Here is a 115,343-nt window from a genome sequence, read left to right on the forward strand (position 1 = left end):
AGCCGTTGTCGGCCGCGGAAGAGTTCCTCCATGCCGGCACGTTTCCAGATAAGCGTATCCGCCCGGACTTCGGCACGGGTCTTCATGCCTTTTTCCTGCATGTCACGGTATGCCGCCAGGCTTGCCGGCGGGGCTTGGCAGGTGGACAACATGCCCGCTGCGGGGCCCGGCGACGCCGCGGAAGGCAGGGGCTGCGCCTGAGCGGTTGCCCCGAAGGCGGTCAGGGCCATGGCGAGAAATAGAGAGCTAGGGATCATTGTCATGGCAGTCACCGGTTGGAGTTGGGTTGGGCGCGTTCAAGCTCAAGGGCCTGTTGGTACTCTGGACCCGAGCGCATCCGCACGTATTCGGCGTAGCGGGTGCGGTAGTCCAGGCCAAAGACATCAGGCTCCAGTTCACCGCGGTGCAGCTCGGTCAGGCCGGCCTGGGTCCAGAGCCTGAGATCGGCGCGGACCTCGGCGCGGGTTTTGGACGACGGGGCATAGACCTGGGGCGGATAAGCCTGTTCGCCGTAGGTGACAAGACCCTGCGCTTTGGCTTGCTGCAATTCGGCGGCCACCTGTTCCCGCGTCATGGGCTCGGCGTAGAGCACGGGGGCTGCCGCGACGAGCGAGACGGCAAGCGCCAGCTGAATCGATAGGCGTGAAGTGGGGCGGTTCATAGTGACTCCTTGAAACGTAGTAGGCGTACCAAGAAGTCTAGAGAGGGGCCCCCGACAGAATGCGAACCGGCAGATTAGTTTTCTGTAATGTCGCGTGCGGAGGCGTCCGCCTGCGTGCTGGCGATACTGAAACCGATCGTGGTCGACCGGCCTTCGGATTGCGCGAAGCTGCTTCCGCCATGCATGCGGGCAATCGCCGCCACGATGGCCAATCCCAAACCATGATGGTCGCCATCGAAGGCGCGCGCCTCGTCTGTTCGGTAGAAGCGGTGGAACAGGCGCGGCAAGTGCTCGGCGGGTATGGGTTCCCCTGCATTGCGCACGGCGATCCGTACCTCGCGTCCGTCACCGGCGGCAACACTGATATCGATCACGCTGCCCCTGTCGGCATAGCGAACCGCATTGGAGAGCAGGTTCGACACGGCCCGCTGGAAAAGTGTGCGATCAATGGCGGCAACGGCTTTGCCGATGACGCGAATCTGAAGCCCGGACTCCAAGCCTTCGGCCTCGTGGTACTGGGCGACTTCACGCAAGACGTCGGCCAGATCGCCGTTCCACGTCGTTCTGGCCTGCGCACCCCGGTCGGCCTGGGACAGGAACAGCATGTCGTTGACGATGCTGGACAAGCGGTGCAGCTCTTCAAGATTGGACCCCAGGATCTCGCGCAGCGCGTCCTGCGATGGGCGGGTCTTCAGCGCCAGCTCGGTTTCACCGATCAGGGTGGCTAGCGGCGTGCGCATTTCGTGCGCCACGTCGGCATTGAAGCCTTCCATCTGGACATAGGCGCGTTCCAGCCGCTGCAACACCGCGTTGAACTGGCGCACCAGCGGCCGGATTTCATCGGCTTGGCCGCTGACATCCAGCCGTTCGCCAATACGATCCGGCGATAGCATCGCAGCCTGCTTGGCCAGCGCATCCAAGGGAGCCAGCCCCCGGCGCACCAGCATCGTGGCCACCGCGGCGGCCACGATGGCGCCCACCAGGGCACAGCCGAACAAGGTCCAGGCCAAGGCGCGGCGCAAGCGCATGTCGGACGAAATATCCAACACCAGTTCCGCATTCATCGAGTCGCCGGGCGCGCTGGGGTGGGGCAGCGAAAACGTGATGCGACGATCGTGGTCAAAGTCCTGGTCATCGCCAATCGGACTTCCATAGACGACACGCTCGCCATCGATCTGTAGCACCAGCGCGAAATCCGGCCGGCCGTAGAAGAAATCGTCCAGCTTGTGCCGCAGGCGGGACGAATCGCCACTATCGCGATTTTCGTCAACCAGGTGGCGGATGACCTCCACCTTCTGCTGAATCAAGGCGTCCTGGCGGGAACGCAGATTGAGATTGGTGGCGTAGTAGACGGCGATGCACACCAGCCCCAAGGCGATGAAGGTCTGGATCGCCAGCCAGCGCGACAGCCAGCGGCGCAGCGATCGGGGGCGTCTTGCAACCATTACTCGCCCCGGGCTTCCAGCACGTAGCCCATGCCACGCACGGTATGCACCAGTTTCTTCTCGAAGGGATCGTCAACCTTGCCGCGCAGGCGGCGCACCGCCACCTCAACCACGTTGGTGTTGCTGTTGAAATTGATGTCCCACACCTGTTCAGCCAGTTCCAGGCGCGACAGGACTTCGCCCTGTTTGCGCATCAATAGCGCCAATAGCGTGAATTCCTTGGCGGTCAGGTCCAGGCGCACGCCATCGCGCGAGGCGCGGCGGCGCAACAGGTCTAGCTCCAGCCCGTCCACGCGCAACAGGTTCTGGCTGCCGGCCTCTGAATGTTGATGGCCGCTGCGCCGCCCCAGGGCCAACACCCGGGCCAGCAGTTCAGACAGCGCGAAGGGTTTGACCAGGTAGTCGTCGGCGCCGTCGCGCAGCCCCTTGACCCGGTCTTCGATCTTGTCCCGGGCGGTCAACATCAGGACAGGGGTCCGGGCGACCCTCCGGATTTCCCGCAGCACGGAAAACCCGTCCATGCCCGGCAGCATCACGTCCAGCAGGATCAGGTCATACAGGCCTTCGCGGGCCAGATGCAGGCCGTTGACGCCGTCATGCGCCACGTCGACCACGTAATTGTGTTCGGTCAGTGCCCGCCGCAGATATTCGGCCAGCTTTTTCTCGTCTTCGATTACCAGAACTTTCATGGGGGCCAGGAAGGAAGAAGCGGTGGCGGCAGCGCCATGCCGAAATCGCCCGCCCGCACGGGCAGGCGCGCAAGCGAGCGGGAGGCCCTAAGGGGCATCCGTGCCGATTTTACGGCGCAATTGCATTGAAAAAGCGGGACGGCCGCAAGAAGGGCGGCCGTCCCGCTCAGGCGAGGGGGTAATCAGCCCGGCGTGTAGATATCCGCCAGGCGGGCGCGTTCAGCGGGCGTGACGGCTTCAGCCTCGGCCAACACGTCGGCGCGGGTGCGTGAGGTGCCTTGCTTGGCCCAGGCGGGCTTTTGCAGGTTGCGGTAGGTCAGAAACCATTGGCGCTTGTCGGACTTTGCCTCGGCCAGCTCGGCCACCACCTGCTCGCGCGACTTGCCGGCGGTAGCGTGTTCGGGGGCGATGGCGTAACCGATTTCCGTATCGGTCTGGTGCCAGACGTTGTTGGCGCTGGCCAGGGCAGGCATGCCGATCAAGGCGGTCAAAGCGACGGTAGCGGCGATGCGGGTCTTCATCAGGAATCTCCTCAGTGCGTGGGTAGGGCGGGTGGCGCTTGCCAGGCCCGCGCCTACACGCTGTTTGTGAAACGGTGGAGACACTTTACGAATTCAAGTTCGTCAATTCGCAAACACCCTGATTACGAATTCGTAATCCCGCGAACCTTACGGAATTGTCATGTGACGGTCGAGATTTTGACGAGGCCGCCTCGATACAGTGCCGGCACACCCATCCTCTTCGTCCCCGCCTGGCATTGCCGCAGGCTGTCTTCGTTGGTTGAACCATGCGTTTATCTGTCTTACCGCTTGCCGCGGCGGCCCTAGCCGTGGCGTTTGCGCTGCCTGCCCGCACGCAGGCCCAGGCGCTGACCCTGGAACGCGCCATGTCCGCCGCGTTCGATAACAACCCGGGCTACGCCGCCGCGCGCAACGAGGCTGCCGCCAGCGAGGGTCAACTGACCCAGGCCGGCGTGCTGCCCAACCCGTCATTGGAAGTCAGTGTTGACGACACCCAGAAAGCCACCCGCACCACGACCACGATGTTGAGCGTGCCGATCGAAACGGGTGGCAAGCGCGGCGCCCGCATCAAAGCGGCCGGGCTGTCCCGCGATATCGCGCAGCGTGACCTGTCGGCTGCACGCGCCGGCCTGCGATCGGCGGTGATTGCCGCATTCTTCGACACGGCCGTGGCACAGGAAGCCGTGCGCGTGGCGCGCGGCAACATCGATATCGCCAACGGCGCATTGCGCCTGGCCGACAGGCGGGTGGCCGCGGGCAAGGCGCCGCCACTGGAAAGCAGCAAGGCGCAGGTGGCACTGGCCAATGCGCGCATCGAAGCCCGCGCGGCGGATACCGCCCTGGAAAGCGCCCGCCGCAAGCTCGGCTTGCTATGGGGTACCGCTACGCCTGACTTCAACAGCGTCGACGGCAACCTGGATGCCTTGCCCAAACGAGGGTCGCTCGACGAATTGAACGCGGCATTGGGCGAAGCGCCGCAGATGCAAAGCGGACGATTGGCCGTTGACCTTGGTCGAGCGCAGCTGGAAGTGGAGAAGAGCAAGCGCTATCCCGATATCACGCTTAGCGCCGGGGTGGCTCGCGACAACGAGGCTGGCCGCAACAAAGCGCAGTTGGGCGTATCGATCCCGCTGCCGCTGTTCGACCGCAATCAAGGCAACGTCTATACGGCCACGATGCAAGCCTACAAGGCGCAAGACACCTATCGTGAACTGTCGGCGCGCTTGTCGGGCGACCTGCTGCAAGCCGTGTCGCAGTTTGATCTGGCGGTGGGAGCGGCGCGGGAATACCGGGGCGCCGTGCTTCCCGGTGCGGTCCAGGCGTATGACGCTGCCCGCAAGGGATTTGAAGCCGGCAAGTTCGGGTTCCTGGAAGTGCTGGACGCCCAGCGCACGCTGTCCCAGGGAAATATCGCCTACCTGACGGCACTGGCCTCGGCCTACCAGGCCTCCGCGGAAATCGACCGCATTCTTGGACGTTGAAAAGAACCTTAGACATGGCAAAGCATCGAATCGAATCCGCTCGCGCCCAGAAAGCGCTGGTTATCGCCGTCTTGTCCGGCTTGCTGCTGGCGCCCACTGGCGGCGCATGGGCGGCGGAATCCGCCAGCGAAACCGGGCATGCGCACAGCGCGGGCGCAACCGAAGAGGGTGGGCATGGCACCTCCGCGCCCGCCGAATCAGGCCCCAATGGCGGCGAGATGACCCGCAGCGGCAGCCGAGCCGTGGAATTGCTGCTAAGCGAAGATGGCGGCCAGCCGCGTCTGAGGCTCTGGGCCTACGACGGTGCCAAGGCCGTCTCGGCCGATACCCTGCGTGTCACCGCCACCGTCAAACGCCCCAACGGCGACACGCAGCGCCTGTCGTTCAAGCGGGACAAGGATGCCCTGGTCAGCGTGGAAACCATCGGGGAACCCCATTTTCTTGAAGTGGATACCGAAGTGGTGATGAACGGCGCCGGGGAACCGGTGCATGCCGTCCTGGAGAAGGACGAAGGGAAGATCGCGCTGTCCGCTGAACAGATCTCGGTGGCGGGCATCAAGACCGCGGCGGCCGCGCCGGCCGCGCTAGCCAGATCCGCGGCTTTCCCTGGCGAGATCAAGTTCAACGCCGACCGCACCGCACACGTGGTGCCGCGCATGGCAGGGGTGGTGGAAAGCGTATCCGCCGACCTGGGCCAGCAAGTCAAGAAAGGCGAACTGCTGGCCACCGTGTCAAGCGCCGGGTTGTCCGAATTGCGCAGCGAATGGCTGGCGGCCGTGAAGCGGCGCGATCTGGCCACGCAGAACCACCAGCGTGAACGCCGTCTATGGCAAGAGAAGGTCTCGGCGGAGCAAGACTATCAGCAGGCGCGAACTGCCCTGGAAGAAGCCCGGATCGCCGTGCAGAACGCGGAACAAAAGCTGCGCACGGCCGGCGCCTCGCCGCAGTCCAAGGACCTGGGCATTCTTGAAATCCGGGCGCCGTTTGACGGCGTGATCGTGGAAAAACACATTGCGCTGGGCGAGGCGCTGGCGGACACCGCCAGCATCTTCACGCTGTCGGACATGCGCACCGTCTGGGCGGAATTCGTGATCGCGCCGAAGGATCTGCAAGACGTCAGGGTAGGGGAACAGGCCCGCGTCACGTCCGCGGCCTTCGCGGAAACGGCGGACGGCAAGGTGTCGTACATCGGCTCGTTGCTGGGCCAGCAGACCCGCACGGCCACGGCCCGGGTCACGCTTGAGAATCCGGATATGGCGTGGCGTCCGGGGCTGTTCGTGTCGGTCAACGTCGTCGTCCAGACGTCCGAGGCGTCGGTGGCGGTGGCCGCCGACGCGGTGCAGACGCTGGAAGACGGCCCGGCGGTATTCATTGAAGTGCCCGGCGGCTTTCTGGCACAACCCGTCACGCTGGGCAAGCAATCGGACGATCAGGTAGAGGTGCTGGCCGGCCTGAAGCCCGGTACGCGATACGTGACCGCCAATGCGTTCGTCCTGAAATCCGAGCTGGGCAAAGCCAGCGCCGACCACGCGCATTGAGCCGGAGCCAAGCATGTTTGAACGCCTTATCCGTTTTGCCATTGAACAGCGCTGGCTGGTGCTGTTCGTCACCCTGGGCATGGCCGCCATCGGCGTCTATAACTATTCCAAACTGGCGATCGACGCCGTGCCTGACATCACCAACGTCCAGGTGCAGATCAACGTCGGGGCGCCCGGCTATTCGCCGCTGGAGACCGAGCAGCGCATTACCTACCCGATCGAGACGGTCATGGCGGGCCTGCCCGGCCTGCAACAGACCCGCTCCACATCACGCTACGGCCTGTCGCAAGTCACCGTCATTTTCAAGGATGGCACCGACATCTATTTCGCCCGCCAGTTGGTGAATCAGCGGCTGCAAGAGGCCAAGGAAAGCCTGCCGGAAGGCGTGACGCCGACCATGGGCCCGATCTCGTCCGGGCTGGGCGAAATCTACCTCTGGACGGTGGAAGCCGATCCGGGCGCCCGCAAGGAAGACGGCACGCCCTATACCCCGACCGACCTGCGAGAGATCCAGGACTGGGTCATCAAGCCGCAGTTGCGCAATCTGGCCGGCGTCACCGAGATCAATTCCATCGGCGGCTACGCCAAGGAATACCAGGTGGCCCCCAGCACCGAGCGGCTGGCGTCCTATGGCCTGACGTTGACGGACGTCATGACGGCGCTGGAGCGCAATAACGCCAACGTGGGCGCCGGGTACATCGAGCGCAACGGCGAACAATACTTGATCCGCGCCCCGGGCCAGGTCCGTTCGATCGACGACATCAAAGACGTCGTTCTGACGTCGGTGCAAGGGCAGGCCATCCGCATCCGCGACATCGCGGACGTCGGCATCGGGCGCGAACTGCGCACGGGGGCCGCCACCGACAACGGCCAAGAGGTCGTGCTGGGCACGGTCTTCATGCTGATCGGCGAAAACAGCCGCAGCGTGTCCCAGGCGGTGTCGGCCAGGCTGGAGACGATCAATAAATCATTGCCGGAAGGCGTGAAGGCCGTGACGGTCTATGACCGCACCAACCTGATCGACAAGGCCATCACGACGGTCAAGAAGAACCTGCTGGAAGGCGCGGCACTGGTCATCGTCATCCTGTTTGTCTTCCTGGGCAACATCCGGGCGGCGCTGATCACCGCGATGATCATCCCCTTGTCGATGCTGTTCACCTTCACCGGCATGGTCGCCTACAAGGTCAGCGCCAACCTGATGAGCCTGGGCGCGCTGGACTTCGGCATCATCGTGGACGGGGCGGTGGTGATCGTCGAGAACTGCGTGCGGCGTCTGAGCCACGCCCAGGAACACCACCGCAGGCCGCTGACGCGAACCGAGCGGTTTCATGAAGTGTTCGCGGCAGCGCGTGAAGCCCGCCGGCCGTTGCTGTTCGGCCAACTGATCATCATGGTCGTGTACCTGCCGATCTTCGCGCTTAGCGGGGTGGAAGGGCGCATGTTCCATCCGATGGCGCTGACCGTGGTGCTGGCGCTGCTGGGGGCCATGATCCTGTCGGTGACGTTCGTGCCGGCAGCGGTGGCGCTATTCATGGGCAACAAGGTATCCGAAAAGGAAAACCGCCTGATGCTGTGGGCCAAGCGCCGTTATGAGCCGTTGCTGGAAACCGCGCTGCGCCGCACGCCGATGATCCTGGTGGGCGCGACGCTGTTCGTGGTCTTGAGCGGCGTGCTGGCGTCACGCCTGGGCAGTGAATTCATCCCCAACCTGAACGAAGGCGACATGGCGATCCAGGCGCTGCGCATCCCGGGCACCAGCCTGACGCAATCGGTCGAGATGCAAAAGCAGATCGAGAAGCGCCTGAAGGATAAATTCCCCGAAATCGAACGTGTATTCGCCCGTACCGGCACGGCCGAGATTGCCTCGGACGCCATGCCGCCCAGTATTTCGGACGGCTACATCATGTTGAAGCCCGTCGACCAGTGGCCCACGCCGCGCAAGACGCATGCCGAGCTGCTGGCGGCGATCCAGGCGGAAGCGGCGCAGGTGCCCGGGAACAACTACGAATTCTCGCAACCCATCCAGCTGCGCTTCAACGAATTGATATCCGGCGTGCGCAGCGACGTGGCGGTGAAGGTCTTCGGCGATGACAACGACGTGCTGAACAAGACAGCCGCCGAAATCGCGGAAGTGCTGCAAAAAGTGCCCGGCGCGTCCGAGGTCAAGGTCGAGCAAACCACGGGGCTGCCCATGCTGACGGTCAATATCGACCGGGCACGCGCGGCGCGTTACGGGCTTAGCCTGACCGATGTGCAGGACACCATCGCCATCGCGGTTGGCGGACGCGAGGCGGGCACGTTCTTCCAGGGCGACCGGCGCTTCGACATCGTGGTGCGTCTGCCGGAATCGGTGCGAGAGAACCTGGCGGCGCTGCGCAAACTGCCGGTGGCGCTGCCCAAGACGGAAGGGCAGACACAAACCGCCTACATCCCGCTAAGCGAAGTGGCCTCGTTCGACCTGGCGCCCGGACCCAATCAGATCTCGCGCGAGGATGGCAAGCGGCGCATTGTCGTCAGCGCCAACGTGCGCGGCCGGGATCTGGGGTCTTTCGTCGCCGATGCGTCGGCGGCCATTGGAGAACAAGTCAAGGTTCCGTCTGGATACTGGACGTCCTGGGGCGGCACGTTTGAACAACTACAGTCGGCGGTCAAGCGGTTGCAGATCGTGGTGCCGGCGGCGTTGCTGCTGGTGTTTGCGCTGCTGTTCGCCATGTTTGGGAACGTCAAGGACGGCCTGGTGGTCTTCACCGGCATTCCGTTCGCCTTGACGGGCGGCGTGATCGCGCTGTGGATGCGCGGCATTCCGCTATCGATCACGGCGGCCGTCGGCTTCATCGCCTTGTGCGGCGTGGCCGTGCTGAACGGGCTGGTGATGCTGTCCTTCATCAGTTCGCTGCGCGACGAAGGCAAAACCATCGACCAGGCGGTGCGCATTGGCGCCTTGACCCGCTTGCGTCCGGTGCTGATGACCGCGCTGGTTGCGTCGCTGGGGTTCGTCCCCATGGCCATCGCCACGGGGACGGGTGCCGAAGTGCAGCGCCCGCTGGCCACGGTGGTGATCGGCGGCATTATTTCATCCACCATTCTGACGCTGCTGGTGTTGCCAGCGCTGTATCGGCTGGTACATCGGCGGGACCCGGAGGAAGAGGAGCTCGCTCATGCGAAAACTTGATCCCGCGGCGCGCTTGCCGTCGCTCTCGGTCATCATTCCGTTTCTCAATGAACGGGACGTTCTGCCGCTTTGCCTGGCCCGTGTGCGCCGCGTGCTTGATGGCTTGGGCCTGCCGTACCAGATCGTCCTGGTCGACGACGGCAGCCGTGACGGCAGCGCGGAGTATCTGCAAAGCCTGCTGGGCACGGAGCCGTGCCTGAAGCTGGTTCGGCTAAGCCGCAACTTCGGCAAGGAAGCGGCGATGACTGCCGGCATTGCCCATGCCGAAGGCGAGGCGGTGATCCTGCTGGATGCCGACCTACAGGACCCGCCGGAGCTGATTCCCCAGATGGTGCGCGCCTGGCAGGAGGGTGCGGACGTCGTTTGCATGCGCCGGCGCAGCCGGGCAGGGGAAACCTGGTTGAAGCGCGCATCCGCGTATGTGTACTACCGGCTGCTGAACCGGCTGAGCCGCGCCGCGATCCCCGCCGACACCGGCGATTTCCGCCTGATGAGCCGGAAGGCGGTGCAAGCCTTGCTGCAATTGCCGGAACGCAGCCGCTATATGAAAGGGCTGTACGCCTGGATCGGCATGCCGACCCGCATCCTGGATTACGACCGGGCCCCGCGCGCGGCGGGCACCACCAAATGGAACTACTTCGCCTTGTTCCGCTTGGCGATGGAAGGCATTACCTCGTTCTCGACGGCGCCATTGCGATGGGCCACCGGAGTAGGGGCCATCGCGGCACTGCTGGGCGGCCTGTTCGGCGCGGCCATCATCTTCAAGACCCTGATGTACGGGGACGATGTGGCCGGGTACCCGTCGCTGATGGCGACCATCACCTTCATGAGCGGCGTGCAACTCCTGACCATCGGCCTGCTGGGCGAATATGTCGGCAAGACCTATCTGGAGGCCAAGCAGCGGCCCGTGTACCTGGTGCGCGACGTGCACAGCAGCCGCGTCCCGCAAGCACACGATCCGCTGCCGGGATCCCCACGCAAGGCGCGTACTCATGCGTTTGACCGCTAAGGCCGTCTTTGCCGTCCTGCTGGCGGTCCTGGGCATCCGCCTGTTGGCGATGATGTTGATGCCCTTCGCCGACACCTCGGAGCCCCGTTATGCGGAGATAGCCAGGATCATGGCGGCATCCGGCGACTGGATCACGCCCTGGTTTGCACCGGGCGAGCCGTTCTGGGGCAAGCCTCCCTTGGCTTTCTGGGCTCAGGCGCTGTCGGGCGCGCTGTTCGGCATGCGGGAAATAAGCCTGCGCCTGCCATCGTTGCTGGCGATGCTGGGCATGCTGGCGATCCTGCATCAATTGGGCCGCCGCCTGTACACCGAGCAAGCGGCGCGTTGGGCCGTGTTGGTATTCAGCACCATGCTGCTGCCGCTGGTGGCGGCGGGTGCCGTGCTGACGGACGCATTCCTGGCCCTGGGCATCACACTGGGCATGGCCTCGTTCATTCTGGCGCCCCAAGCGCGGTCTGGCTTCTGGAGATATGGCTTCTTCGTTGGACTGGCCATCGGGTTTCTGTCCAAGGGGCCGCTGGCCGGGGTGCTGATGGCGGGCGCCATCGTGCCCTGGATGCTCTGGCAGGGCAATGCCGCGCGCCATCTGCGCGCCTTGCCTTGGGTCGGCGGAACGGCGCTGACATTGGGGCTGACGCTGCCGTGGTACTTGCTGGCGGAATGGAAGACTCCTGGCTTCCTGGCGTATTTCATTGTGGGCGAGCATGTCCTGCGCTTCATCGATCCGGGGTGGGCGGGTGATCGCTACGGCACGGCACACAGCCGGCCTTACGGCGCGATCTGGCTGGATTGGGCGATGGCAATGCTGCCATGGAGTCCAGTGGGACTTTGGCTGCTCTTGCGCCAGGGAATCGATGGCGCGCTGGCAGCGCGGATTCGGGTGTTCAGGCGCTCGCCCGCGTCGACCTACCTGTTTGCCTGGGCCGTCGCGACGCCTGCGTTCTTCACCTTGTCCGGCAACATTCTTTGGACCTATGTGCTGCCCGCGCTGCCGCCCGTGGCGTTAGGCATCGGCGTGGGCATCAGCCGCCTGGAGGCGTTGGCGCCGCGCCGCGTGGTCCTGGCTTGCCTGCTGGTGGTGCCCATCGCCGCCGTCGTGCTGGGAACCCTGTCCATCGTGCAGCCCAACCGGTTCAAGACGGAAAAGCAGCTGGTCGCCCAGGCGGCGAACGCGATGCAGGCGGGGGAGCCGCTTTACTTTGTGGACAGCCGCCCGTTTTCGGCACGTTTCTACTCCCAAGGCAGGGCCGGGTTGGTGGCGAAGGAAGGCTTGGCTGCGGTGTTGCCGGGCAAGGATGAGCGTGTGCTGCTGGCGGTCGAGAAGGGCGATCTGGCAGATATCCGAAACCGCGTTCCAGGCCCGATCACACCGCTTTACACCAGCCGTCGATACGTGTTGCTGAGCATATCAGGGACAGTTCATCCTTAAGGCAAGCCGCCAATTTTGCTAACTTGGCAACAAAATTGGCGCCTATTTACTTGCAAATGGATCCTATTTATACTCCCGGCCGGAGTCGGACCTAGTCCGACTTTTGCGTCATTGACTCTTGCTGCTTCCTGGTCGCACTGAGGATGACCGCCAATCGTGGTGACGCCTCAATAGGCGCTGGGAGAAGAGCAAGATGGCCATGGCCACAATTCAGAACACGCGGGCACGTTTCCCGCTGAACCGCCGTGCAGCGGCCATTGCTGCCGCGCTGGCCGCGCTGTCCGGCATGGCCCATGCGCAAACGGCGGCGCCAGCGGCCACCGGAGACGCGGGGGAACTCGCCGCCGTGACCGTGACGGGCGACTGGCTGGGCACGCCCACCGAAGAAAAAGTGTTGTCGCATCCGGGCGCGCGTACCGTCGTGGATCAACAACAGATCGAGGAAAGCGGGTCCAGCAGCGTGCGCGACGTATTGCGCCAGATTCCGGGTGTGCAGGTGCAAGACAGCAACGGCACCGGCGGCAGCGATGTGTCGCTGAACGTGGGCGTGCGCGGCCTGACCTCGCGCTTGTCGCCACGGTCCACCATCTTGATGGACGGCGTGCCGATGGCCTACGCGCCTTATGGCCAACCGCAGTTGTCGCTGGCGCCCGTGTCGCTGGGCAACCTGGAATCGGTTGATGTCGTGCGTGGCGCCGGTTCGGTGCGCTACGGCCCGCAGAACGTGGGCGGCATCATCAACTTCGTCACCCGCCAGATTCCGAAGGACTTCACGACCAGCCTGAACGTCGGCAGCGAAATCTACAGCCACGGCGGCAACGTCAAGACCACGCCCAGTCTCTTCGTGGGCGGCACCACCGACCAGGGTCTGGGCGGCGCGCTGCTGTATTCCGGCACCCATGGCGACGGCTACCGGTCCAGCAATGATTCGACCGACATCGACGACGTGATCCTGAAGGGCGCGTACCGCTTTTCGGCGACCGACGACGTGGCGGTTTCCTTGCATCATTTTGAAGGCAAGGGCCGGATGCCCGGCGGTTTGACCACGGCGCAGTACTCGGAAGATCCCTTCCAATCCACCCGGCAGTACGACCAATTCACCGGCCGCCGCACGGACGGTTCGCTGAAGTACACGCACAATGACGGCGTTAACAACTTCGAAGTGCTGACCTATTACGTGGATTCGTTCCGGGGCAGCTATATCGAACAGGGGGGCACCGGCGCCACGGCCAATCAGTTCCGATTGACGACCGCACCCCGCAGCTATCATTATTTCGGCTTCGAGCCCCGTTACTCGCGCCTGTTCGACTCCGGTTCCTTCGTGCAGGAAATCAGCGTTGGTTACCGCTATCTGAAGGAAAGCAGTTCGGAAGTGGCGGGGCGCACGGCCTACTACAACCCCGCAGCCGGCGGTGATGCATTCGACCTGAACATGCCGACTTATCAGACCAGCAATGGCGGCACCACCGCCCATGCTTTCTACATTGATGACCGCATCGACATCGGCAAATGGACCATCACGCCCGGCGTGCGCTTTGAAAGCATCAGCACCTACAACGATGTGACCAACTTCAACACGGCAACCGGCGCAGTGACCAGCGCCTTGTCGCCGTCGATCGATTCGCGCGTGACCTTGCCCACGCTGTCGGTGCTGTACCGCGTGGACGACAAGTGGTCCGTATTCGCCAACGCGGGCAAATCGTTCGGCCCGCAGCAATACAGCCAGTTGGCATCCACCACCGAAGGCCTGCATCCCGAAACCGCCAAGACCTATGAAATCGGCACGCACTTCGCCGGCCAGGCCTGGAGCGGCGAACTTACCCTGTTCAACATCGATTTCGACAAGGAATTGCAGTTGACGCGCTCGATCGTGGGCGAGGGGATGTGGACCGATTTGGGTGCGACCCGCCACCGCGGCGTGGAATCCGCCTTGCGCTATGACCTGGGCGATCTCAGCGACGCCTTGCGCGGCCTGTCGGTGTATGCCACCTACACATACACCCAGGCCATCGCCAAGGCCGGCGCCTTCGAGGGCCGGGACTTGCCGCTGTATTCGCGCCAGGTAGCCTCGGTCGGCGCCCGCTACGCCGTGCAGCGCTGGACCTTCAATGCAGACGTATTCGCGCAGTCCAAGCAGCGGTCGCCCGGCTCTCCGGACGCCGGCGCCGGCTACGTCACCGACGAAGACGCCAGCGGACGCCTGGGCGACATCCCCGGCTTTGCCACCGTGGCCTTGCGTGCAGGCTATGACTTCGGCCGTGACATGAACAACCTGAAACTGGCCGTGGGCGTGAAGAACCTGTTTGACCGTCGCTATTTCACGCGCTCCACCGACAACAACGGCGGTAAGTTCGTGGGCCAGCCGCGCACGATCTACATGCAGGCGTCGGTGGCGTTCTAAGCATGTCGCGCCTGCTGTTGGCCGGATCCTCCTTGTGAAAGGCCTGCGCGGTGTGTGGTTGCGGGTCCACCGCTGGCTGGCGCTCAGCGCCGGATGGATCTTGCTGTTCTCGGGCCTGTCCGGCGCGGCGCTCGTCGTCACGCCAGCCCTGGACCGATGGGCGAACCCGCAGCTTTTCCAGGCCCGGACCCATCTGGCCTCCGGCCAGGCGGGCGTGGCGCTGGAGTCTGTGCTGCGGTCGGCCAGACAGGAATTCGGCGACGGCGCGAACCTGGTGTTCCGGCCGGCCCGTGGCCCTGGCGAAACCCTTGAGGTCCGGGTGCGCGGCGGCTGGCGCGGCACGCTGTACCTGGATCCGGCGACAGGCGCCGAGCAGGGCCGGCGCGGAGAAACCGAGGGGGCCGCCAATGTGCTGTTCAAGCTGCATAGCGCGCTTTACCTGGACGGTACCGGCAAGGCCATCCTGGCCTGGGTGGCGCTGGCCTACCTGTTCCTCTTGATCACTGGCTTGATCCTGTGGTGGCCGCGCCATTGGGCGAAAGGCTGGAACATCGCGCTGAACAAAGGCCTGCTGCGTTCGCTGTTCGACTTGCACCGGGTGGGCGGCGCCACGCTGGGCCTGCTGATCGCGGTATCCGTCGCCAGCGGGGCCTACATGGCATGGCGTCCACTGGGCGCGGCAGTGACGTGGGTAAGCGGCTCCACCCCGGTCAAGGCGCCGAAGTTGCCACCGGCCACGGCGGAAGTTTCGCCGGACGCGCAGGCGGGCCAGGCGCTGTCACTGGACCAGCTTGCGGCGAAGGCGGTGGCCCAGTTCCAGGAGCCTGCGCCCATTGGCTATATCGTGGTTCCGCCGCACGCCAATGCGCCCACCCGTTTTCGCATGATGCTGGGTGATGATCCGCATCCCAACGGCATGAGCTCCGTCTGGATCGACCCGCGCACGGCGCAAGTGCTGGCGGTGCAACGCTGGAACACCCTGGACCCGGGCGCCCGGGCAACGGCCGTGATCTATCCGCTGCACACGGGCGAACTGGGTGGTCTGGCGCTGGAAATCGCGGTGGCCATCGGCGGGCTGACGCTGGGTGGCCTGGGCATCAGTGGCGTCTGGCTATGGTGGCGGCGACGCTCCATCAAGCGGGGAACAATCCAGCCACGCATGCGCCAGGGCCGCGATCGCGCCAGGTGACGCTCGCCTGAGGCGGGAATACTATTTGCTGATCACTTCCCGGTCTACAGGAGCTGATCATGGCAACAAGAACCATCTGGAAAGGGGCCATCTCCTTTGGCCTTGTCCATATCCCGGTTGGCCTGCATACCGCGACGACGGAATCCGGGGTTGATTTCGACTGGCTGGACAAGCGGTCCATGGACCCGGTCGGGTACAAGCGCATCAACAAGCGCACCGGCAAGGAAATCGACAAGGACAATATCGTCAAGGGCGTGGAGTATGAAGACGGCCAGTACGTCATCATTTCGCCCGAAGAAATCGCCGACGCCTATCCCCGCACCACGCAGACCATCGAAATCCAGCAGTTCGTGGATGCGGCCGATGTGTCTTTCGTCTACCTGGAACGGCCATACTACGTGGCCCCCATCAACAAGGGCCAGAAGGTCTACGCCTTGCTGCGCGATACCCTGGCCAAGACGGGCAAGATCGGCATCGCCAAGGTCGTGATTCAGACCAAGCAGCATCTGGCGGCGCTGATTCCGTCGGGCGACGCGCTGGTGCTGAACCTGATGCGGTGGGGCGACGACGTCAAGCCGCAAGACGAGCTGGACCTGCCCAAAGCGGGCGCCCGGGCCACGGCGCCCAGCGCCAGTGAATTGAAAATGGCGAAGATGCTGGTCGAAGACATGTCCGGCAAATGGGACCCCGCGCAATACAAGGACGAATTCAAGGCGGCGGTGATGGGCCTGGTGGCGAAGAAGGTGAAGGCCGGCAAGACCGAGACCGTGATTGAACCGCAAGAGGAAACGCCGGCCTATGCGGACAATGTGCTCGATCTGACCGAATTGCTGCAACGCAGCTTGAAGGGCTCCCGTAAAACGGCGCCGGCCGCCGCAAAAAAGGCCGCGCCCCGGAAAGCCGTAGCCAAGAAAGCCAGCCGATCCCGCAAGGCAGCGTGACATGGCTGATAGCCTGAAGGCCTATCGCAATAAGCGCGACTTCAACGTCACCCCCGAACCGGCGGACGGCGGCAGCGCCAACGACATGGCGCGCGCCTTCGTGATCCAGAAGCACTGGGCAAGCCGGCTGCACTATGATTTTCGGCTGGAACTGGACGGCGCGATGAAGAGCTGGGCGGTGCCCAAGGGCCCCAGTTACGACCCCGCCATCAAACGCATGGCCGTGCAGGTTGAAGACCACCCCATCGCCTACAACCAATTTGAGGGCCAGATTCCGAAGGGCCAGTATGGCGCCGGCAAGGTCATTATCTGGGACGAGGGCACGTGGACGCCCGTGGGCGACGCCCGCAAGGGCTATCGGGACGGGCACCTGAAATTCGATTTGCAGGGCACTAAGATGCGCGGCCGCTGGGCCCTGGTGCGCATGAAGGGCAAGGCATCCGACAAGCAGCCGCCCTGGCTTCTGATTAAAGACAAGGATGGATACGCGCGGCCCGACGACGAATTCAGCGTGGTGGACGCCATGCCTGACAGCGTCGTGCCCTTGCGTCATGCGCAAGCCCCAACACGCCGACAGGCCCCAGGCGCGAAACGAGACACCGCCGCATTGCCGGGCTTGGCGGCGACGCTGCCCGCAACGCTTAAACCCCAATTGGCCACGCTTGCGCAAGGCATGCCCTCCAGCCCGGAAGACTGGTTGTATGAATTGAAGTTCGACGGCTATCGGTTGCTGGCCCGGCTGGACGATGATCGGGTCACGCTTCACACCCGCAATGGACACGACTGGAGCGCGAAGCTGCCGCATCTGGTCGATGCCTTCGGGCAACTGCCCTCGAAATGCGCCTGGGTGGACGGCGAGGTCGTCGTGCTGGATGACCGTGGCGTGCCCGATTTCCAGGCGCTGCAAAATGCCTTCGACAGCGAGCGCACGGGTGGCATTGTGTTCTATGCCTTTGATCTGCCCTTCATCGGCGGCCGGGACTTGCGCCAAGAACCGCTACACGTCCGTCGGGCTTTGCTGACGCAACTGATGGACGCCGCCACGGACGACCATCTGCGATTCAGCGTCGCCTTCGACGAGGCACCCGCGAACCTGGTGGCGTCGGCGTGCAAGATGGGCTTGGAAGGCATCGTCGCCAAGCGTCAGTCCGCCCCTTACGTTTCGCGCCGCTCCGACACTTGGCTGAAGATCAAATGCGGCCAGCGCCAGGAGTTCGTCATCGTGGGCCATACCGCGCCGCAAGGCGGACGCGAAGGATTCGGCGCACTGCTGCTTGCCGTGAACGATGACAACGGCGTGTTGCGCTACGCAGGCAAGGTGGGCACGGGTTTCGACCGACAACGCCTGACCGCGCTAAAGGAAAAACTCGTCCGCATCGAAACCGATTCCCGGCCCGTGACGGGCGGGCAGGGCAGCGGCGTGCGTTGGGTGAAGCCCGAGCTGATCGCTGAAGTATCGTTTGGCGGGTGGACCCGCTCGGGCCATATCCGGCATGCCGTATTCCAGGGGTTGCGCGAAGATAAACCAGCCCGCGCGATCATGCGCGAAACCGCCATTCCCGTGCCCGCCAAGGCCACCCGCAAGACCGTCAAGCTGACGCATCCCGAGCGCGTCATTGATCCCTCGACAGGCCTGACCAAGCGGGATCTGGCGCGCTACTACAGCCTGATCGCGCCGTTGATGCAAGAACACTTGATCAACCGTCCGGTTTCCTTCTTGCGGGCGCCAGGCGGCATCGACGGGCACCTGTTCTTTCAGAAACATCTGGAGGCCACCATGCCCGGCGTCAAATCGTTGCCAGCCAAACTGGACCCTGGCCATTCGCCGCTGCTGGAAGTGCCATCCGCCGATGCCCTTTTATCGGCCGTGCAAATGAATGTGGTGGAGTTCCATACCTGGAACGCCGTGAAAACCGCAATCGGAAAACCCGACCGCATGGTGTTCGACCTGGACCCGGGCGATGGCGTGAAATGGCCAGCCGTGCGGCAGGCGGCGCAACTGGTACGGACGATGCTTGAAGAAATCGGCCTGGATGCCTGGTTGAAAACCAGTGGCGGCAAAGGTCTGCACGTGGTGGTGCCCCTGCGCAGGCAGTACGACTGGGACACGATCAAGGCATTCTCACAAGCAATCGTCATGCATTTGGCGACAACGCTGCCGCAAATCTTCGTATCCAAAAGCGGACCCCGAAACAGAGTTGGCAAGATCTTTGCGGATTATCTTCGCAATGGCTTCGGCGCCACCACGGTGGCCGCGTGGTCGGCAAGGGCACGGCCGGGGCTGGGCGTGTCGGTGCCGATCGCGTGGGAGGAATTGGCAAAGATCAGTGGCGGCGCGCACTGGGACATCACCAATATCCACACTCGACTGGATGCGGGAAACACCCCCTGGGCGGGTTATGCGCCGCAAGCGGCGGGTCGCGCCATGACCACACTGGGGTTTATCGGTAGGACGCAATAATTGAAAATCCTTGACACGATTATTGGGGTGCGGAGTATTCTCAAAAGGCTACAGATCCAAACTGCACTCATGTTTACCCTCCCGTTGAACGCAGCGGGGCGCCAGGATTAATTGCTTCGCTTGTCGGAGAGAAGCTCATGCGATGGGTATTACGGTATTGCTTTGACTGCTTGGCATTATTCGGTTGCATATCGGCCAGCTATACGCGGGTCACGCGACACGCGGGTAAACCGAATCAAATAATCGCGCAGATCCATCCCGCATACGCGGCTTCCGCCGCGCAATCGCCATAGCGTAAACGCCTAGGGCGAAGTCCTTCCGCCCCGTCGAGCACTGCCAAGCTAACCGGAGCCAGGGTATGCAACAGGAAAAACGTCCGACGTTCTCTCCGGTATCGCGGACACTGGCACTAGAGCCTCGCTTGCTCTTCGACGCGGCGGGTGCCGTGGCAGCCGATCAACAGCACACGGCCCAGGCCGATGCGTCCCATGCGGACGCGCCCCAAGCCGACGCGGGCGCGGCCAAGACCGTGCTGGTCATTGATGCGCGTGTCCAGGGCGCGCAAGCCCTGGCCGATAGCGCCACTCCAGGCACCAAAGTCGTCGTGGTGGACGCAGGCAAGGACGGCATTGCGGCGGTGCAAGCCGCGCTGGATGCCTTGGGCAAGGTGGATTCCATACAGATACTGGGCCACGGCACGCCGGGGCAGATGCTGTTGGGCAGCAGCGTCCTATCGGCGCAATCCGCCGACACGCTGCGCACGGCCGCCTGGGGTTCGCATCTGAGCGCCAATGCCGACATCCTGCTCTATGGCTGCGACACAGGCCAAGGAGAGGGCGGCCGTGCGCTGCTGGCCAACATGGCGGCACTGACTGGCGCCGACGTAGCCGCCTCGACCAATGACACCGGCAACACCTTGCAGGGTGGGGACTGGCAACTGGAGGCCGCGACGGGCCCTATAGAAAGCCGCCTGGCCATCAGCGCCGGGGCGCTGGCCGCCTATCAAGGGCTGCTGGCCAACGCCGATCCCACCCTGACGCTGAACGGGACGTCCGCCGATATCCTGTTGGGCAGCGATGCACTCATCCAGGCGACGGTGACCAACCCGTCCACGCAGGACGGCTACGCGCCCTTCATCGACGTGTTGTTGCCTACCACCGGGTACGACGGCGACGATGGCGTGACCTTCGTGTCGGCCAGTGCGCTGGGCATCAACCTGGTCAGCCACGTCGTCACCTTCGGGGCGGACGGCACGGCCTTGCATCCGATCGCGCGCGACTCTGCTGGCAATCCTCTGGTGATACGCGCGTCGGACTACGGTTATCGCGCCGGCGACCAGCTCGTGGTTCTGGAGCTTCCGTTCGCGGGGTTCGGCAAGGACCAGCCGGCGATCGTGGTGGATATCAAGCTGCACATGAGCGATCTGGCGGACGTGAACAAGGATCACATCGTCAGCCTGCGCAGCGGCTTCCAGTACGGCAACGATGCGCTGGACAACCCGCAGCAGGATCCTTCGATTCTGGAGGCAAGCTTTGACACCTATGCGTTGCGCTCCACGCCGCTGACGGTGACGCAATCGCTGGACATGGTGGAAGGCGAGACCGTCACGGGCGAGAATTTCCCCCACACGCTGACGGTGACAACCACCCCCGCGCCTGGGCAGACCCTTCAGAACGTCGTGCTGAACCAAACGCTGCCCGATACGATCCGCATACAGAGCATTACGCCCGATGCGGGTGGCGTCATCTCCCGCCTGGTGCTGGCCGACGGTACGCAGTTAACGTCGTCCTTCGAGATTGCCGCGGCGCTGGCCGCGTCGCCTTACGTCAAGGCCTATACGATTACCTACGCCAGTCTGTCGGCCCCGGCCGAGACACTGGTGAAGTTCTTCGTGCCGCAATCCGATGCTGGCGGCGTCGCGGTGCTGGACCCGGTCTCGGGCGATAACCGCACCATCACCCTGGGCAGGCCAACGGTGGCCGGCAGCTGGCATCCGCTGGATCCCCGCGATGTGCCGTCGCCGCTGCCACTGGTGCCGGTGGTGGATACCGGTGATCCGGCGGATTTCGTGGCCAAATCCATCACGCTGCACAAGAGCGCCGCCATCACGACGGACCAGGGTATTGCAGGCTTGTCGCCTGGCGATACGCTGGGCTTCCAGTACGACATCGCGCTGTCCGACTACTTTGCCTTCGGCAAGACCGTGCTGGGGCAGGGCCAACTGACCGTGACGGACATGCTGGGCAACGGCATGACGTTCGCGGGCACGCCCGTCATGACCTTCACGCAGAACGGCAACGTCTATACGGTGGCGCTGGTTTACACGCTGGGCGCCAAAGGGCCCGGCGGCACACCGATCACCTTCGATATCGCGGCTTCAGTACGCAACGCCGGGCTGCCCCTGGAAATCCTGGCGGGCGATATCGCCAGCGACGGCACGCGCCAGGCAGCCACCCGGGCCACGGTGTCCTACCTGGCAACCGTGGACCAGGCCTACCAGGGCAACTATCCGCAGGCCGAAATCAACGAAGGCGATTCGCTGGGCAATAGTGCGTTGCTGGAAGGCACCGTCATTGAGAACCGCGTGAACCTGGGCGGCAGTGAAAGCGACGGGTCGCAAGTCACCCTGACCATCCCGACGGGCGCCGTGGATATCGGGGTGTTCCAAGTCAATGGCAATGTCGTGTCCCCGTCCTATGAACTGAAGCCCGGCGACGTGGTGACGTTCCGTCTGCGCTACGACCTGCAAACGGGTGACTATGAAAACCTGAAGCTGACCGCGTACCTGCCGTTGCCCTTGTTTGACGCCAGCGGCGCCTGGTCAGCGGGCATTGGCGACCACAACTGGTCGTACGGCTTGGGCGACAGCCATCCCGGCACGGTGCAATCCGTGGCGGCCGGGGCGGGCGGTTCACTGGTGTTCGACTTTGGCGACTACGCAACGCAGGCCGATCCCACGGGCCAAAACCGCATTGAGGTGCTGTTCACGCTGCGCGTCAGCGATCAGCCTTTTGCAGACCAGCGTTCCATCACCGTGCTGGGGCAATCGACCCAGTTGACGACCATCGGACAGCAACAGCTGGTCAGCAATGACACCGTGCTGATCCAGTCGGTGGCGGAACCCGTGTTGTCGATCAAGCACGGGGTCGTGTCGTCCAGTGGCGGCACGGTGGAGGGCACGACAGGCACCTGGTCGGCAGCCGGCAGTGGCGGCGCGGCCTTCAGCGGCTCGGTCACGGACCTGGCCGCGCTTGAGGGCACGGTGACCGGCATGGACGCCGGCGACATCGTGCGGTTGGCGACGGGGATAGAGAACACCGGCGGCGGTGGGGCCTTCGATGTGGCCACGACGGTGCAATTGCCGCCAGGGCTGGACTTCCTGGGTGGCAGCCTGGCGGCGGCCAACCTTCGCATAGCACGCGGGGACGGCACGGTGTTGCAGCTGAATGTGGATTACACCATCAGCGGCAACGCGATCACGTTCCTGGACGCCGGCGGGCAGGCCTCGCTGTTGAGCGGCCGCGCGGGCACGCCCGCCGATCTGGCGGGCAGCAATCTGGTGGTCATCACGTACGACACCGTGGCCAGCGCCGCCGTCGCCGCCAGCCAGAACCTGCGCACCACGGCCGTGCTGACGCGCTACGCCAGCACGGACAACGGCACGGACTTTACGCCTACCGATTTGACCGATACGGCCGATGCGGTCGTCGCCGCGCCTACTGTTGAAAAGGTCTTTGGCGGCGGTAGCCTGGACGATGGCGATTCCAGCGCCACCCACACCAGCGGCAGCAACCTGGTCGTCGGCGAACGCATGGTCTACGACATTATCGTGACCTTGCCCGAAGGCCAGACGCAGAACCTGCGGTTGGATGATCTGATCCCCGCCGGCATGATGCTGGACACTTCGTTCGGCACGGGCGGCTATCTGCTGATCACCACTGCGGCGGGTAGCGGGGCCCTGAGCGCCGACTTTGCGGGCGTCGTGGCCGTGGCAAGCGTCGGCAGCATCGATGGCTCGGCGGTCGGCGACGGCACCGATGTGCGCATGACCTTCAGCGCCAGCTCCTCCAGCGCCAACAACAGCGCTGCCGACAATCGCTTTGTCATCCGCGTGGCGCTGGTGGCCGTGAATGCGCAATCGAACCAATCCGGCACACTGCTGGTCAACGACGCACGGCTGACCTATAGCGACCCGGACGGCGATACGCCCAACGGTACCGTTCCCGGCGACCGCAATGTGGCCACGCAAGGCGCGCTGCCGACCGTCACCATCGTGGAGCCGACACTGTCTGTCTCGCAGACGGCTGTCACCACCGGTTCGGGCGCAGGTGTCGACCGTGGCGATGTCCTGACCTACACGATCACCGTCAGCAACGGCACGGCGTCCACCGATGTCGATGCCTTCGACGTGACCCTGCACGACCAGTTGCCCATTGAACTGGGCAATGCGCAGATCATCGGTTTCACGCTGTATGGCGGCGCCACCATCACCGGCAGCGGCGACTTCGTCATCCAGAATGGCGAACTGCGCACGGCCGATGGCAGCAAGCTGGATATTCCCAAAGGCGCCGCCGTGGTGCTGCGGGTCACGGGCACGTTGAATGCGCTGACAGGCGCATCAGGCTCGGTCGACAATCAAGTGGAAGTGCAGTGGACCAGTTTGAACGGCGCGGCCGCGGGCGAACGCAGCGGCACCGATGGCGTGCTGGCCGGCGGCAGCCTGAATGACTATCAAGTCCGCAATACGTTGTCTGAACGGGTGGCGGCGGGTGCCACCATCAGCCACGTCGGCGGCTTGACGGACACGGCGGGCGGAACACCGTCCACGGCCGATCCCCAGGATGTGGCCGTCGGTGAAATCATCCATTACCGGGTGGCGTTCGTGGTGCCCGAGGGCACCGACCCTGCCGCGGCGATTCGCGTATTGCTGCCGCAAGGCCTGACGTTCATGAACGACGGTTCGGCCACACTGGCCTTCATCGCCGATCGCGTGGACGGCATCGCGGGGTTGCAGTCGACATTAGGGGGCTTGATCCTCTCGGGCAATGCAGCCATCACAGGCGGCATCACGGACGAAAGCCAGACCTTGCTGCAAGCGGACCTGTCTGGGCAGAACGCCACGGGAGTCATCAATCAGGCCAACATCAATACCAGTGATCCGCGTGCCGTCCTGCTGCAATTGGGGTCGTTGGTCAACGCCAACAATGACGCCGACTTCGAGGTCGTCTACTTTGAATTCAATGTGCGGGTGGACAACGCCGCCGGCGTGGCGGCAGGCCAGCAATTGGGCGTCAAGGCCGACTTCCTGAGCGGCACCGACGTCCGCACCAGCACCGACACCGCCGTGGAACACGTGGTAGAGCCTCGCATTGATAATCTGGACAAGTCCGTGACGGCGTTCGACCCCGGGGCCGGCGGCGCCACGGGACAAGCCACCTATACCGTCACCTTCGGCAATACCGGCAACGCGGCGGCGTATGACGTGTCGCTGACCGACACCTTGCCCTCAGGTGGCGCGAATCTGGTGGTGCAGGGGCTTACCATCGACGGCGTGCTGTACGCGCCGGGCGCGTATCCCCCGGGTGTCGCCGTGTCTGTCGTGGGCGACACCGTGAGTGTCACGTTCGACCGGCTGGCCGCCGGGCAAACGGTCAGCCTGAGCTATTCAGCTGACCTGCCCAACAGCGTGTTGTTGGCCGACACGCAAGCCAGCCTGACCTACACCAGCTTGCCCGACACCTTCCAGAGTTTCGCGGGAACCAGCGTTGGCGCGGCCGGCACCGTCGGTGGTGAACGGACGGGCGCGGGCGCCGCGCCCAACACCTATCTGGATAGCGATGCCGCAGGCGTCAGCCTGATCAGCGGCGGCCTGTGGAACGATACCGACAGCGCCACCAGCAGCGCCACGCCGGATGGGCCCGGACTGCAAGGCCAGGACGTCACGCTGACGTGGGGCGGGGCGGACAATGACCTGGCCACCACGACAGACAACCGCAGCTGGACAGTCAGCACGGACGCCAATGGCTATTACCATTTCGGCGTCCTGGGCGCGGGCGTGTTCCGCATCGACGTGGCGCCCGGCATCACGCTGGCCCAGCCCGTGGGGCAATTGGCTGCGCGCGTCGACAGCGACGGCGCGACGCCGCTGGCGCAAGTCGCCGTGCAGTTCGGCGACTTGGGCACCAGCGCGGCGGGCAACGTCGGCTACGTGGAACGCAATGACGCGCCGACCGTCCTGCCACCGGGCGCCCAGGCGCTGGACGAAGACACGACGCTACAGATCACCGGGCTACAGGTTGATGATCCGGACTCCGGAACGGGCCTGATCCAGGTAACGCTGAGCGTCGCGCACGGCGCACTGAACCTGACGCTGGGCGGCGCCACGGTGGTGGCAGGCGCGCTGAACAGCCGCACGATGACCTTGCAGGGATCGAAGGACGACCTGAATGCCGCCTTGGCCACGCTGGCCTACACGCCATTGGCGAACTACAACGGTGACGACACGCTGGCGATTCGCGTGGACGATCTGGGTCAGCGCGGTGATGCGGACGGCGACGGCATGCCATTTGAACCCAGCGAGGACAACCTGAGCGCCTTGGGTACCGTGGACATCACGGTGCGCGCGGTCAACGACGCGCCGCAGGGCGTGGATGACACCGCCACCGCCATCGAGGCCGGCGGCGTCGCCAATGGCTTGCCCGGGGTCGACCCGCGCGGCAATGTCCTGAACAACGATACCGACGTTGATATTCAGACCAATCAGGACGTATTGAACGTCACCGCGATCTCGCAGGGCGGCGCGTCGCAAGGGGTCACGCCCGGCAGCTCAGCATCGCTACAGGGTACCTATGGGACCTTGTTCATGGATGCCCTTGGCGGTTATCAGTATGTGCTGGACAACAACAACGTTGCCGTCCAGCAACTGCTGGCCAGTAGCGCACCGCTGATCGAGACCTTCGGCTATGCGCTGAAGGACAGTGCGGGCGTGACCTCTTCCGCCACGCTGACCATTACCATCCAGGGCGCCAACGACGCACCGGAGGCCCAGGGCGATACGGGCTCCGCGCTGGAGAAGGGCGGCACCGACAACGACACAGGCGGCAGCGCCGCGACGGGTGCGGTACTGCTGAACGACTCGGATGTGGACCTGGGCGATACCCGCTCGGTCACGTTGGTACGGCCGTTGCTGTCCACCGGAGCCGGGCCGCTGGTGAACGTGCCCGCAGCGTCCACGTCCGACAACGGCGGCGTATCAACGGGCCGCTACGGCACCCTGACGCTGGGCGCCGACGGCACCTACCGCTACGTGCTGGATGACGCCAACCCCCAAGTCCAGGCCTTGAATGCCGGCCAGACGCTGACCGAAGTATTCCAGTACGCGGTGACGGACGCGGGCGGCCTGAACGCCGTTGCCACCATCACGATCACCATCAACGGCGCCAATGACAATCCCGTGGCGCGCGACAATGTGGCGGACGGCTACACCGCCAAGGTGGACACCGCAACCGGCACCGTCACCGGAACCCCGCGCAACCCGCAAGGCAATGTGATCCTGGACGAACGCGACACGACGACGACCGGCGTGGTTGACAGCGACGTCGACAACGACATGTCGCAGGCGATCATCAGCCTGATCCGGCTGGATGGCGGCGCTGACCAAGTTGTGACCTCGGCAGGCGAACGCACCGTGGCGGGTCTGTACGGCACGCTGTTCATCAGCCAGTCGGGTGAATACCGCTACGAGATCGACAGCCTTAACCCGGCGCTGATCGCACTGGGTCCGAACGGCACCGCAACGGAAAATTTCGTCTATACCTTGCAGGATGCCAACGGCGGCCAGTCCGCTGCCAACCTGTCCATCGTCATCCACGGCGTCCAGGACAATCCGGTGGCCGGCGATATCACGGGCATCGCCATTGAACAGGGCGGTACCGGGAACAATCAACCTGGCCGCGACCCATCAGGCGACGTGACCATCAACGATGTCGACCCCGACGGCGATGCGCTGACGGTGACCGACGTGCGCACCGGCAGAGAGACCGCCAGCGGCAATGGCGGTCAAATCGGCACGCAGCTGGCGGGGTTGTATGGCCTTCTGACCTTGAATTCGGATGGCACCTACACCTATGCGCTGAACAACGACGACATCACCGTCCAGGCGCTGCGCACGGCGGGCAATACGCTGGTCGACTACTTCACCTATACCGTCAGTGATGGCGCCCGCACCGACACGGCTGAACTGCGCATCCGCATCCTGGGCCAGAACGACGCGCCGGTCGCAGCCAATGCAGAAGGCGCCGCGCTGGAGGCGGGCGGCATCGGAAACGCCAGCGGCGGGCAAGCGGCGTCCGGCAATGTGCTGCAAGACGCCACCGACGTGGACAGTGTCGCCTTTGGCGAAACCCTGGCCGTGACTGGCGCGCGGCTGGGGCCGAAAGGCGCGGGGCCGGTCGTGGATGCGGGCGGCGGCGTCATCACCGTCGCCGGTGCCTACGGCGTATTGACCTTGCGGCCAGACGGCAGCTATGGCTACGCGGTGAACAACGACAATCCGTTGGTCCAGGCGCTGGCGCCCGGCGAGACGCTGGTGGAGACGTTCAGCTTTCTGATCACCGACGCTGGAGGCCTGTCCGACGTTGGGGAATTGACCATCACCATCGGCGGCGCCAACGACGCACCGACCTCCGACGCGGAAACCGCCATCGCGGTGGAGAAGGGCGGAACCGCCAACGGCAGCGGCGGCACCGATCCCTCTGGCAACCTGCTGGATGCGGGCGACACCGATCCCGACAATGGCGACACCCTGCATATCAGCGGCTTTCGCACCGGCAAGCCCGCCGATGGCGGCACGCTGACTGCTGCCGGGACCGAACTGCTGGGCTTGTATGGCACCTTGCGGGTCAACGCCGACGGCAGCTACACCTACACCGTCAACAATGACCTGACGGCGGTGCAGCAACTGCGCCTGAGCACCGAAACCCTGCTGGACACCTTCACCTTCCGGGTATCAGACACCGGTGGCCTGTTCAGCGATTCGCAATTCACCGTCACGATCCGAGGCGCCGACGACGCCCCGGTGGCCCAGCCCGACAGGGGTTCCGCGGTCGAGGGCGGCGGCGTGAACAACCAGACCGGCGGCCAACCGGCCAGCGGCAATGTACTGACGAACGACACGGACGTGGATGCGGGTGACACCCGCCAGGTCAGCGCCGTCATCAACAGCAACGCGGCGGCGGGCACTGTCGGCGGCGACACGGCCGGCCTGTACGGCACCTTGCGGCTTGGCGCGGATGGTTCCTACACCTACGTCGTCAATGATGCGCTGGCGGCGGTCCAGCTGCTGCGGGCCGGGCAGTCATTGGACGACACCTTCACCTATACCGTCCAGGACGCGGCGGGCCTGACCCATACGGCAGTGCTGACGATCACCATCGCCGGCAGCTACGACACGCCCACGGCGCAGGACGATACCGGCGCCGCCACCGCAGGGTCCTCCACGTCTGCCGCCATCGACGCAACCGGCTTCGTGTTGCAGAACGACCAGGACGTGGACGGCGGCGACACCAAGACCGTCAACGGCATACGGGCGGGCACTGAAACGCCGGCGGCCCCGTTTGTCGGGGTGGGCGGCACGGTTCGCGTGAATGGCATCTATGGCTGGCTGGAAATCAGTCCGGACGGCCGCTACACCTATCATGCCGACCAGAACAATGAACAAGTTGCGGCCCTGGCGGCAGGCCAGACGCTGGTGGACTCGTTCACTTACCAGATGGTGGACGGCGGCGGGCTGACCGACCGGGCGCAACTGGATATCACCGTCATCGGCGTGAATGATGCGCCGGTGGCCTCGCCGATTGTCGGCATTGCCATTGAACAGGGCGATGTGCCCGGCAGGTCGGGCGGGCGTGACGCCAGCGGCGATCTCACACGCAATGATGTGGATGCGGAAGGCCGGCCGCTCACCATCGTCGACATCCGCACCGGGCTGGCGGGCGGCTCAGGGACCGCAGGCATCATCGGCGAGCCCTTGCAGGGCAAGTACGGCACCTTGCTGGTCATGGCCGATGGCACCTTCCTTTATAAATTGGACAACAGCCTGCCTGAAGTCCAGGCGCTGCGGACCCTGACCGACACGCTGATCGACACCTTCACCTACACCCTTGCCGACGACCAGGGCGCCCGTGACCAGGCCTCCATCGCCATTCTGATCCTGGGCCAGAACGACGCGCCCGTGGCACTGCCTGACCATGCGATCGCCATCGAGGCAGGCGGTCAGGCCAACGGCACGCCCGGCCTGGATCCGGCAGGCAACGTATTCGACAACGATAGCGACGTGGACGCGGGCGACACCCAGACCGTCACCGCCATCCGGATCGGCGATCTCACCGGCACGGGAGCCGATGGCGTGGTCGGGGGTGTCACCGTCGGCCTGTACGGCACCTTGACCCTGACCGCGGATGGCCGCTACCAGTACGTCATCGACAACAACAACGCACAGGTCCAGGCCTTGCGCACGGCAGGTGAAACGCTGACCGAGGTCTTCACCTATCGCCTGACGGACACGGCGGGCGCTTCGGTGCAAGCCACGCTGACCATCACGATTCAGGGCAAAGACGACGCCCCTGTCGCCCGCGATGACGCCGGCGGCGTCAACGACATCCAGGGCCCCCCCGTCACCCAGGGCAATGTGCTGACCAATGACAGCGACGTGGACGCCAACGAACAACTGACGGTGGTCGGCATCCGAACCGCTGGCGAAGACGGATCACCCGTCACCGCAGGGCAGGTGGGCCAGCGGCTGACCGGGCGCTATGGCTTCCTGACCCTGAACGCCGATGGCAGCTACACCTACGAGATCGACCTCTCCAATCCGGCGGTCGAAGCGGCAAGAGGCCAGGGGCCGCTGCTGCGCGACGTGTTCGTCTACACGGTCGGCGACCGCAGCGGGCAGACAGACAATGCGCAATTGGTCATCACGCTGGACATGGACGCCATCTACGTCGCCAGCGCCAATCCCCATGCGCTGTTCGACGATGCCGACCCGCGCGGCCTGCTCTCCAACCTGACGCTGGACCCGCAGGTGTACGTGACGCCTGCGGTGCGCGATGCCTTGCAGCTGCACCAATGGCTGGATGCCCTGGTGCGCGGTGAACGCCCGGGCATGGCGCTGCCGCCGGAGATTTCTCTGGAATCGCTGGCGGACAGGCTGGGGCAAGAGGATACGCTTGGGCTCACGGGCACGATCGAAGCGTTGCAGCGCTTGTCCCGCTACGAAGACGCGCGGATACAGGCACGCCACGGCGTGATCTCCCTGACCGCCGACGGCCTGCTGCGCGACGTATCCGTATTTGCCCGCAAGGAACTGGAAATTCATCGGCCGGCCAAAGCCCCCGCGAGTGACAAGGCGCCCGGGCAAAAAGAAGCGCCGCGCCAGGAACCGGCGGCCGCTGGTGGGGCAGGGCAAGGGCAGGCGGGCCAGGAATCGGCTGGGAACCCGCCGCGGACCACCGTCGCTTCCGGCTCATTCAGCGAACAGATCAATCGGCTTTCCCTGCGGCAGACGTACCCGGCCGCACCAACCACGCCGCAACGGTAAAGATGGAGCACGCGGGATGAAACTGAAGCGAAACCGGGCCCACGCGGGCGCAATTGCCACGATCGCGATCGTTGGGCTGACCGCCTGCTCAGCGCCCCAGACACCCCAAGCCTACAGCCGGGACGAAGTACGCCAGCGCGTCGAAGACGACCGCCGGATGATGTACGCCGATCAAGAGCCCGTCACCCGGCCGCTGACCTTCTACGACGCCGCCGCCCGTGCCCTGAAATACAACTTGGACTATCGCCTGAAGTTGATGGAAACCGCGTTGTCGCGGAATCTGGTCGACGTGACCCGCCACGAAATGCTGCCCAGGTTGATCGCGTCGGCAGGCTATACGGCGCGGTCCAATGATTCTGGCGGCACCTCGGTGGGGATCGACGATGGGGAAGTCAGCTTGCGCCCGTCCACCTCTGAGCAGCGCTACCACCGCCTGGCCGACCTGGAGATGACCTGGAGCACGCTGGATTTCTTCGTCGCCTACGAACGCACCCAGCAAAAGGCCGATCAGGTGCTGATGGCGGAGGAACGCCGCCGCAAGGTGGTGCAGAACGTGTTGCAGGACGTGCGCAATGCCTATTGGCGCGCATTGGGCGCGCAACGCCTGATCGCGGCGGTCGATACGCTGATGGTGCAGGTCCGTAGCGGCATCAAGTCGGCACAAGAGGCCGAATCGCGCGGCTTGCTGCCGCGTCAGCAGGCGCTGGCTTACCAGCGCGCCTTGCTGGACGCCGTGGGTCTGCTGTCCACCCGCCGCCAGGACTTGGAATTGGCGCGCGCGGAACTGGCCGCGCTGATGTCGCTGCCGCCTGGAACGGAATTTCAGGTGGCCGACAACGCCGAGGAGAAAATCCCCGAACCGTCGTTCAACATTCTGGCGCTGGAGCGGCTGGCGCTTGAGAACCGCCCCGAAATCATGGAGGAGTGGTATCGCAAGCGCGTCACGGACAACGACATCAAGATCGCCAAGGCCGAGCTCTGGCCCAGCATCAGCCTGACGCTGGGCGGCCATTACGATTCCAACGACTATCTGTACAACAACAGCTGGTCATCGGTGGGGCTGCGGATTTCGTGGAACCTGCTGAACATTCTTAAGGCGCCTGCCTTGCAGGCCGCAGGCGACAACCAGAGCAAGGTGGCGGACCTGCGCCGCATGGCGCTGTCGATGGCCGTGCTGACGCAGGTGCGCGTCGCGGCGCAGCGCTACTACCTGGCGCGCGAACAGCTGGACTTCGCTGATCAGAGCATGCAGGTGGACGGACGGCTACGCGACTATGCCAAGGCCAGCGCCAGCATATCCGCCGACTCCAAGCTGGAATATGTGCGCGCGGATGCCCGTTGGCTGCTGTCGCAATACCAGCGCTACGCTGCCTATTCCGATGCGCAGGCTGCCTGGGGCCGTCTGTACAACTCAGTGGGACTGGATGTGATGCCAGAAACCATCGCCAGCCACGACCTGACCACCTTGGCCAGCCAGATCGAACACACCATGCACGATTGGGAGCGTTCCGCCCTGCAATCGATGAGCGCCGCCAAATGACGGCAACATCGCGAGTTGTCTGCGGCGGCTTGACCGCCATGTTGCTGGCATCGGCCGCAGTGGCGCAAACGGTTGCGCCGCGGCCCGGGCCAAACGATCCGAATGCCATCCGCGTGTTGTTGAGCGCCAACCCGGAAAGCACGATTTCCGCACCGATGACCGGACGCCTGGAAAGCCTGGACGCGGCGCTTGGCCAAACGGTAGCCAAGGACGCCGCGCTGGTCCGGCTGGAGTGCGCCGAACCCAAGGCGCGATTGCGCATGGCAAACGCGGAACTGGCTGGCGCCCGGGAATCCCTCAAGGCCAAGGTCGGCTTGCGCAAGCTGGACGCGGCGGGCGACACCGAAGTCAACCTGGCGCGCGCCGCCACCGATAGAGCGGCCGCGGCCACGGCGCTGGCCCAGGCCCAGGTGGACTATTGCGTCGTGTCCGCGCCATATTCGGGGCGTATCGCCAAGGTGTATGTGCGGCCACATGAAAGCGTGGCGGCGGGCGCACCGCTGGTTGATCTGGTGGGTGACGGCCCCCTGAAAGTGCGCTTGAACATGCCGTCGCGGTATCTGCGAGACCTTAAGATCGGCACAGAATTCCAGATCGACGTCAGTGAGACCGGCAAGACCTATGGCGCCGCCATCTCGGCGATCAATGCCCGGGTGGATGCGGTGGCGCAGTCAATCGAACTTGAAGCCGAGGTGCGCGACCCCGCCGGAGAGCTGCTGCCGGGGATGAGCGGAATCGCCGATTTCCCGTTGTCTCATTGATACGATGCAAAATGATCTCTTGTTGTTGCTGCAACTGGCTGAAGTGGAGGGGCTGGCGCGGCAGGCCGACAGCGTTCAGCAGCTGAGCTTCCATATCGCCAATGACGCACATCCCTTGCTGGGATACCGGCAGGCTCTGGTCTATGCGGACGACGGGCACGACTGGACGCTGCTGAACATCTCGGCGCTGGTGTCGGTGGATGAGCAGTCACCCTACATCGTCTGGTTGGCCGAAGCGCGTGGATGGCTGCGCGATCGAACGGCCAACGGACAGGCTCAGTGGATCGAAGCGCCCGCCGAAGGCGAGGCCAGCCCCTTGATCCGGGACGGCTGGCGCGAGTGGTGGCCCCTGGGCGTCTGGGCGCTGCCCCTGAAGACGCGCGGCGGGGCACTGCTGGGCTGGGCCTTGTACCTGCTGGAACATCCTCCAACGCCAGCGCAAGCCACGGTGATGGGCCGCTTGTGCCAAACCTGGGCCTACAGCTGGGAACTTCTGGAACGCCGCCGCAAGCCCATGCGCCGTCCGTGGAAGCGGCGGCTGCGCTATCTGGTGGTGCTGGCGCTGCTGGCACTCTGCCTGCTGCCCATACGGCAAAGCGCCTTGGCGCCGGCCGAAGTCACGTCGTTGGATCTGCAAGTCATCAGCGCGCCGCTGGATGGCGTGGTGAAGACAGTGCATGTCAGTCCGAATCAGCCGGTGAAGTCAGGGCAGGCCTTGTTCTCGCTCGATGACACCACGCTGCGCAACCGCCTGGACGTGGCCACTCAAGCCGTGGCGGTGGCCGATGCCGAATTGATGGCAGCGCGTCAAACGGCATTTCGCAGCGATGAAAGCCGGGCAAGGTTGACCACGCTGCTGAGCCGGGCGGAAGAGCGCCGCGCCGAACTGGAATCCATCCGGTCTCAACTGCAACGACTGGACGTCATGGCCCCGCGCGATGGCATTGCCGTCTTCGCCGACGTGAACGATTGGCTGGGCAAGCCGGTGGTGACCGGTGAACGCATCATGCAACTGGCTGACCCGAACCAACCCGCGATGCTGATCCAGTTACCCGTGGCGGACGCCTTGTCGTTGGAAGTGGGTGCGCCGGTGACGTTGTTTCTGACCGTCAAGCCGCTGGATCCGCTGGCAGGGAAGATCATTGAAACCAGCTACCAATCCGCCTTGACGCCTGAAGGGGTACCCAGCTACCGGCTACGCGCCACCATCGACGCCAGCGATGCGCCCGACGCCCGCATCGGCCTGAAAGGAACCGCCCGGATCCAAGGCGGGCATTCGTTCCTGGGCTACGAGGCGATCCGCCGTCCACTCGCCGCGCTGCGCGCCTTTACCGGCCTATAAGGGCAGGGCGGCTGACCTCATGGATGATCCCCTCGCGCAACCGCTAGCCCCATTGCGGGAAGATCTGCGCCTGTTCGCCGGAGCGCCATATCCCGATGGCAGTCCCGCCTGGGTGATCGAGGATCCCGTGCGAAACCGCCATTTCCGCATTGGCTGGCTGGAATTTGAATGCCTGGCGCGCTGGCACTTGCTGCCCAATGCCATGCTGGACGAGATCCGCCGCCAGACGCCCTTGTGTCCCGAAGGCATGCAGGTGCTGCAATTCGCGGGATTCCTGCAACACAATCAACTCCTCAGGCCGCATCCGGGGCGTACCCAAACCATGGCCGCTTCCGCGCCAGGGCGCGAATGGCTGACGGCCCGCTGGTGGCTGCACCACTATCTGTTCTTCCGCATTCCGCTAGTGCGGCCCACCTGGTGGCTGCAACGCATCTATCCCTACCTGCGCTGGTTGTTCCACCCGGCCACCGCCTGGATCGTGTTGGCGCTGACGGCGCTGGGTCTGTTCCTGACGCTGCGCCAATGGGACACTTTCCGCCATACGCTCTTTGAATCAGTGTCCTGGGAAGGCGCATTGGGCTTCGCCTTTGCCCTGGTGGTGGCCAAGACCCTGCACGAGTTCGGCCACGCGCTGATGGCGACCCACATGGGCGTCCGGGTGGGGCACATGGGCGTCGCTTTCCTGGTGATGTGGCCCATGCTGTACACCGACACCAGCGAATCATGGCGGCTGGTGGACGCCCGCAAGCGCCTGATGATTGCCAGCGCGGGCATCATCACTGAACTGGTGATCGCGGGACTGGCGACATTGGGCTGGGCGCTGCTTCCAGCCGGCGTGCCGCGCCAGGCATGCTTTTACCTGGCAACGACCAGCTGGGTGCTGTCGCTGGCCTTGAACGCCAGCCCGTTCATGCGCTTTGACGGCTATTTCATCCTGTCGGATTGGCTGGACATGCCGAATCTGCACGAGCGTGCCAGCGCGCTCACCCGAACAGCGCTGCGGCGGCGCCTCTGGGGCTGGCAAGACGCCTGGCCGGAAGCGCTGCCGGCGCCCTTGCGCCGCCGCCTGATCGCCTTCGCCTGCGTGACCTGGCTCTATCGCCTGGTGGTTTACTTCGGCATCGCGCTAGCCGTGTATCACCTGTTCTTCAAAGCGTTGGGGATCTTCCTGTTCGCCGTGGAAATCCTCTATTTCATTGTCTTGCCTTGCTGGCGGGAGATCAGGATGTGGCTGCAACGCAGAAAGGACATCAAGCCGTCGCGCCGCTGGCTGATCCCGTTGGCGCTAGGGCTATTGCTGGCGTGGCTGGCCGTGCCTTGGCCCACCGCCGTGCGCGCGCCAGCCTTAGCGCGTAGCGCCACGCTCTGGACGGCCTATGCGCCGGCGCCAGCCCTGATCAAGCAAAGCCACCCGGCGGGCGAGGTCAAGGCCGGCACGCCATTGGTGGTGCTGGACCGGCCGGAACTCGCCAGCGATGCCCGTGCGGCACAGGCAGGCGTGGCGGGCCAGTCGGCGCGGCTGACCGGTTTGCTGGGGCAGAGCGCCGGATTGGATCAGCAAGCCGCCGCCGTGGAAGCGTTGGCCCACAGCCGCGCCACGGCGCGATCGGTCGCTGCCGAGCAAGGAAGACTGACCTTGATCGCCCCGATCGATGGGCTCTGGGTGGACACGCCGGCAGATCTGCGCCCGGGCTCCTGGATCGGTTCCAAGCAACCCTTGGGCCACCTTGTCGATCCCGCGCATTGGGTCGTTGATGCGTATGTTGGCGAAGCCGATATCCAACTGCTGCATGTCGGCGGCAATGGCTGCTTCTATCTGGAACAGGAACCCCTTCGCGTTTGCGGCGCGATACGCAACATCGCGCCCGCGCGGACCCAGCAAATCAACGCCCCCCTGCTGGCCACCACCCACGGCGGCCCGATACCCTCGGTGCAGAAGCAGGGGGCCTTGATGGCGGAAGACGCTTTGTACCGCGTGATGCTGACCCTGGACGCCCCCATGCCGGGCCTGATGGAATGGCGCGGCAAAGTCTATTTCGAGGGAGCCGCCCGCAGCCGCCTGCTGCATTGGTTCCGGTCGCTGGCAAGTCTTGCGGTGCGGGAGAGCGGATGGTAGGCACGGCAGACCCGGACGTCGCCAAGGGTAGAAAGCCGCGATGTTCTTCAGTATCCTGCTTGGCAGGAAAGACGCTGGACAATACACAATGAAAAAGAAAGTCAGCTTATTGACCGTCTTGATCGGCTTCGCCGTGTTGAGCGTGGCAATCGGTTTCTTCAATGCACTTTACGCGGGCTATCAAGTTCAGAAAGCGCAGGTCGTCAAGAATTCGCTTGAATCCAGCATGGCCTATGCGGAGAAGTTGGCTGAGTTCATCAATCTGTACATCGATGCGCTACATCGGCAGTTGAAGGACAGTGCGCATCACATCGCAACAACGGCGGACGCACCCACGGAATTGGCGCGCGTGGCGGCGCAGGCACAAGGCGTATCCGCCGTGCTGCTTGCGGATGCCAACGGGCTCATCACGGCGCGGACTGGCCCGGCGCTTGCGGCATTGTCGTCGGTGAACACGCTGAAGGCGCTTGGGCTGAACGAGAACCGCGCGGCCAACTTGCTGGCGCCGTGTTGCCAGCAAGACGGCCAACAGACCGCGTTGACGCTGGTCGAGCCGATTCCAGGCCCCAGCGGCACACATGCAGGCTTCATCGCAGGCGTCGTCATCCTGGAACGCGGCAGCCGGTTGGACAAGGTGATCGGAGAACATGCCTATGCCAACGGGACGAACGTGTACCTGGTCAACGTCGACGGCAACGTGCTGTATCGCCATGGCGCCGGCGGCCCGGACGCGGGTGTGCTGAATTTGGTCAAGGCGGATGTCTCCCCTACGTCCGGGCCGGGTTCGGCGCAGGTGCCGGATGCCTCGGGAGGCCTGCTGACGGGATACGCTCCCATAACGAAAGGCAAGTGGGCGGTGGTCATCCAACGGCCGCTTGATCACGCACTCTCGCCCTTGAAGACGCTGCTGGGCGAATCATTGCGGCTGTCCGTTCCCGCGGTAATGGTGGCATTGCTTCTGGTCTGCGGGCTGGCATACGCCATTGCGCGGCCGTTGGCCAAGCTCACCAAGGCCATGGAGTCCCCTGACTCGATCGACGCGCAAGGCCCGCAGGCCAGTCTTCTGAACACCTGGTATCTCGAAGCGGACAGGCTGCGCCATGCCTTGGTCGGCACCTTGGCGCAGCATCAGAACGAAGTCGGACGCTTGAATACACAGACCATGACCGACCCCATGACGGGCCTGCTGAACCGCCGCGCACTGGATCTGAGATTCGAGGACCTCGTGGCGGCAGGTGCTCCGTTCGCGGTGATTGCGCTGGACCTGGACCATTTCAAGCAAGTCAACGACGTGTTCGGCCATCCGGTGGGCGACAAGGTCTTGATTGCACTGGCGAAAATACTGAGCGACAGCGTGCGCCCGCAAGACAAGCCGTTCCGGGTCGGCGGCGAAGAATTCATCGTCGTCGTGCCTGCTTCGTCTTCCGACGACGCCATGCGCACCGCCGAGCGCCTGCGTGCCGAGGTGGCGCGGCACGACATGCCCGACGGGGTAGGGCATGCGACGGTATCGGTGGGCGTGGCGCTATGGCCACAACATGGAAAATCCACCAAAGTTGTTGTCAAATGCGCCGACCAGGCTCTCTACGCATCGAAGGAAGCTGGGCGCAACCGCGCCACGCTCTGGGCAAGAAGATTCCGATAAACAAAGACTGAACTACAGGGTGGCAATATGAACTATTCATTTGTCCTGGCAGGATCTGCGGTCGCTTTCTTCTTCCTCTTGCTGTTGGCCATTCGCTTTGGACGCTGGCTGGGCAGAAACGGCAACGCCGAAGACAGGGGCACGGCGGGTTCAGCCGCCATCGAGGCGTCCGTTTTTGCCTTGTTGGGCCTGTTGATCGCGTTCACCTTTTCGGGCGCCGCCCAGCGCATGGCCGACCGCCGGAATCTGCTGGTCACGGAGGTCAATGCGATCGGTACCGCGTGGCTGCGCATCGACCTGCTCAATGCCGAAGACCAGCCCCAATTGCGCGAACAGTTCCGGCGCTACGTGGACGAGCGAGTCAACTACTACAAGCATGTCGCCGACCTTGGGCAGCGCGACGCCATCGCCACGAAGGTGGGCAACATCCAGAATGAGATCTGGAAATCCTCCATTGCCGCAGGCAAGCACGCCGTACCGCCGTTTGCGGCGTCGTACATCGCCTCGGTCAACGACATGTTCGACGTTTCCACCGCACAAACCGTCGCGCAGAAGATCCACCCGCCGATCGTCACCTATCTATTCCTGGGATTTCTTGCCGTGGTCTGCGCCTGCCTGATCGGCTTTAATCTTGCCGGCGCCAAGCGCGACACCTTGTTCCACCAGATCATCTATGCGCTGGTCATGGCAGTGGCGCTATACATCATTGTCGATTTTGAATTCCCGCGGATCGGCGCAATACGCATCGACCAAAGCGATACCTTGCTGATGACTCAGCGCCAGGCCATGGGCGGTGTCGTGGCTGACGCCGTGAAGTAACGGATCAAACGCGCGGCAGACTGAAGGCCGGGGCCGCCGGCCAATGCGGGGCTGCGATCAGGTCTTGCCCAGCAGCCGGCTGATGGCTTGCGCTTCGCGGCGCACGGCCTGCGCCACGCGGCCGTCGGGTGACGGGTCGAATCCTCCCGTCGCACCCAATGCGGTCAACACCGCGCACGGCCGGTCTGCATAGTTATAGATCGGGGCGGAAACGGCACTGATGCCGCGCAAATTGGTATCGCGCACCACGGCGCAGCCCGCCGCCAGCACGGATTGCTGCAAGGCGCCGATCGGATCACGAGCATCCAGCAGTGCCCGCTGCTCTGGCGTGGCGGCTTCCAGTTCCGTCTGGGCAAGGGCGCGCACGGCGTTCTCGTCCAGCGTCGCCAGCAACACCTGGCCCGTCGCCGACCACAGCATCGACAGCACCGAGCCCACCCGCACGTTCACGGTCACGGGCAGTCCCGGTTCTTCAAAGCGGACGATGGTGGGGCCTTTGTTGCCCATCACGGCCACGAAACACGTGACTTCCAACTCTTCCCGCAGGCGGATCAGCGACGCTTCCGCCAGACGGATGGGATCCGCCTGCCGCATGGCCGCCAAGCCCAGCAACAAGGTTTCCAGGCCCAGAAAGTACTGCTGGGTCGTGGCGTCCTGGCCAACCAGCCCGCCTTCCATCAGGCTGACCAGGTAGCGGTGCACTTTGGCGGGGCTTTCGTCGATCTGCGTGGCGATCAGGCTTAATCCCGCGCGGCCGCCAAGATGGCCAAGGGCCTTCAGCACGGCCATGCTGGTTTCGGCGGCCTGGACGCGCTGGCGTCGTTCGCGGGTGCGTGTGGGTTCGGTGGCGGTCATTGCGGCAAGCCCGGGCAGGGAAGAAGCGAAGGTTAAACCGGTATTGTCAAATTACGCAATGCGTATATGATTTACGCATAAAAGCAGATTCTCCCTGGAGCGCAGACATGTCACACCCCGCACACCCCGCGTCCGGCTGTCCGGTTCACCCCGTTTCGGCCGCCAATGGCTGCCCGGTGCACGTCAGTCCGCGCGCCGCCGAATTTGACCCCTTCGGCGACGGCTACCAGCAAGATCCACCCGAGTACGTCCGGTGGGCTCGCGATCAGGAACCCATCTTCTACAGCCCGAAATTGGGGTACTGGGTCGTGACGCGCTATGAAGACATCAAAGCCATCTTCCGCGACAACCTCACGTTCAGCCCGTCCATCGCGCTTGAGAAAATCACTCCCACCGGGCCGGAAGCCAACGCGGTGCTGGCGTCGTACGGGTATGCCATGAACCGCACACTGGTCAACGAGGACGAACCCGCGCACATGCCTCGGCGGCGCGTCCTGATGGAACCCTTCACGCCCGAAGCGTTGAAGCACCATGAACCGATGGTGCGCCGCCTGACCCGCGAGTACGTCGACCGCTTCATCAACGACGGCCGCGCCGACCTCGTTGACCAGATGCTGTGGGAAGTACCGCTTACCGTCGCGCTGCATTTCCTGGGGATTCCCGAAGAAGACATGGACTTGCTGCGCCGTTATTCCATCGCGCACACCGTCAATACCTGGGGCCGTCCCAAGCCCGAGGAACAAGTGGCCGTTGCCCACGCGGTCGGCAATTTCTGGCAGTTGGCTGGCAAGATCCTGGACAAGATGCGCCAGGACCCCGATCAACCTGGCTGGATGCAATACGGCATCCGCAAGCAGCGCGACTATCCGGATGTCGTCACCGATTCCTACCTGCATTCGATGATGATGGCGGGCATTGTGGCCGCGCACGAGACCACCGCGAATGCCTCGGCCAATGCCATCAAATTGCTCTTGCAGCATCCCGATGCCTGGCGCGACCTCTGTGCGGACCCGTCGCTGATTCCCAATGCGGTCGAAGAATGCCTGCGCCACAACGGATCCGTCGCGGCCTGGCGGCGGCTGGCCACGTGCGACACGACGATCGCCGGCCTGGCGATCCCCGCCGGCTCGAAACTGCTGATCGTCAGCGCTTCCGCCAACCATGACGAACGGCAGTTCCCCGACGCCGACCTGTTCGACATCTGGCGCGACAACGCCAGCGACCAACTTACCTTCGGCTATGGCTCCCACCAATGCATGGGCAAGAACCTGGCTCGAATGGAGATGCAGATCTTCCTGGAAGAACTGGCGCGGCGCTTGCCGCACATGCGGCTGTCGGCGCAGCAGTTCACTTATGTGCCCAATACCTCGTTTCGGGGGCCCGAACATCTGTGGGTGGAATGGGACCCGGCGCAGAACCCCGAACGCCGCGTGGCCAGCCTGCTGGAACAACAACAGCCTGTGCGCATCGGTGAACCCTCCGCGCACGCCAGCGCGCGTACGCTGGCGGTCGAGCGCGTGGAACCCGCCGCCAATGGCATTGTCATGCTGACGCTGGCCTCGCCCGATGGCAAGGCGCTTCCGCGCTGGGCGCCCGGCGCGCATATCGACATCGAATGTGGCGACACCGGCCTGTCGCGCCAATACTCGCTATGCGGCGACCCGGCGGATACCTCCCGCTTGCGCATCGCCGTACTGCGTGAAGCCGAAGGCCGTGGCGGCTCGGCCTGGATCCATGAACACGTCAAAGCGGGCCTGCGCCTGCGTGTCCGTGGTCCGCGCAATCACTTCCGCCTTGATGAACAGGCGGGCAGGGTGATTCTGATTGCGGGCGGCATCGGCATCACGCCCATCAGCGCCATGGCCAGGCGGGCCCGCGAACTTGGCATCGACTATGTGTTGCACTACAGTGGCCGCGCCCGGGCCAGCATGGCCATGCTGGCCGAACTGGAAGCCCTGCACGGCGACCGGCTGCATATCCATGCCAGCGAGGAGGGGCGTCGCAACGATCTCACCGCGCTGCTGGCGCAGCCCGATGCTGGCACCCAGATCTACGCCTGCGGGCCGGAACGCCTGCTGGATGCGCTGCAACAAGCCTGTACCCACTGGCCGGAGGATACGTTGCGGGTGGAACACTTTCACTCCACGCTGGGCGCGCTGGATCCCGAACGTGAACATGCCTTTGAGGCCGAACTGAAGGACTCCGGGCTGGTCGTGACCGTGCGCGCGGACCAGACCTTGCTGGCCGCGCTGCGTGCCGCCAATATCGACGTGCAAAGCGATTGCGAAGAAGGCCTGTGCGGCTCTTGCGAAGTCAACGTGCTTGACGGCGCCATCGATCACCGGGATGTCGTGCTGACTCGTGCGGAACGTGAGGCGAACGGCAAGATGATGAGTTGCTGCTCACGCGCTTGCGGGTCGCGCATCGTGCTAGAGCTTTAAGTCTGGCGCGGCAGGCCCTCTACTCGATCAAGGCATCGCCTGGCGTCTGCGTCAGCAGCGTCCGGATGATCTGAAGCCCTTGCTCCAGATTCATCATCGAGGGCGACGACAGGGCAAGGCGCACCGCGTTTGGCGCCTGTCCCGAAGCCACGGCGAAAGCGCCGGCAGACGTGATGGCAACGCCTTGCAGCGCTGCGGCCGCCGTGAAGGCATCGGGATTCCAGGCAGGCGGCAGCGTCAACCAAAGGTGGAAGGCATCTGTCTTTCCCGGCCCCGGCTGGATACCGAGGATCTTCGCCGCCAGCGTTTGCCGGGCGCGCGCGTCCAGCCGTTTCAGATCCGTCACCGCGCCGGCCGTGCCGTCCGCGATCCATGACAGCACCATATGCATGGACAGTGATGACGCCATCCAACCGCCAGCTCGCATGATCGCGGCAATGTCGTCCTTCACCTGCGGCGGTGCCACGACAAAACCCACGCCAACACCCGGCCCCAGCCGCTTTTGCATGCTGTTGACGTAGATGACCCGATCAGGGGCGAAAGAGACCAGTGGCGCCATGTCCGACAGGAATGCGAAGGCGCCGTCCTCGATACACAACAGGCCGGTTTCGTCGAGCATCCGGGACAGGGCGAGTCTGCGCCCCAGCGTCATGGAAATGCCGAGCGGATTATGGATGGACGGCTGGACATAGATCGCGGCCAAGGGCTTTGCGCCATGCGCCTTGGCCAGCGCGGCAGGGTCGATTCCCTCATGGTCGACGTCGATCGGTACCAGTTGAATGCCCAGGCGGGCCGCCATGCGGATAATCGACGGGTAGGTCAGGGGCTCAACGCCAACACGGTCGCCCGGCTTGCACAGCGCCGCCAAGGCGCACGCGATGGCCTGACGCCCGCCACCTGCGAACATGATGCCGGCGGGATCAGGCTTCCATCCCTTGCATGCCAGAAAGCGCGCCACGGTCTCGCCTGCGCCTTTGGGGCCGAATGGACCCAATGCGCTTAGCGTGTCCCAAAGCGCCACCGGCCCCGCCAATGATTGAAAGGCTGGCGCCATCAACGCCGCTTGATCAAGAGATGACGATATCGCCAACTGCATATCGATGGGAGCATCGGCGGCTTCGTTGATTCGGATCGCCCGCAGCACCTCCGGCGCCCGCACAAAGGTGCCTCGGCCGACTTCACCCAGGACCAGGCCACGGCGTGTCAATTCGGCATAGACACGGCTGGCGGTGGACGCAGCAATGCCCCGTTGATCCGCAAACGTTCTTTGCGGTGGCAGCCGTGTTCCTGGCGGAAGCGTCCCCGCAGCAATCTCCGCCGCCACGCTATCGGCAATGACATGAAAATCCGACATTTCAATTGCTCCGAGTGCAATGTTTAAATTGCATTTAGATTATGTCCATGCAATTCTTCGCGCAGAGATTAACACCGGACTCCGCATGAACGCCCATCCCCCCGTCGCCAGCTGCCTGCCAACCTTCCGGGATGTGGAAGCCGCCGCCCGCCATGTGAGCCGCTATTGCATTGAGACGCCGTTGCTGGAATCACCGTATCTCAATCAGCAATACGGCGGGCGTTTGTTGGTCAAGGCAGAGAACCTGCAAGTGACCGGATCGTTCAAACTGCGCGGCGCGGCCAACCGGATGCGCGTACTGACCGACGAAGAACGGCGGCGCGGCATCGTTGCCCGCTCTTCGGGCAACCACGGCCTGGCCGTCGCTTATTGCGCCGGACTCATGGGCATATCAGCCGTGGTCGTTGTGCCCGATACCGCCCCGGCGGCAAAGATTGAACGGATCGCGGCTTATGGCGCGCGCGTCGTGGCGGTCCCCATGAAAGACCTGGCCAACGTCGCGGCAGACGTGACCCAACGCGAGAATCGGGTACTTGTTCCTCCGGCGGATGACTTTTGGGTCGTGGCGGGCGCGGGCACCGTCGCGCTTGAAATGGTCACGCAAGCTGCCGCCATGCGCGCGCGCATCGACGTGCTGTTGACCTGCTGTTCGGGCGGTGGACTGACGGCGGGATGCCTGTTGGGATTGAGCGAGACCTCGCCCGCCACCCAGGTCTACGGCGTGGAAGCGGCGGGTTTCGAGAAAATGGCGCATTCGCTTGCTGCGGGGCAGTGCGTCGACCTGCCTGCGGGCGGCCAGTCGATTTGCGACGCCATCAGCGGGCTCTACATGGCCAAGCTCCCGTTTGACATCATCAAGCCGAGATTGGCGGGTACGTTCGCCGTCACCGATGAGCAAGCCAAAGCCGCCATGCGCGTGGCCTTCAGCGAATTCGGCCTTGCCATCGAACCTGGCGCCGCCGTCGCCCTGGCGGCGGTACTGACGCACAAGATGCCGCTTGATGGGCGGACCATCGCGGTCACGCTGTCCGGCCGCAATACCGACCTGAACCTTGCGGGTGCCGCATTGCAGGAACCCCGTACCACCGCCAGGAGGGCATAAGCATGTTCAGTCACGTGACCGTTGGGTGCCGCGACATGGTTCGGGCGGCTGCTTTCTATGATGCCGTTCTGTTTCCGCTGGGCCTTCAGCGGCGCCCGGTCACGCCCGACGGCGGGCCCATTTCGATTTGCTGGATCACGCCGGGCCAAACCTTGCCTCGGTTCTACGTTTACATGCCGTTCGACGGCAAGCCCGCCACTGCCGGCAACGGCAGCATGGTTGCATTCCAGGCGCCAACTTCCGCGGCGGTCGATGCCGCCCACGCCGCCGGCATCGCCGCACACGGCACCGATGACGGCCCGCCCGGCCCACGGCCGCATTACGGCAATGGCTATTACGGCGCCTACCTGCGCGACCCCGACGGAAACAAAATACACCTGGTGTGCCGCAACGATCTTTGAAACAGAGTGACCAGCATGTCCGCAACCACCGTAAGCAACGCCATCCTTTCCAAACCCGTCATTTCCTCCCCAGCGCGTGCATCAGCAGTCGACACGCTGAAGATGCTGGTGCGTTACAAGGCCTGGGCCAATGCGCTGACCTTCAATAGCGTCATGCAACTCCCCGAAGGCGAGGCGCTACGCCCCAGGCAGACGCGCTTTGGAAACATGGTGCATACCTTGAACCATGTCTATGTCATAGACGACATCTTCCAGCACCACCTCCTGGGAAAAAAGCACGGCTACACCGCGCGCAACACCGAAATTACGCCAGCCTTCGACGAACTTTGGCAGGCGGTCCAGGTCATGGATCGTTGGTATGTCGACGTGGTTGACAGCTGGTCGGACGAAGATCTGGCAACGGCCGTCCACTTCGAGTTTGTCGGCGGCGGCCAGGGCGTCATGACGCGCGAGGAAATCGTGCTGCATATCGTCAACCATGGCACGTATCACCGGGGGTTTGTCGGGGACATGATGTACCAGGTACCGGTTACGCCGCCGTCGAACGATCTTCCCGTGTACATCCGGGATTGCCATCGCCAGGGCGGTTGACGCGCGGCGCGATCCTCCTCGCGCAATAAGAGAGAGAACTGAGAGAGAGGGCTGAGAAAGAGGGCTGAAAAAGAAGGGAGATCGGCTTGAGCTACTGAGCCTTGCCGCTATTTGGTTAGCAGAAATTGATCGTTCCATGGTCCCGGTCGCGGTTGCTAGGATCGCTGGCCGGCCCCTCTGCGCGCCATATTCTCCAAGGATCTTCAGACTGATGCCCCATCCTCCATTCCCCTCGTGGCGTACTGCCGCCTACGCCGCGCTGCTGACGCTAGGCACCACGGCCGCCACCGCCCAGGCCGAAGGCACGTTGCGCGTGGCGCAGCAATTCGGCATTGCTTATCTGATTCTGGATGTCGTCAAGGACCAGAACCTGATTGAAAAGCACGGTAAACAGGCCGGGCTGGATATCAAGGTCGATTGGGCGCAGATATCGGGTGCGTCCGCCATGAACGAAGCGCTGTTGGCAGGCGCCCTGGACATGGTGTCGGCGGGTGTGCCGCCTGCGTTGGTGTTGTGGGACCGGACGCAGGGCAAGCAGAATGTGAAGCTGGTGGCGGCGCTGGGTTCGTTGCCGAACTATCTGCTTAGCAACAACCCGGCCGTCAAGACGCTGGATGATTTTTCGGCCAAGGACCGCATTGCGGTTCCGGCGGCCGGCGTCGGCTTTCAGTCGCGCACCTTACAGATCGAAGCCGCAAAGCGCTATGGCAAGGACAATTTCAAGCGCTTCGACGATATTTCCATCAGCCTGCCGCACCCTGACGCCACCACCGCGCTGATTTCGGGTGGCCTGGAAGTCAACGCGCATTTCTCCAGCGCGCCGTTCTATTACCAGGCGTTCGAACGCAACCCGGCGGTGCACAAGGTCATCAGTTCCTATGACATTCTGGGTGGCCCGGCGACGTTCAACGTGCTGTACACCACGCAGAAGTTCCACGACGCCAACCCCAAGACCTATCAGGCTTTCTACGCCGCGCTGGCCGAGGCTGCCGCCTGGATCCCGGCACACAAGGAAGAAGCCGCCGCCATTTTCATCCGGCAGCAGAACTCGAAACTGCCGCCGGATTTCGTGAAGAAGATCATTGATGATCCCGAGAACCAGTTCACCATCACCCCGCAGCAGACTCAGGTGTATGCCGACAAACTGCATGAAATCGGTGTGCTGAAGAGCAAGGCAGGATCATGGAAGGACTACTTCTTCCCTGAGGCTCACGCGAATGCGGGCAGCTGACCCGTTGTCACCATCTTCGACCCAGGACCGCGCGACGGCTTGCGCGGTTGCGGTCGCGCCCGCGACTTGTTCGCCAATCGCGTTTGACTCCCAGGCAGCGCCACGCAGCGGATGACCCACGGCGTACAGGCGAGCCGCCGAGCCGGCGCGTGGCAGCACCTGGCCTGTTGCTGGATTCGCCGCAATGCCAAAGCCGGTGTCGTGCGGCGTGACATACCCCTTGGACACCAGATTGCGCACGAGCGGGTCGTCGATGCGCCGCCAGTCGAATTCAAAGCCCCGCGTGTTGAAGACCCGGTCCACATGCAGTGTTTGCGGCGCCGCATCGCCGCGCGGCCGCCAGGTGACGGTGACCCGGCCATCCACCGCCGGGGCCACGCGCAGGATCCGGCCCGTCAGTTTTCGATGGCGGTCAGCGGCGTCGATGGACTGCAACCAGGCGCCCGATTCCGGTGCGGCGCGGTGCAGGCCGAGTTCCCAGTAGGGACGCAGGTGCCGGATGAAACGCTGACGTTCCGTATTGTCCGCCTGCGCCCAAAGCGCGGGCAGGTGGGGCCGGATGGAACCGGCCAGCCTTTGCCAGTCTTCCCCGGCCTGTGCAATTGCCTTTCGAGCCGCGCGGGCCAGCCGCAAGACGGCACGCAATGACTGGGGCAGGGCCTGCGGATCCAGGAAAGCAGGCCACGGCGCCACATCGCGGCGTGTCGCCACCAGCAGCCCACGGCGCGAGACACTGTGGAAGGTGCCGCGAAACCCTTGGGCATTGGCGTGAATCATGGCGTCCAGCGCGGACAGATTGGTGCCAATCACCAGTACATCCTGATCCTGGGCCACGGGAACGGCGGGGCCTGGGGCCCAGATGTCGTCGATGACCCGGCCCGCCGCGATCAGTTCGGGATCAATCTGCACGTCACCGCGTGCAAGCGACAGGGGGAACAATCCCGTCGCCAGCACAACGTCGTCGGCGTACAGCAGCCGGCCGCTGGCCAGGCGGATGCCCCATTGCCCCCCGGCGGCCGCCTCCAGGTCCAGCGCGCGATCCGTCACGTGCTTGAACGTGATGGGATGGCGCGCTTCCGACAGGGCGCTTTCCAATTCCGACTGCACATAATCACCATACAGGTGCCTGGGGGGAAAACTGTCGGGATAGGGGACACCCGGCGGTGGGCGCCAGGCGTCCCGCGCCGCGTGATGCTGTAGCCAATTCGCCAGATGCTCGGGCTGTTCCGGATACAGTGAAAAATTCTTCGCGGGGCCATTCACTACATGCGCCGTGTTGCGCGTGCTGTAGGCAATACCACGGCCCAACTGGTCGCGGCTTTCAATGACCGTGAGGCGCAGCGGGCGCGGCGCCAAGCGGGCAAGTTTGATGGCGGTGACGGTGCCAGCAAAGCCGCCGCCAATAATGACGACATGGGGCAGGGTGGAGGTCGGCATGTGATGGGCTCGGTAAGGCGTGGGGTCAGGCCAGCGCGGGTTCGGACGGATGCAGGGCCTGGGTGGCCGGGGCCACGGCACGATGCGCGGGACACGCCAAGCCCAAATGCTGGCGCAGCGTCGTGCCCTCGTATTCATTGCGGAACAACCCGCGACGCCGCAATTCGGGCAGCACGAGCTCGATGAAGTCGTCCAGCCCGCCCGGCAGCCACGGCGACATGATGTTGAAGCCGTCCGCGCCTTCCTCTTCGAACCATTGCTGAAGTTGATCCGCCACGCTTTGCGCGGTGCCCACCACTTGCTGATGACCGCGGGCACCGGCAATGCGTAGATACAGCTGGCGGATGGTGAGATTGTCGCGTCGCGCCAGATCGATCAGCAGTTGCTGACGGCTCTTGCCGCCGTTGGTCTCTGGCAGGTCGGGCAAGGGGCCATCCACCGGGTAACGCGACAGGTCGAAGCCGCCGATCATGTTGGATAGCAGTTGCACGCCCACCACGGGATGAATCAGATTCTGCAAGCGCTCGAATTTCTCTTCCGCCTCCGCTTGGGTGCGCCCGACCACCGGGAAGATGCCAGGCATGATCTTGACGTCTTCGGGGTCACGGCCATAGCCGGTTGCGCGCGCTTTGATGTCGCGATAGAAGGCTTGCGCCTCATCAAAGGTCTGATGCGCCACGAAGATCACCTCGGCGGTTCGCGCCGCCAAGTCGCGGCCGGCAGGCGAGGCCCCCGCCTGCACGACAACCGGCCGGCCCTGCGGCGAGCGGGACACGTTCAGCGGGCCGCGTACCGAAAAGTGCTCACCACGATGGTTGAGCGGGTGCAGCTTGTCCGGGTCAAAGTACTGGCCACTATGCTTGTCGCGCAGGAAGGCGTCATCCTCCCAACTGTCCCATAGCCCAAGGACAACATCGTGGAATTCGGCAGCCCGGGAATAGCGGCGCGCATGCTCGACGTGTTCATCCAGGTTGAAGTTCTGTGCTTCGCCCTGGCCGCTGGACGTGACCAGATTCCAGCCTGAACGTCCGCCGCTGATGTGGTCCAGCGAGGCGAACTTGCGGGCAACATGGTAGGGCTCGTTGTAGGTGGTGGACACCGTGGCGATCAGGCCGATCTTCTCGGTCACGGCGGCCAGCGCCGACAACAAGGTCAGCGGTTCAAAGTGATCGCTTCTTGCCGTGCGCGACAGCGAGGGCAGGTCGGTATTGCGCACGCCCACGGCATCGGCCAGGAAGACCGCATCGAATTTGGCGTTTTCGGCGCGTCGCGCCAGTTCCACGTAATGGCGGAAGTTGACGGCGGCGTCCGCCTGGGCATCGGGGTGACGCCAGGCGGCGATATGGTGACCGGTCTGCATCAAGAAGGCGCCTAGCTTGATTTGGCGCGAGGGACGTGTCATGGGTGTTTGCTCCTGCAATGGGGCATCGAATAAGGGAATGCGTCTACCAGGCCATGCGCAGCGATGCCAAGGACGGCACGGCCGGCAGACCGGCCGAGGCATGTGCGCCTAGCGGTAGGCTGTCGTCGGCGGGTACGCCATCCGGCTCCAGGAAGTCGGACAGCACGTCGTCGCGCAGACGGATGAAGCGGGGGTCGCTGCGGTTGCGCGCGTGCGGCAAGGGCACGTCGACAATGCGCTTGATCCGGCCAGGACGAGGCTGCATGATGACGACGCGATCGCCCAGATAGACGGCTTCCTCAACGTCGTGCGTCACCAAGATCATCGTGATGCGCTCTTTCTGCCAGATCCGTTGCAGCTCGGCCTGTAGACGGGCGCGGGTCAGCGCGTCGAGCGCGCCGAATGGCTCATCCAGCAGCAGCACGCGCGGCCGGTTGACCAGCCCGCGCGCGATCGCCACGCGCTGTGCCATCCCGCCCGATATCTGATGCGGGTACGACCGCTCGAATCCTTCCAGGCCGACCAGGGCAATGTGCTCGGCAACCCGGTCGCGCTTTTCGGCGGGTGAGTAATGGGCATTGCGCAGGCCAACGCCAATGTTCTGCGCCACGTTCAGCCAGGGAAACAGGCGGTGGTCCTGAAACACGATGCCGCGTTCAGGGCTGGTGCCCGAGACGGGCGTGCCACCCAATGAAATACTGCCATCGTGGGCGTTGTCCAGGCCCAGGATCAGTCGCAACAGCGTCGACTTGCCGCAGCCGCTGGCACCCACGATCGCCACGAATTGACCGGCGGGGATGTGCAAATCGATGTCCGTCAATACCTGCAATACGCCTCCCTCGGCCTGGGCGCTTGCGTAGCGCTTGCCGACAGACCGCAATTCCAGATCCAACGTCGCGTGTTCAGCCATGTGTGAAGTTCCTGAGAGTTATTGAGCCTGGCCGCGCAGGTGAGCCAGGCGGCGTTCAGCTAGCCGGGCCAAGGCGTTCATCAGCCAGCCGATCACGCCAACGACGAACATCCCGAAGACCACCAGATCCATCTGGAAGTGTTCGCTGCCCTCGATCAGCAGATTGCCGATGCCCACGCCTGCGACCAGCAGGTATTCGGCGCCAATGGTGGCCAGCCATGAATAGATCAGCGCCAGGTAGACGCCGGTGAAGATGGCGGGCACCGCCGCCGGCAGGACCACTTGCGTGAAGGTCTGCCAACGGGTGTAGCCATAGACTCGCGCCACTTCCAACAGGGTGGGCGGCGTATTGCGTACGCCGTCGCAGGTGTTGACCACCACCGGCACCAAAGCGGCCAGTGACAGGAAGACCACCTTGGCGGTGTCGCCCAAGCCAAACCACACCGAGATCAATGGAATCCAGGCAAACAGCGAGATCTGCTTGAAGGTATTGAAGCTGGGGCCGACAAGACGGTTGAACACCGGAGACAACCCAAGCAGCACCCCCAGCGCCAGACCCAAGACGGCGCCAATGGCAAAGCCCGTCAGTTCACGTGTCAGGCTTGCGCCCAGCGCACGCCAGAGCTTGCCCGTCACGACCTGATCGGCGGCGGTGGCCAGCACTTTCTCGGGCGACACCAATAGCGCGGAGTTCACCACGCCAGCCCGCGCCAACAACCACCACAGCAGGATCGCGAAAACAGGCAATACCAGGCCACGCCAGCGGCCGGCGCCGCGTGTCGCCAGCGGCTGCGCAGACATCAGTTCCGCGGCATCGCGAGAAGATATGGCGGTTGCGTTCATGCCGGGGCCTCCGACGATGGCAAGCCCGCTCCCGGCCGGCCTCGGATCAGCCGGTTTTCCGCCCAATCCAGTATCCGGTCGATGGCATACCCGATGGCTCCAACCACGATCACGGCAGCCATCACCAAGTCCAGCTGGAACAATTGGCGGCCGTATACGATCAGGAATCCCAGCCCTTCGCTGGAAGCCACCAACTCCACGACAACCAACGACAGCCAAGCCTTCGTGAAGCCCAGGCGCAGGCCGGTAAAGAGCGTGGGGGTGGCCAGCGGCAGCACAATCTCCAGCACTTCCTGACGGCGGGTGTACCCATACAAGCGACCCACTTCGCGCAGGGCGGCGTTCGCCTGGCGAAAGCCCTGCAAGGTATTGAGCGTCACCGGCACCAGGGCGGCCTTGGCGATCAGGATGTATTTAAGCGGCTCGCCAATGCCCACAATCAGCAGCACGAAGGGCAGCCAGGCCAGCACCGGAATTTGCACCAGCGCATTGAATGTGGGCAAGACATAGGCTTCAAGCTTGCGCGACAGTCCCATGCCCGTACCCAGCAACAACCCCAGCAAGCCGCCCACGGCAAAGCCCACCAGCACGCGCTGCAAACTGGCGCGGGTGTTCAGCCACAGGTCGCCGCTGGTAGCAAGGTCACGCAGGGTGTCCCAGACGAAGGCGGGCGGCGGCAAGACTTGCGGCGATATCCATCCCTGGCTGGCGCCGGTTTGCCAAAGCACGATCAGCGTCAGCGGCAACAGCCAGGGCGCCGCCGTATAGGCGGCCTGCCGCAACCAGTCGGGCAGGGGAGCCGCCCGGAGCGGCCACGCCCGCGACAAAGAGAACAGTGACATGGCCGTCTCCCTAGCGTGACGCGGCCTGACGCGGGGCGGACACGGGCTTGCCGCTGGCATCGAATGCCGTCCAGTACTGCTCAAGCCCTTGCGTCTTCAATGCCTGATTCAGGTAGCGCGGGTCGAACCAGCCATCAACCGACACCTCGCGGCGGATCAGTTTGAGCTTGGCCGCGTCCGCCACGACCGCCTTGTAGCGGGCAATGATGAAGTCGTCGATCAACGGGGAATTGCGGGCGGACAGGTCCTGCTTGTCGAATTCAGCGGCCCAGGACGCATAGGGAACACCGCTTTTCTCCCAGATCTTGAACAGGGCGTCACGGTTCTTCTCATCGGATGACCAGTGCGCGGCGCGGACGAACACATCAACGACTTTTTGCACCTGCGCCGGGTTCTCCCGTTCAAAATCCTCACGCACCAGCAAGGAGGCCTGGCGGGTGTAGGCCGGATCCTGCCCTTGCGTGCTGTAGATCACTTTGGCCAGACCTTGATCACGTATCTTGAACCACTCGTACCCGCCAAACGCCGCATCCACGCCGTTGGATACCAGTGCCGCCTGCGCACTGCCGGAATCCAGGTTGACGCCCTTGATGTCGCGCTCCGTCAACCCATGCGCGGCCAGCACATTGATGGCGACCAGATGGCCGTTGGTGCCACGAAAGAGGGATACCTTGTGGTCCCGAAGATCGTCGATGGACTTCAGCGGCGACGCGGGCGGAGCCACCAGGTACAGGTTATTGCGTGCGCCACTGACCACCAGCAGCTTGGTTTTCAGCCCATTGGCGCGGCCAACCACCTGGGGCAGGTCGCCTTGATACGCAAAGTCGATCTGCCGGTTGGACAGCGCTTCATTGACAGCGGGGCCCGCGCCTTTGAAGAACAGCCATTCCACTTTCACGCCGTCGGCCTTGAACGCTTCTTCCAACCACTGGTTGGCGCGCACGACCCCGCCCGGCGACCCGCCCCAGGTGATGGGGTCGCCGCCACCGGCGGTGGCAACGCCCACACGGATGACATCCGCCGCCTGTGCAGGGCCACCCAAGGCGGCAGCGGTCAACAGTGCCAGCAGGGACACGCGCTTTGCTAGAGACTTCAATGACTTCATCGGGATGCTCATTCGATAGGGGAAAAGTCAGGCGGCGGCACGCACGGGCGCGGCGGCCAACTTGCGTTCAATCAGGGTGCCCCGGAAGAAGTCGGGGTTGGCCTGCGTGTAGAAGCGATACGGATTGCCAAAGACCAATGCCTTGAAATCCTGTTCGCTGATCACGCCTTGCTCGACCAGATCCCAGCTTTCCGCCAGGGGCTCCGTCAGGTCCGGAACGTCCCAGTGGCCGATGTCCGAGGACCAGATCGCGTTGATCTTTGCGCCCAGCGGATTGACGCGATCATTGAACGCGGCAGCCACCGTGCGGTCGTCCGATTCGGAACCAAAATAGAAGCTGTCCACCCAGCGGGTGCGGATATCCTCGGCGGATTCGATCCCGGCGGCCGCAAAGTCGTCGAGCTCCTCCGCATGCGGCTCGCGGCTGTGAGGCAGCGCGGAAATGCCCAGGCTGTCGCGCAGCAACTTCGCCGGATCGATGTCGCGGCCCTTGATGAAATCAGCGCCATAGCGCTCGAACAAGTCTTGCAGCAAGCCCAGATCGGCATTGGCGGGGTTGTAGTTCTGCACGGCAACCCGGTTGCGCTTTTCCCAACGATCAACCAGGTGCGTGTACACATGCGAGCCCCAGTCCGCGCCGCCTTCCAACAACGCCACGCGCAAGCCCGGGAAGCGCCGGGTCACGCCGCCAAAGAACAATGCTTTGGCAAACGCCTGCGACCCGTCGGCGAAGTGACCGATGTGGTTGAACATGTAGTTGCTGATGGAATGCCGGCCGGTCCAGCCCTGGCTGCCATAGTGCGTCGTGACGGGCACGCCCAGTTCCACGACCTTGGCCCAGAACGGGTCATAGTCATACTCACTGTCGATGCCGTAGAAATCGATGTAGCTGGCGTGTTTGGCGATATCGGGGTACTGCTCGGGCGGGTATTTCTGCGCGATGGCCTTGATCGGGCGCTTCACGCCGCCTGCGATGTTGATCACCTTCAGGCCCAGCGTCTTCACCGCGAATTCCAGCTCTTCGATGCCTTCCTGTGGGGTATTCAGGGGAATGCCGGCCACGGGCGTCAGGCGGTCGCTGTACTTGCGGTACTGATCGGCGTGGAAATGATTGATGGCGCGGTGCAGCGCCTGACGGGCGTCCGGGCCCGCAGCCAGCGGCGCCAACACATCGTTGGGGAACAACACGGAATAATCGGCACCCTGTTCCGCCAGCCGCTCGTTCAGCAATTCGGGCAGGGTGTAGGTGGCCAGATCCAAGGTGTTGCGCGTGACACGCGCCCACCAGGGCGAACGCAAGGTACGGTTGTCCTGGCGCTCGGCCGGCGTTTGCTGATACCAATCCTTGCCGCCGCTTTTGGTGGCAAAACGCGACCCCAACGCCTTGCGCAGCGCATCCACCAACTTGGCGCCGCCATAGTGCTGGACGTAGTCCTCAAGAATCGGCGCGTAATCGTTGACGTGCACATCGGTGTCGATCACCGGGTAGTCCAGCGTCGCCTTGACGGCGGCGGATCGGGACGCTTGGCCCTGATTCAAAGGCGTATTCATCGGCTTCTCCGTAGTTCGTGTCGCGTGTTGCGGCGGATGCCACGACGGCTTGCACACGTTACGGGAGGAGGGGGGTTCGACCAACGATGAATACGTTCTTTAGTTGTGCCTTATGACCAAATAACTTGGGTCAAACTTCAACGATCCCGCAACACCATGCGGGAGAAAACGCGACGGCTTTCATCGCGTCACTGATTCATGCTCCATGGCCTTGCGTGCCAGACGCGCGACGTCCTCGGCCATGCCTTTTCTTTCGCTGTAGCGGTCGGTCAGATAGTCACTGCGATCCCGCACCAGCAAGGTGAACTTGACCAGTTCTTCCATCACATCGACCACTCGGTCGTAGTACGGCGATGGCTTCATTCGACCTGCCTCGTCGAATTCCTGAAACGCCTTGGCTACGGAAGACTGGTTTGGAATCGTCACCATCCGCATCCAGCGGCCCAGCACGCGCAACGCATTGACCGCGTTGAACGATTGCGACCCACCCGACACCTGCATGACCGCCAAGGTACGCCCCTGAGTGGGGCGCACGCTGCCGGTTTCCAGCGGCAGCCAATCAATCTGGCTTTTGAACACACCGGTCAACGTGCCATGCCGTTCCGGACTGCACCAGACCTGGCCTTCCGACCATAGCGACAGCGCCCGCAACTCGGCCACCTTGGGATGATCCGCCGGAGCGCCATCGGGAAGCGGCAGGCCATGCGGGTCGAAGATCCGGGTTTCCGCGCCCAGGCGGGTCAGGATGCGGGCGGCTTCCTCGGTCAGCAAACGGCTATAGGAGCGTTCGCGCAGCGAGCCATACAACAACAGAATGCGAGGAGGGTGGGCGGCGCCGCTCGTCAGCAAGAGCTTGTCTTGGCTGGGCACGTCCAGCAAGGACTCGTCCAGGCTGGGAAGGTCCAGATCCGTGGGGAAGGAATACGTCGTCATTGCAACTCTCTTTGCTGATCAAGGAATTGGGAATCAAGGCGGGCATACGCAACGCAACGCGAGACATTTACACCCTTCTATATTTCCACTATAGTCGAAATATGGAACTCAAAGACGCCGTGAAAGCTCTGGCCGCGATCGCACACGAATCGCGGCTTACCGTATTCCGCTTGCTGGTCCAAGCCGGGCCGGCAGGGCTGCCTGCGGGTCAACTCGCCGAAAAGACCGGTATCCCGCCATCGTCGCTGTCCTTTCACTTGAAGGAGCTGGTGCACGCGGGTTTGTTGAAATCGCGCCAGGAAGGGCGGTTCGTCATCTACGAGGCTCGCTTTGAATCGATGGCCGAGCTACTGGCTTATCTGACTGAAAACTGCTGTGGCGGAGATCCTTGCACTCCGATGCCGCTGATCGACGGCTCGGCGCCCCCGCCCGCCAATGCCGGCTGTTCCAAGACAACCCCCTAATGAGTTCACGCATCATGGCTGACAAGGTCTACAACGTACTCTTTCTATGCACCGGAAATTCCGCACGCAGCATCATGGCCGAGGCGCTTCTGAACACGCTTGGAAAGGGCCGCTTCAAGGCTTATAGCGCCGGTAGCCACCCCGGCGGCACGGTCAATCCGTTTGCAATCGAGAAACTCAGCGTCTTGACTTACCCGACGGACACCCTACGCAGCAAAAGCTGGGACGAGTTCGCGGTACCGGGTGCGCCCCAGATGGATTTCATCATCACCGTCTGTGACAACGCGGCGGGCGAGGTCTGTCCCATATGGCCGGGCCAGCCGATCTCGGCGCACTGGGGGTTCGAGGACCCGGCCGCCGTCGAAGGTGCCGACGCCGACAAGCGCCGCGCGTTCGAGAAGATCTTTCGCCAGCTATCGGCTCGCATCAATATCTTTGCCCACTTGCCCCTTGCCACGCTGGATAAGGCGGCTATCCACCGCGAATTGAAGCAGATCGGCGCCGCGCCGCCAGCAGCCTGACTGGCGCCGTACATGATCGCCGCGATAAGCATCTTTGATCTACGCCAATGTCATCGGCAGCGACCTGGGCCCCAAGATAACGCCAATCGGCAGCTTGGCAACGCTGCTGTGGCTGCACGTACTGGAACGCAAGGGAAGCGTGATCTCTTGGGGCTACTACTTCAAGCTAGCTGCTGCTATCCCCTAATAACGGCTGCGCGGATAACGCTCCCCGCAGGGACTCCAGCAGCACGCGCTTGTTCTCGCGGCTGCGGTAGGCGTGTTCACGCATCAGGTTTTCGGCACGCACGGCTTCGCGCCGGGTGATTGCACGCAATAGATCTTCGTGGTCTGCCTGCGCCCGCAGCACAAAGGGCGTTTCCAGCAATGATGGCGTCGACGGCAGCGTCAGTGCGGCGGGGCCGGCAAGCGGAGTCTTGTTGTTGTGTTCCAAGGCCGACAGCAGGGCGCGGTTGCCCGCGGCCTCGCAAAGAATCTCGTGAAAACGGCGGTTGATCTGGCCCCAGGCGCGTGCATCCACCGTGGTATTGGGATCTCGCCTGGCGGGCGCCAGCAATATCCGTCCTTCTTCAACCGCTTGGGAAAGCTGGTCAAGCACCGCTTGGGACGCCCCCCGTTCCGCCAGCAGCCTGGCAGCCATTCCCTCTAGTACGCCGCGCACATCCACCGCATCCCCGATCTCGTCCACCGTGAAGGCGCGCACGCGAAAGCCTCGGGACGGAAGGCGTTCCAGCAAGCCTTCCTTTTCAAGCTCTGTCAGCGCAATGCGCAATGGCGTGCGCGACACGCCCAGACGCGCCGAGAACTGTAGTTCCACCACCCGTTCCCCGGGCTGCAACGCCCCGGAAAGAACCATGTCCCGGAGTTCCGAAATAACTTTATCGATCTGAGCGGCCATAGCGGGGCGTCGGCTGAAAACGGTCTGAAAGGGGCTCTAGTGTACCTACAAAATTGCATGCAATAGGCCATAAAAAAATCTCTCACCGCCTTGTGATTTGTCAATATTGCATGCAATAATGCGAAAAAACAGCGATTGAAGGGAGGATTCCTCCCGTAATGCATGCAAAGAAATCCGCGAATGCATGCCAATTGCCTAGATTCACAGGAGACAACATGAAGCTGATCAGCTTCGTTCAAGCGGGCCGCAGTGCCTGGGGCGTGGTGCGCGACCGTGAAGTCGTGGCGCTGACTCAGGTCTGGCCCAATGTGATTGCCGCACTGGAGGCGGGCGTGGATCACATCGCCCAAGCCGCGCAATCGCCAGACGCACCGCGCCTGCCGCTCGCCGACTTGCAGTGGCTGCCGCCCGTGCCTGCGCCCAGGAAGATTCTTTGCGTGGGCCTGAACTACGGCCGGCACGTGGCCGAGGCCGGTCGGGAGTTGCCGCAGCACCCCTCGCTGTTCCCGCGCTTTGCAGACAGTTTTGTCGGGCATGGCGAGCCCGTGTGGAAGCCCCGCCTGTCGGACAAGCTGGACTACGAAGGTGAATTGGCCGTTGTCATTGGCCGGGCAGGGCGCCACATTGCCGCAGGCGATGCGATGGCGCACGTGGCCGGCTACACCTGCATGGCCGAAAACTCCGTTCGCGACTACCAAAAACACAACGCGCAAGTCACTCCGGGCAAGAACTTTGAACGCAGCGGCGCCATCGGCCCGTGGCTGGTCACGGCCGATGAGGTGGGCGACCCGGCGCGTCTGGAAGTCATCTCCCGCGTCAACGGCGAGGTCATGCAGCACGGCCACGTGTCCGATCTGATCTTTCCCATCCCTGAACTGATTGCCTACATCAGTGCCTTCACCCCTTTGTCGCCGGGCGACGTCATCGCCACGGGCACGCCCGAGGGCGTCGGCTCCAGCCGCAAGCCGCCGCGCTTCCTGGCCGCCGGCGACAGGCTGGAAGTGGAAATTCCCGGCATCGGAACGTTGATCAACATGGTGGCGGACGAACCCGCCACGCAACCCGGAGACACGCATGGTTGATGCGTTGCGGTATCTGACGGAACGGGACGTGGTCTCGGTGCTGAACATCCATCGTGCCATCGATGCGCTGCAAGCCATGCTTGTCGCACAGGGCAACGAGCAGGCGCGCAACGTGCCCAAGTCGCTGGCGACCTGGGGCAACGGAAGCTCGATGCATGCATTGGGTTCCGTCCAGACGGGCGAGGGCGGCTATGCCGGCTTCAAGACCTGGGTGCATACCAAGCAGGGTGGCGGGTCGCTATTCAGCCTGTTCGACGCCGAATCCGGCACCCTGCGCGCCATTATCGAAGCGCGCGCGCTGGGCATGTTGCGCACGGCGGCAATCAGCGGCGTGGCCACGCGCACCCTGGCGCCCGAAGACGCAAGCTGTGCGGCGCTCATCGGTTCGGGTCCGCAAGCCGTCACCCAGTTGGCGGCATTGGCCGCGGTGCGGAATTTGCGGCAGGTGCGCGTCTACAGCCCCACGCCAGAGAAGCGCCGGGCCTTCGTGGCCAGCGTGGCGGGCAAGTACGCCTTCGACATCCAGGAGTCCCCCAGCCTGGAACACGCACTGGCAGGCGCCCAGATCGTCACCCTGATCACGCGCGCGGCCGAACCCTTCGTGGATGCGGCCTTGCTGGCTGATTGCCGCCATCTGAACGCTGTGGGGGCAATCCTGCCAGCCAAGGCCGAGTTTTCCCAGGACGTGTTCGCCCGCGCTGACAGCGTGGTGGTGGACGACCTGGAGAACGCCCGCCGGGGCTCGCGCGAACTGCGCGAGCGTTATGGATCCGATGGCGCCCCGTGGCAAGGCGTGTCGGTGCTGAGCGATCTGCTGGCCGCCGGTGAGTCCCGGCCTGAGCAAGCCCGGCTGACCATCTTCAAAGGCATGGGCATGGGCCTGTCCGACCTGGCGATGGCCCGCGTGGTGTACGAGCACGCCCGCGAACATGACCTGGGCGTGGCCTTGCCGCCGCAGACCCGCGAGAACCTGCTGCTGTCGCAGCCATGACCCTGAAGCGTATTCCATCAACACGACCGCCGGCCCAAAGCGCCGGCGGCTAGAGGAGACAAGCATGTTCGTCAATGTCAGCGGGGTCAGCCCCCGGGAACAAAACAAGTGGCCGTCGATCGTCATCCCGAAAGAGGACATCGATCTGGAAATCGCGCGGCTGGTGGATGCGCCCCGGCCAGACAACGGCCGTCGCGCCTCGCTCATCGTGCATCCGGAAGCGACCGCGCCTGGCCTGGGTCTGGCCCCCGGCACGGACGTGACCATCAACGTGGTGAACCCTGGCGAACGCACGCTCAATTTGCGCAAGAACTCCAACATGCTGGAGATCTGTATCAGCGGCGAGGGCGTGGCCACGGTGGCCGGCCGCGATATTCCGGTGGGCCATTGGGACGTCTGGAACACGCCCGCCATGCAGGTGCATTCCTACCGCAACGACGGCAAGACGCCTTGGGTGCGCTTGTCGTACTCCAATGCGCCCCTGCTGGAAAAACTCGAAATCCACTACGTTGAGGAATTCGAGGGCAACGTCCCGCCCGCGGACGCCAACACCCAACCCGTTCCGGCCCGTGCGCCCGACGCCGCGCGTTCCCGCGACCTGGCGTTGCGTGAACAGATCACGCCTGACGGCGCATGGCTGATGGGCTACGAATGGTTGATCGATATCGACGTGCTGGAGTCCAAGGCGCTGCATTGGCCCTGGCAGGCGGTGTCGCGCTATCTGCCGACGGTCGAAGACATGGCGCGCGGCTATAACGGCCGCCGTCTATTCGTGCTGTACAACCCGGCGACCGAACGCCGCATCGGCACCACCCATAGCTTCTTCGCGACGATTTCGTCATCGCCGCCGGACAACCATCACGTGCCGCATCGCCATAGCTCGTCGGCGATCAATTACTACTTGCGCGGCAATGGCTATAGCAAGGTCAACGGCACCCGTCTGGATTGGAAGGCAGGCGATTTGATCCTGTCGGCGCCGGGCTGGGCGATGCACTCGCACCATTCAGGCACGGAAACCACGTCTGCATTGACCGTCCAGGACCACCCGCTACAGATTGCGATGGAGTCCCTGATCTGGCAGGAGCGCATGCAGGAGCCCATCCTGGCGCTGGGCAGCCAGAGCGGTTTTGAAAGCAACCGCGCGCAACTGGCCGCGGCTTCCTGAAACGCAGGCTTCCTTACGTATCGATATCCGGATTCACCATGACTCTGACTGACTTGTCCGACGCCTCTTCCTTGCGCGCTCGCTTGCGGGATTTTTACGACGATTACGCCTTCTGCCTGGACGAAGGGCGACTGGAGGAATGGCCGGACTTCTTCACCGAAGACTGCCATTACCGCGTGTTGTCTCGCGAAAACCACGACGCCGGCCTGCCGTTGGGCCTGATCTATTGCATGAACAAGAACATGGTGCGCGACCGCGTCACGGCGCTGCGTGAAACCACCATGTTCGAGCCGCGCTCGCTGCGCCACTTCATCAGCGGCGTGCGCGTGATGGAAGTGCAGGGCGACCACATCGTGTCGCAAGCCAATTTTGCCGTGACGGAAGCGCTGTCCGACCGCGAACCCACCTTGAACATGGTGGGCCGCTACCTGGATGTGCTGCGCGTCACGCCGGAAGGCCTGGCGCTGAGCCGGCGCGACTGCGTGTACGACAACTATCGCGTGCGCACCTCGCTGATCATTCCCATCTGAATCCGCTGCAAGGAAACTGCCATGACCTGTTCCGACTCCGCCGTGCTCGACACCCCGGCCGCGGCCCCCATCCATCTTGAACGCCGTTGGCCCAAAGAGGGCTACACGCGCATCCCCAATTGGGTCTACACCGACCCGGCCATCTTCCAGAAGGAAATGGACGTGTTCTTCGCCGGCCAGACCTGGAACTATGTGGGCCTGGCCTGCGAAGTACCCGAGGCCGGTTGCTACAAGCGCAACTGGATCGGCAACCGCCCGGTCATCATGGTTCGCACCGAAACGGGCGAGATCAACGTGCTGGAGAACCGCTGCGCGCATCGCGGCGCGCAGATCTGCTGGCACAACACCGGCAAGGTGACGGACTTCACGTGCCCCTATCACCAGTGGAATTACGACCTGAACGGCAACTTGCAAGGGGTACCGTTTCGCCGGGGCGCGATGGGCAAGGGCGGCATGCCCAAGGACTTCGACCCCAAGCAGAATGGCATCCGCAAGCTGCGCAGCGTGAATCGGGGCGGCTCCATCTGGGCCACCTTCTCTGAAGAAGCGCCCAGTTTTGAAGACTATTGCGGCGCGGAAGTGCTGGCCGAGATCGACCACATGCTGCCCGGCAAGCCGCTCAAGCTGCTGGGATATAGCCGCCAATTGATCCCCAGCAATTGGAAGATGTACCTGGAGAACCTGAAGGACCCGTACCACGCGACCTTGCTCCATACCTTCTACATCACGTTCGGCCTGTGGCGCGCGGATTCCAAGTCCGAGTGCATTCCCACTGGCGGCGGCGCGCACAGCGTGATGGTGTCGCACAACGAAGGCAAGAAGAAGACCACCGCCACGACCGAAATGAGCCGGTTCCGCGACGACCTGGAACTGCTGGACCTGGAAACCGTGACCCCGCGCGCCGAGTTCAATCGAGGCCGGGTTGGCGGCGCGTGGGTGTTTCCTGCCGCCCAGTTCGGGATCCAGGCCAATTCGCTGAAGACCCGCCACGTGATCCCGCGCAGCCCCACGGAACACGAACTGGTGTTTACCTACTACGGCTACGAAGACGACGACGAGGAAATGACGCGGCTCAGGCTCAAGCACGCCAACCTGCTGGGTCCCGCCGGCTTCGTGTCCATGGACGACAGCGAAATGTTGAACCAGGTGCAGATAGGCGTCACCGGCTATCCGGAAGCGCGCGGCATCGTCGAAATGGGCGGCCGCGATACCGAACCCGCTGATTACATGGTCACCGAAGTCTTGATCCGGTCGTTCTACGACTATTACCGCAAGGCAATGGGGCTCTGACCATGGACATCTGGAAACCCGTTGCGCTGGTGTCGGACATCTCGCCCGATACCGGCACCCTGCGCGTCGAGCATGAAGGCGAGGGCGTCTGCCTGTACGACTTGCAAGGCGAAATCTGTGCCACGCAAGACCGCTGTCCGCACGGCAACGCCAGCCTGGCCGATGGCTACCTGGAGGACGGCACCATCGAATGTCCGCTGCACCAGGGCGTGTTCGACATCCGTACCGGCAAGCCGCAGTGCCCGCCCGTCACGACCGACCTGCGCCGCTACGACGTGCGCGTCGAGGCGGACACGGTGTACCTGAAGGCGGAGGCCGCGTGAACACGGGCGCCATCGTCATCATCGGGGCGGGGCAGGCGGGCGGTTGGGCCGCCACCACCTTGCGCGACCGCGGCTACAGCGGCCGCGTCGTGCTGCTGGGCGACGAGCCGCATGCGCCCTATGAACGGCCGCCGTTGAGCAAGGCGGTGCTCAGCGGACAGGCGCCCGCCGAGAGCACCGAATTGTTTTCGGCGGAACGGCTGGCGGCCTTGAAGATTGAGTTTCTGCCAGGCATCGCGGCCAGCCGGCTAAGACTGGATGACAAGCAGGTGGACACCTCGGACGGCGCATCGATCGGCTATGACAAGCTGATCCTCTGTACCGGCGGCCGCCCGATCGTGCCGCCCTTGCCAGGGCTGTCCTGTCCTGGCGTGCACGTCTTGCGTACCCGGGACGATGCGCTCCGTTTGCGCGCCCGATTGGGGCGCGGCAAGCATATCGTTGTCGTCGGCGGCGGCTGGATCGGCCTGGAAGTTGCCGCCACGGCGCGTCAAGCGGGCAGCAAGGTGACGGTGCTGGAGCAGGCCGCGCGCTTGTGCGCCCGCAGCGTGCAGCCCGGTGTGTCCGCGCACTTGGCCGCCTTGCATGCCGCGCACGGCGTCGACCTGCGGCTGGACGCAAGGCTGCTAGCGGTGCATGCAGGGGAAGCCGACGGAACGTCCGTGGCCGAACTGGCCGACGGCACGCAAATCGCGGCGGATGCCATCGTGCTGGGCGTTGGCCTGCAAGCCAATGATGCGCTGGCGCGCGAGGCCGGCATCGACTGCGATCGCGGCGTGCTGGTCGATGCATTCTGCCGGACGTCCGCTGCGGATGTCTACGCGGCGGGCGACGTGGCCGTGTCGGTGCATCAAGGGGCCGGCGGCCGGGTGCGGCTGGAATCCTGGCAAAACGCGCAAGACCAGGGAACCGCCGCGGCCTTGTCCGCGCTGGGTGAAACGGCGCCATACCAGCCCACGGGTGCCGTCTGGTCGGAACAGTACGACGCCATGGTCCAGATCGTGGGCTTCCCGGCCCTTGCCGTCAGCGAAGTGCAACGCCCGCAAGCGGAAAGCCGTGCGCTGCTGTCGGTTTCCCTGGATACGGAAGGACGCATCGTGGGCGGCGTGACGGTGGACGCCGTGCGCGATTTGCGTCAATTGCGCAAGTGGATCGCGCAAGGCGCGGTCTTGGACCCGGCCTTGTTGCAGCGGCCGGACGTGCCGTTGGCCAATGCCCAAATCGGATGATTGCCCCATGACTGGAACCATCAACTATTCAGATCAGGCCATGCAGGCGAAGGCGGCCTGCGAGGACGTCGTCCTGCGCTTCTTTCATGCGCTGGACACCCGTCGCCACGAGGCGGCCGCCGCCTTGATGGCGAAAGACGGTGTCTGGATGCGGCAAGGCCGCCGCTTGTCCGGCCCGGAGGAAGTCCTGGCGGCGCTGAACGCGCGCGCACCGGAACGCAGCACCTGCCACGTCATCACCAACCTGCGGTTGGCCGACCTGGGCGAGACCGAGGCAACCGTCATCTACTTCCTGACCGCCTACGACAGCGTGCCAGCAGAGCAGGGCGGGGCGCCCAGATTGGTGTCCATCCGCGAATGCCGCGACATCCTTCGCAAGACAGAAGAAGGCTGGCGCTTGGCCGACAAGAGCAGCCGGCGCCACCTGCCACCCGAATAAAAACACCCCCAAGGAGACATACATGGATGCCACAACAATAAAAGCCCTGGCGCTACGGCTGGATCAGGCAGAACAAAGCCGATCCCAGGTCCGCCAGCTGTCGCTGGATCACCCCGACATCACGATCGCCGATGCCTACGCGATTCAGCGCGCGTGGGTCGAGCACAAGATCGCCTCTGGCCGGCGCCTGGTCGGCCACAAGATCGGACTGACCTCGCGCGCCATGCAACTGTCGTCGCAAATCGACGAGCCCGACTATGGCGCGCTGCTGGACGACATGCTGTTTGCCGACGGCGCTGAAATCCCGCGCGACCGATTCATCGTCCCGCGCGTAGAAGTAGAACTGGCTTTCATCCTGGACCGCCCGCTGAAGGGACCCGGCGTGACGCTGTTCGACGTGCTGGACGCCGTTCGTTACGTGATCCCGGCATTGGAAATCATCGATGCCAGGTCGCATCAGATCGACCCTGATTCCAAGCGGCCGCGCAAGGTGTTCGACACCATTGCCGACAACGCGGCAAACGCCGGCGTCGTCATGGGCGGTCGACCGGTGCGCGTGGGCGATCTGGACCTGCGCTGGGTGGGCGCGATGATGTCGCGCAACGCGGTCATCGAAGAAACGGGGTTGGCGGCAGGGGTGTTGAACCATCCGGCCAATGGCGTCGTATGGCTGGCCAACAAGCTGGGAGAGCACGACGTAACACTCGAAGCAGGGCAGATCATCCTTAGCGGATCGTTCACCCGCCCGGTGTTCGCGCAGGGCGGCGACACCTTCCATGTGGACTACGGGCCGCTCGGCTCGGTCAGTTGCCGCTTTGTCTGAAGTCACAGTCAGGAGACACCACACGACCCGATAAGCGGTATCAGGCAAGCGCGCCGACACCCCTAGAACAGAGCGGATGCGCCGAAGAAATTACTCAGGAGACAACCCATGAAACCCTCTAAAACACTGAATCTCACGGTGGCGGCCGTCTGCGCGTCACTGATGTCCACCGCCGTGATGGCACAACAGGCCGCGTGGCCCACGCATGCGATCACGTTGGTGGTGCCTTTCGCAGCGGGCGGCGGCGGCGACACGCTGGCGCGGCTGGTGGCCGAACCCCTGTCGCGCGAACTGGGCCAATCCATCATCGTGGAAAACCGGCCCGGCGCGGGCGGCAATATCGGCACGTCCATCGCCGCGCGGGCCAACCCGGACGGCTATACGCTGTCCTATGGCACCAACGGCACGCAAGCCACCAATCACTGGCTATATAAGTCGCCGGGCTACGCGCCCAGCGATTTCGAGCCGATTTCCCGCTTCACCGTCATTGCCGCGGCGTTGGTCGTGAACGGCACGGATGACCGCTTCAAATCGCTGGCCCAATTGCTGGACTACGCCAAATCCCACCCGGGGGAATTGACCTGTGGATCGGCGGGCAACGGCACGTCGTCCCACCTGGCCTGTGAGTTGCTGAATCAGATGGCAGGCATCAAGGTCATGCATATCCCCTACAAAGGCGGCGGCGCCGCCATGACGGACCTGCTGGGCGGCCGAATCTCGTTCCTGATCGACGTCATGCCCAATGTGTCGGGGCAGATCGCCGCCGGCAAACTGCGGGCGCTGGGCGTGACGACTCCCCAACGAGTGGCATCCAATCCCGATATTCCGACGATCAACGAAGCGGGGGTGAAGGGGTATGAATTCTTCGCCTGGGATGGCCTGTATGCGCCCAAAGGCACGCCGGTTGCCGTGCTGGACAAGCTGAACGCCGCCGTCCGCCAGGCGCTGCAACGGCCTGAAGTGAAGCAAGCGCTGGAATCCCGCGGCGCGATCCCGTCACCGACGTCGCGCCAGTCGCTGGCGGAGTTTGGCGCCGAGGAATACACGCGGCTGGGCAAGGTGGTGAAGACGGCAGGTGCGGCGATCGATTGATAAAAGTAGTCAGACGACATGGCTGTGAACCGGCCGCGCTTGTTGCTTCAACGATACAAAAAGTGCGAAATGGTGCAAATATTCAGAATAATTAGAAAGAATAATGCGATCATTTCTACACAACATGTCGTCTTCTGCACCCGCTTAGCGTAGGTCCCGATGTCTATCGTTGCTGCCCCCACGGGGCAGCATTCGCCTTGGCTAACTCAACGTTTGACTTGAGCAACGGCCACCAGGCACAGCCGTTCATCACCTTGAATTGGTGGCACAGCAACGCGGGCAGCTATACGTAGTGACGTTCGATCCGCCAGTTCTTTAGCCGGAAGGCGCTATCCGTCGATGACGAGTTTGCCTGACGGGGGAATAGGCTTCGTGATCCGATTGGCAACTTCTTCAGAGATGGGAGCCGCCAATGCTCCCCTCAGCATGTCGATGAGATTCTCGATAGCGCGATGAATGTCGAATGACTGCCCGGATTTGCTGCGCCTGGCGCTTAGACGCTCATAGTCGGCCAACGCAAACATCATGAAGCTGATGATAGCGAGCCAACGTTGCCTCAAGATCGGTCCAGGGACGTTTGGCAGTGCCACCTCAACCAGTTCAAAAACCCGTCGAAAGCCCCGGTCCACCTCTGCTGAACTTGCGCCGAGGTCAATGTCGGGATGCAACTGCGTTGCCGCGAGAAAACGGTTGTATGTGTTTTTTTTCTCAGTCACCAGCTTCATCGCAAGAGGCCACACCAGTGCCTCGACCAATGCCCGCAAATCGGTGTATCTCCCGGATGTGTAGAGCTGATCGACGTAGTCATTGCGCAATACATTGACCTCTTGCATCCCTGCGTCAAGGATGGCCTGAATCAGGGCCTCCTTGGATCCGAAATGATAGGCGAGGGCGGAATTATTTTTCTGCCCTGCTTCTCTTGCGATCTCACGAAATGAAACGGCATCGATGCCGCGCTCGGCAAACAGACGTTGAGCTGTAGCGATGAGGGCGACGGCACTCTCTTTCCCTCTCGACGCTGGCACGCGAGAGGATGGCTTGGTCGTCGGCGGACTTGCTTTGGCAGGTGTAGGCATGACTGGAGCGCAGTGTCAGATCTGTTGCGATTGTACGGCGCATTTCAAATTTAAGTCACATCATTGATTTTTTTAAGTCATGTGACTTAAACTAAAAATTCTTGGTGGCGCCGCCTTACGACGCAACAGATTGGAGACAGCATGCTGAGCTACGAAGTAACCGAACACGGCAAGCCTTTGCAGGTCCGCCTGCGCGAGACGCCGAAACCCTCTGGCACCGAGATCGTGGTGCGGATCACGCATTCGGGTGTGTGCCACTCCGACGTCCACCTCTGGCACGGCTACTTCGATCTGGGGGAGGGCAAACGTGCCTATCTCAAGGACCGGGGTCTGAATCCGCCGTTGACGCTTGGACACGAGCCGCTGGGCATCGTTGAGGCGGTCGGTCCGGATGCTCGCGGTGTGGCGGTTGGGGACAGGCGCGTGGTTTACCCGTGGATAGGCTGCGGCAAATGCTGGGCTTGCGATGAAGGCCTGTCCACGCTGTGCGCCACCCCCAGAAATGTGGGTATCGCCACGCCAGGTGCGTTCGCCACGCATCTACTCGTGCCGGATCCGAAGTATCTGGTCGATGTCTCCGGAATCGACCATGCGTTCGCCGCCACACTGGCGTGTTCCGGGGTCACCTGCCACTCCGCCATTGCGAAGGCAATTCCGCAGATGCGGACAGACGACTGGATCACCGTCATCGGTTGTGGCGGTCTCGGGCTGCTTGCCATTTCCATGTTGAAGGGCATGGGGTTCCGGAACATCGTGGCTTGCGATATCGACGACAGCAAACTGGACGCGGCAAAGGAGCAGGGCGCTGCACGAACGGTTCGCAGTGACGGCCCGCAGGCACATGACGCACTGAACCAAGCCACGCATGGACGTCTGGCTGCGGCCATTGATTTCGTTGGCATGCCCTCAACGTTCAACCTGCCTTATTCCGTCTTGCGCAAAGGCGGAACATACGTACTGGTAGGGCTGCATGGCGGAGGAGTTTCCTTGCCTTTGCCTCCCGTGGCCCAGAGGTCCATCGCCATTGTCGGTTCGTTTGTCGGGACATTGAACGACCTGCATGGCGTCGTCGAACTTGCCAAGGCCGGGAAGCTGCAAGCCCCTCCAATCACTGTCAAAGCCCCTGGCGAGATCAGCAACATTCTCCAAGAACTGAACCAGCACCGCGGTGTGGGCCGAACCGTGCTGGACTTCACCCACACCCCGGCTAACGCCTGACACCTGCCATTGGTGGATTGAACATGAACAACGACACAGAAAACAGCCGACATAAAGATGCGCATCCGCACACGGCCTCCATGCAAGAAAGCTTGCGGGGATCGCTTGATTTTTCGGATGTGGGTGACTTCGACGATGCCAATCGGGGTTTCATTGGCACCATCGAAGACGCAACGATCCGCAACGCCAGCGGCAGGATTGTCTGGAGCCAGAAGGAGTACTCCTTTCTCGACGACACATATGTTCCCTTTACCGTGAATCCGAGCCTGTGGCGCATGTCCAAGCTCAACAGGATTCACGGCTTGTTCAAGGTCTGCGACCGGATATATCAAGTGCGTGGCTTTGACCTCGCCAACATCACTTTCATTGAAGGCGACACTGGTCTCATCGTCATCGACCCGCTGACTTTCGAAGAGCCGGCGCGTGCCGCTCTGGCGCTGTACGAAAAGCACCTCGGCCCGCGAAAAGTGGTGGCTGTCATGTATAGCCACAGTCATCGGGACCACTATGGCGGCGTGAAGGGAGTGGCCAGTGAGGAAGACGTGGAAGCAGGGCGGGTGCAGATCATTGCCCCCGAAGGCTTCATGGAAGAGGTCATGTCGGAATCGCTGCTCGCCGGTATCCCGTCGCGCCGACGTGCCGAATTTCAGTTTGGCACCTACCTGGAGCCCGGGCCGCGGGCCCACGTGGACAGCGGACTTGGCAAGGGCATGGGAACCGGGACCTCCAGTCTGATCCCGCCGACACACCTGATCACCCAGACCAATGAACGGATGGTGATCGATGGCGTCGAGGTGATATTCCAGATGACCCCCGGGACGGAAGCGCCGGCGGAGATGAATTTCTACTTCCCGCAAATGCGCGCTCTCAACATGGCCGAGAATGCCTGCAACACGATGCACAACCTTTGCCCTATCCGCGGCGCAAAGGTCCGCGATGCGCTGGCATGGGCAAGCTATCTGGACGAGAGCGTGGACCTCTACGCTGGCCAGGCAGACGTGTGCCTGGCTCAACACCATTGGCCCACGTGGGGCAAGGAAAAGGTCATCACGTATCTGAGCGAGCAGCGTGACCTGTACCGATACATTCACGATCAGACGCTTCGACAGATGAGCCACGGGCTGACGCCTCGAGAAATCTCCGAGCAGCTCATGATGCCCAATGAGTTGTCCAAGCGATGGCACACCCGGGGGTACTACGGCGCGGTGGTACACAACGTGCAGGCGATCTATGCCTTCTACATGGGTCCCTACGATGGAAATCCCGTCAATCTGAACCCATTGCCGCCGAGCGCCGCCGCAGCCAAATACATCGAGTACGCCGGCGGGGCAGAGCGCGCCATTGCCCGTGCTCGTGAAGATTTTGAGCGTGGCGAGTTCCGCTGGGTGGCCCAGATCATGAATCAAGCGGTGTTTGCGGATCCGGCGAACAAAGCCGCGCGCGAACTCTGCGCCGATGCCTTCGAGCAACTGGGATACCAAGCGGAATCAGCCACTTGGCGCAACGCCTATCTACTTGGAGCACGTGAGCTCCGCGAGGGCCTGCGGCCGCGGGAGAAGGATGGCAACCGCATCAATCCTGGCGTGGTGTCCAAGCTGCCGATGCCACTTTTCTTTGACTTCATCGCCATTCGCGTCATGAGCGAGGCGGTTGAAGGGCAGACCGTTCGCTTTGATTGGCACATGACCGACGAGAAGAGCTGCACCAAAGTGACGCTGAGTAATGGGGCGCTGAGCCATCGCCCGGGATCCCATGGTGACGCGGCCGATGCGGTGCTTCAGACCACACGTGCAGGACTATTTCAGGCGTTGCAGGCAGAAATCGGCTTTGCAGGGGCCGTTGAAAGCGGCGACGTTCGGATCAACGGCAATGCCGGGCCTGTTCTTTCCCTCTTGGCCGGGCTTGACTCGTTCGATCCGCTTTTCAACGTCGTGGAGCCCTGAAACGGGTCTCATCCCCGATTTGATTCACCAATTGTGAGGAGACACAGATGTCTACAAGACGCGATTTCTTGATGAAGGCCGGGGCCGGCGCGGTTGCCGTGCACTTTGCGGGTGTTGCCGCCGCGCTAACTGGCTCAGTTTCTGCCAACGCGCAATCAAATGGACCGATTACCATGGTTGTGGGCTTTCCCGCCGGCGGAGGCCCCGACCTTGTCGCGCGGGCATTAGCCGAAGCAGGGCAGCGCGAACTCAATCAGACCATAATCGTACAAAACAAGACCGGCGCGGGAGGAAGAATCGCCTTGGATTGGCTTGGCAACCAGGCGTCCGACGGATCAGCCTTTGGCCTTACGCCGGCTGCCATGCTCGCGTCCTTTCCCCATGTCTACAGAAAGCTATCCTACGACCCAAACGACTTCGTTCCGGTTTGCAAGATATGCGATTACCACGTCTCAGTAGTCACGCGCAGCGACTCACCGTTCTCGACACTCAAGGAATTCGTAGCGTGGGCAAAGGAGAGCAAGAGGGGCACCTTTGGTGTGCCGAGTCGTGGCAGTGGGACTGACTTCATCGGCACGTTGCTCTCCAAAGCAGAAGGCCTGGCATTGGAGCCCATCCTGTACCGTGGTGGCCCCCAACTGACTCAGGCAGTACTTGCCGGCGAAGTGGACTTGGCGATCAACCTGTCGAGCAACTTTGTTGAGCTCGCAAAGGCCGGGAAAGTTAAAGTCCTGGCCGTGAGCACCGCGACACGTTCTCCATTCTCGCCCGGTGTCCCGACTCTTGCTGAATTGGGCTATCCCGAGCTCATTTTCGAGGAATCCATCGGAATTGTGGCAAAGAAAGGAACCCAGGAGAAAACCACTCATCGCATGCAAGAGGCCGTACGTAAAGCAATGGGCGATGCCAGTGTCCTCAATGCCTTGCAGATCCTTGAATACCGCCCGGACTTCAAGCCAGCCAAGCAGTACGGGGAGGATCTCGCCATGGCATCTGAGCGCTACAAGATGTTCGTTCAGAAAACAAACTTCCAGCCACTCGATTGAGCCATGGCTGGGCTCGCGCTTTCACCCTGACTGGGTCTTCGCATCCGGGCAAGGGGGACAGCGCGATCTCCCAAGACCCTGGTTATTTGGCGAAGGGCATTGGCTGTCATGCCAACGATATGGCTGGAACTCATCTCAAATGGAAGAGACGGTGTGGTCGCCTCAATCCTTTACTTTACATAATACACATTATGCGTATTTCGCCCAAGACTGGCAGAGGCCGCGCAACACCCGCTTCCCAATGCTCTGGCCCCGAGCTATGTAGCCGACTCCTAACACCTCTGCGTCGCTTCGAAGGCCCGCCCAGCATGTCCCAGCTGACAGCCATCACGGCTCCGGAATGTTCTCCCGAAAGATGACCTGAAGCCGCGGCAGATAGCTGGGTTCGGGCGCGCCCTTCACGGCCGCCACCAGCAGCTTGACGATCTCGCGCGCCTCGACGCGCGGGTTCTGGTCGATCACGGCGTCCATGGTGCGATCAAGCAACAGGCGGCGCGTGGCTTCGGTCAGGTCGTGGCCCACGAAAACAATGCGATGAGCGGAGGCTGCCTTACTTGAGCGAGCCTCGCTTGGCCACGCCTCGGCGGGCCGAGCCTCTACCGGCCGCGCCTCTTTCAGCGCCCGCGCGATGCCTTGATTGCCGGCGCCGATGTTGTAAATCGCGTGCGGCGGCTCTTTGCGCAGCAGATCTTGCGTGACGGCAAAGGCGCGGTCGCGGTCATCGCCGATCTCAAGAATGTGTGCGATGCGCAGGTGCGGAAACTCTTCGCTCAGCAGCGAGCGAAAGCCCATCTCTCGCTCTTCGTGGCCGCGATACGCCAGTGACCCTACGAACACCGCGACCTTCCGCTCTGTATGCTGTGGCAGAAACCGGCCCAGTAATAGCGCGGCCAGGCGGCCCGCGGCGCGGTTGTCGATGCCCACGTAACCCAGGCGCGCCGAGATCGGAATGTCCGACACCAGCGTGCTCACATGCACGCCGCTGTCACGCAGCGCCATGATGGCGTCGCGCACTTGTGGATGGTCCAGCCCGACCAAGCCAACGGCCTGCGTCTGCCCGCGCAACTCGTAGAGCTTTTGCGCGAGCTTATTAGCGTCGAATCCCTCGATCAGATGCAGGCGGGCGCGCACATCGGGTCGGGTGGCGGCCTCTTCGAGCAAGTGCTGGCCCAACGTGGTCATGAAGCTGTTGGTGCCGGCGGGCAAAACGAAATCGACCCGCACATCCTGGCTGGTGGCATCGGCGCCCTGGACGAAGTAGCCGAGACGATTCGCGATTGCCAGTACGCGGTCGCGGGTTTTGCCGCGCACGCCGTCGCGGTCATTCAGCACGCGATCCACGGTGGCGGTGGACATGCCGGCTTCACGGGCGATGAGGGAAATGGTGGGACGCATGCGGGAACAGGCTCTCAAGACACCATCAGGACGATGGTAACGAAGCCATCATAACCAATCATTTGCAATCATTCAGGATCAAAAAAGTAACACCGCTGCCCTATAGGCGCCCTGCACCTTTACCCCTGATTGTTTTGATGTGAATATCGCGGCTCAATAACATCAAACACAGCACGGCGGGATGCCTGGCAGTCGACAGTGCATACCAAGCCGGCAGGAGGAGCACATGTCGCACCCTACCCTGGCGCCCGACCAGCCCGTTCGGGAACGGCGCTTTCGCATCGGCTGCATCGGCGCAGGCATGATCATGGCCGAGTGCCATCTGGCGGCCTACCAGCAGGCTGGCTTCACGGTGGCGGCGATTGCGTCGCGTACCCGCAGCAAAGCGGCCAAGGTCGCCGAACGCTACGGCATCCCGTGTGTGCATGAGAATCCCCTGGCCTTGATCGCCGATCCGCAGATCGAGATCGTGGACATCGCGTATCCGCCCGACCTGCAACCCGCGCTGATTCGCGCCGCATTACGCACCCCGCACGTGCGCGGCGTGCTGGCGCAGAAGCCCCTCGCCCTCTCGCTGGACGAAGCCCGCGCCTTGCGCGACGAGGCGCGGGCCAGCGGCAAGATCCTGTCGGTAAACCAGAACATGCGCTACGACCAATCGATGCGCACGCTCAAACAGCTGCTCGACCAGGGCGTGCTGGGCACGCCGGTGTTCGCGCAGATCGACATGCACGCGATCCCGCACTGGCAGGATTTTTTGCGCGGCTATGACCGGTTGACGCTGTCGAACATGAGCGTGCATCACCTCGATGCCCTGCGTTATCTGTTTGGCGAGCCCACCGAGATCACCAGCATCACCCGCCCCGATCCGCGCACCGAGTTCGCGCATCAGGATGGGCTGGTAAGCACCACGCTGCGCTTTGGCAATGGCCTGCTTGCGCTGTCGCTCGAAGATGTGTGGTCGGGCCCGCGGGCCGATGGCTACCCCGACGACCAGCACATCCGCTGGCGCGTGGAAGGCACCGAGGGCGTCGCGCGCGGCACCATCGGCTGGCCCACCGGCGAGCCGTCGACGCTCAGCTACGCCTCGCGCGCGACCGCGGGCCATACCGATGGGCGTTGGGTAACGCCCACGTGGGACACGATGTGGTTTCCGCATGCCTTCATCGGCGTGATGGAGCAGTTGCAGTACGCGCTGGCCAGCGGCACCGAGCCTGCGTTGAGTGTGACCGACAACGTACGCACGATGGCGCTTGTCGAGGCCGCGTATACATCCATCGCCGAAGGCCGCACGGTACGGCTGCCGGCTGTTGAATAACCAAACAGAAAAAACAGACGGAGACAACCATCATGATCCAGACCGGAATCTTCTCGGGCTACTTTCCCTATGAACTTGAGCGCACCGCCAAGGTGATCCGCTCGCACGGCTTCAACACCGTGCAGCTGGACTTGCATTTCAAGGACATGGAGCTCGGCCCGGGACAGCTGACCGCGCAGAAATGCACACAGATCCGCGACACCTTCCGCAACTACAACCTGCCTGTGTCCTGCATCTCGGCCTATACCAATATCGTTCATCCCGACGCCGCCGAGCGTCAACGCCGCAATGGCTATCTCAAAGAGATCCTCACGCACGCGCGCCAGTTGGGTTCGCCTTACGTGATCTCGGAAACCGGCACGTTCGCTACCGACAGCGACTGGGTGCACCACCCCAAGAACAAGACCGAGGAAGGCTGGGACCAGTGCCGCGCGATGATCGCGGAGCTGTCGCAACATGCCTATGACCATGGCGCGGTTTTCCTGCTCGAGACCTACGTGAACAACGTGGTGGGATCAGTCGAGGAAACGCTGCGCATGTTCGCCGAGGTGGATCACCCTGGCCTTGGCCTCTTGATGGACCCGACGAACTACTTTGAAGCGCACAACATCGACCAGATGGACCGCACGCTCAATCAGGTGTTCGACGCGCTCTCCGACAAGATCTGCATTGCGCATGCCAAGGACGTGAAGCGTTCGGGCGATGACAAGTCGGAAAAGCACAGCGACATTGGTGACGAGGGCGCGGCAGAAAGCCATACCTTCCGTGGCGTGGGCGAGATCGAGCTGCCGGCGCCGGGCCTGGGCGCGCTCAATTACGACCTCTATCTGCAACGCCTGGCGAAGAAGCACCCCAACATTCCCATCATCATCGAGCACTTGACCGAAGACGACGTGCCGCGCGCCAAGCGATTCCTGGACGAGCGGCTGCGCGCGAACGGCCTGTAGGCCGCCACCCGCAACACAGGCGCACCGCGAGGCACCCTTCCCTCAGGCCCGCGGCACGCCTGCGAACACGACTATCAACACCGACACCGGCAAACGCGCGCTCGCGCCTTTGCCAGGGAGAACTCATGCCTGACATTTACGGAACCTGGATGACGCGCCGCGACGTGGAGGCGCGCACCGGACAGCTTGCGCAGTTTGCCGGCGTACGCCTGATGACGCTGGACGACGGGCTGGAGCGCGGTATCCGCATGCTGGAGTTCCGCAGCGGCACGGGCCTGCGCTTTACGGTGCTGGTGGATCGCGCGATGGACATTGCCGATTGCGAATACCGCGGCTTCGCCATGGGCTGGCAGTCGCCGTCGGGCTTTCGCCATCCCGGCCTGCATGACTATGAAGGCGAAGGCGGACTGGGCTGGATGCGCTCCTTCTCTGGCCTCATGATCACCTGCGGACTGGACCACATTCTGTTCATGTACGACGCACCGGCCGACAACTATGTGTACGGCCCGCGCAAGACCGCAAAACAGTCCATCCATGGCCGCGTCGGCACCATTCCGGCTCGCCTGACCGGCTACGGCGAACGCTGGGATGGGGATCGCTGCGTGCTGTGGGCAGAGGGCGTCGTAAGCCAGGGCACCGTGTTCGGCGAGCACCTGGAGCTGCACCGCCGCATCGAGATCGAGGTGGGCACCAATGACATCAAACTGTCGGATCGCGTGGTGAATCGCGGCTTCTACCGCACGCCCCACATGCTCTGCTATCACATCAACCTGGGCTATCCGGTGCTGGACGCCGACTCGCGCTATCTGGCGCCGATTCGCGATGTGGTGTGGGCCGCACACGAACCAACCTACCGCAAGCAGGGCGTGGGCTACCGCCGCATGCCGGCGCCGCAGCTGGGCTTTCATGAGCAGGTGTGGCAGCACGAGATGGCCGCTGCCGCCGACGGCAGCGTCCCGGTGGCCCTGGTAAACGATAAGCTGGCCCTGGGCATGCAGGTCAGCACCTTCAAGCATCAATTCCCTTGCCAGTATCAATGGCAGAACCTGCAATCGGGCCAGTATGCGATGGGCATCGAGCCCTCGACCAACCATGTGCTGGGCCAGGGCGCGGCGCGTGAGCGCAACGAGCTGATCTGGCTCGAGCATGGGGAGGAGCGCCGCTACGACACCACGTTCAGCGTGCTGGCCTCGCCCGCCGATATCGAGGCATGCGAAGCACGCATCCGCGCGATCGCGGTGCAGCCCGAGGCCGATTATCCGCCGTTGTCGGGGCGCTTCGCGCCCATCGCGGGGCGCACATGAGCGCGCGCTTCTCATTGCAAGGCCGTCGCGTGCTGTTCACGGGCGCGGCGGGCGGCTTCGGGGTGGACACCACGTTTGCGCTGCTGGAATCGGGCGCAAGCGTCATCGCGCTCGACAACCACGCCGGGCATATCGATCGCTTGCGCAGCACCGTGCCGGCGCGGTTCTCCGGCCAGCTTCACATTCTGCAGGCCGATCTCGCCGAAACCAGCGCACTGCAATCGCACCTTGAGCAGCTGACGGCCGAGGGCCCGATCGATGTGGTCATCAACAACGCGGCGATCTACCCCTCGCGCCCGTTCGAGGAATACAGCGACGCAGAGCTGGCGCGCGTGCACCGCGTGAACGTGGAGGCGGCTATTCAGATCGTCCGCGCGGCGCTGCCCGGCATGCGCGAGCAGCAATGGGGCCGCGTGATCAACATCTCGTCGATCACGCTGTCCGGCGGCTGGGAAAACCTGCTGCCCTATGTGCAATCCAAGGGCGCGATGGTGGGCGCCACGCGCGCATTCGCCCGCGAGTTCGGCAAGTGGGGCATCACGGTCAACGCCATCTCGCCGGGCGCGTTCCCCACCGACGCCGAGAAGATCCATCCCGATCCCGAGGGCTACAACCGCATGGTGCTCGAACGCCAGTCGGTCAAGCGCCGCGGCCACGCAGGCGACATCGCCGCAGCCATCATTTTCCTTGCTTCGGACGAGGCGGGTTTCATTTCCGGACAGACGCTGGCGGTTGACGGCGGCTGGGTCATGCATTGAGGCGCATCGGCGCACGCAAAGGGTAGAAGCATGAGTATTCTTTCTGGCTACAAGGTTCTGGACTGCTCCATCGCCATGGCGGGGCCTTTCGCGGCGCAGCGCCTGGGCGATCTGGGCGCCGACGTGATCAAGATCGAGCCGCCCACCGGCGAATGGCAGCGGCACGCGCCGGCCGGCGGCATCACGGGCAACAAGATCAACGTGTCCTTTCTCTCGCTGAACCGCAACAAACGTTCGCTCGCGATCGATTTGAAGAGTGCCGGCGGCAAGGAGATCATCCAAAAGCTCGCGGCGCAGGCCGATGTGTTTATCCAGAACTACCGTCCCGGTGTCGCCGGCCGTCTGGGTGTGGACTACGAGACCCTGTCGGCGCTGAACCCGCGCCTTATCTACGTATCGATGTCAGGCTTCGGCGAAGACGGCCCCTATGTCACGCGCCCAGGTCAGGACCTGTTGTTGCAGGCGATGTCGGGCGCAATGCTGTCATCGGGCCGTGCGGGCGAAGCGCCACGCGCGGCAGGCCAGTATGTGGTCGACGCCGTCACCGCGTATTGCGCCTTCGAAGGCGTGCTGGCCGCGCTGCTGCACCGCGAACGTACCGGCGAAGGCCAGAAGGTCGAGGTCAACATGCTGGATGCGATCACCACGATCCAGATGCAGGAGCTCTCGGTCTACACCGTGGGGCACAAGCCGCAGGTGCGCAGTGCCGAGCCGCATGCCCACGTGTACATCCGCGCACCCTATGGCACCTTCGCGACGAGCGACGGCTATCTGGCGCTTGCCATGCCCGACATGAAAGTGCTGGCGCGCGTGACCGAAGAGCCGCGCCTGGCGGAGTACACAGGCGAGCGCGACGGTTGGGAAAAGCGCGACGAAATCTATGCGCTCGTGCGCGACACACTCGCAAAGGCCTCGACGGCCGACTGGTTCGCCAAGCTCGATGCCGCCGGCATCTGGTGCAGTCCCGTCTATGGATACGCCGATCTGGTCGACGATCCGCAGATCGCGCACAACGGTACCTTCGTTGAGTATGAGCATCCGACCGAAGGCAAGATCAAGACCCCGGGTTTTCCGATCCGCTTTTCCAAGACGCCGAGCCAGGTGGTGCGCGGCGCACCGCTTACCGGCCAACACACCGACGAAGTGCTGCGCGATTTTGGCTTCAGCGCCGAAGAGATCGCCGCCCATGCGGCCTCGGGCGCGGTGCTGCGTGGAGTCTCGGAATGAGCGAGCCCGCCCTTCCCTACCGCGGCCTTACCTGGGACCATCCACGCGGCTTCAATGCCCTGCACGCCGCCACCGCACAGACGCCGCTGGTGCACTGGGACAAGCAGTCGCTCGAAGGCTTCGAATCGGCGCCCATCGCCGAACTCTGCGCCCGCTATGACCTGGTGGTGCTGGATCACCCCCATCTGGGCGAGGCCCTGGCGCATGATTGCCTGCAAGCGCTTGACACCGTGTTCGCGCCCAACGAGCTGGCGCGGATCGCGCGAGATAGCATCGGGCTGTCGTACGACAGCTATCGCATGGCCGATCGCCAATGGGCGCTGCCGCTGGACGCCGCCACGCAGGTCATGGCCACGCGCGCCGATCGGCTCGACGGCCCCGCGCCGCGCACCTGGTGCGAGGTGCTGACGCAGTCCCAACGCAGCGGCGCGGTCGCGCTCAGTTGGGGCGGTCCACACCCCTTCCTGTCGCTGCTGTCGATCGCGGCCGCCATCGCGCCCGATACCGACCTGCGCCCGCATGGCGCTTGGCACGACGAGGCGACGCTTTCCACCGCGTGCGATGTGCTCAGCGAATTGGCGCGGCTCACGCCCGCGCACGCCCTGGCTTACAACCCGATCGCGCTGCTCGGCCACATGAGCTCGCGCGATGACATCGCGCTCTGTCCGCTCGTCTATGGCTATGTGAACTACGCCACCTCTGCGGTGGCGAAACCGCTCACGTTCCACGACGCGCCCAAGGCCGAAGCGGGCAGGCCCGGCTCGATCCTCGGCGGCACCGGCATTGCGATATCACGGCGCTGCATCGTGGGGCCGGAGTTGCGCGCGCATCTATTGTGGTTGCTCGCGGCCGATACCCAAAGCCGCTTCGTCCCGCAGCACGAAGGACAGCCAAGCCATCGTGGCAGTTGGGCCGATGCGAACGTGAATGCGGCGAGCGGCAACTTCTATGCCAATACGGCCTGCACTCTTGAAGCCGCCTCGATCCGGCCGCGACACGATGGCTACATCGCCTTCCAGATCGAGGCCTCGCAGTTCCTGCGTGACGGCGTCGCCGCCCGCGCATCCTCTCACTCATTGGCGCGCGGCCTGACTCAGCGTTTCCAGGCCAGCCTGGCCAGCGCCCCAAAGCACACCACAACTTAAGGATTTCGACGTGAGCGCACTCGTCAATCTCAGTATCGATGGCCATGTCGCCATCATCGAACTCAATCGTCCCGAGAAGCTGAACGCGATGACGCCGGAGATGGCCGACCTGCTGATCGCGGCGGTGGAGCAATGCAACACCGACTCGCAGGTGCGCGCGGTGATCCTGACCGGCGCGGGCCCCAAGGCTTTCTGCGCCGGTTCGGACATTACCGAGCTTGACCGCTACGCCACGCCCTGGGATTTTCGCAATCGGCTCGACTACTGCGACTGCGTGCGCATGTTGAAGAAGCCCACGGTGGCGGCGATCAACGGCTATACCTTCGGCGGCGGCCTGGAGATGGCGTTGGCCTGCGATATCCGCATCGCCTCGGACAACGCGCGCCTGGGCGCGCCCGAGATCAAGCTGGGTTGGATCGGCGGCGGCGGCATGACGGCGCAGCTGGTCCATGCGGTCGGCCCAAGCAACGCCGCACTGATGGTGCTGACCGGCGATCCCATCCGCGCCGAGCAGGCGCTGGCCTGGGGCCTGGTGAGCGATGTGGTGCCGCAGGAGCAGTTGCGCGAACGCGCGCAAGCGGTTGCCGCCACCATCGCCTCGCGCGCGCCTATCGCGGCCGAGACGGCCCGCGTCAATCTGCGCGCCGCGCTGTCGATGCCGCTTGAAAAAGCCGTGGAATACGAGCGCGATCTGCAGGCGATCTGCTTCGCCACCGCCGACGCCAAGGAAGGCCGGAAAGCATTTGAAGAAAAGCGCGCGCCGAAGTTCGAGCGGCGCTGACGGGTGCGGCGCCGCCCCGGGGCGCTTTACCTACGTCGTTCCGACCCGTAGCGTTGACTGCGCTTAGGTTGGCTCTGCGGCGCAATTCACGGCGAGTTGTTCAGAACATCCTCAGATATGGGCCACATCGCGCAACCGTACGCCGGAAAAGTTAGCCGCATTCAATGCGTCAAACATCGCGCGGTCGCAGATGGGAGGTGCTCCCATGCGATCCTGGCGGAAGATATGGGCATCTCCCACAACATCCTGTTTGAACACCAAGCTGGCCCCGCCGACGAGGCTATAGAGCTTCTCGTCCTCGCCGGTCTGATAATTGTGGTCGAGCTTGATCCTCACGCGAGAGGAGGCTTCATCCAGGGCATCGAGTCTGCGCAGCACATTGCCTAGGTAGTACTGAGGACCGGGGCTCCCGTCAGCAAGGCTGAAGTCGCATGCCACAAATGCAAACGCCTCGGCGTCCATCTGCTCGAACAGCTGCTTCAAAGGCTCCGACACAATCCAAATGCCGGCGAGCTCTTCCAGATCGCGTGGCAATCCGCCCTTCTCCGGTACATGAACCAGGTGGGGACGCTCCGGATACTGATTTGGCATTCCGTCAGGACGCGAGACGACATTCATCCCCGGATGGATCAGCTTCTCTTCGTTGGCGATTTCTATGCCGGGAACCGCGCCGTTGCCCCGGAAGCTGGCGTCGATTAGAAAAAATTCACCCTCATGAGATGGGGCTCCGACTGAAATTTCAATGGCGGTGGGTTCGGTCACGGTGGCTTCCATCCTGATGTGTCGCGGCTGTGGCGGGCCAGGCATCTTCTTCAAGGAAATCTCCGATTCAAGGAGGCTCAGAAATTCTACCGGCTACGTCGTTCCGACTGGTAGCTCATTCGGCCAAGTGCTTGCGCAGAAACTCGATGAAGCGCTGCGTCTTCGCCGGAAGCAGCCGTGTCTCGGTGATGGCGTAGACCGGAATGGGACTGCCTTGCCACTGCGGCAGCAGGCGATGCAATCGTCCATTGGCGACGTCGTCTGCGGCGAGTTCCTCGGGCATCAACACGATGCCCATCCCCATCGTCGCCAGGCGCCGAATCATGCCGACGTTGTTGACCACGAATCGGCTGCCTACCGAGATCGTGGTCGTTCGTGTGCCGTCGTGCAGCGTCCAGATATTGGTTTTCGCCATGCCAAGGCATTCGTGCCGGGCCAAGTCAGCGGGCTCGCTGGGTTCTCCTGAGCGTCCAAGATAATCCGGGGCCGCGTAGAGACAGGTCGAAAGCCGAGCCAACTCCCGCGCAATCAGTTGTGAGTTTTCGGACTCCCCTATGCGGATCGCCACATCGAAGGGCTCGCTGACCAGATCGACCCGCCGCGGGGTCAAGTCGAGGTCGAACGTGATGCCGGGGTAGTCCCGGGCGAATTCGGCGATCAACGGAGCCAAGTAGGTGACCGCGAAATCCACCGTCAAGGACACGCGCAGCATGCCGCTGGGTTGCGCCAGCATTTCCCCCAGTTGCTCGTGCGCGAGCCGAGCCTCATCGACGATGCGCTTGCAGCGCTCGAAGTAAATCTGGCCGGCCTCTGTCAGTTCGACCTTGCGTGTCGTGCGGTGCAGTAGCCGCAGGCCGATCGCCTTCTCCAACATGCTGATTCGGCGCGACAGCGTGGAGTTCGGCATCCCGATCGCCTCTGCGGCGCCCCGGAAACCCTTGGCTTTAACGACCTCGACGAACAAGGCCATGTCATTCAAACGTTCTTCCATAACATTGCTCCACCAATGGAGCAATGTTATCCAATCTGGCATCTTTATTCCAATTTCAAAGAGCGCGATGATTTCTCTACCGTCAATCAGAGGAAATCATCATGAGCAAGCTCTTCACGCCCGTCCGTATCGGACGCTACACCCTGCCCAATCGTCTGGTCATGGCTCCCATGACCCGCTCGCGCGCCGATGACGCGACCGGCGTACCGACCGGTTTGGTCACCACTTATTATGCTCAGCGCGCCGACGCCGGCCTGATCATCAGTGAAGGCGTATACCCCTCGGCGACCGGCAAGGGCTACGTGCGTACGCCCGGCATCATCGACGACGCGCAGGTCGCGGCCTGGAAACAGGTCTCAGAAGCGGTACACGCCAAGGGCGGACGCATCTTCATGCAGTTGATGCACAGCGGACGCATCTCGCATCCGTCGATGCAGCCCGGCGGCGCGCTGCCCGTGGCGCCGTCGGCGATTAACCCCCAAGGCCAGTCTTGGACCGCCAGCGGCCCGCAGGACTACGCCCTGCCGCACGCATTGACCGGAGCCGAGATCGCCGGCGTTGTCGAAGACTATCGCACCGCCACCCGACGAGCGCTGGAAGCCGGATTTGACGGCGTCGAGTTGCACAGCGCTTCGGGCTATCTGCCCGAGCAGTTCCTGTCGTCGGGCAGCAACCAGCGCACGGACGAATACGGCGGCTCCGTCGCCAACCGCGCCCGCTTCGTGCTGGACGTGCTCAAGGCCATGATCGACGAAGCGGGCGGCGATCGCATCGGCCTGAAGATTTCACCTGAGATGAACTTCAACAGCATCTCCGACGCCACGCCGCAGGAAACCTACACCTATCTGGTTGATCAGTTGGACGGCCTCGACCTGGCCTATCTGCACGTGGCCCTGTTCGGCCCGACCAGCGTCGATTACCACGCGCTGCTGCGCCCGCGCTTCAAGGGGGCCTACCTGATCGGCAGCGGACTGAACCAGGCCAAGGCCGAAGCCATCCTGAGCCACGGCAAGGCCGACGCAACGGTGTTCGGCGGAGCCTTCCTGGCCAACCCGGACCTGCCCGAACGCTTCCGCCAGGGCGCGGCGCTCAATGCGCCAGACAAGAACACCTTCTACTCGCCCGGCGCCAAGGGCTACATCGACTATCCCTCCTTGAGCGACAGCGCCACCGCCTGAGAACGCCGCCCTGCTTCACCGTGCCAACCACGCCGGCCGTGTCCGCGCCTTCGGTCTGCGTGGCGATCCCTTGGACCACCGCCCGATTATCATCAGCCGCCCTTTCGCACCCGCCACCCGTCAGCTTCGAGTCGCCCTTTCCTACGGGCGATTTCAAGCCGTGATTTCCCACGCCTGGGCATGGCGCTTGCTGTTCCGTTGCGAGCCCCCTTCGCAGCGCGCATAAAACATGCCCCTACTTGCAACCTTGCCCGAGCATTCCTCCCTTGAAGACATATTGCTGGGGGATAGGCCCCTTGCGCCGGGAATGGCAATGCAAGCCCTGGTGAATGCGGGATACGACCGTTTGCCGTTGCCAGGAGGCGGCAATACCCTTGCGCGTTGGCGCGCATTGGCCGACGTGGCTGGCGTCGATCTGTCTCTGGCCAAATTGTTTGAAGGGCACACGGATGCGCTGGCCATATTGGCGGAGCTGGACGCGCCCGTGAACCCGCCGCCCCGCAGCGTGTGGGGAGTCTGGTGCGCGGAACCGCCAACGCATCGGGTGACTTTCTCACCGTTGGCTGACGGCCGCGTCGAGGTGACGGGAATCAAGGCGTGGTGCTCTGGCGCCGCAACCTCAAGCCACGCCCTCGTCAGCGGCTGGAACGCGGACGGTCAGCCGGGGTTGGCGGCCGTGGCGTTGCAGCAATCGGGAGTGCTGATCTTGGAAGAGGATTGGACCGCGCCCGGCATGCGGGCAAGCGCCACGGTCAGTGTCGCCTTCCAGCAGGCAGTGGCGACTGCGGTAGGAGCACCTGGGCAGTATGTGAATCGGCCGGGGTTCCTGCATGGGGGTGCCGGCATCGCTGCTTGCTGGTATGGAAGCCTTGAACACATTGTCAGGCGCATGCGCGCGGGCGCGTCCGGTGACTCCGTTGACCCGTTCCGGTTGGCGCATCTAGGCGCGGCGGACGTCATCCTTTGCATGGCGCGCTCCGCACTTCGCGACGCCGCCGCCGCCATCGATGCCAATCCCCACGACAGCTGTGCCCTGGCCACGGCGCGCGCCAGACTGGCCGTCGAGGCGGCAGCCGAGAGCATTCTCTCGCGGGCCGCCCGTGCCCTGGGCGCCGGCCCCTTGTGCAAGGAACCCGCTTTCGCGCAGGCCATGGCCGACCTGCCAGTATTCATCCGCCAAAGCCATGCCGAACGCGATCAAGCCGCGCACGGCGCTGCGGTTGCGCGGCTACAGGACTCCGCATGGACGCTCTAAGCCGTCATTTCGAGCGTCTGTATCTTTCCCAGGACGATCCGTGGAACGTTCGGAGCAGTTGGTACGAGCGGCGCAAGCGCGCGTTGCTGATGGGCTGCATGAATCTCGAGCGATACGGCCATGCACTGGAATTGGGTTGCGGGAACGGGGACATGACCGTACTGCTGGCCGACCGTTGCAACCACGTCACCGCCGTCGATGTCTCGGCAACCGCGGTGCGTCATTGCCGCGCCCATATTTCGGCACGGCGGGGCGCCAGCGTAGCCGCCCTCACCATGAGCCTGCCCGATGAATGGCCGGATATCCCAAGGGGCGGATTCGATTTGACGGTCGTCTCCGAGATAGCCTATTACCTGGACGATCACGCCCTGGGATTGTTTCTGGCCCGCATTCACGACGGCTTGCAACCCGGCGGCGAACTGATCGCGTGCCACTGGCGGCACGACTTCAGCGACCGGCGCCAACAAACGGACGCGCTGCATGAATCCATGGCTGCCCTGCCCGGCATGACACCGCTGGTGTCTCATCAAGAAGCAGACTTCCGGCTGGATACCTGGCGAAGGGATCCCCTGAGTGGAGAGCACGGACATGATCGGCGTCTGCATCCCGGCCCATGATGAAGAGCGTTATATCGCGGCCTGCCTGCGTTCGGTGACCACGGCAGCGCGGCATCCCATGTTGCTGGCCGAGCCGGTGCGCATCGTCGTGGTCCTGGACCACTGCCGCGACCGCACCGCCCAATTGGTCTCGAGTTGGCCTGTCTCTTGTCTCGCTATTCAAGCCCGCAACGTTGGCGTGGCTCGCGCAGCAGGATCCCAGCACCTGCTCAACGCCGGTGCACGGTGGTTATCGTTCACCGATGCGGACACCATCGTGTCCCCGCGCTGGCTGGTGGATCAACTGTCCTTGAACGCGGAAGTGGTTTGCGGCACGGTAGGCGTTTCGGGCTGGGCCGCGCACGGCGTCCGCGCGCAAACGACCCAGCGCCATTTTGTCGCTCACTACCAAGACAGGGATGGACACCGCCATGTGCATGGCGCCAACCTTGGCATTGCCGCGTTGGCGTATCGCCGTATTGGCGGATTTCCGCCCTTAACCTGTAGCGAAGACCAAGCCATAGTGGACAGGCTGGCGCAGGAAGGATGCAGCATCGCGTGGACGGCCCTGCCCCGTGTCACGACCAGCGCAAGACCTTATTCGCGCGTCGAAGGCGGATTTGCGACCGCGCTGCGCAACGCGGATCAATCTCCCCTGCCCGGTGCAGATGCCCCCGTGCCCGAATCCCGCTGAGCCGGGAACAAGACTTGCGCATCTTCGTGCTGGTACATGCCCGGAGATGCCATGCCCCTCGCGCCAGATCTGTCCCCAAAACCCATTACGGTGTTCACGGTAAATACGCACAAGGGTTTTACAAGCTTCAACAGACGATTCATGCTCCACGAATTGCGCGAAGCGCTGCACAACGCTGCGCCGGACTTCGTATTTCTACAAGAGGTGCAGGGAGAACACCAGGATCATGCCAGGCGGCATCCGTCCGCCTGGCCGGAATTGTCTCAGTATGAGTTCCTGGCCGACACGCTCTGGACGGATTACGCCTACGGCCGCAACGCGGTCTACCCCGCGGGGCATCACGGCAATGCCTTTCTTTCCCGCTACCCCATCGAACACTACGAGAACCATGATGTCAGTGTGGGCAGCCATGAAAGCCGTGGTCTGCTGCATTGCGTGGTAAGGGTGCCCCACTGCGCCGAACCGGTCCATGCCATTTGCGTGCACTTGGGATTGCTCGAACGCCACCGGGAACGACAGCTCGCGGATCTGTGCCGGCTGGTCGCGTCGAAGGTGCCGAAGGCCTCCCCCCTGGTGATTGCCGGGGATTTCAACGATTGGCTTCTGCGCGCCGATCACGGATTACGAGATTGCGACGTGCGTGAGATTCATACCTCGCGGCTCGGGCGGCCTGCGCGCACATTCCCAGCCCGTTGGCCGTTGCTTCGGCTGGACAGGATCTATGTGCGCAATGTGCGGGATTGGCGCCCGTTGCCGCTGGCGTCCCGGGTGTGGGCAAAGCTATCGGACCATGTTCCCATCTCAGCGGAGATCCTCTTATGAAAACGATCGACCCGGGATGGCAGCCCGGCAATCGATATCGGTTGCTTGAGAATGGCGAAGCCTATTTTCCCGCCGTGTTCAATGCCATCGCGGCAGCAAGGCGCGAGGTATTGGTCGAGACATTCATCTTGTTCGACGACCAAGTGGGCCGCGAGCTGCAACAGGCGCTTATTGCCGCCGCCGGCCGCGGTGTCAGCGTCGATCTGCTGGTCGACGGCTATGGCTCGGACGAATTGACGGATGAATTCATCTCGACACTGACGAACAGCGGGGTACGTTTCCACGTATTCGACCCCCGGCCTCGCCTTTTGGGTGTCCGCACCAACGTCTTCCGCCGCATGCATCGAAAAATCGTGGCGGTGGACGAGCAGCTCGCCTTCGTTGGCGGCATCAACTTTTCGGCCGACCATCTGCCCGATTACGGGCCCGATGCCAAGCAGGACTATGCATTGAGCGTGAACGGCCCCTTGGCCGCCGTCATCGCGGAGTATGCCCGCGCGGCGTTGTCCCGTGGCGGCAAGCGCATCCGCCACAGAATGCGGTGGAACGCGATGCCCAAGGAGGACGGCGGCGGGCGCCTGGTCGTCCGCGACAACTATGGCCACACGACGGATATCGAGCGGTATTATCGCGCCGGGGTACGGTCGGCCGCGCGAGATGTGCTGATCGCCAACGCCTACTTCTTTCCCGGCTACCGCCTCCTGCGCGACCTGACCAACGCCGCCCGCAAGGGTGTCCGTGTCCGTCTGCTCCTGCAAGGAGAACCCGACATGCTGGTCGCCAGGCTCGCCGCAAGCATGCTTTACGACTATCTGATCGACGCCGGCGTGGAAATTTTCGAGTACTGCAAGCGGCCGCTACACGGAAAGGTCGCCTGCGTGGACGACGACTGGTCGACCGTCGGCTCCAGCAATCTGGACCCGTTGAGTCTGGCGTTGAACCTGGAAGCCAATGTCGTGGCGCGCGACGCCGGATTGAATGCTGCGTTGCGCGCAAGTCTGGAACGGCTGATTTCGGAGGACTGCAAAGCCGTTCCCATGAGCCCCAAGCCGACGCGCCGCCTGCGCCGGTTATGGCTGGGCGTCGTGGTGTTCCACTTCCTGCGACGCTTTCCTGCGTGGGCGGGCGCCCTCCCCGCCCATAAGCCGCGCCTGCACACCATCAAACCCACCTCACCTGGTGAAGGCGAGGCGGCATGAGGATCTTCCGCTCTTCCTTGATGCGGGCCGCGCGCCATCGGTGGCCCCGCATCAAAAGAATTCTGCCGTGGCTCGTGCTGGCCATCGTGGCGGCGCTGATCGTGTATTTCGGCCGCTCGGTGGACTGGCCACAGGTCTGGCAGGCCATGCGCCGCATCCCTGCAAGCGCCATCCTGCTTGCGGCGGCGATGGCGGCTGCGGGTTACACCGCCTACGGCGCCTTGGACTTGCTGGGCAAGCGATACACCCGGCATGGGGTCGCCTGGACCAAAGTGATGGGCATCGCCCTCGTCAGCTACGCCTTGAACCTGAACCTGGGTGTTCTTGTCGGCGGGTTGGGCGCCCGGCTGCGCCTGTACGCGCGGCTTGGCTGCCGGAAATCCGTGGCGACCCGCGTGGCTCTGTTCTCCGCCGTATCCAACTGGGTCGGTTATGGGTGGGTGGCTGGGGCGGTCTTCGCCAGCGGCGCTGTCCCGGTGCCCGCCGACTGGGATATTGGACGAGGCGTCTTGCGGCTGCTAGGCGTCGCGATGCTGGCCTTGGCCTTCGCCTATGTATGGATGTGTGCCCGGGCCAAGCGGCGCTCGGCCACCTTGATGGGGCACCGTGTGGCACTGCCCGGCACGCGCCTGGCGATCCAGCAGTGCGTGACCGCCGCGGCATCCTGGCTGATCATGGGCGGCATCATGTATGTACTGTTGCAGGGCAAGGCGCCGTTCCTGGCGGTGTTGGGCATCTTGCTCTGCACCAGCTTCGCGGCCTTGATTACCCGAGTACCGGGGGGCTTGGGCACGACGGAAGCGATCTTCGTGGCCGCGCTCTCGCCGAGCCTGCCTGCCGCCGAGGTGCTGGGCGCCGCCCTGGCCTATCGCGCGGTGTATGCACTGGGGCCTCTCTGCCTGGCGGTGGTGGCTTTCACGCTCTTTGAAGCGCGCACGGCGCTTTCGCGGCGCAGGGCTCCTGCGCCAACCACGCAAGCGCCCCCGTCCCCATGAAAAAAGGGACCGGTGAACCCGGTCCCCTTGCCTGCGTCGGCGCAGCTTACCAATACGGATCCTGGTTGTAGTACTTATACAGATCACGAGTCCAGGTTTCGTCTGCCACGCTCGGCCAATCGTCCTTGTCAAAGCCGGGAGCGTTCTTCAGCACTTCTTTGTCGACATTGAGGACGAAACATTTGCGGTCGGTATCCAATGTCAAGGCTGCCCACGGTATCGCGAACAGCTTATCGCCCATGCCTAGAATGCCTCCGCGAGACAAAACGGCATAAGCGACACGGCCGCGAGGCACATCGATCATGATGTCCTTGATGGAACCCAGTTCCTCGCCGCCCGCGTTATAGACATCATTACCCTCCAGCGTGTCTGCCGCCATGATCTGCGGGCCGGGGCCGGCAGCCTTGTCCTTGCCGCTTCCAACAATATTGGTTTGGTTTTCCATTGTCTATCTCCCATGCCGGGTCGGTGCCCGACGTTAAAAAAACAACTTGATTCGCGATGCGCCCGCCTTAGCGCCGCCAGTGGTCCGACATCAGGCATACACCAGCCAGAATGCCAACAACGGCCGCGCCGGCGATGCTCTTCCAGGCGTTCTCATGCACGTAGCCATCGGTCGCCGCCGATACTTGGCGAGCCCGCCCGGCGGCTTGGCGACGCCAGCTTCGGGCCTGCTCGCGCGCAACGTCCAATTGCTGCTTGAGCCGGTCGCGCGCCGCCTCGATCTCCGACCCGCTGTAGCTGGCCGTACTGCGCAGCAATCCTTCAGTACCCGAGATAAGGTCGCGCATCGTGCCGCGCGTTTCTTCCTCTGACCGGAATAGGTCCCGCAGTCTTCGGTGTGTACTCATGACGCCTCCTTGAACAATTGACATCCTCCGCATGCGCCGGGCGCATCTGGACTTGTTCCTTAGCAAGTCGCGTGCCGCCGGATGCCCTGCGACGTTGCCGGTCCAATCCGCGTTGGCCGCGGCGGGCAGACGCTCAACTGGCCCACCACTGCTTGATGGTGGCGCGCAGCGCCGCGCCGCCGGTGGCCAACCCCTCGCCGCGCAACGCCGTCATGTAGGCGCCAAACTGCTTCAGGGAAATGTGGGGCGGCATCGGAGGCATCTCGGGGTCGGTCACCATTTCCAAGACCACAGGACGCTCGGCGCCCAAGGCCCTGTCCCACGCTGGGCCCACCTCATCTGGCGCGGTGACGCGGATGCCTTCCAATCCCAGCATCCGGCCGTAATCGGCGTAGGAGAATGGCGGCAACCACTGCGAATCTCCGAACCTGGGATCCGCGCCCATGACACGTTGCTCCCAGGTCACCAGATTGAGGTCGCCATTGTTCAGCACCATCACCACAAGCGTGGGATTGGCCCAATCCTTCCATCGATGCGCAATGGTGATGAGCTCGTTGATCCCGATCATCTGCATCGCGCCATCGCCCGCCAGGGCAATAACCGGCCGTTCTGGATACGCCAGCTTGGCCGCCACGGCGTACGGCACGCTGCAACCCATGCTGGCCAGCCCGCCCGACACCGAACCCATCATTCCGTCGCGCAAGTCAATATCGCGCGCATACCAGTTTGCTGCCGTGCCGGAGTCACAAGTGACGATGCTGCCCGGCGGCAATCGGCGGGACAATTCCACGAACGGGCGTTGTGGATTCACAGGGTCGGCCTCGACCATGGCGCGGGCGGCAATGGTGTCCCGCCAACGCGCCACCTGCCTTTCCAGGCGCTCTCTCCACCGGTTTGACGTCTTGGGGTGCAAGCGCGGCAGCAGTGCCTCCAGCGTCAGTCTGGCGTCGCCCACCAAGCCCACCTCGACGGGGTAGCGCAGGTTCAAATTGCGCCCGTCCAGATCGATTTGCACCGCCCTTGCCTGCCCCTCCTTGGGCAGAAATTCCGCATAGGGAAATGACGTTCCGACCATGAGCAGCGTGTCGCACTCGTTCATCATTTCCCAGCTGGGCTGCGTGCCCAGCAAGCCGATGGCGCCGGTCACGTAGGGCAGCTCGTCAGGCAGGACGGCCTTGCCCAGCAGCGCCTTGGCCACGCCGGCTCCCAGCCGTTCGGCCGTGGCCCGCACTTCATTGCCCGCGGCGAGCGCGCCGGCTCCCACAAGCATGGCCACGCGCTCGCCGCGGTTAAGGATATCGGCCGCATTGTCCAGCGCGGCATCCGCGGGAACGGCGGCGTGGGACGTCAGCCCTATACCGGTATGGACGGTCCCATGTTCACGCGGAGGAGCCTCCACGGCCTCCAGGTCCTGGACGTCGTTCGGGAAGATCAGGCACGTGACGCTGCGGCGTTCCATGGCGATACGCATGGCCCGGTCCACCATGTGGCGTGCCTGCAAAGGCGACGTCACCATATGCACGAAATCGTGCGCCACGTCCTTGAACAGACTGACCAGATCCACTTCCTGCTGGTAATCCCCACCCAGTGCGCTGCGGGCCTGCTGGCCCACGATGGCCACCACGGGCTGATGATCCAATTTGGCGTCGTACAGACCGTTGAGCAGGTGAATCGCGCCGGGGCCCGATGTCGCCAGGCACACGCCGACCTGGCCCGTGAACTTCGCATGGGCGCAGGCCATGAACGCCGCAGCCTCCTCATGGCGCGCCTGCACGAATTCCAATGCCTTGTTCCGGCCAAAAGCGCCGATCAGGCCATTGATCCCGTCGCCGGGATACCCGAATACACGTTGCACGCCCCACTGGTCCAATCGGCCAAGAACGAAATCAGATACGGTTTTCAAGTGCGCCTCCTGGGATGTCATCGGCTGGATCGCAATCCGCCGCAACCGCCATGCCCAGGGCGACGCGGCCAGGCCGTGCGGGGTTCCACATCAATCCGTGCCCAAAATTACAAACACCTGCAACAAAGACGCGCCCCCATTTTTTTCGTTGGGGATGCTCGCGTGGCCGGCCGTCAGGCACGCGCCTTGCGCATAAGACCACCTTACGGAAGCGAGTCTTTTTCCGCGCCTTCCGATCCTTTCCCCGGGAGGTAGCATGTCGACGACGACATTACTGATAGTGGCAGCCGAAGCGTTCCCTTTGGCAAAGACAGGCGGGCTGGGCGATGCAGTGACCGGCATGGCGCGCGCGCTGGCCGAGCGCGGCGTGCAGGCCACGATCCTCTTGCCGGCCTATCGCGGCGTGGCGGGCCGCTTGCATGGCGTGCGCGAGGTGGCGCGGCTGGAAGACCTGCCGGGCGGTGACGCGCGCCTGCTGGCCGGCACATGCCCAAAATCGGAGTTGCCGTTCCTCCTGCTGGAAAACGACTTCCTGTACGACCGCGCCGGCCTTTATGTTGACGAAGACGGCCAGGAACACGCCGACAACGGTCTACGCTATGCGGCGTTGTCCCATGCGGCGGTACGCATTGCCCGTGGACTGCCCGGCGTGGCGCGTCCCGACATCCTGCATGCCCATGATTGGCATGCCGCGCTAGCGCCCATGCTGTTGCGCCAGGCCGGCATTGATGACGTGAAAAGCGTCCTGACGATCCACAATCTGGCATTCCAGGGGCAATTTCCCCTGCACGAAGCGGCGGCGCTTGGCATCCCGCCGGCGTGCTGCGGCGAGCACTCGGCCGTCGCTTGGGGCCGGTTGAACTTCATGAAGGCAGGCATTCGCCATGCCGACCGCGTGACGACGGTCAGCTATTCATACTCGCGTGAAATCCTGACGCCAGCATTTGGTTGCGGCTTGGAAGACGTGCTGCGCGAACGTGCCGCCGATCTCGTCGCCATCCCCAATGGCATCGACATGCAGCTATGGGACCCCTCCCGGGATGCCCAGTTGGGCCCCCTGCGCTACCACTCGGGCGACTTGGCCAACAAGCGCCTCTGCAAGACAGCGCTTCAACGCGAATTCGGCCTGCGCCAGGAGCCCATGGCGACGCTGGTCGTGTTGGGCAGCCGCCTGACGGAGCAGAAAATGGCCGATGTTGCCGCCGCTGCGCTGCCCGGCGCACTGGAAGCGCATCCCGAGCTTCAAGTCGCCATTCTGGGCCAGGGCGACCGCCGCCTGGAACGCGCGCTGGAAAGTCTGTCCAAGCGCTATCCGCAACGCTGTGCCACCCGCATCGGCTATGACGAGGCAACCGCTCACCGACTTCACGCCGGCGGCGACATCCTGCTTCATGGCAGCCGTTTCGAGCCGTTCGGTTTGACGCCTCTGTATGCGATGCGCTATGGGACCGTGCCCATCGGTTCCCGTGTGGGCGGCATGGCCGATACCATCGAAGATCCGGGCATAGGCGCCCCGCTCACCGCCATGGCTTTCGCCAACGGCCTGCTGTTCGACGGCGACGGCGTTGAAGCAATGAGCGGCGCGCTGTCACGGGCGCTGCACCTGCGCCAGCACCCGACGATTTGGCGGGCCATGCAGCGCAATGCCATGACCAGTGATTTCAGTTGGCGGCGTGCGGTCGCGCCGTACCAGGACTTGCTTGAGTCCCTGGCTGAGCGCACCGGTGCCAACGCAACCTTGCCCGTGGAACCCGAGGGCCTGCGCGATGCCCGTCGATCAACCCGCCGCCGTAGCGGCTCCCTGCCGATGCCGGTCTAAGGCCTACACCCATGGCGCCGGACATGACGACCCCATCCCCGTCCCCGTCGGCCCCGTTGCGCATCTTTCACGCACCGGCAGGCTTGCGCGAAGGCGCACCCGGATCGGCCGACGCCGCGGCCGCGGATGCGTGGCTCGCCCATATCCGGGATGCCGGGTTCAATGTGCTGCTGGTGCCGGCGCCTTGGCTCCGACCCGCGGACAGTCCTTCGCTGGCGCCCCTTGATGCGGACCTGAGCGCCGCGGGTACGCAGACCGAACCCATTGTGGGCCGCCTTGCCCGAGCCGCCCGCGCGGCGTCCACGCACGGACTGGCGCTGATGGTACGGATCACGCTGGATCGCGTCGCTGCGCGAGCCGCCGAAACAACGGCGCCGCCAGGCTGGTACCGCTCCCGCTCCGAGCACCCTGAACGGGACCCCCGCCTCCCGGTGAGCGACTGGCATGTGATGACATTGGGCACGGAGATTCCGCCAGGGTTTATCGACGCCTGGGCTGACCGTCTTGCCGGATGGGCAAACTGCGGCGTGGCCGGTTTTCTGTTCGATGCGCCGCAGAGTCTTCCGGGCGACGCCTGGAGCCAGTTGAATGCGCGCCTGCGCCACGGCCATCAGAACATATGCTCTCTGGCATGGACGCCAGGCCTCGGTTCGGAGCAATTGGACGCCTTGCGCGACGCGGCGTTCGACGGCGTCTTTTCCTCCCTGCCCTGGTGGGATTACAAATCTGCCTGGCTAGGCGATGAGATCGCTCGCCTGCGCATGCTTGGGCCGGTGCTCTGCGCTGTCAGGGGTTTGGACGGCAACCTCCCTGCTTACCCGCCAGACCGTCGCCGCGCATGGGCAGCGGCGCTTTGCGGCGACGGTTGGATGACGGCGGGCGGAGACGTCGGCGATCTTGCCGAGGCGCGCGGCATCAACCTCTGGATGGACCGCAATGCGCTTGCCGGACTGCCTCGCATCATGGGAGGCAGGGATGGACGGGCCACCTTGTTGGTGCGCGATGCGGCCGACAACAAGGCTGCGATCCTGGCGCTGAACCCCACTGATATGGACAACGCCGCGATCGATTGGGACATGGCCACCTCCGGCCTTGCGCCGGGGCAAATACAGCTGGCCGAGGACGGCGACGAAGATCGTGGGTCAATAGACGAAGTACCACCGGCGGGCCTGGCCCTCCTGGCGCTCACGCCAACGGCGCCGGTGCGAAGCCCGCGACGAGAATCAAGCCCGGGCGTCCAGGGCGGCGCAGGCCCGCGCATTGCCATCGAATGCGTTGCACCAGCGGTCGACGGCGGCCGACACCCCGTCAAGTGCACGACCCACGAACGTGTCCTCGTCCAGGCCGACCTGCTGATGGATGGCCACGACCGGATAGCGGGCGAACTGCGTTGGCGTCCGACAGATGAGAGCGATTGGCGGCATGTCGTCCTTGAGCCGGGTCCCAACGACCGTTGGTCGGCCAGTTTCCGCCCTGACCGCATCGGCCCGCACGAATTTACCGTGGCCGCATGGATCGACGCTTGGCAGACCTTCCGGCACGACCTCGAAGTCAAGCATCGCGCTGGCCTGGGAGTCCGGCTTGAGACCCAGGAAGGACTGGCGCTGCTGCGCGCGGCCGGTGCCCTCCCCCTGCGCGGGACACGAACGCCCACCGGCAGCCATGCTTGCGCCACGGTCGAGCAGGCGTTGAACGCTCTGGCCGGCCTTGCGGACGGCGGCGAGCCGTCGGATGCGCACCTTCAGCTGCTGTTGGGCACGGATCTGGCGCGGGCCATGCACGAACTGGACAGCCGGCCGTTCGAAACTGCCAGCCTGGCCTACCCGTTATGGGTCGATCGCCCACAAGGAGCCTGCGGTGCCTGGTACGAACTGTTCCCCCGTTCCCAGGCGCGGGAAGCCGGGCGGCACGGCACGTTCGACGACGTCATCGCGCGCTTGCCCGACATTCAGGAGATGGGCTTTGACGTGCTCTACCTGCCTCCCATCCATCCCATCGGACAGCGCAACCGGAAAGGACGTAACAATAGCTTGGTGGCTAGCCCCGATGATGTCGGTAGCCCCTATGCCATCGGTGCTTCCGACGGGGGACACGATGCGATCGAGCCCAAGCTGGGGTCGCTGCCCGATTTCTTGCGTCTGGTCACGGCCGCCAGCGACCATGGCATGGAAATCGCGCTGGATTTCGCCATCCAGTGCTCACCGGACCACCCCTGGCTGAAGACGCACCCGGACTGGTTTTCCTGGCGGCCCGATGGATCCCTGCGCCATGCGGAGAATCCGCCCAAGAAATACGAAGACATCGTCAACGTATCGTTCTATGGGGCATCCGCGGGCCGGCCGCGCAAGCTGCCGCTTTGGCGCGCGCTGCGCGATGTGGTGCTGTTCTGGGTGAACCACGGCGTGCGCATCTTCCGGGTGGACAACCCGCACACCAAGCCCCTGCCGTTCTGGCGGTGGCTGATCGCCGAAGTGCACGCGCACCATCCTGACGTCATATTTCTATCCGAAGCCTTCACCCGGCCCAAGATGATGTACCGCTTGGCCAAGGTCGGCTTCACGCAGTCCTACACCTACTTCACCTGGCGCAACGAGAAAGCCGAGCTGGGCGCTTATCTGGAAGAGATTTCCCGGCCGCCCGCCGCCGACTTCTTCCGCCCGCACTTCTTCGTCAATACGCCGGACATCAACCCGTTGTTCCTCCAGACGTCCGGACGCCCTGGTTTTCTGATCCGCGCCGCGCTGGCCGCCATGGGTTCCGGCCTGTGGGGCATGTACAGCGGTTTCGAATTGTGCGAATCGGCGCCGGTGCCGGGGAAAGAGGAATACCTGGATTCCGAGAAATACGAACTGCGGCCGCGCGATTGGCGCCAGCCAGGCAACATCCGAGCCGAGATCGCCCGCCTGAACCAGATCCGCCGCGCTAACCCGGCCTTGCAGACACATCGAGGCTTGACGATGGCGGGCACCGGCAACGACCACGTGCTGGCCTTCGTCAAGTCCACGCCCGGACTGGGCAACGTCGTACTAGCGGCCATCAGCCTTGACCCGTTCCACCCACACTCGACGCACGTCGATGTCCCTTTCGGACTATTCGGCGCGGACCTTCCCGGCCAGCTCGTAGCAGAAGACTTGTTGACGGATGGCCGCGAGGAATGGCGCAACCGGCAGCAGGCCGTGACGTTGTCTCCCGATAACCCCTACCGCATCTGGCGGCTTTCCCTAAGCGGTTGATGCCGCCCGGAGCCCGACACCATGATCAGTGAAACCCATGCCTCCAAGGACGACGAGCTCTGGTACAAGGACGCCGTCATCTACCAGTTGCATGTGAAGTCGTTCTTCGACTCCAACGACGACGGCGTGGGGGACGTGGCCGGCCTTGTCTCCAAGCTGGATTACATCGCCAGCCTGGGCGTCAATACCATCTGGCTGCTGCCCTTCTACCCGTCGCCGCGGCGCGACGATGGGTACGACATCGCAGACTATCGCGGCGTGCACGCGGATTACGGCACCGTGGCCGACGTGCGCAAATTGATTCGCGAGGCGCATGCCCGTGGGCTGCGGGTCATCACGGAGTTGGTCGTGAACCACACCTCCGACCAACATCGCTGGTTCAAGCGCGCTCGCGCAGCCCGGCCCGGTTCGGCGGCGCGCAATTTCTATGTGTGGTCCGACAACGACAAGGCCTATGCCGGCACCCGCATCATCTTCTGCGACACGGAAAAGTCGAACTGGACCTGGGACCCCGTGGCCAATGCCTACTTCTGGCATCGCTTCTACTCGCATCAACCGGACCTCAACTACGACAATCCCCAGGTGCTCAAGGAAGTGCTGTCCGTCATGCGCTATTGGCTGGACATGGGCGTGGACGGGCTTCGGCTTGACGCCGTTCCCTACCTGGTCGAGCGGGAAGGCACCAATAACGAAAATCTTCCTGAAACGCATCAGGTGCTCAAACAGATACGGGCGGTGATCGACGCGGAGTACCCGGACAGGCTCCTGCTGGCCGAGGCCAATCAATGGCCAGAGGATGCGCAGGAGTATTTCGGCAGCGGTGACGAATGCCATATGTCCTTCCACTTCCCGCTGATGCCGCGCATGTACATGGCGATCGCGCAGGAAGACCGATTCCCGATCACGGACATCATCCGCCAGACGCCGGATATCCCGCCGACCTGCCAGTGGGCCATCTTCCTGCGCAACCATGATGAACTGACGCTGGAAATGGTGACCAGCCGCGAGCGCGATTACCTGTGGAGCGTCTACGCCGCCGATCCCCGGGCGCGCATCAACCTGGGCATCCGCCGACGGCTGGCGCCCTTGCTTGAACGGGACAGACGCCGGGTGGAACTCATGAACAGCCTGCTGCTGTCCATGCCCGGCACGCCGGTCCTGTACTACGGCGACGAGCTGGGCATGGGCGATAACGTGCACCTGGGCGACCGCGACGGCGTCCGCACGCCGATGCAATGGTCGCCCGACCGCAACGGAGGATTCTCGCGCGCGGACCCCGAGCGCCTGCCGCTGCCCGTGCTGATGGGGCCGCTCTATGGCTACGAGGCCGTCAACGTCGAAGCGCAGCAGCGCGATCCGCACTCCCTTCTGAACTGGACACGGCGCATGCTGGCGCAGCGGCGCCAATCGCGCGCGTTCGGGCGCGGGACGTTGCGCTTCATCCCGGCGGGAAATCGCAAGATCCTGGCGTACCTGCGCCAATGGAACGACACCACCATCCTCTGCGTGGCCAACCTTTCCAACGCGGCGCAACCGGTAGAACTACAGTTGCAGGAATTCAACGGGCGCGTACCCGTGGAAATGCTGGGCGGAACCCCTTTTCCCGCCATCGGCGACCTGCCCTACTTGTTGACGTTGCCGCCGTACGGCTTTTATTGGATGGACCTGAGCGCCGACGCCGCGCCGCCCGGATGGCATGCGAGCAGCCCCGTCCAGATGCCCGAACTGATCACGCTGGTCATGAGGGCGCGGGGTGGCGCAACCTTGACGGATGCCTCGCGCACCGCGCTTGAAAGCGAAGTCCTGCCCGAATACCTGGCCCGTCAGCGGTGGTTCCCGGGGTCGGCCGCGCCTGCCCGCGCCAAGCTTGCGTATGCCACCCCGCTAGGCGGCCCCGGAGGCGAAAACTATTGGGCCGAGGTCGAAGTCGAGGTCGGCGGTGATGGCGGTGAAAAGCCAGCCCCGCTGCGCGTCCAGGCGCCCTTCACGCTGATATGGGACGAGGCCGCTCAGGCGCAATACCCCATCGCCCGGGTACGCCGCGGCCCGGAAGTGGGCATTCTGGCTGACGCATTCCTGCAACCTGGTTTCGTGCACGGGGTGACCGATGCCTTGCGCGCGGGCGACGATCTGGATGGCAGGGATAGCGGAAAGCCGGGCGACAAACCCGGAATCATCCGCTATCTGCCCGAACCTGAACTGGCGTCCTTGGACTTCGGCAGCGAGCCGTCGCTGCAATGGATCAGCGGGGAACAATCCAACAGCTCGGTGATCGTGGGCGGTCAGGCCATTCTTAAATTGCTTCGCCAAGTGCGGGCCGGCGCCTCACCCGAAGTCGAGATCACGCGCCACCTGACGCGCACGGGCTACGCCAATACTCCTGCCTTGCTGGGCGAGGTGCTACGTGTGGATGCCGACGGGGTCCCCCATACGCTGGCCGTAATGCACGCCTTCGTCGCCAATGAAGGCGACGCCTGGACCTGGACGCTGGATTATTTGAAACGCACCCTGGGTGCCGCGCTGCTCGGCGGCGAGACGCCCGACCAGTTCGAAGCCAGCCTGGAGGGCTACTCGGTCATGGCCTCCACTATCGGCCAGCGGCTTGCGGAACTGCACAATGCGCTGGCCCTGCCTTCCGACGACCCGGCGTTTGCCCCTCGCGCAGCCACCGAGGAAGACGCCGCCACGCATGCTGGCATCGTCATTGCCCAGCTTGACGGGGCGGCCGCGGATCTGCGGGCGGCACTGGAAACGCTGGAAGCGCCTTCGCGCGCCTGCGCGCAGTGGCTATTCGAACACCAAGAGCAACTGAAGCAGCATGTGGCTGCCATGGCGCAGGCGCTGCCCGGCACGCCGTTGATGCGCGTGCATGGGGACTTCCATCTGGGCCAGGTGTTGGTGGCGCAGACGGACGCTTATCTGATCGATTTCGAAGGTGAGCCTATCCAACCGCTGGAGGCCCGCCGCCGTCTGAACACGCCGTACAAGGATGTCGCAGGAATGTTGCGTTCGTTCGACTACGCCGCGGCGTCGGTGGCGTGTTCCGATCCGCTGGGCGGTGCGCCCCTGGACGCCAATGCAAGCCCCGCCGACACGGCGCCCGCGCCCGGCGTGTCGCTGGAATTGCGAGACGCCTTGCTCGTCCGATTCGGCACACGCGCGGCCGACGCCTTTCTACAGGGCTATCGGGACGCCAGCTCATCCGCGCTCACGTTGGCGGCCGCCCGCGAAGACACGTTGCTCAAGCTCGCCCAACTGGAAAAGGCCGCCTACGAAGTCAGCTACGAAGCGGCGCACCGTCCCGACTGGCTATCCATTCCGCTGTGCGCGTTGGCCGGGCTTGCGCGTGCGCTACTGCAAGACGCGGCGATAAACGCCGAGGAGCAATCGCGATGACCCGTGCAACCGGCAACTCCGAGCGCACGCGCGCCTCAACCGCCGGGCAGATCAAGCCGGCAGCGCTGGCCGACCTGGCCGCGGGCCTGCATGGCGACCCGTTTTCCCTTCTGGGGCCCCACGAAGGCTGGGTGCGTGTGCTCGTCCCGGGAGCAAGCGCCGTGGCGGTCGTTGGCAGTGACGGCACGCGCACGCCGTTGCCCGACCTCGGCCTGGGCCTGTATTCGGGCGAGGCGCCTGACGCGCGCCCCGGCACGCCACGCTCCTACCGCTTGGCAATCCAGTGGCCCGGCATGGAACAGATCACCGCGGATCCTTATGCGTTCAGCCCGCTGCTTCCCGACGAAGCGCTACGCGCGTTGTCCGCTGGCGACTGGCGGGCGGCGCGGCATTGGCTCGGCGCCACACTGGACGAGGTGGATGGCGTGCGGGGCTTGCGCTGCGCGGTATGGGCGCCCAACGCCCGTCGCGTTGCCGTCGTGGGCGATTTCAATAGCTGGGACGGCAGGCGTCATGGGATGCGTCTGCGGCATGCGGCGGGCGTGTGGGAAATATTCATCCCTGACGTCACCGCCGGAGCCCGCTACAAATTCGCGGTCACCGGCGCAACGGGCCAGACCGTGTTGAAGGCAGACCCCATGGCTCGGCGCGCGGAAACTCCCCCTGCCACGGCATCGATCGTGGATGACCCCACCCCTTACCCCTGGACCGACGACGAATGGACACAATCCCGCAGCGCGCGGCAAGCGCCCGACGCGCCGATTTCAATATACGAAGTCCACGCCGGATCCTGGCTCGCGCCCGATGGCGCCCAGTGCGTCTGGGACCAACTGGCCGACAAGCTGCCCGCCTACGCGCGCGCCATGGGGTTCTCGCATGTCGAACTCATGCCCGTCATGGAATATCCGTTCGGCGGTTCCTGGGGCTACCAGCCGCTGGGCCTGTTCGCGCCCAGCGCTCGCTTTGGTCCCCCCGCCGCCTTCGCCCGCTTCGTCGACCATTGCCACGCCGCGGGCGTCGGCGTGATCCTTGATTGGGTCCCCGCGCATTTTCCAGATGACCCCCATGGCCTGGCGCGATTCGATGGCACCGCGCTATACGAGTACGACGATCCGCGGGAAGGCTACCACCCCGATTGGCACTCGCTCGTCTACAACCTGGGCCGCACCGAGGTCAAGGCATTCATGATCGCCAGCGCCATGCACTGGGTGGACCAGTTCCATATCGACGGCCTGCGTGTGGACGCCGTGGCGTCGATGCTATATCGCGACTACAGCCGCAAGCCGGGCGAATGGATACCGAATCGCCATGGCGGGCGCGAAAACCTGGAAGCGGTGGCTTTCCTGCGGGAACTGAATTCCACGCTGCGAGAAACCGCGCCTGGGGTCATTGCCGTGGCCGAGGAATCCACGGCGTGGCCGGGCGTCACATCGCCGGTCGAACAGGACGGCCTGGGCTTTCATTACAAATGGAACATGGGCTGGATGCACGACACGCTGCGCTATATGGGCGAAGATCCCGTGCACCGCAAATTCCACCACCATGACATCACTTTCTCCATGGTGTATGCCTATTCCGAACGCTTCTTGTTGCCGCTCTCGCACGACGAAGTGGTGCATGGCAAGGGGTCGCTGTTGAACAAGATGCCGGGCGACCGTGCGTCCAAATTGGCGAACTTGCGTGCGTACCTGGCTTTCATGTGGGCCCATCCAGGCAAGAAACTGCTGTTCATGGGAGGCGAGATCGCCCAGCCCTCCGAGTGGGACCACGACACGCCGCTGGACTGGAACCTGCTCGACGACCCGGCACATCAGGGCGTGCAGCGCCTGGTGGCCGATCTGAACCGGCTGTATCGCGAATCGCCAGCGCTGCATGAAAGGGATGCCGACCCCGCGGGTTTCTCGTGGGCCGTCGTCGACGACGCCGACAACAGCGTAGTCGCCTTCCTGCGCGCGGGCACGGCCTCGTTGATGCTGGCCGTCAGCAACTTCACGCCGGTGCCCCGGCGCGCTTATCGCATCGGCGTGCCGCTTGCGGGCCGCTGGTCCGAAACCCTGAACACCGATGCGGGCTGCTACGGAGGCTCCGGCCAGGGCAACCTGGGCACGGCGCATACCGTGGGTGTAGCCGTCCATGGCCATTCGCAGGCGCTTTCCTTGACGCTGCCACCGCTTTCCACCCTGTTCTTCACGCATGAGGGCTGAACCCATGGATCCGTCCCAACTGACGCGACTCACCGCTGGCCAACCCTATCCGCTTGGCGCCGTCAGCGATGGCCTAGGCGTCAACTTCGCCGTATTTTCGGCCAATGCCACCCGGATGGAACTGTGCCTGTTCGACGCCCGCGGCCGGAAGGAACTGCGCCGGTTCGACCTGCCCGAATGCACCGACGAAATCTGGCACGGGTATCTGCCCGACGCGCAACCTGGCCTAATCTATGGCTACCGTGCCCACGGCCCCTACGATCCTAGAAACGGACACCGCTTCAATCCGCACAAACTGCTGCTGGATCCCTATGCCCGTCAACTGACCGGTCCCCCAAGCTGGAGCGACGCGCTATTCGGCTACCGCCTGAATCACGCCCGTGCGGATCTGGCCATGGACCGCCGGGATAGCGCCCCGGCCATGTCCAAGGCCATCGTCGCGGAAGATGCGCCCTTCAATTGGGGCAACAGCAAACCGCCCAATACGCCCTGGACGGACACCACCATATACGAAGTGCATCTGCGTGGCGTATCCATGCAGCGCGAAGACCTGCGCCAGCCTCTGCGCGGCACCTGCGCCGCCTTGGCCGACCCCCGATTCATCGAGCACCTGCATCGCCTGGGCGTGACCGCCGTGGAATTACTGCCGGTCCACGCATTCCTGCAAGATCGCTTCCTGATCGAACGGGGCCTGCGCAACTACTGGGGCTACAACACGCTTTCGTTTTTCGCGCCAGAACCCGCCTATCTTCAACGCGGGCCAAACGACCTGCGCCAGGCCGTGCGGCGCTTGCACGCGGCGGGGCTCGAAGTCATTCTCGACGTGGTCTACAACCACACCTGCGAAGGCAGCGAACTGGGTCCGACGCTCTCGTGGCGCGGCCTGGACAACGCCAGCTATTACCGGCTTGTGCCGGGCGACGAGCGCCACTACATCAACGACACCGGTTGCGGCAATACCGTCAATTTGTCTCATCCGCGTGTTCTGCAAATGGTGATGGATTCCTTGCGGTATTGGGCTCAGTCTTATGCCATTGATGGATTCCGTTTCGATCTGGGCGTCACGCTGGGGCGCGAAGGCACGGGCTTCGACCCCGGGTCGGGATTCTTCGATGCGCTGCTCCAGGATCCCGAACTCGCCCGCCTGAAGCTGATTTCCGAGCCATGGGACGTTGGCCCCGACGGTTACCAGCTAGGCAACCATCCCCCTGGCCTGGCGGAATGGAACGATCGATACCGCGACGCCGCGCGACGCTATTGGCGCGGCGACGAAGGCGTGCGCGGCGACATGGCAGCTTGCCTGTGCGGATCCAGGGATATCTTCGACCGCCGCCACAGGCGCCCCTGGGCCAGCATCAACTTTGTCGCCTCGCACGACGGCTTCACCACGCAAGACGTCGTCAGCTACGACGCCAGCCAGAATCTCGCCAATGGCGAAGACGGCAATGACGGCCATGGTGAAAACTACAGCCACAACTGGGGCGCGGAAGGGCCAACCCAAGACGAGGCGGTGCTGCTCAAGCGCGCGCGGGTGCAGCGGGCGTTGCTGGCGACGCTCTTCCTGTCGGACGGCACGCCCATGATGCTGGCCGGGGACGAGTTCGGCAACACGCAGGATGGCAACAACAATGCCTATTGCCAGGATGGCCCCCTTTCCTGGTTGGACTGGACCCAGGCCCAAAGCGACGCCGGGCGCGCGCTCAGTCACTTCGTGGCGCGCGCGGTAGCGTTGCGGCGCGCGCACCCCAGCCTGCATGCGGCGCGGTTTGGCGACGCCGCGCAGGAAATATGTCCGGGCGTCAGTGCGATCTCCTGGTTTGATGCCAGTGGCGGCCCGATCGATCAGGCGGGATGGGACAACCCCCAGGGTCGCGCCATGCTGTTGCGCAGGGCAGCCCTGCGCGAGGACGGCACCGCGGACGTGACGCTGCTGCTGCTGAACCCCGAGATGCAAGCCGCCACGTTTCGATTGCCGGGGCCCGCGCAACCCTGGATCCGCGAGCTGGACTCCGCAACGCTTGCCCCCGCAGCCCCCTACTCCGACGACGAAATCACGGTGGAAGGCCAAAGCCTGGTCTTGCTGACGGCCGCGTGCGTGCCGGGAGGGCCAAAATGAGCGCCTGGCCCGAACCCTTTTCGTTTGGCGCGCTGCCGCTGCCCGATGGCCGCACGCGCTTTCGCCTATGGGCGCCATCCGCACCGCCGGGCCTGGCCTTGTTGATCGATGGGCAGGCGCCCATACCCCTGTCACCAGACGCCGAGGGCTACGTCCAAGCCGATGTTGCTTGCGCGCCAGGCACGCGATACCGATACCGTCTGGACGAAGGCCTGGCGGTTCCCGATCCCGCCTCGCGCCTGCAAGACGGCGACGTCCACGGCGCCAGTATTGTCACCGGCGCCGATGCCTATCCCTGGCGCCACCCCTCCTGGCCCGGACGGCCTTGGGAAGAAGCGGTGATCTATGAAGTCCACGTGGGGCTCGCCGGCGGCTACGCGGGGCTGGAATCCCGGCTTCCTGATCTGGCGGCCCTGGGCATCACGGTCATTGAATTGATGCCGATCGCGCAATTCCCTGGGCCGCGCAACTGGGGCTATGACGGCGTCCTGCCCTACGCGCCGGACACCGCCTACGGCAGTCCGCAGGAACTCAAGCGCCTGATCGATACCGCGCACGGGCTGAGCATGAGCGTGATGCTGGATGTCGTCTATAACCATTTCGGCCCTGATGGCAACTACCTGCCGAGCTATGCGGCGCCATTCTTCCGCCACGACATCCCGACCCCATGGGGCGCCGCCATCGACTTCAGGCAGCCCGCCGTGCGCCGCTTTTTTCAAGAAAACGCGCTGTACTGGCTCACGGAATACCGTTTCGACGGCCTGCGCCTTGATGCCGTGCATGCCATCCCCGACCATGACTGGCTGGTGGAGCTGGCGACGTTCGTACGGGGCCAGATACCGGCGCCGCGCCGAATCCACCTGGTGCTGGAGAACGACGATAATCGCGCTTCCCTGCTGGACGCCGGCTATGACGCGCAATGGAACGATGATGCCCATCACGTGTTGCATCATCTCTTGACGGGCGAGGCCAGCGGCTACTACGCCGACTACGCCGCTCGGCCAGGCGGCAACCTGGCCCGCTGCCTGGCCGAGGGGTGGCTGTTCCAGGGGCAGCCCTCCGAATACCGCCATGGCCTCCCGCGGGGTGAACCGAGCGCGCATCTGGCGCCGACGTCATTCGTGCTGTTTTTGCAGAACCACGATCAGATCGGAAATCGCATGCGCGGCGACCGCCTGACCGATCTGGCGGCAACGCGCGAACGCCTGCGCGCCGCCGTCGCACTGCAATTGCTGGCCCCTCAGATACCGTTGATATTCATGGGGGAAGAACACGGCAGCCAGACACCTTTTCTTTACTTCACAAGCCATGCCGACCCCGAGTTGGCGGCAGCGGTGCGTGAGGGACGACGCAAGGAATTCGCCTCGTTTCCGGAGTTTGGCGGCAGCGATCCGAATATCCCCGATCCAAATTCAGAGGCCACCTACGCGGCGAGCAACCCCTGGCTTAAAGCCCGCGGCGCCGATGGCGGCGAATGGCTGGCGTGGTATGGCAGGCTGTTGCGCTTGCGGCACCACGCCATTTCGCCAAGGCTTGCTGGCACGAGAAGCCTGGGAGCGTGCTCGTTGGGCACGCATGGCGTGCATGCGCAATGGCGTCTGGGCGATGGCGCCTTGCTGACCCTATACGCCAATATGGGCGCCGCGACGCAACCCTTACCCTCCGCGCTGAAACCGCGCGAAACCCACCGGGCGGCCATGCTGTTCCAATCCGGGGACGAGGCATTTTCCGAAGCTTGCGGGGGAAATCTGCACCGCGACAGCATCATCTGGCTATTGGAAGAACGCTCATGACCCGTTCCAGCCAACACGAACTGTCCGCGCTGGCCGCCACCGCCGGTCTTGCCGAACATTGGACGGGCGCCGACAACAGGCCCCGCCAAGTGTCGCCCGATACGCTGCGCGCGCTCCTGCGCGGCATGGATCTTTGCGCCGACAGTGCCGAGGATATCCGGGACAGCAGACAGCGGCTGATGCCCGCATCCGGCCTGGGAAGATTACCGGCCATGCTCGTTGCCACTGCGGGCGAGTCGGTGGACTTGCCCGCCAGCTGTGCGGGACACTATGAAATCCTGACCTCTGACGGCAAACGTGCTGCGGGACACACGACGGCCGGCGCCGATGGCGCAGCGCAGCTGAGGGCGCCCGACACACCGGGCTACTACACGCTGTCCACCCGCAGCGGCACGGCGAGCCTTGCGGTCGCGCCGCGCCGGGCCCCCACTTTGGACGACCTGGTGCAGACCCCCAATACCCGCATCTGGGGGCTGACCGCACAGGTGCACAGCTTGCGCAGATCGTCGGGCGACTTGCGCCATGCGACCCACGGTTTTGGCGATCTGGCCGCCGTGCGTGAATTGGCCGAGGCCGCGGCTGCGGCGGGTGCCGACGCACTGGCAATCAGCCCTATTCATGCCCTGTTCGCGGCGGACCCGGGGCAATGCAGTCCATATTCTCCATCCAGCCGCCTGTTCATGAATACCCTGTATGCCGATCCCGCCACGGTCCTGGGCGAAGACGCCATGCGCCAAGCCCTGGGCGGACTGGATAGCGCGCAGCTGCGGGCGCTGGACGCCCAACCCCTGATCGACTGGCCCGCCTCGGGCGCGTTGCGCCAACGTCTGCTCCGTGGCCTGCATGCATGGTTCACAGAGCACGCCACGTCCGAGCAGCGCCAACACTACCGCGCCTACTGCGCAACGGCGGGACAAGATCTGCAAGACCACGCGCTGTTTGAAGCGCTGCATCTGGCGCAGACCCGCCAGCGAGGCATGCCTGCGCCTTGGACCGAGTGGCCTGGCGCCCTGCGCGATCCGCAGTCTGCCGGCGCCGTCAGGTACGCCCAGGAGCATCCAGAGGAATTGGATGCGCACATGTTCAACCAGTGGCTGGCATCGGCCAGCCTGTCACAGGCTCACCGGGCCGCACGCAATGCCGGCATGCGGATTGGGTTGATTGCCGACCTGGCCATCGGGGGCAGCGCATTGGGCAGCCATGCCTGGAGCCGTCAAGCCGATCTGGTGAAGTCGGCCGGCGTCGGCGCTCCGCCGGACCTGCACAATCCCCAGGGTCAATGTTGGAACTTGACCGCCCTCTCTCCCGCCACGCTGCTCTCGTCCGGTTTCTCTGCCTTCCTGGCCATGTTGCGCGCCAATCTGTCGAACGTCGGCGGATTGCGCATCGACCACGTGCTGGGCATGGCCAGGCTGTGGCTGATTCCCGATGGAGCGGCGCCTGAGGATGGGGCCTATCTTAGCTATCCATTGCGCAGCCTGCTGAAACTAACCGCACTGGAGGCGTGGCTGCATCGCGCGCTTATCGTCGGCGAAAACCTCGGCACCGTGCCCGAGGGATTCGATCCTCAGCTGTTCGAACATGGCTTGCTGGGCATGGACGTGCTGTGGTTCATGCGCAAAGCAGTCGGCGCTGCGGCCATGGAGACAAACACAACGGCCGCCTTTGTCGCTCCCAGCGACTGGCCGCCGCAGGCCGTTGCCATGACGACCACTCACGACCTGCCGACGTTGACGGGCTGGTGGCACGCGCAAGACATTGCTTGGCGTTCGCGTCTATCCCTGCTGGGCGCCGACGAAGACGAATCCTTGCTCCGGCGGGCCCGCAACGCAGACCGCTCGGCCTTGTGGCAAGCCGTGCAGGCGCAGAGCCGCGCCATGTCGCATCGAATAATGCCCAGACAAGCCCCCATTCCTGAATTGCTCGGCTTTGTGGCAGCGGCGCCTTGCCCGCTGATGCTGGTGCCGCTGGAGGACGTGACGGCACAACTCGACCAGCCGAACCTGCCGGGCACCATGCACTCCCACCCCAATTGGCGCCAGCGGCTTTCCCTGCCTGCGACGCAATGTGTCGACGCCCCTGACAGCATGGCCAGACTGCAACCCGTACGGTCGCAACGAGGCAAGCCATGAGCGCGCCGCGAGCCACAGTCAGATTGCAATTGCATGCGGGTTTCACCTTCGAGGACGCTTGCGCGCAATTGCCCTACTACGCCGCGCTGGGTATCAGCCATTTGTACCTGTCGCCCATCACGCAGGCCCGAGACGGATCGAGCCACGGCTACGACGTCATCGATCACGGCACCGTCAGCGCCTCGCTGGGCGGCGAAGCCGCGCTAGCCCATCTGGCGCACCAAGCACGCAGCCTGGGCATGGGGCTGATCGCTGACATCGTACCCAACCATATGGCCGCGCATCCCTCCAATGCCTGGTGGGCGGACGTGCTTCGTCATGGCCGCAATAGCCCGCACGCGCGCTGCTTCGATATCGACTGGTGCCCGCCCGAGCGCGCGACGCACGGAAAAATCCTATTGCCCATACTCGCCGAGCCCTATGGCGTCAGTCTGGACGCCGGGGATGTGACGCTGGCCCATGATGCGGGCACAAATGAATATTCGATCGCCGCCGGCGGTATCCGGCTGCCTGTCGCGTCTGACTTCAGCCCTGGCGAGGCCGCGCCAGCCGCCGTGCTTGCCGGGCATGACCCCGCGTCAACCTCCGGAAAGGCCTGCCTGCATGCTTTGCTGGAACGGCAGCACTATCGTTTGGCCTGGTGGCGCACCGGACCAGAGCAGATCAACTGGCGCCGTTTTTTTGAAATCAATGAACTCGTCGGTGTACGGGTTGAGGATGACGCCGTTTTCGACGCCGTGCACGCGCTGGCCATGCGCCTGTACCGCACGGGCATCCTGGACGGCCTGCGCATCGATCATGTCGACGGACTGGCATCCCCCGGCCGCTATCTTCGCAGGCTGCGCTCCCTTCTTCTCGCTGCGGGGGGTGAGCGCGAACGGGCAGGCCTGCCCCCCAGTCCCTATCTGGTCGTCGAAAAAATACTGGCCCATGGTGAAACCCTGGATTCCCGCTGGCCCGCCGACGGCACCACCGGCTACGACTTCATGGACCAAGCCAGCGCGCTGCTGCATGACCCAGCAGCACAGCCCGCCTTGGAAGCGCTCTGGCGCGACATAAGTGGCGATGCTCGCGACGCTGCTACGCAACTGCGCGCCACGCGCACCCGGATACTGACGCGCCATTTTCCTGCGGAGCTCCGGTCCCTGTTGCAGGCGTTGGCCCGGCTGGCCGAGCTTGACCCTCGCACGCGCGATTGGACCCACGCCATGACCCACCGCGTTCTGTCCGCGCTACTGGCCGCTTTTCCCGTCTATCGCACCTATGCCGAAGACGGCGGAAGGAGCGAAGCCGACCAGGCCTCATTTCAAATCGCCACCCGCCTTGCACTATCCGCGCTAGGCGGACGGGCGGACGGCGCAGAGGGCCGGTTGCTATCCCAACTTGATCAATGGCTTGATGGCGCGCATTCGGTTGCGACGCACGGCGGCGGGCAGGAGCAAGCCGTGGAGGTGGAGGACGCGGGAGCGCATGCGCTGCGCCGCTTCCAGCAACTGACTCCGCCGTTGGCCGCCAAGTCGCTGGAAGACACGCTTTTCTATCGCTACGCGCCCCTGCTCTCGCGCAACGAAGTGGGTTCAAGCGCTGAGCGGTTCGCGCTATCGCGCTCGGACTTTTATTCGCTGGCCATGGACCGGGCCAAAACCCACCCGCAGGCGATGCTGGCCACGGCCACTCATGACCACAAGCGCGGCGAAGACGTCCGCGCCCGCCTGGCCGTGCTGACGGAAGCCCCGGAGAAATGGGCAAGCGCCGCGCTGGCTTGGATGCCCCGCTTAGCCCCGGCGGACCTGCCGGCCTACACCGACCGCTATATGCTCTTGCAGAGCCTTGTCGGCGCTTGGCCTCTTGAGCTTCGCACCGAACGCTTGGACCAAGATGCAACGGCGGCCGGCGCCTTTCTAGACCGGATTGGCGCCTGGCAGCAAAAAGCGCTGCGGGAAGCGAAATTGCATACCAGCTGGATAGCGCCGAATCTCCCCTATGAACGGGCGGCGCGGCATTGCGTGGAGGCGCTTTCCAACACAAGCACCGGCCGGACGCTCCTGCACGAAATCGGAGAATTCGCGCAGCGCGTCGCACCCGCAGGCTTGATCAACAGCCTGACGCAGACGCTGCTTCGCAACACGCTGCCAGGCGTGCCAGACCTGTATCAAGGCACGGAGCTTTGGGATTTCAGCCTGGTCGACCCCGATAACCGGCAGCCAGTGGACTACCCGGCTCGCACGGCGCTGCTTGCTTCCCACGACGTCCGCAACGCCATGGACATGAGCGCTGCGGCCTGGCGCAGCGGAGCCATCAAACAGTCCGTCATTCAACGCGCCCTGATCTTGCGAGCCCGTCATCCTGGCCTGTTCAACGGCGCGCATTACCGTCAGGTCGCCGTGCATGGCCCGCGCGCCGAAAACGTGATTGCATACTTGACCAGCGAGGGCGACAAACATCTATTGATCGTTGCGCCTCGATTGTGTGCGTTGGATCTGGTTGCGTACACCCAAGGCCAGGCAGGCAGTGCCCGCGACTATTGGGACGGCACCTATCTGGAACTACCACTGTCGGGCAACGGCCCTGCCTTCCAGGACGTGCTGTCGGGTCGCAGCCTGCCCCTGTTTCCTGCAACCCGCTTGCCGGTAGCGGCGCTACTGCGCGCCTGTCCGATTGCGTTGTGCGCGGCCGGGGACATGACGCTCCAATAGCCGCTAGGGCGACGGCGAGAGCCACCAGCCGAAACGGATCCATTGGCTCGGCTAGGCCCCCGGAGCTCTATGTGCCCCGGTATCCCAGTGCTCCTGTTCAAACCCGGGGGGGCGACGTCTCACGCTCCGGATGCCGATGCAACGCCAGCGATTCGATGAACGCAGCCACGGACAGATCCTGCAACGTGCCGACTATCAGTCCGCCATCCCCTGGTTCGCTGGCGATGCCCGCAGCCTCGAGCAATCCGGCCCCCTCTCCCGCCGCCAACAGCGTCTTCCCATGGCGATAGCTGTCGCGCACGAATTCCAATGCCCGGCCATCCGCCTGCCAGCGTTCCAGCGCCGCCGCTCCCGGTGGAATAACAGCGCCATCGAACAGTCCCGACGGCTGATTGTCCAACGAAGCGTCTGCATCCAGGGAGGCCCCCTCGCTAGTAGGTACCGGCCCAATGCGCTGGCCGACCAGCCGTACCACGACCCCAGCCTGCATCAACGCATCAGCCACGGCGAATACCGCAGCGCCGTCTACCCCCTCGGCCACCAGAATGGCCACCTTGCGCGTAGCGACTCCCCCCTGTCCGGGTCGTGCCGTCAGAGACAAGGAAGGCGACACCTTGACCTCCGGACGAGGCACGCGCGAAAGCGCTCGCGGCATCGGGTCGGGCAGCGCCATGCCCAGCAAGTCCGAGACCGCCTGCGCCAGTTCGTCTGACACATTGCGCAACGACGCCACCATGCGGTGACGGATGGCGGCCACGGTGACCTTGCTGAGTTCGAATGCGAAAGCGTTGACAAGATGCCGTTGCTCCCAATCCGTCTGGCTGTTGTAGAACAGCGCCGCCTGGTTGTAGTGCTCGGCAAACCGTTCAGGATGCCCACGCAATTCATCTCCTGCCACCGGTTCCGGAAACGACACAAAGCCGTCCATGCCGGCCTGGAACGGACAGCCGCCAGCCAACGAGTTCGGTTCATAGGCCACGCGCCCGCGATGAACCGCTTGCCGGTGCATGCCGTCACGCTGGTTGTTGTGTACCTGGGCCAGCGGCGCATTGATCGGAATCTCGTGGAAATTCGGCCCGCCCAGCCGCGAGATCTGCGTGTCCACATAGGAATGGATGCGCCCGGCCAATAGCGGGTCATTGGTGAAATCTATGCCCGGCACGACGTGCGCGGCGCAGAATGCCACTTGCTCGGTCTCCGCAAAAAAATTGTCCGGATTGCGATCCAGCACCATGCGGCCGATAGGCTGCACCGGCACCAGTTCCTCAGGAACGATCTTGGTGGCGTCGAGCACATCGAAGCTGAAGCCCTCGGCCTCTTCCTCTGTGAATATCTGCACACCCAATTCCCACTCCGGGCCATGGCCGGCATCAATCGCCTCCCACAAGTCGCGGCGGTGGAAATCTGGATCCGCGCCCGAGATCTTCACCGCTTCATCCCATACTTGGGAATGCGTGCCCAGCACCGGGTTCCAGTGAAATTTCACCAACCGGCTATCCCCCTGCGCGTTGACAAAGCGGAACGTGTGCACGCCGAAGCCTTGCATCATCCGATAGCTGCGCGGGATGGCGCGATCCGACATCAGCCACATCAGCATATGGGTCGATTCCGGCATGAGCGATACAAAATCCCAGAACGTATCGTGCGCCGACGCCGCCTGAGGCATGCCGTGGTGAGGTTCCGGCTTGACCGCGTGGACCAGGTCCGGGAACTTCATGGCGTCCTGAATGAAGAAAATCGGCATGTTGTTACCGACCAGGTCCCAATTGCCTTCGTCTGTATAGAATTTGACCGCAAACCCGCGCACGTCGCGTGCGGTGTCCTTTGATCCCCGTTCTCCGGCCACGGTCGAAAACCGCACGAATACCGGCGTGCGCTTGCCCTTTTCTGCGAATAGGGACGCGCGCGTCAATTGCTCCAACGGCGCATAGCATTCGAAGTAGCCATGCGCCGCGGATCCCCGCGCGTGCACAATCCGCTCGGGGATGCGCTCATGATCAAAATGCGTAATTTTTTCACGCAGAATGAAGTCCTTGAGCAAGGCCGGGCCCCGCAGGCCTGCCTTGAGCGAATGCTGGTTGTCGCTGACGGGCACCCCTTGATTGGTGGTCAATGCCTGCCCTTGACCATCGGCACGTACCCGTTCCAATCGTCCATCGACCACATTCACGCCGGGTTCGGCTGCCGATCCGGTCTTGGCGCCCTGCTGATCTTCCGATAACGAACTCGCGCCCGCCGAGGGGTTGGACAGCGCCGCCTGCGCACCGCGATACGGACAGCGCGCGCCCTCCTCGCCGTACTCGCTGGCCTTATTGGCAGGGTGCGGCATCGCCTGGGCGGCGCCGGCCACCGCCGCTGCGCGCGCCATGGCCGGTTGGCTGGATTTCTTGGGAGGCGGAGCGGCCGGCCCGCTATCTGTATTGGCAAAGGCAGTATCGACAGCCCCCTTCACCTTCGCCTTGGCGGTTTTCTTATCTCGCATGAACGTCTCCTTATCCTCAGTCACATCGTTGACCTCGGCCCATCTGGCCAAGCGGAGAGACGGTCAGCAAACGCCGTACCCGGGCAGGGTCCGCGCATGTCGCCGCAGCGCGCTCGAACGCACCGGCAAGCCCTGTTTCCTCGTCATTTCGGCCGTGGTGCGCGGATGCCTCGTTGGGCCGACTGCAATTCTCCCCCCCGCACCTTTGGCAGGACATTCAGCAAGGCCCGGGCGACATTGCGCACTTCTTCCTGCACAGCCGCATCGCCGTCCAGTTCATCGTGGCTGGTGGCGTAGGGCCGGTAGTAGCCGATGTAGCGATCCAGCCGCGACGCCGCCCCGGCGTCGACCAGCCCCATCCAATCCAGCCAGTCGCTCAACGCGCGCCGCTGGCCTTCAATGCCAGCCACATCACCATGCACCACGACCCCATAGGCGCGGCCGGCCAGGTGCTTGGGGTAGTCCCACCCGGCAAGTTCCACCTGCTTGGCCTTCTGGGGATCTTTGCCGCCGGTCAAGGTGGGATCGGAGTTGCCGCCGTCGGCGCACACCAGCCGGTCGATCATCAGCTTCAAGGGACTGGGCGATTGATACCAATACACGGGCGTCACCAGGATTGCGCCATGGGCCGCGACCCATTGTTCGTAGATCCCGGCCATGGCGTCATTTTCCTGCCCCAGCGAATGATTGGGATAGCAACTGCATGGCCAATGGCACAGAGGCATCGCCGTCGAAACACAGCCTTTGCACGGATGGATCTGGTACTGATATTCGGATACCAGCCGACTGAGATCCAGCACATCGGCTTGCACGCTGGCACGTTGCAGTTCATCCAGGATGATGTGTGCCAAACGCCAACTCTTGGAGATTTCGCCGGGACAGGTACCGTCGTTGCGCGCCGAGCCGATGATCACCAGAACTCGGGACGGCGTGCCCGGATCCTGTTGCACTTGCGCGGCGCGCGCCAGCCGGTCACGAGTTTCCTTCCACTCCACGGACAGGTTGTAGTCGGGGTCAACATAGTCAGGCCCCGCCTTCACGGTGATCGGAGCCTTCCGGCCCTGCTCGTAGGCCTCCCAGGCAATGGCCTCCAGGCGCGTCAACGCCTCGGACTCGGTTTGAAAAGCCGGATCATAGAATCGGCGCATGAAGCGTTCACGAAAAGTTTCGCGGGCCAGTTGGCCCGTATATTGGCCCTTGCGCACCTTTGGATCGATATCGGTCATTGCGGTCTCCTGCTGCGTGCGCGCCGGAGCCGGTGCCTTCTGGCGCGCTTCGTACAGGCTGCCGCCAGTGCCAGAAGCCTGTCTTCATCCAGGCGCTCGACGTCGACCAAGCCCTCATCGGCCCCCTTGAGCGCGATCAGCAATTCGTCCAGTTTCAGGTGCAGCGCCTCGCTATCCTTGTTCTGGGTCTGTTGGATCAGGAATACCATCAGGAACGTCACGATCGTCGTGCCGGTATTGA

General features: G+C 63.8%; 84 protein-coding genes and 1 pseudogene (2 of these 85 only partly in view). 59 read left to right on the forward strand and 26 right to left on the reverse strand.

Annotation, left to right across the window (positions count from 1 at the left end):
* From HV753_RS31140 to HV753_RS02835, 5 genes are all read right to left on the reverse strand, one after another.
* On the reverse strand, nucleotides 1–263 hold the 5' portion of the coding sequence (locus tag HV753_RS31140; protein WP_217481426.1) for a hypothetical protein. 103 nt of this gene lie to the left of the window's left edge; the window shows 263 of its 366 coding nt (coding positions 1–263); the start codon lies at nucleotides 261–263; the stop codon falls past the left edge of the window.
* A 5-nt stretch (nucleotides 264–268) separates the two neighbouring features.
* Nucleotides 269–661 (reverse strand): DUF4148 domain-containing protein, encoded by a 393-nt coding sequence (locus tag HV753_RS02820; RefSeq protein ID WP_175172894.1) that lies wholly within the window; start codon nucleotides 659–661, stop codon nucleotides 269–271.
* A 74-nt stretch (nucleotides 662–735) separates the two neighbouring features.
* A complete protein-coding gene (locus tag HV753_RS02825) occupies nucleotides 736–2,106 on the reverse strand; it encodes a heavy metal sensor histidine kinase (RefSeq protein ID WP_175172895.1) in 1,371 nt (456 codons plus the stop codon).
* Nucleotides 2,106–2,795, reverse strand: coding sequence for a heavy metal response regulator transcription factor (locus tag HV753_RS02830; protein ID WP_175172896.1), 690 nt, complete (start codon nucleotides 2,793–2,795; stop codon nucleotides 2,106–2,108). Before HV753_RS02830 ends, HV753_RS02825 begins: the two co-directional genes overlap by 1 nt.
* A gap of 182 nt (nucleotides 2,796–2,977) precedes the next feature.
* Nucleotides 2,978–3,316: a DUF4148 domain-containing protein gene (locus HV753_RS02835; RefSeq protein WP_175172897.1), complete on the reverse strand. Its 339-nt coding sequence runs from the start codon at nucleotides 3,314–3,316 to the stop codon at nucleotides 2,978–2,980.
* A gap of 266 nt (nucleotides 3,317–3,582) precedes the next feature.
* Between HV753_RS02835 and HV753_RS02840 the strand changes: the two genes are divergently transcribed.
* The 16 genes from HV753_RS02840 to HV753_RS02915 all read left to right on the forward strand — a co-directional run bounded on the left by HV753_RS02840 (nucleotide 3,583) and on the right by HV753_RS02915 (nucleotide 38,756).
* Nucleotides 3,583–4,797 carry a TolC family protein gene (locus HV753_RS02840; protein WP_175172898.1) on the forward strand — a complete coding sequence of 405 codons (1,215 nt, stop codon included), beginning with the start codon at nucleotides 3,583–3,585 and terminating at the stop codon, nucleotides 4,795–4,797.
* A 14-nt stretch (nucleotides 4,798–4,811) separates the two neighbouring features.
* Complete coding sequence (locus tag HV753_RS02845) at nucleotides 4,812–6,335, forward strand: efflux RND transporter periplasmic adaptor subunit (RefSeq protein WP_175172899.1); 1,524 nt, start codon at nucleotides 4,812–4,814, stop codon at nucleotides 6,333–6,335.
* Nucleotides 6,336–6,348: 13 nt separating this feature from the next.
* On the forward strand, nucleotides 6,349–9,507 hold the full coding sequence (locus tag HV753_RS02850; RefSeq protein WP_175172900.1) for a CusA/CzcA family heavy metal efflux RND transporter: 3,159 nt from the start codon (nucleotides 6,349–6,351) through the stop codon (nucleotides 9,505–9,507).
* Nucleotides 9,494–10,516: a glycosyltransferase family 2 protein gene (locus tag HV753_RS02855; RefSeq protein ID WP_175172901.1), complete on the forward strand. Its 1,023-nt coding sequence runs from the start codon at nucleotides 9,494–9,496 to the stop codon at nucleotides 10,514–10,516. The genes HV753_RS02850 and HV753_RS02855 overlap by 14 nt, the downstream gene beginning before the upstream one ends.
* The gene (locus HV753_RS02860; protein WP_175172902.1) at nucleotides 10,500–11,945 is read left to right on the forward strand and encodes an ArnT family glycosyltransferase; all 1,446 of its coding nucleotides are present in this window, start codon (nucleotides 10,500–10,502) and stop codon (nucleotides 11,943–11,945) included. The genes HV753_RS02855 and HV753_RS02860 overlap by 17 nt, the downstream gene beginning before the upstream one ends.
* Before the next feature lie 199 nt (nucleotides 11,946–12,144).
* Nucleotides 12,145–14,346, forward strand: coding sequence for a TonB-dependent receptor family protein (locus HV753_RS02865; protein ID WP_217481427.1), 2,202 nt, complete (start codon nucleotides 12,145–12,147; stop codon nucleotides 14,344–14,346).
* Between the two features lie 34 nt (nucleotides 14,347–14,380).
* Nucleotides 14,381–15,535, forward strand: coding sequence for a PepSY-associated TM helix domain-containing protein (locus HV753_RS02870; protein ID WP_175172904.1), 1,155 nt, complete (start codon nucleotides 14,381–14,383; stop codon nucleotides 15,533–15,535).
* Between the two features lie 59 nt (nucleotides 15,536–15,594).
* Nucleotides 15,595–16,476: a non-homologous end joining protein Ku gene (gene ku / locus HV753_RS02875; RefSeq protein WP_175172905.1), complete on the forward strand. Its 882-nt coding sequence runs from the start codon at nucleotides 15,595–15,597 to the stop codon at nucleotides 16,474–16,476.
* 1 nt (nucleotide 16,477) lies between these two features.
* The gene (gene ligD / locus HV753_RS02880) at nucleotides 16,478–18,937 is read left to right on the forward strand and encodes a DNA ligase D (protein WP_175172906.1); all 2,460 of its coding nucleotides are present in this window, start codon (nucleotides 16,478–16,480) and stop codon (nucleotides 18,935–18,937) included.
* Between the two features lie 358 nt (nucleotides 18,938–19,295).
* Nucleotides 19,296–30,533, forward strand: a complete 11,238-nt coding sequence (locus HV753_RS02885; protein WP_175172907.1) for a VCBS domain-containing protein — start codon at nucleotides 19,296–19,298, stop codon at nucleotides 30,531–30,533.
* A gap of 16 nt (nucleotides 30,534–30,549) precedes the next feature.
* Nucleotides 30,550–32,073 (forward strand): TolC family protein, encoded by a 1,524-nt coding sequence (locus HV753_RS02890; protein WP_175172908.1) that lies wholly within the window; start codon nucleotides 30,550–30,552, stop codon nucleotides 32,071–32,073.
* Nucleotides 32,070–32,834 (forward strand): efflux RND transporter periplasmic adaptor subunit, encoded by a 765-nt coding sequence (locus tag HV753_RS02895; RefSeq protein WP_175172909.1) that lies wholly within the window; start codon nucleotides 32,070–32,072, stop codon nucleotides 32,832–32,834. Before HV753_RS02890 ends, HV753_RS02895 begins: the two co-directional genes overlap by 4 nt.
* Before the next feature lie 4 nt (nucleotides 32,835–32,838).
* On the forward strand, nucleotides 32,839–34,176 hold the full coding sequence (locus HV753_RS02900; RefSeq protein WP_175172910.1) for an efflux RND transporter periplasmic adaptor subunit: 1,338 nt from the start codon (nucleotides 32,839–32,841) through the stop codon (nucleotides 34,174–34,176).
* Between the two features lie 19 nt (nucleotides 34,177–34,195).
* A complete protein-coding gene (locus tag HV753_RS02905) occupies nucleotides 34,196–36,292 on the forward strand; it encodes a site-2 protease family protein (protein WP_175172911.1) in 2,097 nt (698 codons plus the stop codon).
* Nucleotides 36,293–36,380: 88 nt separating this feature from the next.
* Entirely contained in the window at nucleotides 36,381–37,937 is a 1,557-nt protein-coding gene (locus HV753_RS02910) for a sensor domain-containing diguanylate cyclase (RefSeq protein WP_175172912.1), read from the forward strand.
* A 27-nt stretch (nucleotides 37,938–37,964) separates the two neighbouring features.
* Complete coding sequence (locus tag HV753_RS02915) at nucleotides 37,965–38,756, forward strand: bestrophin-like domain (RefSeq protein WP_175172913.1); 792 nt, start codon at nucleotides 37,965–37,967, stop codon at nucleotides 38,754–38,756.
* A 57-nt stretch (nucleotides 38,757–38,813) separates the two neighbouring features.
* Here HV753_RS02915 and HV753_RS02920 read toward each other — a convergent pair whose 3' ends face one another.
* The gene (locus HV753_RS02920) at nucleotides 38,814–39,611 is read right to left on the reverse strand and encodes an IclR family transcriptional regulator (protein WP_175172914.1); all 798 of its coding nucleotides are present in this window, start codon (nucleotides 39,609–39,611) and stop codon (nucleotides 38,814–38,816) included.
* A gap of 107 nt (nucleotides 39,612–39,718) precedes the next feature.
* Between HV753_RS02920 and HV753_RS02925 the strand changes: the two genes are divergently transcribed.
* Nucleotides 39,719–42,052, forward strand: coding sequence for a cytochrome P450/oxidoreductase (locus tag HV753_RS02925; RefSeq protein WP_175172915.1), 2,334 nt, complete (start codon nucleotides 39,719–39,721; stop codon nucleotides 42,050–42,052).
* A gap of 19 nt (nucleotides 42,053–42,071) precedes the next feature.
* On the opposite strand, the gene HV753_RS02930 is transcribed toward HV753_RS02925, so the two are convergent.
* Entirely contained in the window at nucleotides 42,072–43,406 is a 1,335-nt protein-coding gene (locus HV753_RS02930) for an aminotransferase-like domain-containing protein (RefSeq protein WP_217481428.1), read from the reverse strand.
* Nucleotides 43,407–43,491: 85 nt separating this feature from the next.
* On the opposite strand from HV753_RS02930, the gene HV753_RS02935 reads away from it, so the two are divergent.
* The 4 genes from HV753_RS02935 to HV753_RS02950 all read left to right on the forward strand — a co-directional run bounded on the left by HV753_RS02935 (nucleotide 43,492) and on the right by HV753_RS02950 (nucleotide 46,731).
* Nucleotides 43,492–44,508, forward strand: coding sequence for a threonine ammonia-lyase (locus HV753_RS02935; protein WP_175172916.1), 1,017 nt, complete (start codon nucleotides 43,492–43,494; stop codon nucleotides 44,506–44,508).
* Nucleotides 44,509–44,510: 2 nt separating this feature from the next.
* Nucleotides 44,511–44,909: a VOC family protein gene (locus HV753_RS02940; RefSeq protein WP_175172917.1), complete on the forward strand. Its 399-nt coding sequence runs from the start codon at nucleotides 44,511–44,513 to the stop codon at nucleotides 44,907–44,909.
* Nucleotides 44,910–45,011: 102 nt separating this feature from the next.
* The gene (locus HV753_RS02945) at nucleotides 45,012–45,500 is read left to right on the forward strand and encodes a DinB family protein (RefSeq protein WP_246288175.1); all 489 of its coding nucleotides are present in this window, start codon (nucleotides 45,012–45,014) and stop codon (nucleotides 45,498–45,500) included.
* Between the two features lie 211 nt (nucleotides 45,501–45,711).
* A complete protein-coding gene (locus tag HV753_RS02950; RefSeq protein WP_175172919.1) occupies nucleotides 45,712–46,731 on the forward strand; it encodes an ABC transporter substrate-binding protein in 1,020 nt (339 codons plus the stop codon).
* On the opposite strand, the gene HV753_RS02955 is transcribed toward HV753_RS02950, so the two are convergent.
* The 8 genes from HV753_RS02955 to arsH form a co-directional block, all read right to left on the reverse strand.
* The gene (locus HV753_RS02955; protein ID WP_175172920.1) at nucleotides 46,681–48,168 is read right to left on the reverse strand and encodes an FAD/NAD(P)-binding protein; all 1,488 of its coding nucleotides are present in this window, start codon (nucleotides 48,166–48,168) and stop codon (nucleotides 46,681–46,683) included. The genes HV753_RS02950 and HV753_RS02955 overlap by 51 nt on opposite strands.
* Nucleotides 48,169–48,193: 25 nt before the next feature.
* The gene (locus tag HV753_RS02960) at nucleotides 48,194–49,570 is read right to left on the reverse strand and encodes an LLM class flavin-dependent oxidoreductase (protein WP_175172921.1); all 1,377 of its coding nucleotides are present in this window, start codon (nucleotides 49,568–49,570) and stop codon (nucleotides 48,194–48,196) included.
* Nucleotides 49,571–49,613: 43 nt separating this feature from the next.
* A complete protein-coding gene (locus tag HV753_RS02965) occupies nucleotides 49,614–50,480 on the reverse strand; it encodes an ABC transporter ATP-binding protein (protein ID WP_175172922.1) in 867 nt (288 codons plus the stop codon).
* Between the two features lie 18 nt (nucleotides 50,481–50,498).
* Nucleotides 50,499–51,281 (reverse strand): ABC transporter permease, encoded by a 783-nt coding sequence (locus HV753_RS02970; RefSeq protein ID WP_175173652.1) that lies wholly within the window; start codon nucleotides 51,279–51,281, stop codon nucleotides 50,499–50,501.
* Between the two features lie 38 nt (nucleotides 51,282–51,319).
* Nucleotides 51,320–52,165 (reverse strand): ABC transporter permease, encoded by an 846-nt coding sequence (locus HV753_RS02975; RefSeq protein ID WP_175172923.1) that lies wholly within the window; start codon nucleotides 52,163–52,165, stop codon nucleotides 51,320–51,322.
* A gap of 10 nt (nucleotides 52,166–52,175) precedes the next feature.
* The gene (locus HV753_RS02980) at nucleotides 52,176–53,270 is read right to left on the reverse strand and encodes an ABC transporter substrate-binding protein (RefSeq protein ID WP_175172924.1); all 1,095 of its coding nucleotides are present in this window, start codon (nucleotides 53,268–53,270) and stop codon (nucleotides 52,176–52,178) included.
* 27 nt (nucleotides 53,271–53,297) lie between these two features.
* The gene (locus HV753_RS02985) at nucleotides 53,298–54,821 is read right to left on the reverse strand and encodes an amidohydrolase family protein (RefSeq protein ID WP_175172925.1); all 1,524 of its coding nucleotides are present in this window, start codon (nucleotides 54,819–54,821) and stop codon (nucleotides 53,298–53,300) included.
* A gap of 180 nt (nucleotides 54,822–55,001) precedes the next feature.
* Nucleotides 55,002–55,754: an arsenical resistance protein ArsH gene (gene arsH / locus HV753_RS02990; RefSeq protein WP_175172926.1), complete on the reverse strand. Its 753-nt coding sequence runs from the start codon at nucleotides 55,752–55,754 to the stop codon at nucleotides 55,002–55,004.
* A gap of 101 nt (nucleotides 55,755–55,855) precedes the next feature.
* Between arsH and HV753_RS02995 the strand changes: the two genes are divergently transcribed.
* From HV753_RS02995 to HV753_RS03005, 3 genes and pseudogenes are all read left to right on the forward strand, one after another.
* Complete coding sequence (locus HV753_RS02995) at nucleotides 55,856–56,218, forward strand: ArsR/SmtB family transcription factor (protein WP_175173653.1); 363 nt, start codon at nucleotides 55,856–55,858, stop codon at nucleotides 56,216–56,218.
* 14 nt (nucleotides 56,219–56,232) lie between these two features.
* Complete coding sequence (locus HV753_RS03000; RefSeq protein ID WP_175172927.1) at nucleotides 56,233–56,739, forward strand: arsenate reductase ArsC; 507 nt, start codon at nucleotides 56,233–56,235, stop codon at nucleotides 56,737–56,739.
* A 31-nt stretch (nucleotides 56,740–56,770) separates the two neighbouring features.
* A pseudogene (locus HV753_RS03005) lies at nucleotides 56,771–56,926 on the forward strand (ArsB/NhaD family transporter); the annotation flags it as partial.
* On the opposite strand, the gene HV753_RS03010 reads toward HV753_RS03005, so the two are convergent.
* Nucleotides 56,906–57,637 carry a GntR family transcriptional regulator gene (locus tag HV753_RS03010; protein WP_175172928.1) on the reverse strand — a complete coding sequence of 244 codons (732 nt, stop codon included), beginning with the start codon at nucleotides 57,635–57,637 and terminating at the stop codon, nucleotides 56,906–56,908. The pseudogene HV753_RS03005 and the gene HV753_RS03010 overlap by 21 nt on opposite strands.
* Nucleotides 57,638–57,852: 215 nt before the next feature.
* Between HV753_RS03010 and HV753_RS03015 the strand changes: the two genes are divergently transcribed.
* The 10 genes from HV753_RS03015 to HV753_RS03060 all read left to right on the forward strand — a co-directional run bounded on the left by HV753_RS03015 (nucleotide 57,853) and on the right by HV753_RS03060 (nucleotide 66,601).
* Nucleotides 57,853–58,719 (forward strand): fumarylacetoacetate hydrolase family protein, encoded by an 867-nt coding sequence (locus HV753_RS03015; RefSeq protein ID WP_175172929.1) that lies wholly within the window; start codon nucleotides 57,853–57,855, stop codon nucleotides 58,717–58,719.
* Entirely contained in the window at nucleotides 58,712–59,710 is a 999-nt protein-coding gene (locus tag HV753_RS03020) for an ornithine cyclodeaminase family protein (RefSeq protein ID WP_175172930.1), read from the forward strand. The genes HV753_RS03015 and HV753_RS03020 overlap by 8 nt, the downstream gene beginning before the upstream one ends.
* A 64-nt stretch (nucleotides 59,711–59,774) precedes the next feature.
* A complete protein-coding gene (locus HV753_RS03025; RefSeq protein ID WP_175172931.1) occupies nucleotides 59,775–60,875 on the forward strand; it encodes a cupin domain-containing protein in 1,101 nt (366 codons plus the stop codon).
* Nucleotides 60,876–60,913: 38 nt separating this feature from the next.
* Nucleotides 60,914–61,405 (forward strand): aromatic-ring-hydroxylating dioxygenase subunit beta, encoded by a 492-nt coding sequence (locus tag HV753_RS03030; protein WP_175172932.1) that lies wholly within the window; start codon nucleotides 60,914–60,916, stop codon nucleotides 61,403–61,405.
* A 21-nt stretch (nucleotides 61,406–61,426) separates the two neighbouring features.
* Nucleotides 61,427–62,695: an aromatic ring-hydroxylating dioxygenase subunit alpha gene (locus HV753_RS03035; RefSeq protein ID WP_175172933.1), complete on the forward strand. Its 1,269-nt coding sequence runs from the start codon at nucleotides 61,427–61,429 to the stop codon at nucleotides 62,693–62,695.
* 2 nt (nucleotides 62,696–62,697) lie between these two features.
* Nucleotides 62,698–63,018 (forward strand): non-heme iron oxygenase ferredoxin subunit, encoded by a 321-nt coding sequence (locus tag HV753_RS03040; RefSeq protein ID WP_175172934.1) that lies wholly within the window; start codon nucleotides 62,698–62,700, stop codon nucleotides 63,016–63,018.
* Complete coding sequence (locus tag HV753_RS03045; RefSeq protein WP_175172935.1) at nucleotides 63,015–64,247, forward strand: NAD(P)/FAD-dependent oxidoreductase; 1,233 nt, start codon at nucleotides 63,015–63,017, stop codon at nucleotides 64,245–64,247. The genes HV753_RS03040 and HV753_RS03045 overlap by 4 nt, the downstream gene beginning before the upstream one ends.
* A 7-nt stretch (nucleotides 64,248–64,254) precedes the next feature.
* A complete protein-coding gene (locus tag HV753_RS03050) occupies nucleotides 64,255–64,686 on the forward strand; it encodes a nuclear transport factor 2 family protein (protein WP_175172936.1) in 432 nt (143 codons plus the stop codon).
* A 22-nt stretch (nucleotides 64,687–64,708) separates the two neighbouring features.
* Nucleotides 64,709–65,509: a 2-oxo-hept-4-ene-1,7-dioate hydratase gene (gene hpaH / locus HV753_RS03055; protein ID WP_175172937.1), complete on the forward strand. Its 801-nt coding sequence runs from the start codon at nucleotides 64,709–64,711 to the stop codon at nucleotides 65,507–65,509.
* Nucleotides 65,510–65,617: 108 nt separating this feature from the next.
* Nucleotides 65,618–66,601, forward strand: coding sequence for a Bug family tripartite tricarboxylate transporter substrate binding protein (locus tag HV753_RS03060; RefSeq protein ID WP_175172938.1), 984 nt, complete (start codon nucleotides 65,618–65,620; stop codon nucleotides 66,599–66,601).
* A 329-nt stretch (nucleotides 66,602–66,930) separates the two neighbouring features.
* Here the strand turns inward: HV753_RS03060 and HV753_RS03065 are convergent, their stop codons facing one another.
* Nucleotides 66,931–67,677 (reverse strand): TetR/AcrR family transcriptional regulator, encoded by a 747-nt coding sequence (locus HV753_RS03065; RefSeq protein WP_175172939.1) that lies wholly within the window; start codon nucleotides 67,675–67,677, stop codon nucleotides 66,931–66,933.
* A gap of 141 nt (nucleotides 67,678–67,818) precedes the next feature.
* Between HV753_RS03065 and HV753_RS03070 the strand changes: the two genes are divergently transcribed.
* From HV753_RS03070 to HV753_RS03080, 3 genes are read left to right on the forward strand one after another with little or no spacing between them, the layout of a single operon-like run.
* Entirely contained in the window at nucleotides 67,819–68,895 is a 1,077-nt protein-coding gene (locus HV753_RS03070) for an alcohol dehydrogenase (RefSeq protein WP_175172940.1), read from the forward strand.
* 23 nt (nucleotides 68,896–68,918) lie between these two features.
* Nucleotides 68,919–70,838, forward strand: a complete 1,920-nt coding sequence (locus HV753_RS03075; RefSeq protein ID WP_175172941.1) for an alkyl/aryl-sulfatase — start codon at nucleotides 68,919–68,921, stop codon at nucleotides 70,836–70,838.
* A 47-nt stretch (nucleotides 70,839–70,885) separates the two neighbouring features.
* Nucleotides 70,886–71,884 (forward strand): Bug family tripartite tricarboxylate transporter substrate binding protein, encoded by a 999-nt coding sequence (locus tag HV753_RS03080; RefSeq protein ID WP_175172942.1) that lies wholly within the window; start codon nucleotides 70,886–70,888, stop codon nucleotides 71,882–71,884.
* A gap of 327 nt (nucleotides 71,885–72,211) precedes the next feature.
* Here the strand turns inward: HV753_RS03080 and HV753_RS03085 are convergent, their stop codons facing one another.
* A complete protein-coding gene (locus HV753_RS03085; protein WP_175172943.1) occupies nucleotides 72,212–73,279 on the reverse strand; it encodes a LacI family DNA-binding transcriptional regulator in 1,068 nt (355 codons plus the stop codon).
* Nucleotides 73,280–73,505: 226 nt separating this feature from the next.
* Between HV753_RS03085 and HV753_RS03090 the strand changes: the two genes are divergently transcribed.
* The 7 genes from HV753_RS03090 to HV753_RS03120 all read left to right on the forward strand — a co-directional run bounded on the left by HV753_RS03090 (nucleotide 73,506) and on the right by HV753_RS03120 (nucleotide 80,759).
* On the forward strand, nucleotides 73,506–74,597 hold the full coding sequence (locus HV753_RS03090) for a Gfo/Idh/MocA family protein (protein WP_175172944.1): 1,092 nt from the start codon (nucleotides 73,506–73,508) through the stop codon (nucleotides 74,595–74,597).
* A gap of 32 nt (nucleotides 74,598–74,629) precedes the next feature.
* A complete protein-coding gene (locus HV753_RS03095) occupies nucleotides 74,630–75,544 on the forward strand; it encodes a sugar phosphate isomerase/epimerase family protein (protein WP_175172945.1) in 915 nt (304 codons plus the stop codon).
* 125 nt (nucleotides 75,545–75,669) lie between these two features.
* Entirely contained in the window at nucleotides 75,670–76,848 is a 1,179-nt protein-coding gene (locus HV753_RS03100) for an aldose 1-epimerase family protein (RefSeq protein WP_175172946.1), read from the forward strand.
* Complete coding sequence (locus HV753_RS03105) at nucleotides 76,845–77,606, forward strand: SDR family NAD(P)-dependent oxidoreductase (protein ID WP_175172947.1); 762 nt, start codon at nucleotides 76,845–76,847, stop codon at nucleotides 77,604–77,606. The genes HV753_RS03100 and HV753_RS03105 overlap by 4 nt, the downstream gene beginning before the upstream one ends.
* Nucleotides 77,607–77,636: 30 nt before the next feature.
* A complete protein-coding gene (locus tag HV753_RS03110; protein ID WP_175172948.1) occupies nucleotides 77,637–78,833 on the forward strand; it encodes a CaiB/BaiF CoA transferase family protein in 1,197 nt (398 codons plus the stop codon).
* The gene (locus HV753_RS03115) at nucleotides 78,830–79,978 is read left to right on the forward strand and encodes a type 2 periplasmic-binding domain-containing protein (RefSeq protein WP_175172949.1); all 1,149 of its coding nucleotides are present in this window, start codon (nucleotides 78,830–78,832) and stop codon (nucleotides 79,976–79,978) included. Before HV753_RS03110 ends, HV753_RS03115 begins: the two co-directional genes overlap by 4 nt.
* 10 nt (nucleotides 79,979–79,988) lie before the next feature.
* Entirely contained in the window at nucleotides 79,989–80,759 is a 771-nt protein-coding gene (locus HV753_RS03120) for an enoyl-CoA hydratase/isomerase family protein (protein WP_175172950.1), read from the forward strand.
* A gap of 111 nt (nucleotides 80,760–80,870) precedes the next feature.
* Here the strand turns inward: HV753_RS03120 and HV753_RS03125 are convergent, their stop codons facing one another.
* The gene (locus HV753_RS03125; protein ID WP_246288132.1) at nucleotides 80,871–81,521 is read right to left on the reverse strand and encodes an imm11 family protein; all 651 of its coding nucleotides are present in this window, start codon (nucleotides 81,519–81,521) and stop codon (nucleotides 80,871–80,873) included.
* Between the two features lie 115 nt (nucleotides 81,522–81,636).
* On the reverse strand, nucleotides 81,637–82,512 hold the full coding sequence (locus HV753_RS03130) for a LysR family transcriptional regulator (protein WP_175172951.1): 876 nt from the start codon (nucleotides 82,510–82,512) through the stop codon (nucleotides 81,637–81,639).
* 101 nt (nucleotides 82,513–82,613) lie between these two features.
* Here HV753_RS03130 and HV753_RS03135 point away from each other — a divergent pair, with 101 nt between their 5' ends.
* The 7 genes from HV753_RS03135 to HV753_RS03165 all read left to right on the forward strand — a co-directional run bounded on the left by HV753_RS03135 (nucleotide 82,614) and on the right by HV753_RS03165 (nucleotide 89,251).
* Nucleotides 82,614–83,690 (forward strand): alkene reductase, encoded by a 1,077-nt coding sequence (locus HV753_RS03135; protein WP_175172952.1) that lies wholly within the window; start codon nucleotides 82,614–82,616, stop codon nucleotides 83,688–83,690.
* A gap of 313 nt (nucleotides 83,691–84,003) precedes the next feature.
* Nucleotides 84,004–84,945, forward strand: coding sequence for an acyl-CoA dehydrogenase family protein (locus tag HV753_RS03140; protein ID WP_246288133.1), 942 nt, complete (start codon nucleotides 84,004–84,006; stop codon nucleotides 84,943–84,945).
* Nucleotides 84,933–85,562 carry a class I SAM-dependent methyltransferase gene (locus tag HV753_RS03145; RefSeq protein ID WP_175172954.1) on the forward strand — a complete coding sequence of 210 codons (630 nt, stop codon included), beginning with the start codon at nucleotides 84,933–84,935 and terminating at the stop codon, nucleotides 85,560–85,562. Before HV753_RS03140 ends, HV753_RS03145 begins: the two co-directional genes overlap by 13 nt.
* Nucleotides 85,534–86,235: a glycosyltransferase family 2 protein gene (locus HV753_RS03150; RefSeq protein WP_175172955.1), complete on the forward strand. Its 702-nt coding sequence runs from the start codon at nucleotides 85,534–85,536 to the stop codon at nucleotides 86,233–86,235. The genes HV753_RS03145 and HV753_RS03150 overlap by 29 nt, the downstream gene beginning before the upstream one ends.
* Before the next feature lie 69 nt (nucleotides 86,236–86,304).
* Nucleotides 86,305–87,057 (forward strand): endonuclease/exonuclease/phosphatase family protein, encoded by a 753-nt coding sequence (locus HV753_RS03155; RefSeq protein ID WP_175173656.1) that lies wholly within the window; start codon nucleotides 86,305–86,307, stop codon nucleotides 87,055–87,057.
* Nucleotides 87,054–88,256 carry a cardiolipin synthase ClsB gene (gene clsB / locus HV753_RS03160; RefSeq protein ID WP_425485873.1) on the forward strand — a complete coding sequence of 401 codons (1,203 nt, stop codon included), beginning with the start codon at nucleotides 87,054–87,056 and terminating at the stop codon, nucleotides 88,254–88,256. Before HV753_RS03155 ends, clsB begins: the two co-directional genes overlap by 4 nt.
* Nucleotides 88,253–89,251, forward strand: a complete 999-nt coding sequence (locus HV753_RS03165; RefSeq protein WP_175172956.1) for a lysylphosphatidylglycerol synthase domain-containing protein — start codon at nucleotides 88,253–88,255, stop codon at nucleotides 89,249–89,251. The genes clsB and HV753_RS03165 overlap by 4 nt, the downstream gene beginning before the upstream one ends.
* A 46-nt stretch (nucleotides 89,252–89,297) precedes the next feature.
* Here HV753_RS03165 and HV753_RS03170 read toward each other — a convergent pair whose 3' ends face one another.
* From HV753_RS03170 to HV753_RS03180, 3 genes are all read right to left on the reverse strand, one after another.
* Nucleotides 89,298–89,696, reverse strand: coding sequence for a PRC-barrel domain-containing protein (locus HV753_RS03170; RefSeq protein ID WP_175172957.1), 399 nt, complete (start codon nucleotides 89,694–89,696; stop codon nucleotides 89,298–89,300).
* Between the two features lie 67 nt (nucleotides 89,697–89,763).
* Complete coding sequence (locus HV753_RS03175) at nucleotides 89,764–90,102, reverse strand: ElaB/YgaM/YqjD family protein (protein ID WP_175172958.1); 339 nt, start codon at nucleotides 90,100–90,102, stop codon at nucleotides 89,764–89,766.
* 133 nt (nucleotides 90,103–90,235) lie between these two features.
* On the reverse strand, nucleotides 90,236–92,005 hold the full coding sequence (locus tag HV753_RS03180; protein ID WP_175172959.1) for a thiamine pyrophosphate-requiring protein: 1,770 nt from the start codon (nucleotides 92,003–92,005) through the stop codon (nucleotides 90,236–90,238).
* A gap of 256 nt (nucleotides 92,006–92,261) precedes the next feature.
* Here HV753_RS03180 and glgA point away from each other — a divergent pair, with 256 nt between their 5' ends.
* Genes glgA through treY form a run of 8 tightly spaced genes read left to right on the forward strand, consistent with a single transcriptional unit; the run spans nucleotide 92,262 to nucleotide 111,394 of the window.
* Nucleotides 92,262–93,824: a glycogen synthase GlgA gene (gene glgA / locus HV753_RS03185; protein ID WP_175172960.1), complete on the forward strand. Its 1,563-nt coding sequence runs from the start codon at nucleotides 92,262–92,264 to the stop codon at nucleotides 93,822–93,824.
* 23 nt (nucleotides 93,825–93,847) lie between these two features.
* Nucleotides 93,848–97,057: an alpha-1,4-glucan--maltose-1-phosphate maltosyltransferase gene (locus HV753_RS03190; protein WP_175172961.1), complete on the forward strand. Its 3,210-nt coding sequence runs from the start codon at nucleotides 93,848–93,850 to the stop codon at nucleotides 97,055–97,057.
* Between the two features lie 21 nt (nucleotides 97,058–97,078).
* Nucleotides 97,079–100,453 (forward strand): maltose alpha-D-glucosyltransferase, encoded by a 3,375-nt coding sequence (gene treS, locus HV753_RS03195; protein ID WP_175172962.1) that lies wholly within the window; start codon nucleotides 97,079–97,081, stop codon nucleotides 100,451–100,453.
* Entirely contained in the window at nucleotides 100,450–102,657 is a 2,208-nt protein-coding gene (glgB, locus tag HV753_RS03200; protein ID WP_175172963.1) for a 1,4-alpha-glucan branching protein GlgB, read from the forward strand. The genes treS and glgB overlap by 4 nt, the downstream gene beginning before the upstream one ends.
* 4 nt (nucleotides 102,658–102,661) lie before the next feature.
* On the forward strand, nucleotides 102,662–104,773 hold the full coding sequence (gene glgX / locus HV753_RS03205; RefSeq protein WP_175172964.1) for a glycogen debranching protein GlgX: 2,112 nt from the start codon (nucleotides 102,662–102,664) through the stop codon (nucleotides 104,771–104,773).
* A complete protein-coding gene (gene treZ / locus HV753_RS03210) occupies nucleotides 104,770–106,566 on the forward strand; it encodes a malto-oligosyltrehalose trehalohydrolase (RefSeq protein ID WP_175172965.1) in 1,797 nt (598 codons plus the stop codon). The genes glgX and treZ overlap by 4 nt, the downstream gene beginning before the upstream one ends.
* Entirely contained in the window at nucleotides 106,563–108,698 is a 2,136-nt protein-coding gene (gene malQ / locus HV753_RS03215) for a 4-alpha-glucanotransferase (protein WP_175172966.1), read from the forward strand. Before treZ ends, malQ begins: the two co-directional genes overlap by 4 nt.
* A complete protein-coding gene (treY, locus tag HV753_RS03220; RefSeq protein WP_175172967.1) occupies nucleotides 108,695–111,394 on the forward strand; it encodes a malto-oligosyltrehalose synthase in 2,700 nt (899 codons plus the stop codon). Before malQ ends, treY begins: the two co-directional genes overlap by 4 nt.
* Before the next feature lie 97 nt (nucleotides 111,395–111,491).
* On the opposite strand, the gene HV753_RS03225 is transcribed toward treY, so the two are convergent.
* The 3 genes from HV753_RS03225 to HV753_RS03235 form a co-directional block, all read right to left on the reverse strand.
* Entirely contained in the window at nucleotides 111,492–113,876 is a 2,385-nt protein-coding gene (locus HV753_RS03225; RefSeq protein ID WP_175172968.1) for a catalase, read from the reverse strand.
* Nucleotides 113,877–114,019: 143 nt separating this feature from the next.
* Nucleotides 114,020–115,102: a flavodoxin family protein gene (locus tag HV753_RS03230; protein WP_175172969.1), complete on the reverse strand. Its 1,083-nt coding sequence runs from the start codon at nucleotides 115,100–115,102 to the stop codon at nucleotides 114,020–114,022.
* On the reverse strand, nucleotides 115,099–115,343 hold the 3' portion of the coding sequence (locus HV753_RS03235; protein ID WP_175172970.1) for a low affinity iron permease family protein. The gene runs 229 nt beyond the window's last position; 245 of the gene's 474 nt are visible here — the last part of the coding sequence; the start codon falls outside the window, past its right edge — the gene reads right to left on this strand; its stop codon occupies nucleotides 115,099–115,101. Before HV753_RS03235 ends, HV753_RS03230 begins: the two co-directional genes overlap by 4 nt.

Source organism: Achromobacter pestifer, assembly GCF_902859625.1.
Taxonomy (GTDB): domain Bacteria; phylum Pseudomonadota; class Gammaproteobacteria; order Burkholderiales; family Burkholderiaceae_B; genus Achromobacter; species Achromobacter pestifer.

Bases quoted from the DNA above. Each gene is read 5' to 3' on its own strand.
- malQ (WP_175172966.1), top strand. From the start codon at position 106,563: ATGACCCGTTCCAGCCAACACGAACTGTCCGCGCTGGCCGCCACCGCC.
- HV753_RS03170 (WP_175172957.1), bottom strand. From the start codon at position 89,696: ATGGAAAACCAAACCAATATTGTTGGAAGCGGCAAGGACAAGGCTGCC.
- HV753_RS03085 (WP_175172943.1), bottom strand. From the start codon at position 73,279: ATGCGTCCCACCATTTCCCTCATCGCCCGTGAAGCCGGCATGTCCACC.
- HV753_RS02845 (WP_175172899.1), top strand. From the start codon at position 4,812: ATGGCAAAGCATCGAATCGAATCCGCTCGCGCCCAGAAAGCGCTGGTT.
- HV753_RS03015 (WP_175172929.1), top strand. From the start codon at position 57,853: ATGAAGCTGATCAGCTTCGTTCAAGCGGGCCGCAGTGCCTGGGGCGTG.
- HV753_RS02830 (WP_175172896.1), bottom strand. From the start codon at position 2,795: ATGAAAGTTCTGGTAATCGAAGACGAGAAAAAGCTGGCCGAATATCTG.
- HV753_RS02920 (WP_175172914.1), bottom strand. From the start codon at position 39,611: ATGACCGCCACCGAACCCACACGCACCCGCGAACGACGCCAGCGCGTC.
- HV753_RS03075 (WP_175172941.1), top strand. From the start codon at position 68,919: ATGAACAACGACACAGAAAACAGCCGACATAAAGATGCGCATCCGCAC.
- HV753_RS03135 (WP_175172952.1), top strand. From the start codon at position 82,614: ATGAGCAAGCTCTTCACGCCCGTCCGTATCGGACGCTACACCCTGCCC.
- HV753_RS03050 (WP_175172936.1), top strand. From the start codon at position 64,255: ATGACTGGAACCATCAACTATTCAGATCAGGCCATGCAGGCGAAGGCG.
- HV753_RS03090 (WP_175172944.1), top strand. From the start codon at position 73,506: ATGTCGCACCCTACCCTGGCGCCCGACCAGCCCGTTCGGGAACGGCGC.
- HV753_RS03105 (WP_175172947.1), top strand. From the start codon at position 76,845: ATGAGCGCGCGCTTCTCATTGCAAGGCCGTCGCGTGCTGTTCACGGGC.
- HV753_RS03060 (WP_175172938.1), top strand. From the start codon at position 65,618: ATGAAACCCTCTAAAACACTGAATCTCACGGTGGCGGCCGTCTGCGCG.
- ligD (WP_175172906.1), top strand. From the start codon at position 16,478: ATGGCTGATAGCCTGAAGGCCTATCGCAATAAGCGCGACTTCAACGTC.
- HV753_RS03190 (WP_175172961.1), top strand. From the start codon at position 93,848: ATGACGACCCCATCCCCGTCCCCGTCGGCCCCGTTGCGCATCTTTCAC.
- HV753_RS03140 (WP_246288133.1), top strand. From the start codon at position 84,004: ATGCAAGCCCTGGTGAATGCGGGATACGACCGTTTGCCGTTGCCAGGA.
- treY (WP_175172967.1), top strand. From the start codon at position 108,695: ATGAGCGCGCCGCGAGCCACAGTCAGATTGCAATTGCATGCGGGTTTC.
- HV753_RS03130 (WP_175172951.1), bottom strand. From the start codon at position 82,512: ATGGAAGAACGTTTGAATGACATGGCCTTGTTCGTCGAGGTCGTTAAA.
- HV753_RS02955 (WP_175172920.1), bottom strand. From the start codon at position 48,168: ATGCCGACCTCCACCCTGCCCCATGTCGTCATTATTGGCGGCGGCTTT.
- HV753_RS03080 (WP_175172942.1), top strand. From the start codon at position 70,886: ATGTCTACAAGACGCGATTTCTTGATGAAGGCCGGGGCCGGCGCGGTT.
- HV753_RS02910 (WP_175172912.1), top strand. From the start codon at position 36,381: ATGAAAAAGAAAGTCAGCTTATTGACCGTCTTGATCGGCTTCGCCGTG.
- HV753_RS02935 (WP_175172916.1), top strand. From the start codon at position 43,492: ATGAACGCCCATCCCCCCGTCGCCAGCTGCCTGCCAACCTTCCGGGAT.
- HV753_RS03110 (WP_175172948.1), top strand. From the start codon at position 77,637: ATGAGTATTCTTTCTGGCTACAAGGTTCTGGACTGCTCCATCGCCATG.
- glgA (WP_175172960.1), top strand. From the start codon at position 92,262: ATGTCGACGACGACATTACTGATAGTGGCAGCCGAAGCGTTCCCTTTG.
- HV753_RS02865 (WP_217481427.1), top strand. From the start codon at position 12,145: ATGGCCACAATTCAGAACACGCGGGCACGTTTCCCGCTGAACCGCCGT.
- HV753_RS02985 (WP_175172925.1), bottom strand. From the start codon at position 54,821: ATGAATACGCCTTTGAATCAGGGCCAAGCGTCCCGATCCGCCGCCGTC.
- HV753_RS02905 (WP_175172911.1), top strand. From the start codon at position 34,196: ATGGATGATCCCCTCGCGCAACCGCTAGCCCCATTGCGGGAAGATCTG.
- HV753_RS02885 (WP_175172907.1), top strand. From the start codon at position 19,296: ATGCAACAGGAAAAACGTCCGACGTTCTCTCCGGTATCGCGGACACTG.
- HV753_RS03225 (WP_175172968.1), bottom strand. From the start codon at position 113,876: ATGCGAGATAAGAAAACCGCCAAGGCGAAGGTGAAGGGGGCTGTCGAT.
- HV753_RS02915 (WP_175172913.1), top strand. From the start codon at position 37,965: ATGAACTATTCATTTGTCCTGGCAGGATCTGCGGTCGCTTTCTTCTTC.
- HV753_RS02890 (WP_175172908.1), top strand. From the start codon at position 30,550: ATGAAACTGAAGCGAAACCGGGCCCACGCGGGCGCAATTGCCACGATC.
- HV753_RS02965 (WP_175172922.1), bottom strand. From the start codon at position 50,480: ATGGCTGAACACGCGACGTTGGATCTGGAATTGCGGTCTGTCGGCAAG.
- glgB (WP_175172963.1), top strand. From the start codon at position 100,450: ATGACCCGTGCAACCGGCAACTCCGAGCGCACGCGCGCCTCAACCGCC.
- HV753_RS02995 (WP_175173653.1), top strand. From the start codon at position 55,856: ATGGAACTCAAAGACGCCGTGAAAGCTCTGGCCGCGATCGCACACGAA.
- HV753_RS03000 (WP_175172927.1), top strand. From the start codon at position 56,233: ATGGCTGACAAGGTCTACAACGTACTCTTTCTATGCACCGGAAATTCC.
- HV753_RS03065 (WP_175172939.1), bottom strand. From the start codon at position 67,677: ATGCCTACACCTGCCAAAGCAAGTCCGCCGACGACCAAGCCATCCTCT.
- HV753_RS03175 (WP_175172958.1), bottom strand. From the start codon at position 90,102: ATGAGTACACACCGAAGACTGCGGGACCTATTCCGGTCAGAGGAAGAA.
- HV753_RS03115 (WP_175172949.1), top strand. From the start codon at position 78,830: ATGAGCGAGCCCGCCCTTCCCTACCGCGGCCTTACCTGGGACCATCCA.
- HV753_RS02960 (WP_175172921.1), bottom strand. From the start codon at position 49,570: ATGACACGTCCCTCGCGCCAAATCAAGCTAGGCGCCTTCTTGATGCAG.
- HV753_RS02940 (WP_175172917.1), top strand. From the start codon at position 44,511: ATGTTCAGTCACGTGACCGTTGGGTGCCGCGACATGGTTCGGGCGGCT.
- HV753_RS02895 (WP_175172909.1), top strand. From the start codon at position 32,070: ATGACGGCAACATCGCGAGTTGTCTGCGGCGGCTTGACCGCCATGTTG.
- HV753_RS02980 (WP_175172924.1), bottom strand. From the start codon at position 53,270: ATGAAGTCATTGAAGTCTCTAGCAAAGCGCGTGTCCCTGCTGGCACTG.
- HV753_RS02850 (WP_175172900.1), top strand. From the start codon at position 6,349: ATGTTTGAACGCCTTATCCGTTTTGCCATTGAACAGCGCTGGCTGGTG.
- HV753_RS03035 (WP_175172933.1), top strand. From the start codon at position 61,427: ATGACCTGTTCCGACTCCGCCGTGCTCGACACCCCGGCCGCGGCCCCC.
- HV753_RS02855 (WP_175172901.1), top strand. From the start codon at position 9,494: ATGCGAAAACTTGATCCCGCGGCGCGCTTGCCGTCGCTCTCGGTCATC.
- HV753_RS02820 (WP_175172894.1), bottom strand. From the start codon at position 661: ATGAACCGCCCCACTTCACGCCTATCGATTCAGCTGGCGCTTGCCGTC.
- HV753_RS02825 (WP_175172895.1), bottom strand. From the start codon at position 2,106: ATGGTTGCAAGACGCCCCCGATCGCTGCGCCGCTGGCTGTCGCGCTGG.
- glgX (WP_175172964.1), top strand. From the start codon at position 102,662: ATGGATCCGTCCCAACTGACGCGACTCACCGCTGGCCAACCCTATCCG.
- HV753_RS02925 (WP_175172915.1), top strand. From the start codon at position 39,719: ATGTCACACCCCGCACACCCCGCGTCCGGCTGTCCGGTTCACCCCGTT.
- ku (WP_175172905.1), top strand. From the start codon at position 15,595: ATGGCAACAAGAACCATCTGGAAAGGGGCCATCTCCTTTGGCCTTGTC.
- HV753_RS03010 (WP_175172928.1), bottom strand. From the start codon at position 57,637: ATGGCCGCTCAGATCGATAAAGTTATTTCGGAACTCCGGGACATGGTT.
- HV753_RS03150 (WP_175172955.1), top strand. From the start codon at position 85,534: ATGATCGGCGTCTGCATCCCGGCCCATGATGAAGAGCGTTATATCGCG.
- arsH (WP_175172926.1), bottom strand. From the start codon at position 55,754: ATGACGACGTATTCCTTCCCCACGGATCTGGACCTTCCCAGCCTGGAC.
- HV753_RS03145 (WP_175172954.1), top strand. From the start codon at position 84,933: ATGGACGCTCTAAGCCGTCATTTCGAGCGTCTGTATCTTTCCCAGGAC.
- treZ (WP_175172965.1), top strand. From the start codon at position 104,770: ATGAGCGCCTGGCCCGAACCCTTTTCGTTTGGCGCGCTGCCGCTGCCC.
- HV753_RS02975 (WP_175172923.1), bottom strand. From the start codon at position 52,165: ATGTCACTGTTCTCTTTGTCGCGGGCGTGGCCGCTCCGGGCGGCTCCC.
- HV753_RS02860 (WP_175172902.1), top strand. From the start codon at position 10,500: ATGCGTTTGACCGCTAAGGCCGTCTTTGCCGTCCTGCTGGCGGTCCTG.
- HV753_RS03095 (WP_175172945.1), top strand. From the start codon at position 74,630: ATGATCCAGACCGGAATCTTCTCGGGCTACTTTCCCTATGAACTTGAG.
- HV753_RS03165 (WP_175172956.1), top strand. From the start codon at position 88,253: ATGAGGATCTTCCGCTCTTCCTTGATGCGGGCCGCGCGCCATCGGTGG.
- HV753_RS02945 (WP_246288175.1), top strand. From the start codon at position 45,012: ATGCTGGTGCGTTACAAGGCCTGGGCCAATGCGCTGACCTTCAATAGC.
- clsB (WP_425485873.1), top strand. From the start codon at position 87,054: ATGAAAACGATCGACCCGGGATGGCAGCCCGGCAATCGATATCGGTTG.
- HV753_RS02970 (WP_175173652.1), bottom strand. From the start codon at position 51,281: ATGTCTGCGCAGCCGCTGGCGACACGCGGCGCCGGCCGCTGGCGTGGC.
- treS (WP_175172962.1), top strand. From the start codon at position 97,079: ATGATCAGTGAAACCCATGCCTCCAAGGACGACGAGCTCTGGTACAAG.
- HV753_RS03070 (WP_175172940.1), top strand. From the start codon at position 67,819: ATGCTGAGCTACGAAGTAACCGAACACGGCAAGCCTTTGCAGGTCCGC.
- HV753_RS02840 (WP_175172898.1), top strand. From the start codon at position 3,583: ATGCGTTTATCTGTCTTACCGCTTGCCGCGGCGGCCCTAGCCGTGGCG.
- HV753_RS02930 (WP_217481428.1), bottom strand. From the start codon at position 43,406: ATGTCGGATTTTCATGTCATTGCCGATAGCGTGGCGGCGGAGATTGCT.
- HV753_RS02950 (WP_175172919.1), top strand. From the start codon at position 45,712: ATGCCCCATCCTCCATTCCCCTCGTGGCGTACTGCCGCCTACGCCGCG.
- HV753_RS03030 (WP_175172932.1), top strand. From the start codon at position 60,914: ATGACTCTGACTGACTTGTCCGACGCCTCTTCCTTGCGCGCTCGCTTG.
- HV753_RS03100 (WP_175172946.1), top strand. From the start codon at position 75,670: ATGCCTGACATTTACGGAACCTGGATGACGCGCCGCGACGTGGAGGCG.
- HV753_RS03020 (WP_175172930.1), top strand. From the start codon at position 58,712: ATGGTTGATGCGTTGCGGTATCTGACGGAACGGGACGTGGTCTCGGTG.
- HV753_RS02900 (WP_175172910.1), top strand. From the start codon at position 32,839: ATGCAAAATGATCTCTTGTTGTTGCTGCAACTGGCTGAAGTGGAGGGG.
- HV753_RS03230 (WP_175172969.1), bottom strand. From the start codon at position 115,102: ATGACCGATATCGATCCAAAGGTGCGCAAGGGCCAATATACGGGCCAA.
- HV753_RS03025 (WP_175172931.1), top strand. From the start codon at position 59,775: ATGTTCGTCAATGTCAGCGGGGTCAGCCCCCGGGAACAAAACAAGTGG.
- HV753_RS02835 (WP_175172897.1), bottom strand. From the start codon at position 3,316: ATGAAGACCCGCATCGCCGCTACCGTCGCTTTGACCGCCTTGATCGGC.
- HV753_RS03040 (WP_175172934.1), top strand. From the start codon at position 62,698: ATGGACATCTGGAAACCCGTTGCGCTGGTGTCGGACATCTCGCCCGAT.
- hpaH (WP_175172937.1), top strand. From the start codon at position 64,709: ATGGATGCCACAACAATAAAAGCCCTGGCGCTACGGCTGGATCAGGCA.